Here is a 115,343-nt window from a genome sequence, read left to right as displayed (position 1 = left end):
TCGGGATGTCGGACAGCGGACAGATCGGGCATGTCTTTCGCCAGATCCTTGCGTTCGATGTGACGGGTCGGCCCGTCGATCACCGCTGCCTTCGACCGGGCGGCCTCGCGCCGTTCGGTCTTGTCCTCGGTCGCTTCACGCTGAGTGGGCTCGGCGGTCGTGCGGGCAGACCGGTCGAACTCGGCATTGGGTGGAAGGGCAGCGCCGCGACCGGACAAATTGGTCTGAGGCTGGTTTTGCGGCTGCTGACGGTCCTCCGAGCCCTGCTGCGTCGGACGCTGACCGGCACCGCGCTGCCACGGCGGCGTTCCCGACCCACCCTGCTGACCTTCCGACTGAACGGGCATTGCCGCTGTAGCGGAGTGGTCCTGCCCACGAGCAGCCGGAGAAACCGATCGATCGGCGCGCGTTGCGTCGCCCTCGGCCGACCTCTCCGGTGCCTGTGATCCCTCGGTGGGTGCCGGGCCCTGCGGTGGGGCCGGACGAGAAGGCGGGCCTGCAGGTGCCTGTCGCTGTGTGGGCTGCCCGTTCGTCGGTCGATCCGCGGTGGGCTGGCCGGCACCGGGCTGATTCGGCCGAGCGGGCGGACCCTGGTTGGCCGCCCCCGGAGGAGCCTGCGGCGGACGTCCCTGGGGTGCAGGGGGTGCAGGTGGACGCTGCGGTGGTGGACCCTGCGTCGGTCGTGCCGGGCCGTTGGGAGCACCCTGTGCCGGACGCACCGGCGGTCGGGAGTTCCCCTGGGGAGCCGGTCCGCGGCCGGCTGCGGGTGCCGGACGACCGGCGGGCTGCGGGCGGTTGCCCGGACGAGCACCCTCGGGCGGCGCAGGACGCGCGGGCTGCTCGGCCCGCGGTGCCTCGCGACCGTCCGGTACGCCGCTGGGGCCGGGCCTGCTACCAGGCCGGTTGGGAGTGCTCACTTACGACTCCTTCGCTGCATCGTCTTCGGTGCCCACGGCATCCGGTTCGATCTCGTCGGCGTTGCGCGCGATCGCGAGCAGTGTGTCGCCTTCACCGAGATTCATCAACCGCACGCCCTTGGTCTGTCGGCCGGCTTTCCGGACCTGCTTGGCAGCAGTCCGAATGACACCACCACTGGACGTGATGGCATACAGCTCGTCCTCGTCGTCGACGATGAGAGCTCCCACCAGCGTGCCACGCTTGGGGTCGTACTGGATTGTCAGTACTCCCTTTCCGCCGCGGCCCTGCTGCGGGTAGTCCTCCATCGCAGTGCGCTTGGAGTAGCCACCCGAGGTCGCGACCAGCAGGAACTTGCCCTCGGCGACGACGTTCAGCGAAAGCAGCTCGTCCTCGCCGTTGAAGCGCATGCCCTGCACACCGGATGTCGCACGGCCCATGGGCCGGAGCACTTCGTCGGTGGCGGAGAATCGGATCGACTGACCGAGTGCGGACACCAGCAACAGATCGTCTTCGTTGCTGCACAGCACCGCACCGACCAACTCGTCGTCGCCGCGCAGGTTGACAGCGACGATCCCGCCGCTGCGGTTGGAGTCGAAATCGGTCAGCCGTGACTTCTTGACCAGACCACCCTTGGTGGCAAGCACCAGGTAGGGAGCATCCTCGTAGGTCTTGATCTGGATGACCTGCGCGATCCGCTCGTCGGGCTGGAACGCCAGCAGGTTGGCGACGTGCTGTCCGCGAGCCGTTCGGTTCGCCTCGGGCAGTTCGTACGCCTTGGCCCGGTAGACGCGACCCTTGGTGGTGAAGAACAGAATCCAGTCGTGCGTCGAGCAGACGAAGAACTTGCTGACGATGTCGTCCTGCTTGAGCCCTGCACCCATCACACCCTTGCCGCCGCGTTTCTGCGAACGGTAGAGGTCGGTTCTGGTGCGCTTGGCGTATCCGGTTTCGGTGATCGTGACGACCACGTTCTCCCGAGCGATCAGGTCCTCGTCGTTGACGTCACCGTCCGCGGCGATGATGCGCGTACGACGGTCGTCGCCGAACTTCTCGACGATCTCGGCAAGCTCGTCCCGCACGATTTGACGCTGTCGCTCCGGCTTGGCCAGGATGTCCTGCAAGTCGGCAATGGTTCGTTCGAGTTCGGCCAACTCGTCGATGATCTTCTGACGCTCGAGAGCTGCGAGGCGCCGCAGCTGCATGTCGAGGATCGCCTGAGCCTGGATCTCGTCGATATCGAGCAGATCGATCAAGCCCTGCTTGGCCAAATCCACTGTCTGCGACGCGCGGATCAACGCAATGACCTCGTCGAGCGCGTCGAGGGCCTTGACGAGTCCGCGCAGAATGTGCGCGCGCTCCTCGGCTCTACGCAGCCGGTACCGGGTGCGCCGCACGATCACGTCGAGTTGATGAGTGACGTAGAAGCGGATCATCTGGTCGAGACGAAGAGTGCGCGGCACGCCGTCGACGATCGAGAGCATGTTGGCGCCGAAGCTGGTCTGCAGCTGCGAGTGCTTGTAGAGGTTGTTGAGCACCACCTTCGCGACGGCGTCGCGCTTGATGGTGACCACGATGCGCATGCCGACACGGTCGGACGACTCGTCGTCGATCTTCGAGATGCCGGACAACTTGCCGTCGCGGACCTGCTCGGCAATCGAGGTGATCAGATTGTCGGGGTTGACCTGGTAAGGCAGCTCGGTGATGACGATCGTGGTGCGACCGTTCGAGTCTTCCTCGATCTCGACGACGCCGCGCATGCGGATCGAACCGCGTCCGGTCGAGTACGCGTCCTGAATACCCTGACCGCCGACGATGAGACCGTGCGTGGGGAAGTCCGGGCCCTTGACGCGCTCCATGCAGGCCGCCAGGGTCGCTTCCTCGTCCGCCTCGAAGTTGTCGAGAGCCCAGAACACCGCGTCGCCGAGTTCACGCAGGTTGTGCGGGGGGATGTTGGTGGCCATACCGACGGCGATGCCGTTGGAGCCGTTCATCAACAGGTTGGGTACCCGCGACGGAAGTACCGTCGGCTCTTGGGTTTTGCCGTCGTAGTTGGGGATGAAATCGACGGTTTCCTCGTCGATGTCGCGCAGCATCTCCATCGCGAGCGGCGTCAGACGCGCCTCGGTGTATCGCATGGCGGCGGCGCCGTCGTTGCCGCGCGAGCCGAAGTTGCCCTGGCCGTCGACCAGTGGGTACCGCATCGACCACGGCTGAGCCAGTCGCACGAGTGCGTCGTAGATCGAAGTGTCGCCGTGGGGATGGTAGTTACCCATCGTTTCGGCAACGGGGCGTGCGGATTTCACGTAACTACGATCGGGCCGGAAGCCGGAGTCGTACATCGCGTACAGCACGCGCCGGTGCACCGGCTTGAGACCGTCGCGGACCTCGGGCAATGCGCGGCCGACGATGACGCTCATCGCGTAATCGATGTAACTGCGCTGCATTTCCTGCTGGATGTCGACCGGATCGATCCGGTCTCCACCCTCGGCGTTCGTGGTCGAACCCGGCGGGGGTCCTACCGGCGGTTCGGTGATGTCAGACATGCAAATCTCCTCGAGAAACGGTCACCCGCACGCGCCGAGAGCACTCGTCGGCGCGTGCGGGGAAGTGACTAAACGTCAAGAAAGCGAACATCTTTCGCGTTACGTGCGATGAAGCTTCGGCGTGCGGACACGTCCTCGCCCATCAGCACGCTGAACAGTTCGTCCGCGGCAGCAGCGTCGTCGAGGGTCACCAGACGCAGTACTCGCACTGCCGGATCCATGGTGGTTTCCCACAGTTCCTTGGCGTTCATCTCGCCGAGGCCTTTGTATCGCTGGACGCCGTCTTCGACGTTGATCTTGCGCTTGTTGGCGAGACCGGCTTCGAGCAGTCCGTCGCGCTCGCGGTCGGAGTACGCGAAATCCGGTTCGCCGCGGCTCCACTTGAGCTTGTACAGCGGCGGCATCGCGAGATACACGTGACCGTTCTCGATCAGCGGGCGCATGAATCGGAAGAGCAACGTCATCAGCAGCGTCGAGATGTGCTGGCCGTCGACGTCGGCGTCGGCCATGAGCACGATCTTGTGATAGCGCAGCTTGCTGATGTCGAACTCGTCGTGGATGCCGGTACCGAACGCGGTGATGATCGACTGGACTTCGTTGTTCTTCAGCACGCGGTCGATGCGGGCCTTCTCGACGTTGATGATCTTTCCGCGCAGCGGCAGGATCGCCTGGAACATCGAATCACGACCGGATTTGGCCGAGCCGCCGGCGGAGTCGCCCTCCACGATGTAGATCTCGGACTTGCTCGGATCGTTCGAGCGGCAGTCGGCGAGCTTTCCGGGCAGGCCACCGATGTCGGTTGCGCTCTTGCGCCGCACCAACTCTCGTGCCTTGCGCGCGGCCATGCGGGCCTGCGCGGACGACACGGCCTTGTTGATGATGGTCTTCGCGTCAGCCGGGTTGGACTCGAACCAGTGCGAGAGGTGCTCGTTGCACGCCTTCTGCACGAACGACCGAATCTCGGTGTTACCGAGCTTTGTCTTGGTCTGCCCCTCGAACTGCGGCTCGCCGACCCGCACCGAGATGACGGCGGCCAAGCCCTCGCGGATGTCGTCGCCCGTGAGCTTGACGTCCTTCTCCTTGACCAGCTTCTTCTCGATCGCGTACTTGTTGACCGTCGAGGTCAGAGCGGTACGGAAGCCCTCTTCGTGGGTACCGCCCTCGTGCGTGTTGATGGTGTTGGCGAAGGTGTGCACCGATTCGGAATAGCCGGCGTTCCACTGCATGGCGATCTCGACCTCGTGGCCCTCGCCCTTGCCGGTGAAGCCGACGACAGAATTGTGGATTGCCGTCTTGGTGCGGTTGATGTGCTTGACGAAGTCCACCAGACCGTCCGGGTAGTGGTACGTCCGCTTGCGCACCTTGGCCGGCTTCGCGTTGGCCGCGTCGGCCTGTTCCTCTTCGGCGGTCTTCGGCGCCTCGGCCGTCTCACCGAGTTCTTCCTCGGTCGCGTCGGTCGCTGCCACTCGCTCGTCGGTGAAGTTGATGGTCAGTCCCTTGTTCAGGAACGCCATCTCCTGCAGGCGGCGGTGCACGGTCTCGAAGCTGTAGTCGAGGGTCTCGAAGATCTTGCCATCGGCCCAGAAGCGCACCGTGGTGCCGGTCTCCTTGGTGTCGCCGACGGTCTCGAGGGGGCCGGGCTTGGCGTAGTCGTAGGTCTGCTTGTAGCGGTGTCCGTCACGCGCGATCTGCAGCTCGACCTTGGTGGAGAGTGCGTTCACCACGGAGATGCCGACGCCGTGCAGTCCGCCGGAGACGGCGTAGGAGTCGGAGTCGAACTTGCCACCGGCGTGCAGCTGGGTCATGACGACCTCGACGGTGGGAACACCGGAGGAATGCATGGCGACGGGGATACCGCGGCCGTCGTCCTTGACCTCGACACTGCCGTCTTCGTGGATGGTGACGTCGACGGTGGAGGCGTAGCCGGCCATGGCCTCGTCGACGGAGTTGTCGACGACCTCCCAGATCAGGTGGTGAAGGCCTCGTTCACCGGTGGAACCGATGTACATACCGGGCCTCTTACGAACTGCTTCCAGGCCCTCGAGGACCGTGATGGAAGACGCGCCGTAATCCTTGCTGTTCTCACTGTTACCTGACTTCTGGGCAGCCACGGTTAGCTGGTTCTCCTTCTACGCGTCCACTACCCCGCTCACACCTGTTCCAGGTGCTACCGCAGAGGGTCGGCACGGGCTTTCGACCGTGCGCGTTCCATGCGTTTGTTCCGGGCTTGATGTCGTACCGGTCCATAGTACTGGTTGGTTGCGACAGCATGGGCACGATGACACCCCTAAAAGGCCCCTGATTGCCTCACAGGCGCATTTTTTCGGTATCGGACGACAAAGATGAAGGGTAAAACGGACCGCTCGGCTACAGATCGAGCACGATCCGTTCGCCGTCGGAGCGCGACACGCAGATCAACATCTCGTGCTTCTGCTCCTCGGACGTGAGGCGATTCTCCCGGTGCTGCGGTGTTCCACTGAGCACTCGCACCCGACACGTACCGCAGAAACCCTGTTGACACGAGTACGCGATGTCGGGCCGCACCCGTCGAATCGCATGCAGCGCAGTCTCTTCCGCACCGACAGCCAGGATCTGTCCCGAGTCGACGAGCTGCACCTCGAAGTTCGTACCGTTCTTGACCGGCGGCGGCGAGAAGCGCTCGAAATGCAGATGCGTCGCCGGGAGGGCGTCGAACGACGCGCGAACCAGATCGATCATCGGCGGTGGACCACACACATAGACCGATCCGCCCGGTGCCGTGGCTCCGAGCAAATCCATGCTCGACGGCATGCCGTCCACGTCGTCGGTGCGGACGGTCACTCGTGCAGGATCCCAGCCTGCGATCTCCTCCAGAAACGGCATCGACTCACGCGAGCGGCCGCAGTAGACGAAGTGCCAGTCCATCCCGAGATCACGCGCTCTGCGCACCATCGAGATGATCGCGGTGATACCGATTCCGCCGGCCACGAACACTGCCTGTTCGGACGGGACGAACGGAAAACCGTTGCGCGGCCCCCGAATCGACACCTGTGTGCCGACCGCCAGCGAGTGCATTTCCGCAGATCCGCCGCCGCCGTTCGGGACGAGTCGCACTGCGATCGAGTACGTGTTCTCACTCGGCAGACCGCACAGCGAATACTGACGTCGACGACCGGACGGAAGGTAGAAATCCAAGTGCATTCCCGGTGCCCACGCGGGTAGAGCAGACTTGTCGGCCGCAGCGAAGGTCAGCTGCACCACCTGTTCGTCGATGCAGAGCACCTCGCGGGAGACCAGAATCAGTTCTCGGGTGCGCGTAACCGGAGGTGCCGCGAACGAGCCGTCGTACTCGTCGTTGTCGAGTAGAGCGAACCACTTGTCGAGCGCGTCGGTGACCAGAGACACCGTCTGATCAGGTTCGTTCCGCCCGTACAGATTTTGCGGAATCGTGCGACCGACTCGAAACGAGTCGACCTTCTGAGCCATTGCGCCGAGCCTGCTCCGCAACGTGCGTTTGGTCATCGATCAGCGGACCGCGCCGCCGGAGAGGTAGCGAGGTACTGCACGGCTTGAGCCGTCGAGCCTTCCTGCGACGGATCATAGGTGCTCTTGAAGTACCGCAACGACGCCTTGACCATCGACATCGGTGTCGGAAACAAACCGGCTTTCGTCACTCGTCGGAATTCACGGAACGACGGCGTGCGCTCCTTCGGCGACAGATGCGCCAACGTCGGATCCTGGCTCATGAGGTAGCGCACGCCGCGCGTCCAGAACCAGACGAGGGTGGGTGCAATGACGACGTAGGTACGGATCCGCCGCGCCGGCCTGACATCGAAGTAGCGCATCACCTCGTATGCCACCGAACGGTGCTCGACTTCCTCGGCACCGTGCCACCGCAGCAGGTCCAGCATCACCGGATCGACGTCGGCGTCGTCGAGCTCGCGCGCGTTGAGAACCCAGTCGCCGAGGAACGCGGTCAGATGCTCGGCGGCAGCGATCAAAGCCAGCCGCTCGACCAGGCTGTTCTGACCGTGGCCCGAACGATTACCGAGCGCGCGACCGAACAGGAACTTCATCTGATCGACGTACGGATCGACATCGATTCCGTGCGTACGAAGCTGATCGTGGACCTCGGTGTGGGCCTGTGCGTGCATGGCTTCCTGGCCGATGAAGCCGATCACGTCGTCCCGCAGCTGGTCGTCGTGAATCAGTGGCAACGCTTCCTTGAAGGTGCGCACGAACCACTCCTCGCCCTCGGGCAGGAGCAGGTGCATCACGTTGATCAAGTGCGTCGCGAGCGGGTTGCCGTCCATGTAGTGCAGCGGCAGCGAATTCCAATCGAACTCGACGTTGCGTGCGTGTAGAAGGACCCTGTCTTCGGGGGTTCCGTCGACATCGACCGCTACTGTCGATGCTTTCTTCGTGGGTGCAGACACAACTTCTCCTCGTCCGATAGCCGCGCAGAACTTGTACTCGGTCCCCGACCGCTACGTGTTCCGAATCACGCTACGCACAAGGATCATCTCACAGCAACACCGGCCCCAACATCTGTTGAGGATCACGTGTACCAGGCAGTTCGCGAAGCTTATGTTAGGAGCTGTCACTATCCGTACGTGTCCCGCGGACCCCGCCCACGCACGTGCCGTTCACCTTTTCGCCAACTCTGAGTCGTCGGCCCGGTAATCCGGAGAGATGTCACCACACCATGACCGACCGCCGCCGCGATCTTCGCCAGAATCTGCGACTGCATCAGCCTGAGCTGCGTAGCCCAGGCCGTCGACTCGGCGGAGATACTGAGCACTCCGTCCTTGAGCCCGGTGGGTTCGGCGTGCGCAGAGATGTCCTCACCGACGACGTTGGCCCACCGCCCCAACACAGCACCTTCGGACACCTTGGCCGACCAACCGCGCTTGGACGCGATGGAGTTGGCCAGTGCACCGAAGGCCTGCGGATCTCGGTCGTCGGGCCCGGCTCCCGACCAACCTCGACGCCGACGCCCCCGCAGCGCACGAACGCCGCCCGTCGGAGACGACCGCCCTTGCCCCACCGACTTACCGCTGGCTTTGGCTGCTGCGCGCGCATCCTCGAGTGCACGACGCGCAAGATCGACACCCTTCAACTCCGGCGTCTCACCCTTGTCCGCAGCCGCTCCTTCGTCGTCGTTCATCGAACCTCGCTCTCCTCGCGTGCGGTGTCGATGGTGGCCGACAGGTCGGTGATGCGCGAAATACGCCCTGCTGCACCGGATTCCGCCTTCTGCTGTGCTTCGACGCCGTAGCGGCGAGCGTCGAGCTCGGGTGGTACGTCTTCCGGAACCGCGGCCGTGATGAGCACCTGCTCGGCGCCGGCCGCCACCGTCGCCAGCGCAGCTCGTCTCTTTCGGTCGAGTTCGGCGAACACATCGTCGAGCATCAGCACAGGATCCGTTCCGTCCTCGCGCAGCAAGCCGAACGAACCCAGCCGCAACGACAGCGCGTACGACCACGATTCACCATGACTGGCAAAGCCTTTGGTCGGCTGATCACCGAGCATCAAATCGACGTCGTCCCGATGGGGCCCCACCAGACACACGCCTCGTTCGATTTCTCGCTGTCTCATCACCGAGAGTTGGTGTAGGAAAGCAGCTTCCAACACATCGACGTCGTCCGGTTCCGGGGCTCGGTCGGCGTCGGAGAATTCCGGCGGCAGTGCTTCGGCAAGACTGCAGCGATAGGACAGTGTTGCCGGCCGCGATTCCGGCGCGATGGAGCCGTACGCCTGCTGCACGAAAGGCATCAGCTCGTGTACCAAACCTATTCTGGCAGCCAGCAATCGAGCACCGTGTGCCGCGAGGTGCCCGTCCCAGACATCGAGGGTGGCCAGAGCACTCGCACCGTCGCTCGACGACGATCCTCGACGCAATGAGCCACCGGCAGTCTTGAGCAGTGCCGAGCGTTGACGCAGAACCTTGTCGTAATCGACACGGACAGTAGCCATTCGAGGAATCCGACTGGTGAGCAGTTCGTCCAGGTACCGTCGGCGTTCGCCGGGATCACCGCGTACGAGCGCCAGATCCTCGGGAGCGAACAGCACACTCTGCAGCACACCCAAGATCTCCCGCGGCCGCCGCAACGGCGAGCGATTCATCCGCGCCTTGTTGGCCTTGCCCTCGAGCAGCTCCACGTCGATGATCAGCTCGCGACCGTGATTGACCACGGCGCTGCCCACGAACGCCTTGGCGGCACCGGCCCGAATCATCGGAGCGTCCGTCGACACGCGATGCGAAGACAACGTCGACAGATAGTTGAGCGACTCGAGCAGGTTCGTCTTACCGTGCCCGTTCGGTCCCACGAACACGGTCGAGCCCGGTCCGAGGTCGACGGTGACGTCGTCCCAGGATCGGAAGTCGTGTAGTTGCAGAGACCGGACGAACACTTACTCGTGTTTCGGAGCCGGTGCGCGCAGAGTCTCGTCGGCGTCTGCCTTCTTGACCGCGTGCCCGCCGAACTGATTTCGCAATGCCGACACTGCCTTCATGGCAGGTGAATCTTCTTGTCGCGAAGCAAATCTCGCGAACAGCGCCGCCGATATCACCGGGGCCGGCACAGCATGCCGAATGGCCTCCTCGACCGTCCAACGACCCTCGCCGGAGTCCTCGGTGTAGCCGGAGATCTCACTGAACTCCGGATCCTGACCGAGTGCTTCGACCAACAGGTCGAGCAACCAGGACCGCACCACTGTGCCCTTGCTCCATGCCCGCAGCACACCTTGTACGTCCTGCACGAGCTCTTCGGCTTCGAGAATTTCGTAGCCCTCGGCGTATGCCTGCATCAATCCGTACTCGATGCCGTTGTGCACCATCTTGGAGTAGTGACCTGCACCGACCGGGCCGGCGTGCACGAATCCGTCCGCGCGTTCACCTTCCGGACGCAAGGCGTCGAAGATCGGCATCGCGCGGGCGACGTGGTCGTCCTGACCGCCGACCATCAATCCGTAGCCGTTCTTCAGGCCCCACACGCCACCGGACACACCGGCATCGATGTAGCCGATTCCTTTGGCGTCCAACAGCTCTGCGTTGGGCTTGTCATCGGTGAATCGTGAGTTTCCACCGTCGATCACCAGATCGCCGGGCTCGAGAACGTCCGCCAGACCGGTGATGGTGTCGCGGGTGATCTGGCCGGACGGGACCATGACCCATACCACCCTCGGCGCCGTCAATGCCTGAGCCAGACCGGCCAACGACGGGGTGTCCGTCACCTCCGGTCGGGGGTCGTAGCCGATGACCTCGTGACCATGCTCGCGCAGCCGCTCGCGCATGTTGAAGCCCATTTTTCCGAGACCGACCAAGCCCAGCTGCATGATGAGGCGTCCTTGTCTGTGTCAGGTGCGAAAGTGTCCGCGGATTCAACAGTAACCAGGCAGGGTCAGCCCGGCAGCCTGACGGGCATCAGCAGATACGTGTATTCGGATTGCGGCGCCGCGAACTTACCCGAGTCGTCGGCGACCAGTTCTTCGTCCGATGTCGGGCGCAGCACTGCAGGTCGGCTCGGCGTCGTGAATCCGAATGTCACTTTCTCGCTGTGCAGCGAGGACAACCCGTCGATGAGGTATCCCGGGTTGAAGGCGATGGTCAGTGCCTCGCCCTGGAAGTCGGCAGGGAGAGCTTCTTCGGCGCGACCCGCGTCGTCGCCGCCTGCGGACAGCAGGACACCGTCCGAGTTGAATTCCAGGCGAACCTGCGCACCACGCTCGGCCACGAGTGCCACACGCTTGATGGCCTCGATCAGCGATGCGATCTCCAGAGTCGCCACTGCAGTGTGCTCGGCCGGCAGCAACTGCCGGAACTTCGGGAATTCGGCGTCGAGCAGACGCGTCGTGGTGCGGCGCCCGTCGCTGACGATGCCCAACAAACCGTCGCTTCCGATGGACGAACCGGAGCCGAGAGCCAGCTCGACCGGTGAGCCTGCGTTACCGCCCAGAGTTTTGGCCGACTCGGACAATGTCTTGGCCGGGATGAGCACCGCAGTCGTGGTGTCGGCCCCGGCGGGAGTCCAGTCCACCTCACGAACCGCCAACCGAAAGCGGTCGGTGGCAGCGAGCACGACGTTGGTGCCGTCGATCTCGACGCGGATACCGGTGAGCATGGGAAGCGTGTCGTCCTTGCCCGCCGCAATGGCGACCTGGGCAATGGCCTCGGAGAAGACATCACCGGCCAGCGAACCGGTGTTGCTGGGCAACTCCGGGAGCTGCGGATAGTCCTCGACCGGCATCGTGGGCAGGGAGAACTTGGCGCTTCCGCAGTTGACCAGGACGCGGGTGCCGTCGACCGTGACGTCTACCGGCTTGTTCGGCAGAGACTTGGTGATATCGGCAAGTAGCTTGCCCGACACCAGAACTCGACCTGCCGTGGCGACCTCGGCCGACACCTTGACCTGAGCGGAGACCTCGTAGTCGAATCCGGAAACCGTCAGACCCTGCTCGTCGGCGGCAAGGAGAACTCCACCGAGAACGGGAACCGGCGGCCGCGACGGCAGGCTACGGGCTACCCACGCCACGGAATCGGAAAAATCTTCACGAGCAACGCGAAACTTCAAACTTCCAAGCTCCATCGCTCGGCATTTCCTCTCGTTCGGTGGCGTTCGTCCTCACGGCCGGAGCGGTGCAACCACGATGGTTGCTGCTCGAACCGATGCAACGACGAGTGTGGCACATCCAGCGCAAGCACACCGTATGCCCTCCGAACCCGAGACGAAAGCTCGAGGTTCGTGCCGGACGTGGGATTCGGGTGATCCGGCGGGCCTGTGAACGGATCGCTCCCCAACACCTGTTTTCAAAGAAGTTCTTTCAAGGAGAAAACAGAAGTATTAATAGGTCCTGTGCAATCTGTGCACGGACGGTTCGATCTGCTGGTCGCCTCGCGTGGTGTCGTGGGGATGAATTCGGGACCAATGTGCGATTGACGTTCGGCTGCCTGTGGACGAATCACATCGGTGCACAGGCACCCACACTCCATCCCCAGATCCTCGATGTTGTCCACATGGTTATCCACAGGTGTGAATCAATGGTCGAAGCAGGAAAATTGGGTCGAGATCGAGTCGGAAATCGGACCCGATCGCGGACGAGAGACAGCAACGGCACCGAACCCGCGATGGGATTCGGTGCCGTCTTCTGCGTTCGTATATGCCCGGTCGGCTACCGCTTCGAGCGCTGCTTGATGCGCGCAGTGAGCTCTTGGACCTGGTCGTACACTTTGCGGCGCTCGGTCATCTCTTTGCGAATCTTCTTGTCCGCGTACATGACGGTCGTGTGATCTCGGCCGAACGTCTGACCGATCTTGGGCAGTGACAGGTCGGTGAGCTCGCGGCAGAGATACATGGCGATCTGCCTGGCCATCGCCAACGCCCTGGCCTTACCCGGGCCGCACAGGTCCTCGATGGAGGTGTTGAAGTACTCCGCGGTGACCGCCATGATCGTCGCGGCATTGATCTCGAGACTCGACGAATCGGGAATCAGATCGCGCAGCACCACCTCTGCCAGAGTGAGGTCGAGGGCCTGCCCGTTGAGCGATGCGAAGGCCGTCACGCGAATGAGGGCACCTTCGAGCTCACGGATGTTGCGTTCGATGCGGCTGGCGATGAGCTCGAGGACGTCGTGGGGCACGTCGAGGCGGTCCATCCGAGCTTTCTTGCTCAGGATCGCGATGCGTGTTTCGAGCTCGGGCGGCTGCACATCGGTGATCAGGCCCCATTCGAAGCGGGTCCGCAGCCGCTCTTCCAGGGTTGCCAGTTGTTTGGGGGGACGGTCGGACGAGACCACGATCTGCTTGTTGGCGTTGTGGAGGGTGTTGAAGGTGTGGAAGAACTCCTCCTGGATGCCTTCCTTGCCCTCGATGAACTGAATGTCGTCGACGAGCAACACGTCCGTCTCGCGATAGCGGCGCTTGAACGCCACCTTGCGGTCGTCACGGAGACTGTTGATGAAGTCGTTCGTAAATTCCTCGGTGGAGACGTACTTGACCCGCATTCCCGGGAACAGTCGCTGCGCGTAGTGGCCGGCAGCGTGCAGAAGATGAGTCTTGCCCAATCCCGACGCACCCCAGACGAAGAGGGGGTTGTACGCGCGGGCAGGTGCTTCGGCGATGGCGACGGCGGCTGCATGAGCGAATCGATTGGAGGCGCCGATGACGAACGTGTCGAAGGTGTACTTCGAGTTCAGGCTGTTGGCGCCCGACGACGGGGGCGTCGATTCAGGGGGTTTGGTGAAATACGTCGGCCACGAGTTCTGCACGCTGGCCAGCGCCTCGCGCTCGTCGTCCACCTCTTCGTAATCGGCGGTCTCGGAGTCGGAAGGTTCGTCGTCTCTGCTGGTCAGGATGCGGCGCCGGTAGGTGGGTGAACTGACGGCGTCGGGAAAGGCCGAGCGATCCGAGTCGATCTTTTCGTCCTCGGGAGCGGAGATGCGTACACCGAGGCCTTCGACGCCCTGACCGAGATGTCGGCCGAGTGCGCCCAGGATCGGCTCTCGAAGGTCTCGCTCGATGGCTTCTTGAGCGAAGGTCGAGGGAACGGCAAGCAGGGCGAAACCCTGCGTCAGCGTCAGCGGTTTGACCAGCGCGAGCCACGCTTTCTGGCCCTTGGTCAGCGGAGAGCCACTGTGTCGGTCGGAAGTGAGCTCCGCGACCACCTCGGGCCAGATACGCGCAAGCGCATCCGGATCGTCGTTCACGTCGATCCCTCCGTTGTCGAGCTTCGGTGTCTCGGCGGTGGTTGGACCGTCGAGCGTTGGTCTCGGATGGGTACGACGCGTGAAACTCGTGCGTCGTTTCCGGTCCGCGCGGCGGCATCGTCGGATAGCGTCGTCGATCGTGCGTCGCCGCGGCTGAGACCAGGGTCCGTGGGTGGACCCCGCAAGGTACGAATATGCCACCTGATCTGTGTTTCCACACAATTATCCACAGGTGTGGATAAACGACACCGATGTGAGCCCAGGGCCGTTCCTGGCTCGTGCTATCACGCACGCACCAGTCTGACCTGCATCGATCGTTGCTGTCTGTCGTGCGATCGGACTAACCGCGTCGACTCGATGTGGCGTCGGCGAACGATGTCGGTGCGGATCACGCTCTCGGTGGCCGAATACGCCGGTGCCTGTGCATGAACTGCCGAGACGATCGGTCCGGAGCGAGTTTGACCACCGGTGACTCGATCAGTACTCTCGAACAGTCACCCAATAGCGAGGTGGCCGATGCTTGCTGGCTGCACACAGTCTGTCTTCACTCGGATTTCTCGCTCGGGAGGCAAGCGACTTCATCCGAACTCGCTGGAACCTTTACAGCAGGCGTCGATAGATCGGCGTCTTCGAATCTCGAGGAGTGTTGACCGTGGCCAAGGGCAAGCGGACGTTCCAGCCGAACAATCGCCGCCGCGCGCGCGTTCATGGCTTCCGTCTTCGTATGCGTACCCGTGCGGGTCGTGCAATCGTTTCCGCACGTCGCGGCAAGGGCCGTAAAGAACTCACAGCCTGATATTCGTTCGTCCGGACTTTGGAGCTCGGGATGCTTCCTGAGCCGAATCGACTACACCGAGCACGTGATTTTTCCGTAGCGGTGCGTCGAGGACGCCGAATGGGTAGATCGGATCTGGTCGTTCACGCCGTTGTGCGGGACGAGCAAGACATCGCATCGACCGTTCGGGGACCACGATTCGGATTGATCGTCAGCAAGGCAGTCGGGCCGGCCGTAACTCGTCACAGAGTTGCGCGCCGGCTTCGGCATATCTGTACCGACGTGATCGGTGAGCTCCCCGAGACCACCGACGTGGTCATCCGTGCATTACCGGGTGCTGCGACCGCGTCCTCTACAGATCTACTGGTTCAACTGCGTTCAGGATTGAAGAAGCTCGGTCTTCTCGAAGCTCCGAAGGGTCCGCCGTCATGACATTCATGGGCAACCTTCGTTCCATTCCTGCGCGATCTCTCATGTACTTCATCGGGTTGTACCGAACCTACGTGTCCCCGATGAGACCCCCTACCTGTCGCTTCTCCCCCACCTGCAGTGAATACGCCATCGAGGCTCTCCAGGTCCACGGGATGATGAAGGGCTCGTTGCTGGCAGTCGTTCGCCTTCTCAAATGTGCTCCCTGGCACTCTGGAGGATGGAACCCGGTGCCTGAGCCCGGTAGGTGGCGCGCGAGCGTCACCGAGATGACCGAAACCGAAGAACACCACGATCTCGTGCGAGTGGAAGAACAGAGGAGTACATAGAGCCGTGCTCGACTTCATTTACTATCCGGTTGCCTGGATTCTCTGGGTATGGCACAAGGTGTTCGGCTTTGTGTTCCAGGACCCCAGCAATGGATTCGCCTGGGCGCTGTCCGTCGTCTTCCTCGTCTTCACCCTGCGCTTGATTCTGTACAAGCCCTTCGTCAAGCAGGTTCGTACGACGCGGCAGATGCAGGAGCTGCAGCCGCAGATCAAGGCTCTGCAGAAGAAGTACGGCAAAGACAAACAAAAAATGGCCGTCGAGATGCAGAAGCTGCAGAAAGAACACGGCTTCAACCCGCTGATGGGCTGTCTACCCGTGTTGGCCCAGGCACCGGTGTTCATCGGTTTGTTCCACGTGCTTCGTTCCTTCAACCGCACCGGTACCGGTTTCGGTCAGCTCGGGTTGACCCCTGAGGAGAACCGCGAGCTCTCGAACTATGCGTTCAATGTGGCCGACGTCCAATCCTTTCTCGACGCTCGCCTGTTCGGCGCTCCGATTTCGGCGTGGATCACCATGCCGCAGGATCAGCTCAACGCCTTCGCAGTAGGCCCTGACGCGTCCATTCCGGCCACGTGGGTCATTGCCGCTGTGTCGATCCCGCTCATGATCATCGCGGCCGTGATGACGCACCTGAACTCACGTGCGTCCGTGGCCCGCCAGAGCGCCGCAGCGGCTGCGAATCCGCAGTCCGCGATCATGAACAAGCTCGCGCTGTACGTGTTCCCGCTGGGTGTGCTGGTGTTCGGCGCCCTGCTCCCCATCGCGATCCTGCTGTACTGGGTCAGCAACAACACCTGGACTTACGCGCAGCAGCACCTGGTGTTCGGAAAGATCGACAAAGAAGAAGCTGCCAAAGCTGCCGCTGCGGTGGAGAAGCGTTCCGAGAATGCGCCCAAGCCGGGAGTGAAGCCGGTATCGGTGACCAAGCCGAAGCCGGGTGCGCGGCCCAAGCTGTCCAAGATGGCACCGCCGGTGGACAACGATTCGACGGCCGACGTTGTCGACACCTCGGGCACGACCAACGGAGCAGCAACTCCGGTCAAGCCGAGACCGCAGGCGAACCGGAACAAGTCGACCAAGCGCAAGCGGCGCTGACCGACACGTCGAGAGAAGGACGAACATGGCAGCGGACGTAGACGAAACCCAGAACGACGAAGTACAGAAGCCAGTCGGTGCGGTATCCGGGGATGGAGTGAATGACGTGATGGTCGAGGCCGATCAGCTCAGTGCGGTCGATACGGATGCGGATGACAAGCCCGTGAACGAGGAAGCTGCCGTTGCCGCGGTTGTCGAAGAAAAGTCCGCGGAGGCCGCGTCGGACGATGACGATGACGACGAGGATGACGAGGACTACTTGGTCGAGGAAGGCGAGATCGCCGGCGATTACCTCGAACAGCTTCTCGACGTGCTCGACTTCGACGGCGACATCGATCTGGACGTCGAGGGTGACCGGGCCATCGTCAGCATCGACGGTGGGGACGATCTCGCCAAGCTCGTCGGCCGCAAGGGTGAGGTTCTCGACGCTCTGCAAGAACTGACCCGCTTGGCTGTTCAGCAGTCGACCGGAGAGCGCAGCAAGCTGATGCTCGACGTTGCCGGTTGGCGAGCGAAGCGTCGCAGCGAACTCGGCAATCTCGGTGCCGAAGCCGCGCGTCGCGTGTTGGAATCAGGTGAGCGAGAAGAACTGACTCCGATGACGCCGTTCGAGCGCAAGATCGTGCACGACGCAGTCGCGAAAATCGACGGTGTTGCCAGCGAGAGCACTGGCGTCGAACCGTCGCGACGGGTAGTTGTCGTCAAGGCATAGCGACGTCGTTCAGCTTCACGATCTGATGGCCCCCACTTCGGTGGGGGCCATTGTCGTATCTGGACTAGGTCCTGCAGGCTCGGGCGGAATCACATCGGTGTAATTCGGCGGTGAGGAGATGGTCGAAGATGGATTTTCGATCAATCTGGTCGCCGGAAATTCGGATCCAGGTATGCGCAACGCTTTCGTCACTGTGACGCGTGTGTCGGCCACTGATTATCAGGCGTCCATGCGAGTCGAACTCGTGGTTTGACGTGAAACAAACGACCGGCATCCCCATGGGTTGAGAGGTAGCTCTGCAGCTCGTTGGTACCGATGTGCGCGCCTTGGACATGTACGTATGTTTCACGTGAAACTGGGAGTACGTAGATCTGGTGCATGTCGGATCTCAGTGCTTGTCGTCGCCGGCCGATCGCAAAGCGCTTCTGCACCTTTGATGTTCGACTCGAGACGTGCCTTCCCGTGTCCCGCCGTGGCAGCGTCGCCTGACGGGTGTCGGATAGAACCGGGTCGCGACCATGGCCGCGTACATGATGGGGCGGGGTTCAGCGACGAACGAAGGGTTGCTCCGATCTCGTGTCCGCCGTTTCCCAGCGTGTGATCGTGATCGAGAGATTGATCAGAGAAGACGCGAACATCTGCCAGCAATTGATTACCCGGAGACTGGACTTCGTGTGCGCGTAAACCGGCCGACAATATCTGCGAGTGTGCAGTCCGTTCGGGTGGACTCGTCTGTGGTCGCTGATTTCGCTGTCCAGCGGTCTCCCGTCAGCCGGTACACCGCAACCTGCGTACTGCGTCGGACCATCGGAGTTGTACGGAATGCGCGCCGGGGGGCATCCGGTCGAGGACCTGTCGCTGCGGCAACCGACCGCACCACTCTCTTTTACGATGTAGCACTGAATTCCCCAGGCCGAAACGTGCTCGTACAGTGCGACCCCATTGGCTCGCAGAATGTGGCTCGGCGGAGCCGCGATGTTTCACGTGAAACAGGAAGCACAGAGAGCTACTGCGCATAGAACTTCCCGCTGCTCGAGGCTGATCATGAAGAGGTCCTGCGCATCGAGTGCTCGAACCATGACCAGACTTCCTTGGCTCCGCAGGAGCAGCGTCTCGCGTCCAGTGTCGAATACGAACCTGGGGTGGTGGGCAGAGCCGAGGAGAGAATGCGGCGAGTTCGACGACGACGGAGAATTGCCCTGATCTGCTGTCCAGCTTTTCTTGGTGAATGGTCGAGAGACGATCAGAGGAAACGGAGCACTCGCCTGTGTTCGGTTGCTCCGGTACTGGGGCGTCGTGCGCGCGGGACTCGGCGGATTGCGGACATGATCTGCGAGTGTGCAGACCGTGTGGGTGGTCTCTCTGTGATCGTCGTTGTCGCTATGTCGCGCTCCAATGATGTCGGTGCCGCCCATCGCCGCGCATGACGCGTCGGCCCAACCAAGTCGAGCCGGCCTGCGCGCCGATGGTCCCAAATATCTGGAGCCGGTCGTGAATCGTTCCCCCGGCTCTCCCCACAGGGTTCGGATCTTCTATAGCGGCAAGAGGACGTGACAATCTTCGTGATGGGAATCCCGTGACCCGAGTCCGACTCGCGACCGCCGGGTCCCACCCATCGGATGGGGCTGATCTGGCGATGGAGTAATCGGTCAGTTTCACGTAAAGGTTAGGTGTCGAAAATTGTGGAGCTTGTCAGGTCCGACGGATTCCGTCCTGGGGTGCACGGTGGTCGGATCAGGAATCGCCGAACATGACGACGTGTCGGTTTCATCTGCCGCGGTCGCCACCAGACTGGATTTGCGACTCCCCTACCGAGAGTCTTCGGCCTTCGAGAAAGGCGAAACCAGTAGAAGTCCGGGTGTGCCGAACCGCACGCGTTTCACGTGAAACATGGTTCCGCCGATTCGCCGAATAGCTGGGAGCCAAGGGACTCGACGGGCTGATCGGACATCAGGTGCTTCTCCAGGAAGGCACTCGACGCGTCGAGCGTGCAGTGTTCGTCAGTGTGTCGACACCGTCCCGCGTGACAAAAAGCCACCCGCTCTTATCAAGTTTCTGTGGCGGCCGACGGTACCCCGCAGAAAAACCCACGGGTACCGAACCGTAAACAGTTTCACGTGAAACATGGCGGGCTTCCGACAGCGCTGGACGAGCCTCGTGCCGGGTGATCGAGCTGTGTCGAATCACCGCGTCGTCGACACGTCCGGGTTCCCTCGCCAAGCATCGAAAGCGCTAAGCATAGAAAGCGCTAAGCATCGAAAACACAGAGCGGTATGCGGATGGTCTTTCAACACGGATGGAATCGCTTGGCTCGAAGAATGCCCGATGAAGCTGAACGAGAGCGGTGTGAAGAATTGATGTGTTGCTATTGGTACTTACAGCAATGTCGTTTGGCGTTCCGCGCCCGGGCACGGGAAGATGTTTCACGTGGAACAAGAGCGCTCGGATGGCACCCAGTTGATGGCAATCGCGGAGCAGGTGTTCGGTGACCGAATCGAATTGGCCCGGCAGTATCACGACTCGTTGGCGACGGCCGGCGTCGAACGGGGGCTCATCGGACCTCGCGAGGTCCCACGGCTGTGGGAGCGCCACATCCTGAATTGTGCGGCGATCGGCGAACTCATAGACGAGGGCGAGACCGTCGTCGATATCGGCAGCGGCGCTGGGCTCCCCGGAATCCCGCTCGCGATCGCGCGGCCGGACCTCCGTGTCACTCTCGTGGAGCCGCTTCTACGCCGCACGGTATACCTGGCCGAGTTCATCGAAGAACACGATTTGAACGTCCTGGTTGTACGCGGGCGAGCCGAGCAGCCCGGCGTCAAGAAGGAGGCGGGCGGTGCCGATGTGGTGACGTCGCGGGCAGTGGCACCGCTGGAGAAGCTCGCCAAGTGGTCACTTCCTCTGGTTCACGATCACGGTCGCATGCTTGCCCTGAAGGGGTCGAGCGCCGCGGAAGAGATCGAACGAGACCGCGCTTCCCTCACTCGGCTGGGTGCTTGCAAGCTGGAGGTGGTTGAGTGCGGAGTGGGCCTACTGACTACTCCCACCATCGTCGTCAGAGCGGTCCGTCAGCCTCGGAGACCGGGCCGTCACTGAGCTTCGGTTGCGGGCTCGTCAGTCCCGCGCTCGTCCCTATCGATCGTTTTGAACACAGTCAGTTCCGCACTAAGGAGCACATATGTCGGGTGGGTCCGATTCCGCTGTTTCACGTGAAACAGCATCCAAGAAGAACGCGTCCGAGTCGTCGGCGGTGAAGAAGACCTCCGACTTCGAGTACACCAACGCGATCTCGCCCGACGACACTCCTATCGGTGCCGCAGCACATCGAGCGAGTCAGGTTCTGCACCCAGGATCGGTGTCGCTCCCGAAGCCGGCGAAGCGTCGCATGCTCACGATCGCCAATCAGAAGGGCGGGGTGGGCAAGACCACGACCGCCGTGAATCTGGCTGCCGCGCTCGCTCTCCAAGGCCTGACGGTTCTGGTGGTCGATCTCGACCCCCAGGGCAACGCCAGCACCGCTCTCGGCGTCGAACACCACTCCGGTGTGCCGTCGAGCTACGAGGTGCTCATCGGTGAAGTCAGCGCCAAGGATGCAGTGCAGAAGAGCCCGCACAGCGACCGTCTGTTCTGCATTCCGGCCACGATCGATCTTGCTGGAGCAGAGATCGAGTTGGTGTCGATGGTTGCCCGCGAAGGCCGGTTGAAGACAGCTCTCTCGGTCGAGGAGCTTGCCGGTATCGATGCGGACTTCATTCTGATCGACTGCCCCCCGTCACTGGGCCTGCTGACTGTCAACGCGCTCGTGGCGGCAACCGAGGTACTCATTCCGATCCAATGTGAGTACTACGCACTCGAAGGTGTGGGACAACTCCTGCGCAATATCGAGCTGGTGCAGTCGCATCTGAATCCAGAACTTCACGTCTCCACGGTGATCCTGACGATGTACGACGGCCGCACGAAGTTGGCGGACCAGGTGGCGGAAGAGGTCCGCAAGCACTTCGGGGACGCCGTTCTGAGGGCGGTCATTCCTCGAAGCGTGAAGGTATCGGAGGCACCCGGATACGGCATGACGGTCCTCGATTACGACCCCGGTTCACGAGGTGCGATGAGCTACTTGGACGCCGGACGAGAACTGGCGGCGCGGTCGGCCGGCATCGACGAAGCACGAAAGAAGTAAGTAGATGAGTCAAACACGTAAAGGTGGCCTCGGCCGAGGTCTGGCCTCGCTCATTCCGACCGGCCCGGATGCCGGGCCACGCCTCGGCAACGCAGCCGCCGACGTGATTATCGGCGCTGATCGCAATGCGAAGGACAAGCCGGACACGTCCACGAAGCCGAAGCGCACGCCGTCGTCCGACGACGTAACGGAAACCGCTACTGCTCCTACACCGACCCCGCCGGTGCTCAACGGAGACGACTTGTCCCCCGTCGGTGCTGTGTATCGCGAGATCGCACCGGATCGAATCGAAGCCAATCCGAAGCAGCCGAGACACGTCTTCGACGATGAATCTCTGGGTGAATTGGTGCACTCGATCCGCGAATTCGGGCTCATGCAGCCCATCGTGGTTCGACTGGTTTCCGGTACTGCTGCCGCCGGTGACGCAAAATATCAGCTCGTCATGGGCGAGCGTCGGTGGCGTGCGAGCCAGGAAGCCGGCCTCGAGACGATCCCCGCGATCGTGCGCGAGACGGCGGACGACGCGATGTTGCGCGATGCGTTGCTCGAAAACATTCATCGGGTGCAGCTGAATCCGCTCGAAGAGGCGGCCGCGTATCAGCAGCTGCTCGAAGAATTCGACGTGACCCACGAGGAATTAGCCGCCAAAATCGGCCGTTCGCGGCCGGTTGTGACCAACATGATTCGACTGTTGAAGCTGCCGATTCCGGTACAGCGTCGAGTGGCGGCAGGTGTTCTGTCGGCCGGGCACGCGCGTGCGCTGCTGTCGTTGGACGCTGGTTCCGATGCACAGGAGTCGTTGGCCGCGCGGATCGTGGCCGAAGGACTGTCCGTCCGCGCGACCGAGGAAGCCGTCACTCTCGCCAATCGGGAAGATGGAACGACCCCGGAACCGGCGCCTCGACGTAAGCCAATTCAGATGCCGGGGCTTCAGGACGTCGCCGACAGGCTCTCCGATTCCTTCGATACGCGGGTGACGGTCAGTTTGGGCAAGCGAAAAGGCAAGATTGTCGTCGAGTTCGGGTCGGTGGACGACCTCGAAAGGATCGTCGAGATGATGGAAGCACAGAAAAAAAGTAGTGGCGTTTTTTCAGGACCCGCCATACCCGGGTGAAACGTCACTGTGACGTAGCTCCGAATTCGGGGTCCTCGAAAGTTGCGACCGGTGCCCAAAACTATTGTTATGCAACATGTTTCGAGGAGACGGTCCGCGCGAGAGGGTCGACGACCGGATCGCCTACTCTTGTCGAGGAACGAATCGCATCCGAGACAGAATTTTTCCGTTTGAACGACTGCACGAAGGCTGAGGTAAGCGGTGTCGGCGATGGTGACCGGAGTGACTCTCGGTTCGTTCGAGCATCTGCCGTCGCATTCGCGGCGCTGTAGCTTTTGGGTGCTCGATCCTGCCTCGGAGGATTCGTCGGTCGATCTCGAGTTCGAGAACGAAGTGTGGTTGTCGACCATCATGCTCGAGTGGGGATCGTGTGGGCAGGTGTTGTCCGTCGACGGTAAGACGATCGGCTGCGCACTGTATTGCCCACCCCGGGCCGTTCCGCGGGCGAGTACGTTTCCGACATCGCCCGTCAGTCACGACGCGGTTCTGCTGACGCAACTACGGATCGATTCTCCGGATGATGCCGATCTGCACTCGGCCACGCTGATTCAGGCGGTGGTGGGAGATCTCGTCAATCGAGGTGTTCGCGCCCTCGAAGCATTCGGCATTCGACACAATGCCGACGACGCAGCGCCGGCGGTTCCCAACGCAACCGCGCATCTGACGTGCTCGGCGTCCACGTGCATGATCGAAGCCGATTTTCTCGAGAAGGTCGGTTTCGAAGTGATTGCACCCCATCACCGATTCCCCAGGCTACGACTCGAGCTGGACCGGGATCACGGATGGAAGCAGGATGTCGAATCCGCGTTGGAACAGTTGCTCATAGCAGCGAGCATCTCCGTCGTCGACATCGAACAGAAGTCGACCGTCGGTGCCCGGTGAATATCGACCGGTAGATCAGGGGCGATCGGCGGCGGCCAGTTCCTCGGCGAGCAATTCGGCGAACGTGAAGGTTCCGGTCGGCTGATCGTCCTGACCCAGGAGGTACAGACGTTTCACGGCGATCAGAATTGCCTCGGCGATGATGTCGCGGAATCGCGGATCGCTCAGGACCTCGACGTCGGATTCGTTGGTGAGGTATCCGACGTCGATCTGAATGGTCGGCATATTGGTCAGGCGCAACAGATCCCACGTCCGGCCGTGGCTACGGCAGTCCAGAAGCGGTGTGCGAGCGACGATTTCGCGCTGCACGTAGCTGGTGAGCACCTGCCCGATCATGGACGTGGACCCGTGCGAATTGCCGAAGTGGAAACTGGCGACGCCGTTGGCCACCGGACTGGTACTCGAGGCGCACCGCAGGGAGATCATCAGATCGGCACCCCAGGCATTGGCCGTTTCGGCGCGGTCGGCAACCGAAGGATTGGTGCCACGTGCGCGGGAGAGAAACGTGTCCATTCCGGTCGCAGCCATTCGACCTTCCAGTCGACTGGCCAGGTCCCACAGAATTTCCGATTCGGAGACTCGACCCAATGGTCCGTCGACGATGCGTCCGGTGTCAGCACCGCCGAGATCGGGATCGATGACGATGCGCTTACCGGTCAGCTGCGGTCCAGACTTTCGGACGAGCTCTTCCTCGCTCATGGCATGCGGTGATCCACCGGTGACACGGGTGCCGAGGAGGTCGAGCGAGCGCAACGTCGCCGGTCCACAGATGCCATCCGGGGAAAGACCGATTTCACGCTGGAACGAAGACAAACCCTCGTGGGTGCGAGGGCCGAAGAAGCCGTCGACGCGTTCGTTGTAGAAACCGAGGTCCTGCAGTCGCGTCTGCAAGGAAGCGACGTCGTCTCCGTACAGCGGAGCGGACAACTGGTAGATGAGGGTTCGCGCACCGAGGTGGTACGAGGCTTCTTTCAGAGCGCGATACGTGGCCGGGCCGACGACGCCGTCGACCAACAGGCCGCGGTGCTGCTGGAATGCACGTACAGCACCGCCGAGGGCAGCGTCGAAGACAGAGCCAGGAGCGGTCCAGTGACCGTCGTCCATCGGACCGGGCGGAACCACGGCCTCATGGAGAAAGCCGAGAGCCGACAGGGTGCCGCGGACCTCGGCGACGGCGGGTCCGGAATCGCCGTGACTGAGTTCCTGCATCCTCGAAAGCCTCCAGATCGTTCCGACTACACCGCATCCCGATGCGGCTGATGTGCCGACGCTGGGCATCGGCACATCAGATGATTGTCGCAGAAAGACTGCCTTCCGCTGCAATCCACACGATTCGGAGGTGAATCAGATAACGCCTTCGAGGTCCTTGAGCAGCGCGGCCTTGCCCTTGGCACCGACGATCTGCTTGACCGGCGTGCCACCCTGGAACAGGATGAGCGTCGGAATCGACATGACCTTGAAGTCGCGGGCGGCCTGCGGGTTGGCGTCGATGTCCAGCTTGGCGATCGTCAGCTTGTCCTTGTGCTCGGCGGCGATCTCTTCCAGAACCGGAGCGACCATCTTGCACGGTCCGCACCAGGTGGCCCAGAAATCGACGAGGACGGGCTTCTCGCTGGTCAACACGTCGTCGGCGAACGACGCGTCGGTGATGGTGACTGTGCTCTTGTCGTCGGACATTTCTATCTCCTCGATGTAGGAAGTGGTGTGTGTGACCGGGGCCGGTCAGGCGTTGACGGCGTCGACCGGCTGGTCGGCATGTTCGAGCGTGTTGCTGGTGATGTCGCCCTGCTCGGCCAGCCAGCGCTCGGCGTCGATCGAGGCGGTACACCCCGTACCGGCGGCGGTGATCGCTTGCTGGTAGACGTGATCGACGAGGTCTCCGGCGGCGAAGACGCCCTCGACTGACGTGGCAGACGAGGGAGACGCGACCTTGACGTAGCCGGCGTCGTCGAGGTCGACCTGACCCTTGACCAGTTCGTTGCGGGGATCGTGACCGATGGCGACGAACATCCCGGTGACATCGAGAGTCGTCTTCTCTCCGGTCTCGGCGTGCTCGAGCGAGATACCGGTCACGCTGGTGTCGCCGAGGACTTCGAGGACCTTGGTGTCGGTGAGGAAGCGAATCTTGTCGTTGTTCTTGGCGCGCTCGAGCATGATGCGCGACGCGCGGAACTCGCTGCGCCGGTGCACGATCGTCACGCTACGAGCGAACCGGGTGAGGAAGGTAGCTTCTTCCATCGCCGAGTCGCCGCCACCGATGACGGCAATGTCCTGGTCGCGGAAGAAGAAGCCGTCGCAGGTGGCGCAGGCGCTGACACCGCGTCCGAGCAGCTTCTCCTCGCCCGGGATCGACAGGTATCGCGCTGCTGCACCCATGGCCAGGATGACTGCGCGAGCCTGGTAGGTCTCGCCGCCTGCGGAGACGGTCTTGATCGGACCGGTGAGGTCGAGCTCCTCGACGTCCTCGGTGCGGATGTCGGCACCGAATCGCTTCGCCTGCTCGCGCATCTGCTCCATCAGATCGGGGCCCATGATGCCCTCACGGAACCCGGGGAAGTTCTCGACCTCGGTGGTCGTCATGAGTGCTCCACCGAACTGGGTTCCCTCGAACAGGATCGGCTCCAGCTCTGCGCGGGCCGCGTAGACACCGGCGGTATAACCGGCCGGTCCCGAACCGACGATGATGAGATCGTGAACCTTGGGGGTACTCAATGCAGACCTTCCGATCTTGTGCGGCGTGTTACTGGGCGCCGACAGCCGAGTGCACACTGCACGCGCCGGTCGACGTACATCTGGTCAACACCACCCTAGAGGCAGTTGTTCCCCGGAGAGAGATGTGTCAACCGATATCTCGCCGCGTCAGGACGTCAGGGTTGGTACCACCGCAGTCGTTACCCACCGCAAGGGCGATGAACTGGGCCGGCTGCGCTCCTGCCAGCACCAGTAGGGTTCCGTCTCGGCCGTCGATCCTGACCTGAGTGGATCCGAGAACAGACGTTGCGGGGTCGACGTCGTTGGCTGCGAGACACGCCTCGAGGTCCGCCGGATCCGACAGGGCACCCGCATCACGCTTGCCGAGAATGCTGAATGCGAAACCGGAGTCGAGGTCGGCGGAATCGAGGATCAGCGATCCCTCGGGTGCCGATGATGGTTCTGCGGCAACAGATTCGGGGGCATCCGGGGTCCGCCACACCGCTGCGAACACGATCGAGCCGGCCGCGAGAAGCGCTGCGGCGGCGGCAATTCCGAGAACGACATGACGCCGACGGGAGCGGAGCGGAACGACAACCGGATCGCTGAACTGCGGACCGGATTGCTCGACGGAATGGATGGTGCGATCGATTCGCTCCACGACGTCGGCTGGAATCGACATCGTTCCGGTCGGATCCTCGCCCACCTCGTTCAGTCGAGCCGACACCGCGTCGAGACCGGCAAGGATCTGCATCGACGCCTCGTCGCGTCGAACCAGCGGCCACAGCCGGCTGCTGACATCCTCGGGCAGGGCATCGGCATGCAGTTCGGCCAACAGCTCGGGTGAGAACGGGGCATCGGGTAGCGCATCGGTGCTCGATGACACGATCCTGCCTCCCTTCGCCGAATCTGCTTTCTCTCTCACACGATATAGACGCGAGAGGTCTAGATTCGGTTCCCTGCGTCTTTCAAGTACTCGAGCTGCGTCGACAGTTTGAGTCGACCACGAGCGCATCGACTCTTGACGGTACCGGTGGGAACGCCGAGCAGAACGGCTGCGTCGGCCACCGAGTAGCCCTCCATGTCCACGACGACGACGGCGGCCCGCTGATCGGGCGGCAGGGTCATCAGAGCCTGCCGAACCAGAATGGTGGTTTCCGTCTCGGAGATGCGGTCCCTGGGCGACGCGGGCTCGTGACTTTCGTTCTCGCTCAACGGAACCGAGGGCCGCACTTTGTTCCGGCGGATGCGGTCCAGGCAGGCGTTGACGACGATCTTGTGCAACCAGCTGCGGACGGCGGCATCGGCGCGGAACGATCCGGCCGTGCGATGGGCGGACAGCAGGGCCTCCTGCAAAGCATCGGAGGCGTCCTCGGGTGTGTAGCTGGTGCGCCGAGCCGTCAGCCACAGATGCTCGTGGTGTCGATAGATCAATGTTGCGAATGCGTTCGGCTCCCCGGCCGCATGAGCAGCCAGAAGCTCCGCATCCGTGCGCTCCCCTAGCGCCGAATCGATACGTTCGGTCATACGAAAACGGCTCCCCCCGTGTTAACGCATTGGGGGGAGCCTAGGCCATCGAGACTGCGAAGTACGAAACGAGCCCGTATTGCCTACCGAGCGTCGGTTCTAGGAGTCGAATCCGATCCCGGAGATCGATGTGGCGATGCGTCCGCCCTGCTCTCCGAGTGTGGTGATCCAGACGAGTACGTTCCCGGTGGGCTCGGCACCGTCGAGCGCGATATCGGTTCGTCCGTTCTGCAGGGTGGCTTCACCGAGCAGAGTGGTGTCGCTCAGGCTGGGAGAGTCGTTCGGTGCCGACCTGATCTCGACGACTGTTCCCGGGGACGTCGACTCGATCCACGCATTCTGCAGCGCTGTCGATGGAATCGTCACAAGCAGGCCCACGCCGTTCTTCAGAGCGGGGAACTGCTGGAAGTACGAGTCGGTCGTCCACGCCGTACTGGGATCGTTGTCGATCACGTTGGACGCCGTGCCGGGGTTGTCGGCCGAACCCTGCGGCGAGAAGACACTGACACCGTTCAAGGCAACGGGCCCACCCGTCTCGGCAGGGGGCGCAGCAGTATCGCCTGCGGGAGGTGCCGCGGCCGGAGTGGTGAGGCCGAATTCCTGACTGTCGAGGGGCTCATCCGTGCTGTCACCGGCAATCGAGGTGAACAGCCAGTAGCCGGCGAACGCAAGAATGACGACCGTCAACGCGCCGAGTATGGCGATGGCGATGTTGGTTCTGGTCGATTTGGCCTTCTCGGCAGCAAGTTCCTCGGGGTCGGCGAGCGAATGCCCGCTGGCCCCCGGTGCGCGCTGCCCCAGTCGCAGAGCCGGCATCAGATCGGTCTTGTCGTTGACGACGGCTGCCTGATCGAGGACGTGTTGCACGGTGGCAGCCGTGCGGATGCCACTGTTCTGCTCCAGCGCCCGCACTGCGACCGCGGAAATCTCGAACGGAACGTCAGGACGAACCTGCCTCGGCTCGAGCGGTGCGCCCTTGTCGTCCCGGTCTGCCGGTCGCATGCCGCCGACGCTGCGAGCCGGAGCCGCATCATCGGCCACGACCGATCCGCCGGTGGTGTCGGAGAGCGGCCACCTGGCCGTGATCAAGGCGTAGAGCATTGCACCGAGGCCGCGGACGTCCGAACTCGGATCCGCGTCGGCCAGAGTTGCCGGGAAAGCGAGGACGGCGTTGCCGCTCGAGCTGATACGCACGCGATCGGGGTGGTCGATCGACAGGGCGCCCCCGCTGCGGTGTGCTGCCTCGGCCGCCGCCGCCAGAACCTTGATCGCGCGGGCCGCCCCGGTGGGTGCAGGCACGGTGTCGGCCATTTCGCGCAGTGATCGGCCGGGCGTCCATTCCGCGACGACGATGCCGCCGGAGCTGCCACGCACCACGTCGAGCACGCGGGCGAGCCCGGGCGAATTGATCCGACCCAGGCGCAGTGTGCGCGAGAGGATCGCCTGTGGACCCTCGGTGCGATCGTTGGGTGACGCGGTGGACTGCTGGTCTGCATCGACGAACGTCAGCGCGACCTCGCGGTCCAGCTTGACGTCGTGGGCCTGCCAGAACTTGAGTCCACGTGCGCCGCCGTGCGGAGCCAGGAGTCGGTACCGTCCACCGGCTACAGAGGCACCGGGAATGAGCGTCGGTCCGCGAAGCGTCCGCTCGGGGGCGGGCGCATCTGCACTGCTCGCTTCGGACTTGTCGACAGTGGACTCGGTCTTGGCGGTCGTCGGAGCCGGTGCAGTGTCGTCGGAAACGGACTCGGGCTTCGAGTCCTGGTCTGTCTTCTTGTCGGCAGGGCTGTCGACCGGCAGTTGTGCCTTCGAGATCGAGATGGTCTTGTCGGTCGGTCGCGACGCGAGAGCGGCCTTGGAAATGGAGACCGTTTTATCGACCGGCTTCGGGGCAGGCTTGTCGTCGGTTTTTTCGACGGTGTCGGCCTTGGTGTCGGCTTCGACCGGGTCTGTCGTCTCCGCCGACTTCTCGTTGCCCTTGTCGGAATCAGCAGCAGCGTTCGGTGCCTCCGAGGACGCCGGAGTGGTGGCTTTGGCGGGTGCTGCTGTCTTGGCCGGCTTCGTGGGCTCGGCCTTCACGGGCTCGGCTTTCACGGGGTCGGTGCGGTCCTGGGTGTCGACTTCGACTCCGCCGCTCGTTCGGTCGGCTTCGTTTGCTGGAGACTGTGCCGGCCCCCCAGCAACATCGTCGTCGGTCACTGTCACTCCTTCAGGCGAATATGCCCCGTGTCGTTCTGCTAACGGTCGACCCGCGTGGGCGTGTGCCCCCGGGTGCCGAGGACCAGGGTACGGGAGCCGATCCCGCGCAGTGTCCCATGTGGGCTCGGTTCGAATAACGGGAATCACGCCGGTTTCCGCAGCGGCCAGATCTGCGTCCTTGTCGGCGGGCGCGCCACGGAATCTACGAACGAGGCGGCTCAGTGCCACGGTGACCGCCAGCACTTCGGGAATCTTGCCGTACCAGAGTATCGAGAACGTGATGCCGAGCATGATGACGGCGTCGACCGCGACGCGGACGAAGTTGCCGAGCCAGCCGTTCGTCAGGGCGTCGAGCCCGAGGATTCTGTCGATCGCGAGCATGGCCGCGCCGCCGGCCAGCGAGGCGATGAGGACCAGCCAGATGGTTTTGCCGACATTGGCCATCCGCAGATTGCCCAGACTCTGGTGCAGCAGGTATCCGCCGATGATCGCTCCGACGGTGTAACCGAGGCCGGTGGCGGTACCCAGGAGCAGCACCACCTGCTCGGGCGAGGACGCGACGATCGGAGCGAGTAACGACAGGCCGATCTTGACGACGGTGATGCCGAGGATGATCCAGGTGGGCGTCCAGGCTTTCTCGCGGGCGTAGAACACGCGCAGGTGGATCAGGACCAGGGCATACGGGATGAGGGAGAACGCCGACCAGCTCACCGCCTCGCCGAGCCTGGGTGCGACATCGGCGAAGCGGCCGAACCCGTACAGCGCCTCGCCGACCCACGGCCCCGCGAACGTCAGGAACACGACGATCGGAACCAGTGCGACCATCGTCAGGCGGGTGGCGACCGAGAGATCGTCGACGACAGATGGAGTATCACCGTTGGCGGCGTTGCGGCTGAGTCTGGGCATGATGGCCGTCAGAACCGTCACGCCGAGGATGCCGTAGGGCAACTGCAGCACGATCCAGGCCTGCGAATAGATCACGTTGCTCGCATCATCGGTGCCCGACGCGATCCTGGTGGCCACGACCAGCCCGATCTGGCTGATGACGACGTAGAGCACGATCGCCGCGGCCATCGCGCCGAACTTCTTCAGACGCTCGTCGAATCCCCAGAGCGGGCGCAGGTCGATGCGTTCGCGGCGTAGTGCGGGAATCAGAGCAACGACCTGGGTGATGACACCTACGGTCACGCCGAGGCCGAGAACGAGGATTTTGGGGTTGCTCATCTCGACCGTGCTCAGGGTGATCTCGCCCGGAACGAAGGGGTACAGGGCGAAGACCCCGAGCACGACCAGATTGTTGAACACGGGAGCCCAGGCTCCGGGCTTGAAGTTCTGCCGGGTGTTGAGCACCGCCGTGAGGAGGCCGGAGAGCCCGTAGAACATCAGTGCTGGGAGCACCAGATAGGTGAACGCGATTGTCAGGTCCTCGTTGACCTTCGGATCGCCGTCGAGCATCAGCCGTGCCAGCAACGGCGCGGCTACCGTCGCGGCGAGTGCGACGGTGCCGAGAAGCGCGACCGCGATGGTGAAGAGGCGTCGAACGAATGCCCGCCCGCCGTCGGCGTCCTCTTGCTCGGCCCGAACCAGCACCGGAACGACGATGGCTCCCAGCACCGCACCGAGGACCAGCTCGGAGATCATGTTCGGCAAGATCGTCGAGACGGTGAACGCGCTGGCCAGAGCCGCGCCGAGGGTGGCCGTCATGGCGACCTGCTTGGCGAATCCGGTGATGCGGCTGACCAGTGTTGCTACCGCAATGGATCCCGACGCGGCCAGCAACGACTTCTGCGGCCTCGGTTCGGGCTGCGGTGCGGGTTCTGTTCCGCCCGGCGGAATTTGTGTCGGAGGAACCGTTCCCGACGGCGCTTGGGGGTAGTCCTCGTCCCTGAACCGCGGGATGAGCTGGGTGACGGCGTCGTCGGCGGCGGGCTGGCCGTCCAGCGGCGGCGGTGCCGGGTACGAGCGCAGCTCTGGCCGCGACCGCCGTTCCCAGGGCGCGGACCGCGGTGGCGTCGTGCGTCGGAACACCTGCGATGCGGGCATCCGCGACCTCGGCAGGTCCCCGTCGTACGGGACGTTTCCTGTCATGGTCTCTCGTACCCTTCGTCGGCCGGGTCGGGTTGGCCTCTGAATCGATGCCAGAGTCGTCGACCTGCAAGTAACAGTAGGAGAGCGCCGGCGCAGGCGGTAATTATGGCCAGCGCCTGGCCGTACGCGTTCGACCGTACGGACACCGTGGACACTTCGCCGAGCCTGCTGCCGTCGAGTGTGGTCACGGAGAAGTCGACCGACAGGTTACGTGTGTCGTCCACCTCGGCCGGGACGGTGATGGTGCGTGATCCGCGGGCCGGGAGCTGGTTGACACCCACGTCGCTGATCGTCATTTCCGGCGGCGCATCGACCCGGAGCAGCACGTTGACCGGTATCGGCAGATCGTTACGCGCGACGAGCAGCAACGGGCTCTGCTCGGAGGCGAGGGTGTAGACGCCGCCCGGTGCCAACACGGTCACCGATCCGTAGATGGCGTCGATGCCGATTCGGGTCGCGGCGAGCCGGGTGAATGCCGTGGTGCCGGTCTTCTCGGCCATCGAACTGGCTCGGCCGGCCGTGGAGAGCGCGCGCAGCATGTCCTCGCGCAGCGGCGCCGTGTACAGGCGCGGGGTGAGCGCCGATTGGGGGTCTTCGACCAGCGACTGCATCAGGGTTTCTATCCGAGCGCTCTGCGAACGCACCAGGTCGATGGTGCCGGTATCGAGCTCGGTGGCCGTATCGACGCTGGTCACCGGGGTGCCCGACGTGGGTTCGGACAGCAGTTGGGAGAGCGGGCGGGGCGTCGCCAATCCGGAACGCAGCAGCGAGGACACCGTCGACAGAATGGCCGACGGCTCGTCTCCCCCTGCGGTCCAGTACTGCGGGGGCGCGACGGTGACAGCGCGCCCGGGCCGATCGGTACCGACAAGAGCGTGGTAGTTGACGGCACCGAGTGCGTCCTGCAGGCGCGCCGTACGCGAGTCCGTGCCGAGGTCGTAGCGCTGCTCGGCGGGAGTGAGGGCAGGGGTGGACGGGGTGTCCCCCACCCCGGCCAGTGCCGCTGCGGTGGCCGAGTCGTAGTGGGCGGCGGCCAGCGCCGCGTCTGGATCGGCGGCGGCGTCGGTCGAGAGCAGCTGGGCCATCGGTGCCGATGTCGGCGGGCTGAGGCTGTTGTCGGCTACCAGCACGCTTCCGGTGCCTGCCGAGCGCAGGGCGTCGGCGGTGTCGGCGTCCACGCCCCCGGTGGTGCTCCAGGTGAAACCCCGTGTCGAGGTGATTCCGAGGATGCCGTCGACGACATCCGCAGGCGTGGAGATTGCACTCTGGATCAGCGAGGCGTCACCGATGTCGGCCACCGCCCCCAGGTCTGTCTGTGCGAACGGCAGCGCCGTCACGCAGGTGCTCGACGCGATGGTTTCGAGGCGGGCGAGCCACGCGGTCGCGGCTGCGCTGCCGGTTCCGTCCCGGGCCGTGCTGGCGGGATCGGCCGGGTCATCGACGACGAGGTAGCCGCGGGTCATGTTCGAGACGGTGACGAGCAGGTCGGGATCGATGCCGATACACAGGCTCGACGCCAGGTTGCCGCCGGGATCCAGGCCCGGTTTCGTTGCGAATTCGACCGCCTCGAGCAGCGTGTCGAGCCGACCGCCCGAGGCGAGTTCTTCGGCCAGCTCGTCGTCGATCAGTCGCACGCGCTCGTCGATCGAGCCAGGAATTCCGGCAGCGAGGCGCGGGATGTCGGCCAGTGGCCACAGCACGGTCATCGCGACGGGATTTCGGGTGTTCGGCGGCAACGGCACCGAGTCGGGAGCGACGGGATCCAGCTCACCGGGATTGCGGGGCAAGCCGACGACGGGGAGCAGGAAGCGCGCGTCGTCGAGTCGTGCGGTTCCGCCGTATTCGGGTGTGCCGTTGACGTTCAGCAGCAGCGGGTAGACGCCGGGCGTGTCGATTCCGAGTGACGGTTCGGTGGTGCTGCGCAGCTGCATCGACACGTCGAATTGGCGGCTCTCGTCCTTCTCCAGCGACTCGGCCACCGTGACGAAATCGCCGACGCGGTCGAATCGTTCCTGGTCGAGGGTGAGCGAGGTTCGTAGGCCTGCCGCGGTGTCGATCGCGGCCGAGGCCTGCATGCGGACACTGACGTCGTCGACGCGTCGGTCCCCGGTGTTCTTCACCGTGGCCCGGACGGTCACGAACGGGTCGCTGCTGGTGGTGACGGTCGACGGGGCGACGGTCTCGATGCTCAGCGTCAGAAAGGGATCGCCGGCCTGTGTCCTCGGAGTGTCCGGGACGGCGCTCGTGGTCTCGTTCGTGTCGCCCGCGGAGGCATCGGGTTGGGCTGTGGCGGTCGGAAGCTGTGTGGGGACGACTGCGGCCACACCGGCGGCCGGTGCCACCGCAAGGAGGAACGAGGTCAGTGCGGCGGCAGTGACCTTCCGAGCCCGCACGATCACTTCTCGCCGGGGGTCGGTGCGCTCGAGTCGCCGTTCATGTCATCGATGAGGCGGGTGGCGATGGCGGCGAGTTTGCGTTCGTCCGCGTAGGCCAGTCGCGACGGCAGTTCGCTCAGCGGTACCCAGGCGACTTCGGTGACTTCGAGGTCCTCGTCCGAGAGTTCGCCGCCGAGGAATCGGAGCAGGTAATGGTGGACGGTCTTGTGGACGCGTCGGCCCTCGGTGACGAACCAGTAGTCGATGCTGCCCAGCGACGCGAGGACGGTTCCGCGAATGCCGGTTTCCTCGGCGACCTCGCGCATGGCCGTCTGTTCGGCGGTTTCGCCTTGCTCGATGTGACCCTTGGGCAGAGACCAGAGCAGTCGTCCCCGGCGATCCGTGCGGCCGATCAGGGCGGCGCAGCGAGTGGCGGGCGGACCGTCGAGACCATCGACCACCAGGCCGCCTGCCGAGGTTTCGCGGACGGTCCGCAGTTTGGGTGCTTCGGTGTCGGCGCGTGCCTGACGCCGCCGCGGGTTGCGGCGACTCCTGTTCGATCGTTCGGCAGCAGACACCCGATCCATACTAGTTGCCCATGTGCGCTCTTCGACCGTGCCGCACCGCGGTCAGTGGCCGAGACAATCGTGTCCCCGCTGCGCCAGTAGGCTCTTCCACCGTGGCCGATCAGTCCCTGTCCTCCGTTTCCGCCGAGCAGACCCATGCCCGCCGGGAGAGGTTGCTGGCCGGAGCGGCGGTGACGCTGCGCGAGCTCGCACCGGTGTTGACTCCGCTCGGCGCTCTGTTCGCTGCCGCCGGGCACGAGCTGTATCTCGTCGGGGGAACGGTTCGCGACGCGGTTCTCGGCCGTCTCGGTACCGATCTGGATTTCACCACCGACGCCACGCCCGAGGCCGTTCAGGCGATGCTGTCGGGCTGGGCGGATCATCAATGGGACACGGGCATCGCGTTCGGCACCATCAGTGCGGCCAAGGACGACCAGCAGATCGAGATCACCACCTACCGCACCGATTCCTACGATCAGGTGTCGCGTAATCCCGAAGTGCAGTACGGCAACAGCCTCGACGAGGATCTCGTTCGTCGCGATTTCACGGTCAATGCCATGGCCGTGCGTCTCGGGGCCGACGGCTCCCAGGAGTTCGTCGATCCGCTCGGCGGGATGGACGCTTTGCTCGAGGGCGTACTCGACACGCCGTCGGCACCGGAGGTCTCCTTCGGCGACGATCCCCTCCGCATGCTGCGCGCCGCGAGGTTCGTCTCCCAGCTCGGATTCTCGCTGATGCCTCGGGTGCATCGGGCCATCGAGGACATGGCGGATCAGATCGACCGGATCACGGCCGAGCGCATCCAGGTGGAGCTGGACAAGCTGATGCTCGGGGCGCACCCGATAGACGGCATCGACGTGATGTGCGAGACGGGGTTGGCGCAGCGGATCATTCCCGAGGTTCCCAACATGAAGCTCGAGATCGACGAGCATCACCAACACAAGGACGTCTACACGCACTCGCTGACGGTGCTGAAGCAGGCGATCGATCTCGAGGACGGCGACCCGGACCTCGTATTGCGTTGGGCTGCACTGCTACACGACATCGGCAAGCCCGATACCAAGCGCAACGAGCCGGGCGGTGGAGTGAGTTTCCATCACCACGAGGTCGTCGGTGCCAAGTTGGTGCGAAAGCGTATGCGCGCGTTGAAGTATTCCAAGAAGATGATCGAGGAAGTCTCGCATCTGGTGTTCCTGCATCTGCGATTCCACGGCTACGGGAAGGGTCAGTGGACCGACTCCGCCGTCCGCCGCTACGCCACCGATGCGGGCGAGCTGCTCCCCAAGTTGCACAAGCTCGTTCGGGCAGATTCGACCACCAGGAACAAACGCCGAGCGGCCGCGCTGCAGGCGACGTACGACGATCTAGAAGAGCGCATCGCCCGAATCGCCGAGCAGGAGGATCTGGCGCGAGTACGCCCGGATCTGGACGGCAACGCGATCATGGAATTGCTCGGCATCCCGGCCGGCCCCGACGTGGGCAAGGCATGGAAGTTCTTGAAGGAACTTCGACTCGATCGCGGTCCCCTCTCCCGCGAGGACGCCGAAGCCGCGCTGCTCGAGTGGTGGCCGACGCAGTAGGCGCGTCCCGCGCACGTGCACGAAACTTCGTAGTCCACTACGAATTTCCATTCACGACGAGCGAAGCTCGGCCTTGACGAGATAGACGTTGTAGCTGTCCCACTCCGAGATGGTGAAGTACAGCTCGTTCGCCGTCGACCAGGGGTGGATGAATCCGCCGTACGCCTTCGGGTACTCGGCGGTGTCGATCAGCGTGCTGGGCGGGGTCCACTCCCCCTGCGGTGAATTCGCTTCTCGCAGAACGATATCGCCGCGTATCGGATCGAGGTAGGTCATCTGCCACAGGTCTCGGGACTCGTCGTGATGGACAGACAGTTCCCCGGCCATACCGTCGGCGATGGGGGTGGCCTCGTTCGAGTCGACCGGAGCCCAAGTGCCCTTCACCCAGTACTGGTAGGCGGTCTTGTTCAGTACGTCCGCTTTCGGGACCCGAGCGAGACCGACCTGTCCGACGCGTCCGTTGACGGTACCGAACATGTAGACGTACTCCCCCGCCGGGACCATCGTCGACACCTGGAACTTGGAGAAGCCGAACACGTTGTCCCACTTGGCATGATCGTCCTTGACCCAGGTGGAACCGTTGTCGTCGGAATAGGCGATGCCGCCGTAGTTGGTCCACCACAGCCCGGGGATCGAACTCCAGCGCCTGATGGACATGTACGACATGTACTGCCGATCGTCGACGGCGAACCCGGAGGTGGGAATGACCGTGGTCTCCCAATTCTTGATCTTGCGCGACGGCAGCAATTCGGCTGCGTGACAACGGGAATCCTGCACCATCGAGTCCAGGGTCATACCGTCGGACAGGTCGGCGTCGGTGCTGTGTCCCAGTACGTTCGAGCGCCAATCGTCTCCGCCGACGACGCCGAACTGCCACCCCTTGCCGAAGGAATCGCCGAATGCGACGGCGACCTCGCCCGGTTTGCTCTCCCACATGATGCCGAGGTCGGTGCCGTCGACCTGCCAGCGCTTGTCGGTGCGGTTCTCCGATCCCGGTCCGGTCAGCTGCGAGACCACATCGACTGCTCCGACGGCGGGCGCGGCCGGCGGTGTTGTACTCGGCCCGGGCTCTGCTGCGGTGACGGCCGGGGCAGGCGGCGGTGTTGCCGGAGTGCCACCGGGGCCGGGGATCGGGATGGGGATGGTTTCGGGCTGTGGGTCGATTTCGATTCGAGGGAAGGGCAGGCGGCCTGCAGACCCTGTTCCGGACGTGGGTGATTCGGTGGGGTCGGTCAGGTCCGGGCAGGGGTCCGCGCATGGGTCGCTGAGCGGATCTGGCTGGACGCGGGTGGTGTTCGGCGGCGGGTCGGGTACCGGAACGAGTTCGAGGGACGGATACGGCACCGGTATCACCAGGCGGTCCGGTAGCGGGGGGAGCTGCGGCGGGTTACCCGGGCCGATGGGTTCGGGTGGGTAGTCCTTGGGGTCGAATCCTGTTTCGCCGCAGGAGTTCACCGGGGGTGGGGGTGCGGCGAATGCCGGGGGCGCAGCAAGGACGGCTGTTCCCGCGGCGACCGCGACGATGCAGCCGAGCGATGTTGTACGGCCGTACATACGGTTCCCCATTCCTCCGACGAAACCTCCCGGTCCGATACGGAAAGGTACACCACGTCAGCGGCGTGTGCGCCTGCTGACGAGGGCCACTGCAACCAAACCGAGGGCATAGAGACCCGCTCCGGCGAACACCAGGGCGTGCGCGGTGGGATCCTGGCTCAGATCGGTGGTGGTGGGCCCGACGGCGAAGGCGGCAGCGGCCAGAGCGCCGACGAACGCGATGTTGAAGACCGTGTCCTGTAGCGCAAACACGCGTCCGCGATGGGCATCGTCGATCTCGATCTGCATCGCGGCGTCACCGCTGAGTTTGACGGTCTGACCGGCGATCCCGAGAAAGAAGGCGCCGATCAGCAGGCTGTTCTGGGTCAGGCCGGAGACGGCTCCGAGCTGCGCCGCGATGGCGAGGACGAGGGCGGTGGCGATCGTGGGGGTCCGCCCGAACCGCGGAACGACGAACGGGGTGATGACGGCGGCGAGGAACATGCCGACGGCCGTGGCACCGACGGCTATCCCGAAGCCCGCGAGCCCTCCGGGCAAAGTGCTCGCAGTGGCCTCGCGCAGCACCAGCACCATGATCAACGTGTTGATACCGAACACCACGCGATGTGCGCCGATACCGATCATCGCGGCCGTCACACCGGGTGCACGCCAGACGGCGAGAGCACCCGACTTCAGCCCCGCAGCAACATCTTCGAGGGGATTCTCGGTTCGGATCTCGGTGCCCGGTCCGAGTGACCGCGGTCGGAAGCGGGCCGCCGCGATCGCTCCGACGATCGACCCGGTGGCGGCGACGCCCACTGCAATACCCGAGCCGAGATCGCCGGCCCCGACGACGCTGATCACGGCGACGGCGAGACCGGCACCGGCGGCCGCGAAGCCGGACCCGACGGTGGCCAATACCGAGTTCATCGGGACCAACCACGACTGCCGAACCACGTGGGGCAGTGAGGCCGAGGCCCCGGCCAGGACGAATCTGCTCAGCCCGACGGTGGCCAGCGCCAACAGCAGCAACGGCGTCGCGTCGACCCCGGCGCACAGCAGGACGGCAGTGGCCACGATCAGAACGATCCGAACGATGTTGGCCCACAACAGAACCGACCGTCGGTCCCAGCGATCGAGCAGGGCTCCAGCGAACGGCCCGACCAGCGAATACGGCACGAGCAGCACCGCGAATCCGGCCGCGATCTCGGCCGGATTCGTCGCGCGTTCGGGGTTGAACAGAATCGCGCCGCTCAGTGCCGCTTGGAACAATCCGTCGCCGAACTGACCGGCGAACCGAACGGTGGTGAGCTTGCCGACTCCCGGGGACTCGCGTAGGCGGGTACGGAAGGAGGCGTCGTTCACCGAGGGGACTCTAGTTGCCGCTGACGACCGCAGGAACCGCAGCCTTCCACCACGCCATCGTTGCGGCGGTGCCGTCGGCGAGCGAGGTGGGTCCGAGTCCCAGGATCGCCTCACTGCGGCTGGAGTCGAGGAGGTAGGGGTAGCGGAACTGGTAGAGGGTGTCGCCGAGTTCCTTCATCGGCCCTGGCATGACGCTCAGTGCGCGCATCACCCAGGCCGGAATGGCACCCACCTTGGGAGTGGGCACGTGGGCTGCAGCAGAGAACATCTCGATCATCGAACGCTGCGATACCGCGGGAGCGGTAGGTGCGTGCAGGACGGTGTTCCAGGTCGTCGGTGACGCGGCGGCGATGATCATCGCCGCCGCGAGATCCGGGACGTAGGTGAACGAGTGGGGTAGGTCTGCGGAGGCGATGACCCGGATCGTCTTGCCGGCCAGAATCGGTGCGATGACTCGCTCGCCCATGTGGGACGAGATGAGACGGGGCCCGTAGAAGTCCGAGGCCGCGACGCTGACGGTGGGAGTCGAGTGCTGGTCGCGAGCCGCCAGGAGCTGGGTACGCACACCCAGTTTCCGATAGGTGGCGTCGCGGGGAGTGTCCTCGCGGATCGGACCGTCGACGCGGCCGTAGGCGTAGAGACTTTCGGGGAACGCGACGATCGTGCCCGCGGCTGCGTCGAGCACCCGCTTTTCCATCGCTTCGAGCTTGTCTCGCCAGACAGTGTTTTCGTAGGCGGCGTGCGTGCAGTGGTAGACGGCGGTGGCACCGTCGAAGTGGGGGCGCAGGTCGTCGGACTCGATGTCCACCGATCGTCGCTCGATCATCGGGTGCTCGGGTCCGCTGCCGGAACGCGTGAGGATTCGGACCGAATGGCCCTGCGCAGCAAGTTGTTCTGCGACAGTCCAGCCGACGGGCCCGGCTCCGGTGACGACGTGTAGTTCGGTCATGATGTGCTCCTCGGATAGAAACGAGAGCGGTGCTCTCTGTTGATTCGAGTGTGCACCGTCTCCGGAGAAAAAGCAAGAGCAGTGCTCTCTCGAAAGAGCAGCAGTTACAATGACCTCATGGCGAGCACCCCCCGCACCCGAGCCCGCGCGCAGACCTTGGCCGACATCACCCGTATCGGGCGCGAGCATCTGGCCGCAGGTGGTGCGGCCGCACTGTCGTTGCGCGCCGTCGCGAGAGACCTCGGCGTCGTGTCCTCCGCGGTGTACCGATACGTCTCGAGCCGGGACGAATTGCTGACCCTGCTCGTCGTCGACGCCTACACCGAGCTCGGCGACACCGTCGACGCAGCGGTGGACGCCGCCGAGGGACCGAAGGAGAAGTTCCTGGCGCTCGGCCGAACGGTGCGGCAGTGGGGATTGCGAGAGCCGGCACGGTACGCGTTGGTGTTCGGCAGCCCCGTACCCGGCTACCACGCCCCCGCCGAGCAGACCACCGGGCCGGGTACCCGCGTGATCACAACGCTGGTCAAGGTCCTCGATACTGCCTGGGCGGGCACTCGGCTCGCCGCTCCGACCGATGTCCCGGCACCGGCATCACTGCACGGCAGCTTCGAGGAGATCCGCCGGGAGATGGGGACAGGCCTACCCGACGAGCTGATGGCCCGAGGAGTGATGGTGTGGGCGTCGCTGTTCGGCGCAATCAGCTTCGATGTGTTCGATCAGTACGGTGCCACGACATTCGCCAGCAGGGACGACTTGTTCGAGTATCAGTTGGGATTGTTGACGAAGATCGCCGGGCTCGAGTAGGAGCTGGGGCGGGAGTGGAGCCTGCGGAACGACCCAGGGGGACTGGCCGCGTCGCTTGCGCCACATCCGGCGGTGCGCGGTGCCACAATGGCTACGTGGCAACGCATGCGGAGGAACCCGAGGACCAGACGGCGTCGGCCCTGCGCGATGTCCGGCCCGGCAGTCTGTTGGTGTCGTCGATCGAGCTCGTCGAGCCCACATTTCGACGCACTGTCATCTACATCATCGAACACAACGATGCCGGCAGCCTCGGCGTCGTCATCAATCGTCCCAGTGAGACCGCGGTGCAGAATGTGCTGCCCGACTGGTCCGAGCTCGCCGCCAAGCCGCAAGCGCTGTATGTCGGCGGTCCGGTCAAGCGCGACTCGGCCCTGTGCCTGGCGACACTGCGAACCGGGGCCTCGATCGACGGCGTTCCCGGATTGCGCCGCGTCGACGGCCGAGTGGTGATGGTCGATCTCGATTCCGATCCCGCCGATATCGCCCCGTTGATCGAGGGCGTGCGGGTGTTCGCCGGCTACTCGGGTTGGACTTTCGGGCAACTCGAAGGCGAACTGGACCGCGAGGACTGGATGGTGTTGTCTGCCTTGCCATCCGATGTCATCGGCCCACCGCGCATCGATCTGTGGGCACACGTGCTGCGTCGTCAGCCGATGCCGTTGGCGTTGCTCGCATCCCACCCGATCGACGTCGACCGAAACTGAGCGGCTGCGCCGCACGTGCACGGCAGTGCCTTCGGGTCGTTCCGCAGGCTCCACTCCCGCCTCGTAGCAGTGGTCGAAGTTTCGCTCACATGCGGCGGAGCCGCTCAATGGGCGAAAGCCTGCGCGCTCGAATGCCCGCCCGACTTCAGGCCATCGATCACCTCGTCGATGGCAATGCACAGCATGCGACCGAGATCCGCGCTGAAGCCCTCTCGAACCACGATTCGCAGTACTGCGACGTTGGTTGCGTTGTCGGGCATCGTGTATGCCGGTACCTGCCAACCGCGGGCGCGCAGCTCGTGGGACACGTCGAACACGGTGAAGTCGCAATGGTCCTTCAGCATGAACGAGAGCACGGGAATGGCCGATCCGTCGGTGATCACCTCGATGTCCGGGTGCTTCTCGAGGTGTCGGCTGACGCGAACAGCAGTGTCGCGCAACGCCTTCATGATGTCGGTGTAGCCGGAGCGGCCCAGCCGTAGGAAGTTGTAGTACTGACCGATCACCTGGTTGCCCGGCCTGGAAAAGTTCAGCGTGAAGGTGGGCATGTCGCCGCCGAGGTAGTTCACGCGGAACACCAGGTCCTCGGGAAGGTCTTCCTTGGTCCGCCAGACGGCGAATCCGATTCCTGGATAGGTCAATCCGTACTTGTGCCCGCTGGCATTGATCGACTTGACCCGAGGCAACCGAAAGTCCCATTCGAGTTCCGGATAGAGAAACGGGACGACGAAGCCGCCGCTGGCCGCGTCGACGTGAACCGGGACGTCCGGCCCACCGTTGTCGGCCATCGCGTCGAGCACAGCGCAGATCTCCTGCACCGGTTCGAGTTCTCCGGTGAAGGTGGTGCCGAGGATCGCGACCACACCGATGGTGTTCTCGTCCACCGCGTCTCGAACCTGCTCGGGGGTGATGACGTACCGGCCGCGCTCGACCGGTAGGTACTTCGGCTCCACGTCGAAGTAGCGGCAGAACTTCTCCCACACCACCTGAACGTTGCTGCCCAGCACCAGGTTCGGAGTCCCGGTACCGGCTCCTTCGGCGCGCCAGCGCCACTTGAGGGCCAAGCCGGCCAACATGACGGCTTCACTGGATCCGATCGTCGATACCCCGGTGGCCGACGACGGGTCCTCGCGGTCGAGTCCGGGGGCATGGAACAGATCGGCGACGATGTTGACGCACCGTTCCTCGATGGCGGCGGTGGACGGATACTCGTCCTTGTCGATCATGTTCTTGTCGAACGTTTCCGCCATCAGCTTCTCCGCCTGGGGATCCATCCAGGTGGTGACGAACGTCGCCAGATTGAGGCGCGAGCTGCCGTCGAGCATCAGTTCGTCGTGAATGTAGCGGTAGGCCGCGTCGGGGTCGAGTTGTTCCTCGGGAAGTCGTAGTGCAGGAACAGGATTGGTGGCGAGCCGGCCGGTGTAGGCCGCCGAGACGACTCCGTCGGTATGACGCTTCCTGGTCATTGTCTTCTCCCCATCGCCTCGAGTGACATCCAACCTAGTCCGCCGCGGCGGCCGCTGGGCTCGGTTGCGGTTCCGGTCGTCGGGCGAAGCGCTGAGCGATCACGGTGCACACCATCAACTGGATCTGGTGGAAGAGCAGCAACGGCAACACGATCAGCCCGACGGGTTGGCCGACGAACAGCACTGCGGCCATGGGCAGTCCGCTCGCCAGGCTCTTCTTCGATCCACAGAACAGCAGCACCAGGCGATCCTCGAGCGGAAAGCCGAACCATTTACCGGCGTACCAGGTGATCGTCAGTACGACGGCCAGTAGCACCACGCAGACTCCGACGACGACGGCAATGCGCCACACCGCCACCGAGGACCACACCTGCTGGTTCATCGCCTCACTGAACGCGGCGAACACCACCAACAGTATCGAGCCGCGATCGACGAGCTTGGTCGGTGCGCTGTGCCGCGTCAACCATCCCGTCACCCAGGGCCTGACCAACTGACCGACGGCGAAGGGCAGCAGTAACTGGATCACGATGTCGAGGATCGAACTCGGATCGATGCTCACCGACCCGGTGGTGGTCATCAACGCGATCACCAGCAGGGGGGTGACGAACACTCCGATGATGTTGGAGAACGAGGCACTCACCACCGCGCCGGCGACATTGCCGCGAGCGATGGAGGTGAAGGCAATCGAGGACTGCACGGTCGAGGGCACGAGACACAGAAACAGCACCCCGGTGTAGAGGTCCTCGCTGATCAGGCCGGGTTCGAGTATCCGCAGGGCCACACCGAGGGCGGGGAACAGCAGGTACGTCGACGCCAGGATCACCGAGTGCAGCCGCCAGTGTTTGACGCCTTCCCAGGCATCCCGCGGCGACAGCCTCGCTCCGTAGATGAGGAACAGCAACCCGATTGCGATCCGGGTGACCCAGCTCAGCACGTCCTCGGCCGTGCCCGTCGCCGGGAAGAGACTGGCCAGTACGGCCACGGCGAAGATGCTCAGCAAGAAGGGATCCAGCACGGTATCCCGCAACAACTTCACTCGGCCGACTCAATCAACCGTTGTGCTGCGGGTGCGGGCGGTCAAGCTGTTCAGAGTGCCGGCAATCGTGTCGGCCTGGTCGGAACCGATGGTGAGCCGGTCGCCGTTGGCGAAGGTGACAAAAGCGGCGGGGCCGGATTCGGTCGCGACGGCGTAGTTTCCGCGCCCCTTGGCCCGCAGACCCCAACCGCCGAAGTCCTTACCCGGATCGACTGTCCGCACCGAGGCACCGGTGATCTCGTCGATGTCGTAGTCGAAGGCCGCCATGCCCAGGCTGGATACGTAGAGCACGTCGCTGTCGATGTGCACGGTGAAGCGCAGCAGCGACAGAATCAGAATTGTCAGCGGGACGAAGAGAAAGATCGGCCATGGCGAGCTGGTCAGGTAGCAGGTCAGCGCGGCTCCGGCGAGAGAAATCACGACGACAGTGATACCGGCGACACGACTGGCGCCGACGCGGACCACCAGGGGTAGTTCGGGATTGCAGCGCGGGAGATCGGCGTGCGGCGCGGACGTGGCGACGACGCGTTCGCGGTGGTCGCGCAGCTTGGACGCACCGAACAGCCCGGCGGCGAATCCGATGACGGTCCCCATGGCGATGGCCCAGCCAGGGATGGTGACGCTCTGGCCGGACTCGAGGTCCAACTCCCGGGTCAGGGTGGCGATCTGCAGAACGCCGATCATTCCGACGACGGTCAGCCCGATGACGAGCATCGTGCGGCGCATGATCAGCAGCACCCGGGCCAACGACGCGACTGCACTGCACCCGCCGCCCACCAGCACGATCACGATCGCGAGGGTCCAGGTGTTGGAGAGCGGGTTGGAGAAGTCGTCCGGTTCGGTACCGCTGAAGTGGGTGGCGACCTCGTCCGGTAGTCGGGCCTGCCACAGGTAGGCAAGAACGAGACACAGGGCAGCGACCGCAAGGGGAACGGCAACGCCGAAGACCACCCCAGCGGGATCGAATGTGCGTGACGCTCTCGTCTTCATCTGCTCAGCTCGGCTGGCAAGCGTCCTTGAGGCTGCACGAGATGCAGGACTGTCCGCATCCGTCCGCCTCGGCGGGGGCCGGGACGGCGGCCGCGGCGCGGGCCCCGATGGATCCGCCGGCTGCGGCGATGAACAGCGCGGCCACGAGGGCGACGACCACTGCGACGACGGCCGAGACGCCGCTCAGAGCAAGAGCGGCGACTGCGCCGAGGGCCAGCACCAGTGCCGATGCCGCGGTCGTGGGACCTGCAACGCGATTGGCCAGGACGAACGTCTCGTCGTCGCGCATGGCCTCGGCGGTGCGGACACCGGCGAAACGGTTACGTGGGAGCCGGCCCAGCAGCGACAGGGCGGCTACAGCGCCGACGATGAGGGCGAGTACGAACAACACAACCGCGACGATGACCACTTCGCCAGGATACGGCGCAGCGAGGTCCTGGTACCAGGCGGGCCGCGTCACACTTTAGGCTGGTCGATGTGACCGATTCCGTTGACGCACCCACCGAGTCCGCCCCCGAGTACCGCTACACAGCCGAACTCGCCGGGCACATCGAGGAGCAGTGGCAGGACCTGTGGGAGACCCAGGGCACCTTCGACGCACCCAACCCGGTCGGCACGCTCGCCGGAGACGTCCCGAAAGACAAGCTGTTCGTCCAGGACATGTTCCCGTATCCGTCGGGCAGCGGACTGCACGTCGGCCATCCCCTCGGCTACATCGCCACCGACGTCTTCGCGCGCTACCACCGCATGCAGGGACGGAACGTGCTGCACGCGCTGGGCTACGACGCGTTCGGATTGCCCGCCGAGCAGTACGCCGTGCAGACGGGTACGCATCCGCGCAGCACCACCGAGGACAACATCGTCAACATGCGACGTCAGTTGCGTCGCCTGGGCCTGGGGCACGATCGTCGACGGTCCCTGGCGACGACGGACGTCGACTTCTATCACTGGACGCAGTGGATCTTCCTGCAGATTTTCAATGCCTGGTTCGACGACGAGCTCGGCAAGGCGCGGCCCATCTCGGAACTGGAGGCCGCATTCACCTCGGGTGAGCGGACTCTGGACGACGGCCGCTCCTGGGAGTCGCTGACCGTCGGCGAGCGCCGTGAGGTGATCGACGGCTTCCGGCTGGTGTACGAGTCCAACTCGATGGTCAACTGGTGCCCCGGCCTGGGTACGGTGCTGGCCAACGAAGAGGTCACGGCCGACGGGCGGAGCGATCGCGGAAACTTCCCGGTGTTCCGAAAGAACTTGCGGCAGTGGATGATGCGCATCACCGCGTACTCCGACCGGCTCGTCGACGACCTCGAGTACCTGGATTGGCCCGAGAAGGTCAAGACCATGCAGCGCAACTGGATCGGACGCTCCCGCGGTGCGCAGGTCTCGTTCTCCGGCATCGAGGTGTTCACCACTCGCCCCGACACTCTGTTCGGCGCGAGCTACGTGGTGCTCGCCCCCGAGCACGAACTGGTCGACGGGCTGATCGCTCCCGAGTGGCCTTCGGACGTCTCCGACACGTGGACCGGCGGAGCCGGGACCCCCGCGGAAGCCGTTGCGGCATATCGGGCGTCGATCGCCGCCAAGTCCGATCTGGAGCGGCAGGAGAACAAGGAGAAGACCGGCGTCTTCATCGGTGCCTACGCCGAGAACCCGGTGAACGGCGAGCAGGTGCCGGTGTTCATCGCCGACTACGTGCTCACCGGTTACGGCACCGGCGCCATCATGGCCGTACCCGGCCACGACGCGCGTGACTGGGAGTTCGCTACGGCATTCGGTCTGCCTGTGCGCGAGGTCATTTCGGGCGGAGACGTCACCGAGGCAGCCTATGTCGGCGACGGCGCGCTGGTGAACTCCGGCTTCCTCGACGGCCTACCGGTCGACGAGGCGAAAGCCGCTGTCATCGCCCGACTGGAGTCCGAAGGCAAAGGCCGCGGCACCATTCAGTACAAGCTGCGCGATTGGCTGTTCGCTCGTCAGCGGTACTGGGGTGAGCCGTTCCCGATCGTGTGGGATTCCGAAGGCAATCCGCACGGCTTGCCCGATTCTGCTCTGCCGGTCGAACTTCCGGAGATCGAGAACTACGCCCCGGTGTCGTTCGATCCGGACGACGCCGGTTCCGAGCCGTCCCCACCACTGGCCAAGGCCGACGAATGGGTGAACGTAGAACTGGATCTGGGCGATGGGTTGCAGACCTACACCCGCGACACCAACGTGATGCCGCAGTGGGCCGGTAGTTCCTGGTACCAGCTGCGCTACGTCGACCCGACCAACTCCGAGGCCTTCGCGGACCCCGAGAACGAGAAGTATTGGGTGGGGCCGCGTCCGGAGATCCACGGACCCAACGATCCGGGCGGGGTTGATCTCTACGTGGGTGGCGTCGAGCATGCGGTGCTGCACCTGTTGTACTCGCGCTTCTGGCACAAGGTGCTATTCGATCTGGGTCACGTCAGTTCGAGCGAGCCGTACCGTCGCCTGTACAACCAGGGCTACATCCAGGCGTACGCGTTCACCGACGCGCGTGGGGTCTACGTGCCCGCGGCCGAGGTGATCGAACGCGACGGCGGCTACTTCTATCAGGATCAGCCCGTCAACCGCGAGTACGGGAAAATGGGTAAGTCACTGAAGAATTCGGTCTCCCCCGACGAGATCTTCGCCGAGTACGGTGCCGACACCCTGCGCTTCTACGAGATGTCGATGGGCCCGCTGGACACCTCGCGGCCGTGGGCGACGAAGGACGTCGTCGGCGCGCAGCGGTTCTTGCAGCGTGTGTGGCGTCTGGTGCTCGACGAGGTGACCGGCGAGGTTCGCGTCACCGATGCCAAGCCCACCGAGGGCACGCTGCGAGTGCTCAACCGCGTGATCGACGGCGTACACGCGGATTACGCTGCGCTGCGCGACAATACGGCCGGAGCCAAGCTGATCGAGCTGACCAACCACATCACCAAGGCGTACCCCGACGGTGCGCCGCGCGGGGTCGTCGAGCCGCTGATCCTGATGCTGGCTCCGTTGGCTCCGCACCTGTCCGAGGAATTGTGGAGCAAGCTCGGTCACGAGAAGTCGTTGGCGCACGGGCCGTTCCCGCGCGTGGAGAAGAAGTGGCTCGTCGCCGATACCGTCGACTACCCCATCCAGGTCAACGGCAAGGTACGCAGTCGCATCACTGTCTCGGTCGATGCGACGAAGGACGACGTAGAGAAGACGGCTCTGGCGGACGAGAAAATCGTGGCCCTGCTCTACGGCAAGGCCCCGACCAAGATCATCGTCATCCCGGGTCGAATGGTGAACATCGTTCTGAAGTAACCCCGCCTCCGCCGAGCTCGAAGTTATGGATGAAAATCTGGCGATTTCCGTCCATAACTTCGAGTTCGGGAGCTTTTCGTTATCCTCACGACATGACCCAGCCCGGCTTCGGTGCGAACGACGAGCAACCACTGTCCGACCTTGCTCGACAGATGTTGGCGACCGCACCGCCCGCGAGTATTCCGGTGCCGCTCAACGCGGTGTTCAGTCCCGTGGTTCGAGCACTGGCGCGCCGGAGAAACAAGGGTGCCATCGCAGAAGCTTTGCGCCACCATCAGGTCGACGTTCACATCACGGACTACGCGGGATCGACCGTCACCGAGTTGAAACCTCGGAACCACCCTCGTATTGAGGGCGACGACTACCTCGTCTACGTACACGGAGGAGCGTTCGTCGTCGGTGAACCGGTGGACTCGATCGCCGTCGGCCTGACCGCCTCGACAGGGTTGACGTGCTTCTCCCTGCATTACGGCCTGGCCCCGGCCACTCGGTTTCCCACATCGCTGCATCAGGTCGAAAAGGCTTAGGATGCACTCACATCCGGACTATCCGGCCGGCCGGTCCTGGTTGCCACTTCGGCCGGCGCAAACCTGGCACTGGGCGTGCTCGAGCAGTTGCTCGAGCGAGACGGTGCGGGCTCATTGCTGCCCGCCGCCGTGGTGTTGTTCAGTCCCGCTGCCGACCTCCACGACTTCGATTCCGCCCGGCTGGTGAACGAGGGCCTCGATCCGGTCGTGAAATGGCACGGAATGCTGGACAAGGCGTTGCCTGCGTATCTGGGCGGACACGACCCCGACGATCCGCGAGTATCACCGATCCTGGTCGACTTCACAGGCCTGACTGTGCCGACTCTTCTGGTGACCGCGGAGCGCGATCTCCTGCGCCCGGATGTACTGAGCTTGGCACGTCGTCTGGAACAGCACGGGGTGCCCGTCGAGGTGGACGACGCGCCCGGACTCTGGCATGCGTATCAGCAGGTCCCGACTCCGGAAACCGTTGCATCGCTCGAACGTGTCCGACGGTTCGTCTCGGCGCAGCTTTCCGCGTAGCTGCAACCGCGCACTCGGAGATCGACGCGATCAGATGGCCCCGAGATCGGCCGACAACCAATGCTCCGGTTGCAGGTAGAACACCACGTTTTCTTCGTGTTCATTGTTCGCCATCTCGAGGTACCCGTCGACCTTCTCCGGAGGCAGATAGCGGGCTGCCATGGCGCGCAGCAGCTCCGGGGTGCTCGGCTCTTCTCGGATCACCGGACCTTCGGCGCTGACATAGCGGATCGTCGGATCTGACTGTTCGATCATGAGGGTGAATCGCCCTGCAGCCCTGATCAATTGGGCCTTCTTGGACGTCTTACCGGTCAGTACCCAGGCTTCACCGCCGGGGGTGTAGTCGTACCAGATCGGGACCGTCAGCGGGCCGCGATCCGGTCCGGCCGCCACTGACAGCGCGGCGATATGCGATTCGGCCAGATACTCTTCGCGTTCTGCCTTCGACAGTGCCATGTCTCCACGGTAGGACTTCCCGCGTCGAACATCCAGACTTCGAGGGGCGTCAGGTGACGGATCGCCGTCGAGCGTGGACAGTGGAGGGATGCCGATCGACGAGCGAGAGATTCCGGGTAGGCCCGTCGGCCGTCGAGTCGTGCTCGGCCTGGTGGCAGCGGGTGCCGCGGGCATCGTGGGCGGCGGGGCACTGCAGAAGGGTCTCGCGTCCGTGCTCGGCCCACTCGGCAATCACGATCCGACGGGCTTGATCGGACTGATTCCCGTCGGAAACAACTTTCGGTTCTATTCGGTGACGCTGGGCGCGCCGCGCAAGGACGAGAAGTCCTACGCCTTGACGGTGGGTGGTTCGGTCGACTCACCGCGGACGTTCACGCTGCAGGACCTGCGTTCGATGCCGCAGACGTCGTTGGTGCGCGACTTTCAGTGCGTCACGGGATGGCGGGTACCCGAAGTTGCGTGGAGCGGAGTGCGATTGGCCGATATTCTCGATGCCGTCGGACCCACCGCGTCGGCAAACTCGCTTCGCTTCACCTCGTTCGACGGGACCTACACCGAAAGTCTGACGCTCGAGCAGGCCCGTCGCGACGACGTCCTGGTTGCGTTGACCCTGCTCGACGGCCCGGTGACCCACGATCACGGGGGGCCGGTTCGGCTGTTCGTGGCCTCGATGTACGGCTACAAGAGCATCAAGTGGCTGGGCGGGATCGAGCTCACCGACAACGTGGTGCCGGGCTATTGGGAGAATCGCGGATACGACATCGACGCGTACGTCGGCGAATCGAACGGACGTCGTGATGACCCCACGGCTTGACGAACTCGCTCGCTTCGGGCGGGTCGAGCGATACGTGCACTGGGCTGTCGGCATCTTGGTGATCGTGTGCATGGTGACCGCGGCGATTCTGTACATCGGGTCGCTCGCAGTGCTGGTGGGACACCGTCCGATCGTGGAGTTCGTGCACGTGTGGTCGGGCTTCTTATTACCGGTTCCGTTGATCGCCGGTGCGGTATCGAGGGGATACCGACGGGACATGACGCGTCTCAACAGATTCGTCGACGACGACTGGAAGTGGTTGCGTTCCAAGGCCCGTCGTCTCGGCGCGGTGGGGGTCGGTAAGTTCAACGCCGGCCAGAAGTTGAACGGCGCGCTCAGCGGTGGATCGATTCTGGTGCTGCTGCTGACCGGTGCCGTGATGTATTTCCAGAACTGGAGTCCGTTGGACTGGCGCATCGGCGCGACCTTCGTGCACGACTGGTTCGCACTGGGATTCGGCCTTCTGGTCGTCGGGCACATCACCTACGCGTGGCGCGATACCGAGGCGATGCGCGGAATGACGGAGGGCGTCGTCACGCGGGAGTGGGCGGAAAACGAGCATCCGGACTGGGTGGACGAGGGTCCCGCGCGTACATGATGTGCAGAAGCCGACCACGGTGGCAGATGGGGCAGGGTGGAGCTCATGGAACCAGTCGACGGATCTGTTGGGGCGTGGATCAGACCCCGCTTGACCTCATGGAGGACGATCACTGGAGTCATCCCAGGCGGTTATGCACGGTACGTGCGCGTCCTCCACCCCATCGAGTCCGACGACCGACAATCGATACGGTGGCGCGACGTAGCTGCGGTCACCGGCAGGCAGATACATCCTCGAGTCCAGTGGTGGTGCCTGATCGGTTCCGAGCAATCGATCAACCCGTCGAGCGAGCTGTGGCCGGGAAGCGATCCCGAGATAGGTGAACTGCTCCAACCAGACAATCAGACGTTGCTGGATCTGCTCGCGCACCACACCGACACGCCCGACGATGCGTACTTCGCCGTCTGGCTCGGCAAGGCCGCCTTCCATTACGGATCCACAGTCCGATTCGGACCCAGACCCGATGGGCAGACATACTCCGAGCCGGTCGACGTGGCACCGATGGCAGAACTGCTCTTGCATGCCTCGTCGCTCGAACATCCTGGGCGAATGTACGGAGTGCTGTCCGGAGCGCTCGAGGAGGCCGTCACTATCCCCGATCTGCTCGGGTATCTCGGTCCGTCCCCCAACATCGTATGGCCGGCTGATCGGACATGGTGTGTGGCAACCGAAGTGGACTTCGACTCGACCCTGGTGGGCTGTTCGGAAGAAGCAGCACGAAGCCTGCTCGACTCACCCGACCTCGAGACACTCTCCATAGCGCCCGAGGATTCTCTGACCTACGACGCCGACGTCGTGAACACTGCGTGAGTTATTGGAGCAGCACATTCGGCGACAAGGATGGCAATCGGCCTCGCCCACAACAGAATTGCGCACAGCTCATCCCGTCGACAAGTTCAGAAAACCGTATTGCCGCGCACCGAGCTACTCGAGCTGGACCATGACCGCAGAGGAGAGGAAGTACACACCGGATTCGGTTCCGACGATGGACCCGGATTCCGTCGAGCCGCTCGCGTCGGTCGGCACCGGCCACACCCATCTATCGTCTCCGGTGTCGGCTGCGGACGCGATGACCGAGGAACCCGTCGACGTGTACACGGTCTCCCTCAGAGTCGTCGATCCTGCGAACGGCTCCTGAAGGTGCCACACCTCGTTCCCCGTTGCGGTGTCGACAACCGATGTATCCGAACGTAATTCGAGACCATTGACCGCCGCACCTGTGCGGGGATCGAAGAACGCCGCCTCACCACCGAGGGTGACGACTCCGCGCCCATCGTCGATGTGAATCAACGGCCCGTCCAGTCCTTCGTACGGGGAGAACGCGGTGATCGGCAGTGCCCACGCGGCGGCGAGGGCGTCGATGTCACCGCCGTGCAGGGTTGATTCACTGTCCTCCGGATTGCCTTCCAGGACGTAGACCGAGGTGTCGTCGGATTCGATCGCGTACGGGAACCAGCCCGTAGGAATCGGCACCCGCCGCATCGCACCGTCCCGCACACCGATCGCGACGAACGCCGGACTGTTCGAATACGAATCGACACAGAGGATTTCGCCTCGAACGGGTGTGCCGGCGCAACTGTTCAGACCGCCGTCCGGCGACACCGACCACAACACGGCTCCGTCCGTTGCGTCGATCCCCACCAACCGGGCGTCGTCGAGCAGATACGTGCGCGGGTTCGGTAGGCCGACCGCGGCGACAAGAACATCGCCGGCGTCGATGACTGCGTTGTTGCCGGAGTCGAACTGCAGACTCGTCGTCGGTGCGACGAAGGCCGCGAAGTCGCGCCCGTACACCTCTGCGGCATCGATCTGCCACTGCGGATCGTGCGTCGGTGCGGACGACACCTCCGTCGTCGCTGCCTCCCGGGGCGACGACACCGCAGAGGCAGCGTCGGAGGGTTCAGCCGTCGGCCGCTGGTGGGTGACCACCACGGTCACCGCCGCAACGGCGGCAATCATCGCAACCGCGACGGCAACTCCGGCACGCACCGTTCCGGCGCGGCCGTACCCCCTGGGTTCCGAATCGGTCACGGCCACATCGCGATCGGTGTTTGCGCCAGCGCTTCGAGTACGTCGTGTCCGAGTGGTTCGGGAAGCGAGAGCGGTGCGGTCTGTAGTCCGGGTTCGACGTCGGCTGTCGATCGCGCGGACACCTGCACTCCGTCGGGACGGGTGAGGGTCACCGACCTCGACAGGCGGGTGGTCCCGTCCTCCGACACCAACCCCTCGGTGATTCCGGCGTCCTCGCTCTGCATCACCGACCCGTCTGGAAGCGTTCGCGTCACCGGGAGAGGGCCGTACGCCGCATCGGGGTCGTACGGGTCCACCGGAGCCGGCAGCGGTTGGCCACCGATCACCGACACGGACAACCCCATTCGCGCCCCGACGACGTCGAGGTCGGTGCACACGCCGGAGCTGAAGCCGTCGGGAACGAGCGAGCCGATCGGCCGGTCCAGGGTCGGCGCGTTCGGTATGGACGCCCACGTCGCGGTCAGCGCGGCATTCACCGCATCGACGGACTCCCGGCGAATATCTTGCACTGTCCCGGTCGAGGAGGCTGCGTAGACCGAGCAATCCTGCCGGGGCGCAGGCGTTCCGGCCGGAGCAGGTGTGGACAGGGCCAGTTCGGGACGGGCAGCGATGGCCGCGGCCTCGCCGGCATCGAGGGGTAGCACCGTCAGGTCGTTACCGGTGAGGCCGACGCTCACTCGGGTTCCGTCGGGGTGATACGCGGTGGCGCTACGCCAGTACGTTCGCGCCCCCCGCTCCTCGTACCACGTGTCCAACGTGTCGACGACGGTTCCTCCCGGCGTAGTCGTGCGGGAGTCGAGTTCGCCGGCGACACAATTCGGTACACCGGCATCGGCCGGCCCGACAGCGATGGTGGTGTAGGCGGACACCCCGTCGCGGACCACTTGACCGGACGCCGACGTCGTCGGGATCAGTCCTTGCGGACCGGTGTCGCCGAAGTCTTCGACAGGCTGGAACACGAGCGAACTCGATGGCGATGCCAACGCCACGGTGACATCGGCGGGTAGTGCTGCGCGGACGGCGTCCGACATCGCGGATGCTTTACCCGCTGTCAGCCACGGATACGCCGGGTTGTCGTAGTCCGGGGTTGCCCCACCGATAGTGGCAGTGGAATAACGTGTGATCTCGTTGTCTACCGGCGGGGGTCGAACGGAGGTGCACCCCGGAATGTCGACCGGGTACTCCACCGGTTCGGACACGATCTGCGCAGTCCTCTCAGGCGAATCCGGTTCTAATGCTTCGCCATCCTGTGGCAGTAAGCCCGCGACAACGATGCCGATCGATACAACGGACACTATGACTGCAGTATCGATGATCAGAGCATGTCGCCTGGCTTCGGTCACGGTCAGACGATACAGACCGTCAGGGCTGATCGACCCGATTGCGCGCCGGATGGATAATCCTTCGAGGAATGGCTTGGCCGCCTCCCGGACTGTGGCTGACGCCCGGGCGATCGATCGAACCACAGGAATACAGAGTCGTTGTCGTGAACGAAAACTCGACCACTGCTACGAACTTCCGCTCACCTGGTGCGCAGCACCAACTCCGTCGGGTGAGCATCGGCCGGCGTATCGATTGCGTTGCGTACCGCGAGGGCAACGGTGCTGGGCTGCAAGAACTTCGACCCGTCGTACTCTCCACCCTCGTGCGCGACGATCTCCTGCTGCATCTCGGTATCGATGCGGCCGGGATGCACCGAGGTAACGCGCAACGACGGCTCTTCCAGTCGCAGTGCGTCACCGAATGCACGGAGTGCGAACTTGCTCGCCGCGTAAGCGCCCCAACCCGGGTTCGCTCGAATGCCCGCACCCGAATTGATCAGCACCACATGGCCTTTGACGGCACGCAGTGCAGGAAGCAGCAGTCGGGTGAGCTCGACGACCGCGATGACATTCACCTCGTACTGGCGTCGCCAATCATCGGCCGTCGACTCCTCGACGGTCCCGAGCGCCGCCACTCCGGCGTTGTGCACCAACACGTCCAGAGAATCGATGCTCGACGCGGCCGCCGCCACCGCGTCGGGATCGGTCAGTTCCACGGGCCACGGGGTGGACCCGGCCAATTCCGACGCGATCGGCTCCAGAGATTCGGCCGATCGTCCCCCCAACAACACGTGATGGTCCGGAGCGAGGAGTCGAGCGATATGGGCCCCGAGGCCACGGCTTGCTCCGGTCACCAGTGCAGTACGAGTCATACAGTCAGGTTAATTGGGTCGTTCCTGCAGGCTCCACTCCCAGGCTACTCAGAAGCTCATCCCCGCCTCGGAGGCCCAGGTCTGGGTGGTGTTCGCACCGTCGAGTTCCTCGCGAATGATGTCCGCGTGGCCGGCGTGCTGGGAGATTTCGCGCAGGATGTGGAGCACGGTGAATCGGGCACTCTGCCAGATGCGTTCGGGTGCCCAGGGGGCCGTCGGGACCGGCACCGCGAGATCGAGGTCCAGCGAGTCCAGCTCCGCAGAAGTTGCGCGTGCCACCTCTTCCCACTCCGCAACCAAACCCGCCACGGTTTCGTCCTCCGCCATGACGTACTCACTGCCGGCGCTGGCCATGTCGAATTGTGCGGTCTCGTCCAGGTCTGCGATCACCTTCATCCAGTGCCGTTCGTTGCTGACAACGTGGTGCAGAAGCCCACCCAGGGTCAGTTCGCTGGCGGTCGTTCGGGTGCGCGCCTGCTCGTCGGTGATTCCGCGGACGGTGATGAGAAAGTTGGCGCGCTGTTCGGCGAGCAACTTCACGATGTCGGTGCTTTCGGTGGTCATCTTTTCCTCCTGGTGGCTGGTGAAGTTCACACTAGGCTCGATAGAGGACAGCTTCGGTCCGCAATCCAAACGAGCGGAATCCAGCGGATGGACGCAAACTGTCTGCATGGGCGATCGAGGTTTCACTTCCACGCAGTTGGCGGCTCGTGCGGCGTACCTGCTTCGGGGAAACGACCTGGGCACCATGACCAGCGCGGCCCCGAGGCTGTATCCGCACATGTGGAGCTGGGACGCGGCATTCGTCTCCGTCGGTCTGGCACCGTTGAGCGTCGAGCGTGCGGTGGTGGAAATGGACACGCTGCTCTCGGCGCAGTGGAAGAACGGGATGATTCCGCACATCGTGTTCGCAAATGGAGTCGACGGCTATTTTCCCGGGCCGGCGCGGTGGGCCACCGGGACCCTCGCCCCGCAGGCTCCGATGAATCCGCAGACCTCCGGCATCACCCAGCCGCCGGTGCACGCGATCGCCGTTCAGCGCATTCTCGATCACTCCAAGCGCCACGGGCGGACCACGCGTGCCGTCGCCGAAGAGTTTCTCGATCGACGGTGGGGTGATCTGGTGCGGTGGCATCGTTGGCTCGCTCAGGCGCGCGACGTCGACGACAACGGACGCATCGCGTTGTTCCACGGCTGGGAATCCGGCATGGACAACTCGCCGCGCTGGGATTCGGCGTACGCCAATGTTGTTCCTGGAGGGATGGATCCGTACTTCAGGGAGGACAAGGCCGTCATCACCGACGCCTCTCAGCGGCCGAGCAACCTCGAGTACGACCGCTACATCTGGTTGGTGGAGGAGATGAAGCAGGTCGGCTACGACGACGACGCGTTGAAGACCAAGATGAGCTTCGCTGTGGAGGACGTGTTCGTCAGTGCGATCTTCGCGGTGGCATGCGACGTGCTCGCCACCATCGGGGAGGACCATTCGCGTCCGAACTCCGATGTTCGCGAGTTGCGCTCGTGGGCCGAGAAGTTCCGCAAGGGTGTCGTCGCAACAACGGATGCCCGCTCCGGTGGGGCTCGTGACTTCGACCTGCGCACCGGCCAGTGGATCGGTACCGAAACCATCGCGATGTTCGCGCCGTTGCTGTGCGGCGGCCTACCCCGCGAGCAGGAGCGCAACCTGCTGCGAATATTCGAGGGCACACGTTTCTGCGGTCATCCGGATCTGCGGTACGCCGTCCCGCCGTCGACCTCGCCGGTGTCCAAGGACTTCCGCGCCCGTGAATATTGGCGTGGGCCGGTGTGGCCGGTGATGACGTGGTTGTTCTCGTGGGCGTTCGCCCGTCGCGGTTGGTCCGAGCGGTCACTGACCTTGCGGGACGAGGGACTGCGGCAGGCCAGCGACGGAAGTTTCGCCGAATACTACGAGCCGTTCACCGGCAAGCCGCTCGGCAGCATGCAGCAATCCTGGACGGCCGCGGCCGTGCTGGACTGGCTGGGATAGGGCGAGAAATCAGCTGAGGTAGCTGTCCACCAACGGGCCGACGACGTCGAACGAGGTGGCGTCGGGCACGAGGTACTTGGCGACGGTGCCGCACACGAAGGGGTGCCACGCGGAACCGGAGTCGGTTCCCAGGGACGAGACGGCGAGGATGTCGCCGAAGAAGATGCCGGGCAGGTGCCGCTGAACGAGCTCGTCGTTGTGCGCGGCGACAGCCAGCAACTCCTCGACGTGACTGCGATCGATGTCGTCGCCCATGGACGCGAGAAGATCTGCTCCCTCGGCTCGGGCCCGGACCGGGTCGCTGTCGAGCAGCGTCAGTGCGCCGACGGTGACGCCGCGGCTCTGGAGTTCGACGGCGATGGCGTGGGCGAGAACTCCGCCGAACGACATCCCCAGCAGGTGGACTGCACCGGAGGACTGGACGCGAAGGATGTCGTCGGCGTAGGAGGAGGCCAGTGAAGCCAACGACTCGGAGCGTTCACCGGACGTCGGTACCTGCACGCCGTAGATGGGCCGCGCGTCGTCGACGTGAGTGGCCAGACCTGCGTAGCAGTCGACGAGACCCACCAACGGGTGGACGCAGAACACCGGGTCGAGATGACCGGCGGTGCGGATCGGTGCGATGGTCGGCACCGCGTAATCGGACGGGTCGAGCTCCGTGAGAGCCAAGTGCGACAGATCGTTCACGACAGTCATGGGTGCGCCTCCGAGCCAAGAGATGTAGTTCGTGTTTGCATGGGGTTTGTTGGTGCCGACTCTGGGTATGTCGCCATCGGCAGCGTGAGTGTTACCCACGTCTCATTACCGACGACTCAACCACGTCTGTGGACAGAGCGCATTAGTGACTGTTCACCATCGAGTGGCCTTTCTTTTTCCCAGGAAGTACGTCGTCACATACAAGGAGCAGGTACGGGGGCGGTCGGCTACACCGCTGTCGCCGAGCGTCCGACCGTCAGCTCAACGAGCGCTCCAATGTCGGCCACGAGGCCCGCAGCGCGTCCTGCCAGTACTGCCACGAGTGCGTTCCCGCGGCCGGGAAGTTCGTCGTGACCGGGATGCCGAGTTCGCCGAGGCGGTTCACCAGATTGTGGGCGCAGGCGTTGGCTCCGGCCTCGATGAGACCACCGAGCACCACCTGGTCGGGCAGCGGAGGCGAGCCGGCGGGGCGCAGGTTGCCCGGCATCTCGTAGGGTCCGGGCAGCCCGCTGGCATTGGAGACGAACAGATCGAGTCCGCGGAGTTTCTCGGCGTTGACGAGCGGGTCGTGTTCCACCCACCGCGGATCACCGTCGGGTCCCCACATGTTGTCGGTGTTCCCGCCGCCGCGTAGCTGTACCAACGCGCGAATGAAAGTGCGAGTGACCGGATCACTGGTCTGCGCGCAACCGCTGTACGACGCCACGCCTCGGTACAGTCCGGGGGTCTGAATCGCGAGATCGAGTACCGAACCCGCCGACATCGACAGCCCACCGATGGAATTGACGCCGTTGGCCCCCAACGCCGCGTCGAGAACCGGGGGTAGCTCGTGGGTAAGAAACGTCTGCCACTTGTTTCGACCGAGCTTCGGGTCGTCGCGCTCCCAGTCGGTGTAGTAGCTCAGGTACCCACCGACGGGCATGGCGACGTTGACGTTCTTGTCCGCGAAGAAGTCCACGATGTCGGTCTTGGCCAACCAGTTCGCACCGTCGACGCCTGCGCCCGCACCGTTCAGCATGTACAGCGTCGGCCGCGGCACCGACGTGTCGGCGGGCCGGATCACCTGAATCTTGATGTCGGCGTCCATCGACGGCGAGTGCACGAGCACATCCCAACGGACGTCGTCGATCTTGTCGATTCCGCGGACGGTTCCCACCGGCCCTCGGTCCTGCCCGGCAGCGGGTGTCACCGGATCTGCCGTTGCCACCGCGGGCAGGCCGAACAGCAATCCGGCGGACAGCGTCAACACCGCGAAGCGGCGGACGACGGCCGTCGGGAATGGAGCTTTCATCGATTCGTCAGTTCTTTCTTCTCGGCGGAGCGAAGTTCGTGGGCGATGCGAGGCCCGATGGCAGCGAGAGTGGCAGGCGCGCACATCTGCCAGTGCGTGGACTGTGCCGAGACAACGGTGGTCGAGCCGGCGATATGCGGATACCACTGTCCGACGCCATCTCCGGCGTCCAGTCCGGCCGCGACGTACAGGACATCACCCGGATAGACACTCGGCCGATGCTGTTGCAGCAGTTGGTGATTGTGCTGTGCTGCACCGATGAGGCGCTCGATGTCGGCGCGGCCGAGGATGCCACCGGTGTCGATGGAGTCGAGCAGTTCGCCGGCGGAATCGAGGGAGACGACCTGACCGTCGGGCACCGCGAAATCGAGCCCGAGCCCGGACATCAGGTCCGCCACCGGAATCGCCTCGGCCCACTCGCCCCGATTTCCGTGGTGGGCATCGAGCAGGGTCAGCGAGGCCACGGTTCGGCCGGACGCGACCAGTTGCGCCGCCATCTCGTGTGCGATGACGCCGCCCAGCGACCATCCGAGAAGGTGTACCGGGCCTTCGGGGGCAACGCGGATCACCTCGTCGAGGTAGCGGGACGCCAACTGCGCCAACGTGGTCGGCAACTCTGTCGGTGTCGGGGTTTGCAGACCGTACAGCGGGTTGTCCACATAGCTTCCCAATCCGGCGTAACACCAGGACAATCCGAGGATCGGGTGGATACCGAACATCGGTGCCCCCTCGCCGGATTCCCGGATCGGCAGCAGCACGGCCAACTCCTCGGTGTCGACCGAATCGGACGAGATACGCGCGGAAACGGAGGTCACCGTCGCATCCATCAGCAGCGACTGCATGCCGATGTCGTAGGAGCGAGCTCGAAGCTCGCCGATGACGCGCATCGCGGACAGTGAGCTGCCACCGAGGTCGAAGAAGTTGTCGTCCAGCCCTATTCGTGGTGTCTCCAGTACTGCCTCGAAGGCCTCGACCACTGCGATCTCGGCAGCTGTTCGTGCGGGTCGGTAGCCGGTGGTGCCGAACACCGGTGCCGGGAGGGCGGCGACATCGAGCTTTCCGGTTCCGGTGCGGGGAACCTCGTCGATCACCGTCACCGCGGACGGCACCATGTGCGTGGGCAACAATCGTCGCGCATGCTCGCGTACGGCCCCGGGTGCCGCGCTACCGGTGATGTACGAGACCAACGTCTGCTCCCCTGCGGGGCCAGGCACTGCGAGCGTCACCGAGACATCGACGTCGGCGTGCGTGGTCAGCGCCGCGTCGATCTCTCCCGGCTCGATGCGGAAGCCGCGAACCTTCACCTGCTGATCACTGCGGCCGTTGTAGAGCAACCGACCGTCGACGGTGCGCCGTACCACGTCGCCGGTGCGGTACATCCGCGTGCCCGGGTCGAGTGGGTCGGCCACGAATCGTGTTGCCGTCAAGCCTGATCGGCGATGGTAGCCGCGTGCCAGTGCCGGCCCGGCGACGTACAGCTCTCCGCGCACTCCGACAGGCACCGGGTGCAGGCGTGCGTCGAGCACCATCGCGCGCAGCCCGTGCAGTGGTCGGCCCAGTGTGATCTGCTCGCCGTCGCGCACCTCGCCGAGCGTCGAGATGTCGGTGGCCTCGGTCGGCCCGTAGCCGTTGAGCATCACGCGACCCTGGCTCCACCGTGCGACCAGTTCGGCGCTGCAGGCCTCGCCGCCGACACACAAAACTTCGAGGCAGTCCAGACCCTCCGGATCGAGGGTGGACAACGCCGAGGGCGTCATCAACGCATGGGTGATCCGCTCGTCTCGGATGAATGCGGCCAGCTCGGCCCCGCCCAGAATTGTCGGCGGCGAGATGACGAGTGTCGCGGCGGCCGAGAGGGCCGAGATCATCTCGCCGACCGCCATGTCGAAACTCGGAGAGGTGTTGTGCAAGAACCGAGACGACGGTTCGACGCGATGCAGCTCCTTGCGCGACGCGGCTAGGTTCGCGAGTCCCCGGTGGCTCACCACGACGCCCTTCGGTAGGCCGGTGGACCCGGAGGTGTAGATGACGTACGCGGCGGTGGAGGCCGACACCGGGCCGGTGAGTTCGGCCGGTGCGGGCGGTGTCTCGGCAGCGTGCTCGAGTTCGGCTACGGAGGCGGGATCGTCGAGTTCCACCCACGGCACCTCCGGCGGCAGGCCGCGTCGTACCGTCGAGGACGTCAACCCCAGGACGGCACCGGAATCGGTGATCATGTGCGTGATGCGCTCGGCAGGGTAGCCCGGATCGACCGGTAGATACGCCGCACCGGTTCGCGTGACGGCCCAGGTGCACAGAACCGATTCCGCCGACCGAGGGAGGGCGACGGCCACCACGGTCTCGGGTCCGACCCCGTACCCCAGCAGCACGCGGGCCAACCGATTCGCATACGCGTCCGCCTGGCGGTACGTGTAGTCGATCCCGTTCCAGCGCAGGGCAACTGCGTCGGGTCGGGCGGCAACGGCGTCGTCGATCAGCTGCCCGAGGGTGCGGAACGGAACATCGGGCGGGCCGTCGAGCACGGCGTCGTGGGACGGGGCGAGATCCCCGACCGGTGCCGCCGGATCGGCCAGTGCTGCGTCGAGCAGAGCGGTGAATTCGTCGACGAATCGCCCAGCGGTGGCTGCATCGAACAGATCGGTTGCGTAGCGCAGCGATCCGGTCAGCCGTTCGGAATCGGTGACGGTCAATGCCAGATCGAAGCGAGTGACCTCGGATTCGTACGGGAACGGGGTGATCTCGAGTCCGGGCAACTGCATGTCTTTCGGTCGCTCGGTCTCCAGTGCGATCAAGGCCTGGAACAGCGGGGAATGCGCGGTCGAGCGTGCCGGTGCCACGGCCTCGACCACCCGCTCGAACGGAACGTCGGAGTGTTCCATCGCGGCCAGATCGACGGTGCGGGTCTGCGCAACGAGTTCGGTGAACGATCGGCTCGGGTCGACGGCGAGCCGCAACACGAGAGTGTTGACGAACATGCCGACGACGTCGTCCAGCGCCCCCGATCCACGGCCCGACACCGGGGTGCCGACGGGGATGTCGGTGCTGCCGGTCAACCGGGCCAACAGCGCACCGTACGCCGCATGCAGCACCATGAACACCGAGGATCCGGTGCTGCGGGCGAGGGATCGGACGCCCGCTGTGGTCTGCTCGGAGAACGAGAAGTGCACGGCGCGTCCACGTTTGGACGCTACAACCGGCCGAGGTCGGTCGGTCGGCAGCTCGAGTACGGCGGGTAGGTCGGACAATGTCTGCGTCCAGTACCGAATCTGTTGTGCCAGAACCGAAGCCGAATCCTCGGCCCTGCCCAACACATGTCGCTGCCACACGGCGAAGTCGGCGTACTGCACCGGAAGTGGAGTCCACTGCGGTGGCGTGCCGTGAGACCGCGCCCCGTAGGCCAGAGCGACATCGCGGGCCAGAGGAGTCATCGACAGACCGTCGGCACTGATGTGATGCACGACGAGGACGAGCACGTGCTCCCTCGGCGCGGTCCGCAGCAGCGCGCCGCGCAACGGCACGCTGTCGGTGACGTCGAACCCGCGGCCGACCAGCGCCGCGACCCGGGCGAACACCTCGCTGTCGTCGACGTCCACCGGGCGTAGATCGAGTGCCACGTTCCGCGCGATCACCTGCGCGGGATCGCCGTCGACCACAGGGAAGTAGGTACGCAACGACTCGTGTCGGGTCAACACATCGTCGACGGCGAGCTGCAACGCCGCACCGTCGACGGCACCGTCCAGTCGCACTGCGAAGGCGATGTTGTACGCCGCCGACGTCGGATCGAACCGATTGAGCAACCACATGCGCATCTGCGCGAACGACAGGGGGATCACCGGCGGACGCGGACCGGCGACCAGACGCGGCAACGCGGAGCGCTCGGCGGAGTCGACCACCACGGCCAACGACCGCACCGTCGTCGACTCGAACAGAGCGCGGACCGGCAGTGCGGTGCCCGCGGCGTCGTTGATGTGCGCGATCACCCGGGTGGCCGACAGCGACGTGCCGCCGAGGGCGAAGAAGTCGTCCCCGGCACCGACGGGTTCGGTGTCGAGCACCACCGTGAAAGCCTCGGCGACGATGCGCTCGGTGGCGGTCGCGGGCTCGACGAAGGCTTGCGTCGAGACGGTCGGGACCGGCAGCGCCGCCCGATCGATCTTGCCCGGGCCGGTCCGCGGGAGAGCCTCCAGAATCATGATCGACTGCGGCACCATGTGGGTGGGCAGGAAGCGGCGGGCGTGTTGTCGAATCTGCTCGGGGTCCAGCACCCGACCGACTGCAGGGACGACATATCCGACCAACTGAGAACCGATCACGGCACTCACCGACTGCGCGACGTCGCTGTGGTCGGCCAGCACCGCGTCGATCTCGCCGAGTTCGATCCGGAATCCGCGTACCTTCACCTGAGCGTCGCGTCGTCCGATGTACACGTACCGGCCCTTGTCCTGCCGAATCAGGTCGCCGGTCCGATACATTCTCCGGCCGTGGTGGTCGGCAACGAAACATGTTGCCGTCAAGCCGAATCGACGGTGGTAGCCCCGTGCCAACCCATCTCCGGCGAGGTAGAGCTCCCCGACGGATCCGGTCGGCACCGGGTTCAGACGGTCGTCGAGAATCATCGACTCGACACCCCGCACCGGGCCCCCGATCGACACCGGAGTCCCTGGCGCGAGCGGTCCCTCGATCGTGGCGAAGATGGTCGTTTCGGTGGGTCCGTACCCGTTGAACATGCGTAGGCGAGCGGACCATGCGTCGGCGAGCGCCGGTGGGCAGGCCTCGCCGCCGACGATGATCGTGGTCGTCTCCGGAACATCGGACGGGTCGACAGTGGCCAGTGCGGCCGGAGTCACGAAGGCGTGGGTGACGCGGTGCAACACCGCTGCGAGTTCGTTCCCACCGAGTACGTCGGGGTCGGCGATCACCATCGCCGATCCGGCGCCGACGGCCAACAACAGTTCCAGCACCGAGGCGTCGAAGCTCGGTGACGCGAAATGTAGAGTGCGCGATGAGTTGTCGAGCTCGAATCGATCGACCAGATCGGCCACCAGATTCACCAGTCCGCGGTGCGAGACGACAACGCCCTTCGGTTGCCCGGTGGTGCCCGAGGTATAGATCATGTAGGCAGGATGATCCGATCGGAGCATCTCGGTTCGGTCCAGGTCGCCCACCGGCGTGCAGTCCGAGTCCATGTCGGCCTCGTCGTCGATGGACACCCAGGTGGGTCCGTGCGGCAGAGATTCGAGATGCCGGTCATCCGTGATTCCCAGTGTTACAGCGGAATCCGCGAGCATGTAGGCGAGCCGCTCGGCTGGATAGGTGGGGTCGATCGGAACGAAGGCGGCACCGGTCTTGGCGACGGCCCAGGTGGCGAGTATCGAGGACAGGCCACGACGCAGCGCGACCGCCACGTACTGCTCGGGTCTGACTCCACGTCGAATCAGGCTGCGCGCCAGTACGGTTGCCGCGTCGTCCAGCTCGGAGTATGTCCATCGGACATCTCCGGCCTCGACGGCGATCGCGCTGCCGCCTGCACTCATGACGGCCCCCGCCAGCAGATCCGGCAGCGTGCGGTGAGCCAGTGCCGGTGCGCCGTGCAGCCGCGCGGGCTCATCGGCGAACAGGACCGGAATATCTCCGACCGGGAGATCCGGATCCGCGAGCGCCGACGCGAGGATCGTGCGATACCGCTCGGCAAACCCGGCGACGGTGTTTGCGTCGAATATATCGGTGGCATAGACGAACTCCACCGATGCAGCCTCGGGGGACGACGAGAACGAGACGGTGACGTGTAGGTCGAACTTGGCCGCTACGTGCGCGGTATCGAGGGGGCGGACGGACAGGTTGGGCAGCTCCACCACCGGCGGCGACGCGTCCTCGATCGACAGCATCACCTGGAACAACGGGTGATGGGCCGTCGAACGTGGCGGCTGGAGAATCTCGACCAGTCGCTCGAAGGGGATGTCGGCGTTGGCGTAGGCGTCGAGATCACGTTCGCGCGCCGCGTTCAGGACGTCGTGGAACGTGTCGGACGGCGCGATCTGCGAGCGCAACACGAGAGTTCCGACGAACATTCCGACGAGGTCGTCCAGTTCGCGCTGTCCGCGGCCCGCGACCGGAGTACCGATGGTGATATCGCGGGTACCGGAAATGCGAGCGAGCGCCACGGCCAGTGCCGCGTGCGCGACCATGAATCGCGTCGTGCCGGTGCGTCGCGCCATCGACGTCAGCGCCGCGACGGTGCCCGGCTCCAGGTGGATCGACAGTCGGCCCCCTCGATGTGACGCCACCGGCGGGTGGGGCCGGTCGGTCGGCAACGCGAGTCGCTCGGGCACACGGTCCAAAGCATCTGTCCAGTACCGGATCTGTTGGGACGCAATCGAATCGGGATCGTTCTCGGCTCCGAGTCGGCCGAGAGTCCACAGCGCATAGTCGGCGTACTGCACCGGCAGCGGCGTCCAGTGCGGGGCGTGGCCGGCGGCACGGGATCCGTACGCGATCATCACATCCCGAGCCAGTGGGTTCATCGACCATCCGTCGGCGGCGATGTGGTGTGCGACGACGACGAGCACGTGCTCCTCGGGAGATACCTCGAGTACCGCCACCCGCAGCGGCGGGGCCACCGTCACGTCGAATCCTCGAGCTGCGAGTGCGTACAGGGCTCCGTCGAGCAGCGGCTCGGTGGTCCGGGCGACGGTCACGTCCGGGTACTGCGAGGTGACGATCTGCTGGGGCTCGTTCGGCCCGTCGGGGTAGACGGTGCGCAGAATTTCGTGGCGTTCGATCACGTCGATCAGACCGGTACGCAGCGCGTCGATGTCGAGGGCACCGACGACCCGAAAGGCGGCCGCGATGTTGTAGGCCCCGGACGACGGATCGAATCGGTTGAGCAGCCACATCCGGTGCTGGGCCGGCGACAACGGAATCCGCTCCGGTCGAGGTCCGACCACGATGCCGTGGCCGCCGGCACCACGTCCCAGACGCGTCGCCAGCGAACGGACGGTCGGGGCCTCGAACAGGTCCCGGACGCCGAGGTCGGACTCCAGTTCCGCGTTGATTCGCGCGATCACCTGGGTGGCGGTGAGCGAGTCGCCACCGAGGGCGAACCACGATCGGGTGACGCTCACCCGATCGGTGACAAGAACGTCGGAGAAGATCTGGGCGACAGACTCTTCGGACTCCCCCGATGGTGCTACGAACTCCTCCGTCGTCACGAGCGGATCCGGGAGTGCGGTGCGGTCGAGTTTTCCGGTGGTACCCAGCGGCATCGCGTCGAGCACAACGATGGTCGACGGCACCATGTATTCGGGCAGGGTGCGGGCCGCGTGCGCCGTCGCGGATTCGGTGCTCGCGGTGCCGACGATGTAGGCGATCAGACGGTCCGAGCGCACGACGGCAACGGCCGAGTGCACACCGTCGACCGCGAGCAGGGCCGATTCGACCTCGCCCAATTCGAGACGTTGCCCGCGAAGCTTGACCTGGAAGTCGTTGCGGCCCAGATACTGCAGCGAGCCGTCGTCGGACCACCGAACGAGGTCTCCGGTGCGGTACAGCCGGGTTCCCGCATCCGCGGCCACGAAGCGGGCGACCGTCAGGTCCGGCCGCGCAGCGTAACCGCGGGCCAGCTGTACTCCGCCCAGGTACAGCTCGCCGGTCACACCCACCGGCACGGGCTGGAGCAGTGAATTCAATACGTGAACAGTGGTGTTCCACACCGGGACGCCGATCGGGACCGGGCCTCGGTCGCCGGCTCGGGTGCGATGGTAGGTGACGTCGACTGCGGCTTCGGTCGGTCCGTAGAGGTTGTGCAGTTCGGCCTCGATCGCCTGGTGAAACCGGTCGACGATGGCGCGGGGCAGCGCCTCACCGCTGGCGAACACCTGCCGTAGCGACGTGCAACGCTCGGGGGTGCCGTAGGTGAGGAACAACTCCAGCATGGAGGGTACGAAATGGGCTGTGGTGATGCCGTGTTCGCGTATCAGACCCGACAGATACATCGGGTCGCGATGGCCTTCGGGTTCGGCGATGACGGTCGTGGCCCCGACGAGAAGCGGCCAGAACAGTTCCCACACCGATACATCGAACGTGGCCGGAGTCTTGTGCAGCACGATGTCGCGGGGCGTCAGCGGATACTCGTGCTGCATCCACAGGAGTCGGTTGGCGATCGCACGGTGGGAGACCGTAACTCCCTTGGGCTTTCCGGTCGAGCCGGAGGTGAACAAAACGTAGGCAGCGTGATCGGGCCGCAGTGCGGGCGCGGGGTCGAGGGGCGCGGTGCTGAAGTCGCTCAGATCCAGTGTGTCGAGGTCGACCACATCGACCGAAACGTCCACCAACACACCGAGAATCAGGGACGGTAATGCGGTGGAGATCAGGTGCTCGATACGGGAGTGCGGCATCGACGGGTCGACGGGCAAGTAGGCACCGCCGGCGGCCACGACGGCGTGCACCGCGACGAGCTGATCGAGGGAGCGCGTCATCGCCACCCCCACCACGTCGTCGGGCCTGATCCCGACACTGCGCAGGTAGCGAGCCAGGCACCGCACTCGGGCCCAGAAGTTCGCGTACGTCAGGCTCTTGCCCTCGAACACCGCTGCGGTCGCGGTAGCGTGCTCCCGCGCCGCCACCGCGAGCAGGTCGACCAGCGTTACCGCGGCCACCGGATGCTCGGTGCGGTTCCAGGCTGCTCGACGCGAATGCTCTTCCTCGGACAGCAGGTCGAGTTGCGCCACCGCACGCTGTGGATCGCCGGTGAGCCCGTGGAGAGCACGGCACAACCGCTGGGCGATCGACGCTGCTCGAGCCGGATCGATGCTTCCTGCAGCATATTTGAGTGTCATCCGCACCGTCGGCTCGAGGACGGTGATCAGTGTCAGCGGGTAGTGGGTGGCATCGGTGACGCGCAGGTCACGTACCCGGAGCCCGGCGATGTCGGTGTTCCGATCGAGCGCAGAGTGGTCCACTGGATAGGACTCGAATACCGTCAGCGTGTCGAAACCGGCACCGGCACCCACTCGCGAATGGACGTCGGGCAGCCCCACGTGATGGCTGTCCAGCAGGTCCACGCTCTGCGCCTGTACTCGGGCGAGAAGTGATGCAACGGTGTCGTCTCGGTGCACCCGAACCCGTACCGGGAGAGTGTTGATGAACAGGCCGAGAGTCTCCTCGACTCCGGTCAGCTCGGCGGGTCTACCCGAGACGGTCGCCCCGAACACGACGTCGTCGCGACCGAGTTCGGCGGCGAGCACCAGAGCCCACGCCGCCTGCACCACGGTGTTGACGGTGACCGAGAGGTCCCGAGCCGCGGCTTTCACGGCAGTCACCGAGGTTTCGTCGAAGGGCACGGACAGCTCGGCGGGCAGCTCGTGGTCCGCCCCGTGGCCCGGTGCGAGCAGCGACGGTTCCTCGACCCCCGCCAAGGCATCGGCCCACTTGTCCAGTGCGCGTTGCTGATCGCGCGCGTCGAACCACTTCAGGTAGTCCCGGTACGTCCTGGCCGGAATCGGAATGGGACCGTCGGCGGCATAGAGCACCAGTAGTTCCTTGACGAAGATCGGCATTGACCAGCCGTCGAACAGAATGTGGTGGTTGGTGACGACGAGCGCTGCGCCGTCCTCGGTGTTGACCAGGACGAACCTCAGCAAGGGTGCTGTGCCCAGGTCGAACCGCGTGGTGCGTTCGGTATGAGCAATTGCGGGCACCTCGGCGACATCGGCATCGATGGTGCGCCAGGGAATTTCGGGATCAGTGAGAACCAACGCAGCCGGGGTTCCCCGATTGTCGCGAACGAAGGCCGTGCGCAGGCTGTCGTGGCGGGCGAGCAGTCTGCGTGCTGCTCGCTGCAGTCGTGCCCCGTCGATGTCGCCGCCGAGCTCGAACACCAATTGAGCGGTGTAGACGTCGACGTGCCCGCGGGTGAGCTCGGAGTGGAACAGCAGTCCGTGTTGCAGCGGAGCGAGTGGCCAGATGTCGGCGAGTTCGCCGTACGTACTCTCCCATCGGTCGATCTGGTTCTGATCGACATTCACCAGCGATACATCGCTCGGCGTCAGTCCACCTGCATCGGGTGCGGATGCATGCTCGGCCAGGAGCGCCAGCGCCGACGTCCACCGATCGGCCAACCTCTCGACCTCCGGGTGGTCGAGCACGCCACGGGGAAACGCGAACGTGGCCTGCAAGCGACCGTCGACGACGACCGCATTGATGTCGAGTGCGACCGTCGCCGGTAGTCGATCACCACTCCCCGATCCGATGTCCATCGTTGCGTCCGGGATCCAGCCGCGTCCGCGCAGGGCGTCGGGAATGTCGGTGGCGATGCGCCCCAGATAGTTGACATTGATCTGCGGAGAATTGCATTGGGCGAGTAGGGAACTGGTGTCGTCGTTCAGGTACCGCAGTAGACCGAAGCCGGCGCCCGCTCCCGGGATCGCCCGGATCTGCTCCTTGACGCGCTTGACGGCATCGGATGCCGACACGTCACCGTCCAGGATGCGCTCGACATCGATACCGTCCAGGGACAGGCGTACCGGATGGGCGGAGGTGAACCAGCCGACCGTCCGACTCAGATCGGCTCCGGGTACCAATTCCTCGTCACGGCCGTGACTTTCGACCGACACGAGGAACGACGACGGCCGTTCGGACCAGACCGCCAACGCCAGCGCGGTCAGTAGCACATCGTCGACGGTGCCGCGGTAGGCGCTCGTGAGCGGCCCGATCAGTGCCTCGGTCACCTCCGCGGTGAGCTCGACCGAAACCTGATCTCGGGCGGCACCGATGTCGAGCGCCGGATCGAGTGGACGGTGACCGATCAGCTCGTTGGGGCCGTCGAGAAGTGCTGTCCAGCCGTGCAATTCCGACTCGACCTGCACAGCGACGTCCTTCAACCCATGGGCCCACCGGCGCATCGAGGTGTTCACCGGCTGCAGCTGCACCGAGGACTGTGCCTGCACCTGATGCCACGCCGAGGCGAAATCGGGGACCAGGATGCGCCAGGACACGCCATCGATCACCAGGTGATGCGCGATGACGATGATCCGTCCGATGCAATGGGTGTCGATGATCTCCGGGTGACCGGTCTCGGGGGCCACCCAGACCACCTGCAGCATCACGCCGTCACGAGGTCGCAGGCGCGCAGCGAACACCCGAGCGGATTCGCCCAGTACAGAGCTGAACTCGCGGCTGCCCGGCCTGCTGGTGGTGGACACGCGGGAGACGACCGTATCGAGATCGACGCTTCCGGTCGGCCGGATCGTCAGGCGGTCGTCGGTCGAGATCGAGCGCAGTGCATCATGATGGTCGAGTATCGCGGCGACGGTCCGGCGGAGACCATCCAGTTCGAGATCTGCCGGCGCGGTCAGCACCACGGTCTGGTGGAACGCGTCCATCCCGTCGGGCCGGGTCAGCGACCGAACCGTCTGAGTCATGATGGGGGTCAACGGCATATCGCCGACGCCTCCGCCCGGTAGCTCGTCGAGCGTCACCTGATGTGCTGGGTCCGTTGCGACCTCGGCCAGTCCGGCGACGGTGCGACGCTCGAACACGTCACGGGAGGTGATCACCACCCCCAGCGACTTCGCGCGAGCCACCAGTTGGATCGCGATGATGCTGTCACCGCCGAGTGCGAAGAAGGATTCGTCGACACCGACCGAGTCTCGCTGCAACACCACGGCCATGGCGTCGGCGAGGATTCTCTCCACGGGCGTCGATGGGGCGCGGTAGGCCGTGGCGTCGGACTCGAAGGTGGGTTCTGGCAGTGCGGATCGGTCCACTTTGCCGGTCGGGGTCAAGGGTACGGCGTCGAGTTCGACGAACACCCCGGGCACCATGTGCGTGGGCAGGGATCGAGAAGCGAAGGCACGCAACGCAGAGTGATCGAGAGTGTGGGTCGGTTTGACGTAGGACACCAGGATCGATGCATCACCGCGACGGCGCACCACCGACACCGCGAAGTCGACGGCCTCGAAATGGGAGAGGACCGAATCGATCTCACCGAGCTCGACGCGTTGGCCGTGGATCTGCACCTGGAAGTCGCTGCGGCCGACGAACTCGAGCTCGGCCGAGTCCAGCGGACCGATCCACCGCACGATGTCTCCGGTGCGGTAGAGCCGCCGTCCGTGTCCGAATGGATCGGCCACGAAACGCGCGGCCGACAGCCCGCTTCGGTGGTGGTAGCCGCGGGCGACGCCGGGGCCGCCGAGGTAGAGCTCTCCCGCCGATCCCGGGGGTACGGGCCGTAGCCGGCGATCGAGCACGACTGCGTACGAGCCCTGGACGGGACGGCCGATGGTGATATTGCGCGGATCGGTCTGTGGCTGTGTCATCGTCACGACGATGGTGGTCTCGGTAGGTCCGTAGCTGTTGAACAGCAATGCTTGTGCGCCGAACCGGTCCACCAGATCCGGTGGCATGACGTCGCCGCCGACGACGACTGCGTCGAGATCGTCGAGCTCGGTGGCGTCGACGGTGGTGAGCAATGCGGGTGCGCAGATGATGTGGGTGACGCGATGCTCACGGATGAAGTCGGTCAGTTCTCCACCGCCGATCACGGTGGGCGGAGCGACGATCATGGTCGCTCCCGCACTGAATGCCTGGATCATCTCGAACAGGGACGCGTCGAAACTGGACGACGAGAAGCGCAGCAGTCGCGACGTGGTACCCACGCGCAGTTCCGGTCTGGCGTCCGAGGCGAACGTCGCCAAGCCGGCGTGGGTGACGAGAACTCCTTTCGGAGTACCGGTGGAACCGGAGGTGTAGATCATGTATGCGGCGTGGTCCTCGAGGAGGGTCGCGCGCCGATGCGCGTCGGTGATCGGCGCAGTCGATCTGCCCGCACATTCCTCACGAAAGTCTTCGTCATCGAGGTCGAGCCAGCTCACCTGCTGCGGAAGCTGCCGCGAGAGCGTGTGTTCGCTGATCCCGATCCTGACCGCGGAGTCGTCGAGCATGTGGTTGATGCGCTCGGGCGGATAACCGGGATCGACGGGGACGAACGTGGCACCGGACGCAGCGACAGCCCACAGCGCGACGATGGAGGCTGTCCCGCGCGGTAATGCGACGGCGACCACGGTGCCGGGACCGACTCCGCGCGCAATCAGGGATCGTGCGATCGCGTTGGCACGTTCGTCGAGTTCGCGGTAGGTCAGCTTCTCGGCACCGAACTCGACGGCGATGTTGTCGGCCGCAGCGTCGACGCCGCGGCGCAGCAGGTCCGGAAAGAGCACGGGAACGACTGCATCGGGCCCGCCGAGCGGGACGAGGGCCGATCGCTCGGAGTCGTCGAGCACATCGAGTTCGAGAATCGGTGTGTCGGAGTCGGCGGTGAGGAAGTGCTCGAACAACGTCAGGAAACGGCGGTGCAGGTCCGTGAACTGTTCGGCTCCGTAGATGTTGGGGTTGCCCTCGAACTCCAAGCGGGAGCGTCTTCCGTCCGACGCCGGGTAGATATTGATCGAGAGATCCTCCACGGGTCCGGTGGAGAGCACGTTGAATTCGCCGGTGAGCGGGCCGAACGGCACCTCGGTCTCGTACGCCATGATGTTGATCGCCGGGCCGAAGAAACCGCGGGTCTCACTCCCCGCACCGGCGTCACGGCGAATGTCCTCGGCTCGATAGCGCTGGTGCCGCAGCGCACCGGTCAGTTCCAACTGCACGTCGGTAACCAGTGCCGCCAGCGTGGACTGCGGCCCGATGCGTACCCGGACGGGTAGCACGTTGGAGACCATTCCACCGGAGCGGCGCAACAGGGCGGTCGTGCGGCCGGCGACGGGAAGACTCAGCACGACGTCGGTGGTGCCGGTCATGCGAGCCAGGAAGGTCGCCACGGCGGCAATGGCGAGCGGAGCGAAGGCCGAGTCGAGTCGGTGCGCGGCGCTGTCCAGTACCCGTTCGATCGGCTCCGGGAGGTACCCGCCCCGCACGTGTGCCTGTGCGGAGGGAGGAGCGAGAACCCCGGTGATGGACGGCGGCGGGGGCAGATCGGTCGTCTTGCTCCGCCAGTATTCGCGATCCTTGGCGAAGCGGGGCGACTGCCGGTACTGCGCCTCGGCGGCGTAGACCTCTCCGAGCGAGCCGGCCCTCGACGGTGCGGGCTCGCGGCCCTCGCTGACGTCGGTGTAGATCGATGCGACGCGTCGCATGAACTGAACCGAGCCGTAACCGTCGAGCACGATGTGATGGACGTGGGAGTACCAGAACGTGCGGTCGTCCGAGATGCGGAGCATCGCAGCCTTGATCAGGGGACCGTTCGTCAGGTCGACAGCAGTGCCGTAGGAGGCGCGCATCCACTCGCGCGCGGCATTCTCCGGATCGGATTCCTGGCGGAAATCCACGGTCTCCGAATTCTCGCTTTGCTCGACGTCGATGTACTGGTGGGGTTCGCCGTCCCTCTCGAGCAAACGCAGCGAACCCACGCCGAACTCGCGCGCCGTGCGGCGGCAGGCATAACGCATCAGTTCGAGATCGACGGCACCGCGAATATCGAGGTAATTGGCGATGGTGATCGGAACAGTACTCAACAAATGTTGAGCAAACCATAAACCACGTTGGGCGGCGGTGAGAGGAAGAGGCTCGGTGTCTTCCATGGACGTCCGATCCAGTTCTTCTTCCCGAATCGTCAGTGAATCAACGGATTCCAATGACTCGCCTCTTCGTGCACATAAGGGAGCAGGTACCGGCACGCCGTCGTGCGATGAAAGGAAATCGACGTTGCCCCGAAACGTCCTCCAGTTCGAATGCGTCCGAATGGAGTTCCAGCTACCGGCCTATCGACGTAGGTTTACACACCCGTTACCAATGGGTCAACTGCCTTTGGCGCATCGCCCGAGACCTTGTGAATTGACAACATCCCCGTCGGGCATTCGATGACAACTGACAATGCCGAAAGGCACTTACAGTCGACTTTCGCCGACTATAAGTGCCCCGGTCAATGCGAAACAGTGACGGCTAAGCCGACTTCCACACTGCGACGACGGACGGTCGCGGTTGGGTGTCGCCGCCGTCGGGCCAATGCGAGATCGGCGCGTCGGCGGTCGCGTCATCGCTCTCACCGGGGTGCTGCACGCACACCATGACACGCTCGTCGGTGACGATCGGTCCGCATGTCTCGCCGCCCGCCGGCACCGTCAGGAACTGCCGGGTCTCGCCGCGACGTTCGCCGTCGAGCACCACGGCGAACAGTCCGTCGTTGGAGTCGAGGGCATTCCCGTCGGTGGACACCCAGAGATTGCCCTTGGCGTCGAACGCGAGGTTGTCGGGGCACGAGATGGGGCTGACCTGACTCTTGTCGAAGCCGCCGAAGTAGGTGTCGGCCTCGTTGGGGTCACCGCACACCAACAGCAGATTCCAGGTGAACGACGTGCCCGCGTGATCGTCGTCGAGCTCGAGCACCTGACCGTTCTTGTTGGTGTTGCGAGGATTGGCCTCGTCGGCCGCAGCCTTGCCCTCGGTGCCGCGGTTGGAGTTGTTCGTCAGCGCGACGTAGACCTTGCCCGTCACCGGGTTGGGCTCGAAGTCTTCCGGACGGTCCATCTTGGTGGCACCCACCTTGTCGCCTGCCTGGCGGGTGAACACCGCGACCTCCTCGGCCGACATACCGTCGACGAGGGACCTGCCGCGGCCGTCCTCGCCGGTCTCGAGCAGCGGGATCCAGGTTCCGGTGCCACGGAACTCACCGTTCGACGGCAGGGTGCCGGATCCGTCGATCTCGTCGGGAGTATCGCCGGTGAGGGTGGCGACGTAGAGCGTTCCCGCGTCCAGCAATGTCAGGTTGTTGCGCATTGCGGCTGCGCCGGTGCCGGGCATCATCTTTCGGCTCGAGACGAACTTGTACATGTAGTCGAAGCGCTCGTCGTCGCCGCTGTAGGCCACCACAGTGCCGTCGTCGGTGACGTGGATCGTCGCAGCCTCGTGCTTGAAGCGGCCGAGTGCGGTGTGCTTGATGGGGGCCGACTGCGGATCCCACGGATTCACCTCGACGATGTACCCGAAGCGATTGACCTCGTTGGGCTCCTGGGCCAGATCGAAGCGCTTGTCGAAGGTCTCCCACTTGCGATCGCTGGCGGCACCCTCGACGCCGTAGCGCGAGAGCCGCTCGGCCACAACGGGATCGGTGACCGATTCGGCGTTGCCGAAGTACTGGTTGAAGTTCTCCTCGCCGGAGAGCACCGTTCCCCACGGCGTCAGGCCGCCCGAGCAGTTGTTGAACGTACCCAACACCTTGGTGCCGGTAGGGTCGACGCTCGTCTTGAGGAAGTTGCTGCCCGCAGCCGGGCCGGTGACGACGAACTCGGTGGTTCCGGTGATGCGGCGGTTGTACTGCCCCATGGCGGGGGTCAGCTTGCCGGTGCCCGATTCGCCCTGCACCTGCACCACCGAAAGCCCGTGTGCGGCAAGAGCGATATCGAACTGTTCCCGGGTGGGCTTCTCGGCGTCGTAGCCCTTGAACATGGCCGGCTCGGTGCTGTACTCGTGGTTGACCACCAGCAGGTGCGCGTTCGGGGTGCCCTCGATCGGCAGCAATCCGGCGAAGTCGTTGTTGAAGCCGAACTGCTTCTCCTGCGCGGCAGCAGTCTGGTTGTCGAAGTCGAATGCCGGTGCACCTGCCACGACGGCGTCGCCCCAGCGGATGACGATGCCCTGTTCGTAGCCCTCGGGTACCACAACGGCGTCCTCGGTGTTCGGTTCCACCGCAACGAAATCCACACCGTCCACCGGAGGAGTGTCGGCGCCCGAGGTGGTGGAGGCTCCGGTGGCCGCCGGCTCGTCGGTGGAACACGCCGCCAGGGCACTGCCCGCGCCCACGGCGAGCACTGCCATCGCTCCACCCTTGATGACGCCGCGCCGCGACATCGCGGTCTTGACGATGTCGCCGAAGTACTCGCCCTTCGACGTGTTCGGAATCTCGTGGAAGCACGCATCACCGCACTTGTACTTGCAGGTCAGTGATGAGCGCTTGGAGCTTCCGTCGTGAACGGCGAACAAGGGTAGTGGCTTCATGTCACAGCACGCTGTCACCCAAAAGCGAAAGTAAAGGAACGTTCAGGTGAAGTCGCGGATAACGAGGCTGCCCTAAGCTGCTACAGCACTTGCGACAGAAACGTTTTCAGTCGATCGGTGTGCGGATCGTCGAACAACTGCTCCGGCGTTCCGGTTTCGACGGCGCTGCCGTGATCCATGAACAGCACCTTGTTCGAGACCGACCGTGCGAAGCCCATCTCGTGAGTCACCACCACCATGGTCATTCCGCCCTCGGCGAGGTCGGCCATCAGTGCCAGCACTCCCTTGACCAACTCGGGATCCAGAGCGGAGGTGGCCTCGTCGAAGAACATCACCTCGGGCTTCATGGCCAGGGCGCGGGCAATGGCCACGCGCTGCTGCTGGCCACCCGAGAGATTGCCCGGACGCGAGTCGGCCTTGTTCGCCAGGCCGACCAGTTCGAGTTGATCCATCGCCGCCGCGCGCGCAGCGTCCTTGGACAGGCCGAGCAACTTCTGCGGGCCGAGCGCGATGTTGTCGGCAACGGTCTTGTGCGGGAACAGGTTGAACTGCTGGAACACCATCCCGATTCGCTGGCGCAGCTTGTCGGGATCGTCCTTCAGAACCGACTTGCCGTCGAGCAGGATGTCGCCCTGCTCCGGCTCGTGCAGTCGGTTGAGGGCGCGCAGCAACGTGGATTTGCCTGACCCGGACGGCCCGATCACCGTCGTCGTCGTGCCGGCCGGGACGTCGATACTCACCCCCCGCAGCACCTTGTTGGTGCCGAACGACAGGTGAATGTCCTTGCCTGCGAGCGAAACAGAAGTCATGTCAGCCTCTTTCCACGACGACGGCCTGCTCCACCGGGTCGAGCGTCTGCTCGGCCTTACCGGTGCGCAATCGCTTGTCGATGTAGTTCACGAGATGGGTGAGCGGCACGGTCAGCACCAGGTAGAACAGTCCGGCTGCGACGAGCGGCGACAGGTTTCCGGTCTGCGCGTTGAGATCTCGACCGACGGCGAACAGCTCACGTTGGGTGGCGAGCAGCCCGAGGAAGTAGATCAGCGACGAGTCCTTGATCAAGGAGATGAACTGGTTCATCAACGCCGGCAGCACGCGCCGAACACCCTGCGGGACGACGACGAGGTTCATCGAGCGACGACGACTGAAGCCCAGTGCCCGCGCTGCTTCCATCTGCCCGGCCTCGACGCTCTGGATACCGGATCGGAAGATTTCACCGATGTACGCCGCGGCGAGCAGCGAGAGTGCCGCAGCGCCGAGCCAATACGGATTGCCCCCGGTCAGACCCTGCACCACCGGTCCGATTCCGAGTCCGATGATCAGAATGATGACCACCGCGGGCAGTCCGCGGAAGATGTCGGTGTAGACGCGAGCGGGCCAGCGTAGCCAACGCGTGCGCGAGAGGCCCGCCAGGGCCAGCAGCATGCCCAGGACCGTACCGATGATGCCCGACGCCAACGCCAGAATCAGCGTGTTCGGCAGACCCACCTTGAACAGATCCGGGATGGCCGACTTGTAGAGAGACCAATCGAAGAACGTATCGCCCAGCTGCGCCAGCGTCGATTTGGGCTGAACAGCAACGGCTTCGGGAGCATCGGCGGCGTTCTGCGCTGCGATGGCCGCGAAGTCGGGTAGCTCCGGCTGCGGGGCGGCCTTGCTGCCGGGCTTGAAGCCGTCGGGCAATTCGCGCGGGACCCAGTCGGAGTAGAGGGTGGCCCACGTGCCGTCGGCGACCACCGCGTCGAGCCCGGAGTTGAGTGCGTCGATCAACGGTTGATTGTCGCGGGCGACAGCCCAGCCGACGAAGTTGTTCAGCGAGAACGTGTTCTGGGTGATCGCGGTGCCGTCCTCGGGCTTGACCAAGCCCTCCGCCTGCTGCGAGGGAGCCACCCATGCGTCGATCTGCCCGGTGCGCAGATTGGCGTACGCGGTGTTGTAGTCCGGGAACTTCACCGGGTCGAGACCGAGCGTGTTCACCACGTAGTCGTCCTGCACCGTGCCCTGCACCACGCCGATCCTGGTGCTCGGGTTCAGGTCCTCGAACTTGGTGATCGGACCACCCGCAGTGGCCACGAGGGAGAAGTAACCGAAGTCGTAGCCGTTGGTGAACCCGACGGTGTTGCGGCGCTCGTCCGTCGTCGTGATCGAGGACGATCCGACGTCGAAGCGGCGGCCGGCAACCTGCGCGAGCAGGCCCGAGAACTCGGTGCCCGAGAAGTTGATCTGCAGGCCGAGCTTCTCGGCAACGGCCTTCAGCAGTTCGTTGTCGTAACCGGTGTACTGGCCGGTGGAGTCCAAGCAGATGCTCGGCGGCGCGTCGGACAACGTACCGACAGTGAGTACGCCCGGCGTCGCCAATCCCAGAGCGTTCGTGTCCACTCTGTCGAGCGGCGTGACGTTCGCCGTCGTGTACTTGTCCTCCGTCGCGGCCGCAGCTGCGGCATCGAAGTTCGTCGGAGTGGACGACGCGCTGTCGACACCGGGAGGGGCACACAGGTCGGTGGGACCTGCGGCCGCCTGATCGTCGGAAGAGGACGTTCCACACGCGGCGAGCGTGAGAGCCATCAACAGTCCGAGGACGAGAACCACGAGCGCGCGTGAAGCGCGTACGGCAACCATGGACAAAACCCTAAGCGGACCAGGGCCCACTCACCCAAACGCGCCGCGCGCAAGGGTTTCGCTCAACGAACTGGTGTCTACCGGTGTGCGTCCCGCCACTCGATGGCCTGGCCCAGCTCGGCGAGGTCGTAATCGGGTCCGTTGACACCGACGGTGAACAGCGTTGCTCCGGCGTCGACGAAATCCTGGGCGGTGTCCGCGCCCGGCCACGCGACCGATCGAGTGATGCCCGAGACGTCCCGTCCGACGGTGGTGCCGTGCTCGGCGAGGATCTCCGACTTACGCTTCAACGCCTCGAGGTCGGCGAAGCTGTGCCAGATGTGCGCGTACTCAGCCACCATCTTCAGCGTCTTCTTCTCACCGCCGCCGCCGATGAGGATCGGGATGTCGCGGGTGGGGGCCGGATTTCCGACGTCGAGGCGGTGGCGAATTCGGGCCAGACTCTCCTTGAGCAGCGCCAATCGTGAACCGGCCGTGCCGAATTCGTAGCCGAAGTTGTCGTAGTCCTTCTCGTTCCAGCCGGCACCGATGCCGAGGATCAAGCGGCCGCCGCTGATGTGATCGACAGTGCGCGCCATGTCGGCCAGCAGGTCCGGGTTGCGGTAGCCACCGCCGGTGACGAGAGCGCCGATCTCGACGTTCGACGTCTGCTCGGCCCAGGCGCCCAGCATCGTCCAGCACTCGAAATGAGCACCGTCGAGATCGCCGTACAGCGGGTAGAAGTGATCCCAGTTGAAGACGATGTCGACGCCCGCATCCTCCGACCGCAGCACCGCGTCGCGGATGAGTCGGTAGTCGGGAGCATGCTGGGGCTGAAGCTGAACACCGATCCTGACGGTCATGTACGTCTCCTCGTCGTGTGGGCTGTCTCACCCATGATGCACCCGAATCTGCCTAGCCGATGCGGACGCCGCTCTCGGCCATCATCGCCCGCAACACGAACCCGGCCTCGGAACCGACGATCTCGCCGACGAGGGTGATGTAGCGATCCACGAATGCGCCGCCGTGTTGCGGCTCGTTCTCGTCGGCGAAGTGGTGCGCGAGCTCGTGCAGAACCACCAGTTCGCGCAACGCCCAGGCTTGGTTGCCTCGGTGCAAGGGAACGGCGATGGTGGCCGTGTCCGGCTCGTAGTGCGCGGCACCCGAGCCCGAGCGAGCTCGGACGGTGATGACACGACCGGCGTCGGGCCATGTGGCGGCGACCCAGTCCAGCGCCAGCACAGCATCGACATAGGTCTGCACGGATGTCAGCGAAGCGAATTTCCGCTCGATCGGCAACGTGATCTGCGAGCCCATCACCTGCACGACACGAATGTCGCGCTCCTCGGCGCGATCGAACATGGTGCGCACCAACTGCTCCGCGTCGTACACCGCGGATCGTTGCGCGTCCCTCGCCTTGGTCACCCGGTCAGCCTAAGTGGGACCGTCCGTGTATCCGTGGAGTGCGTACGGATTCAGTATCTGCCGGTGCCACAGGAAGTTGCGCTGCGCTCGGGTCAGCTTGGCCATGTCCGCGGCTTCATCGAAGTCCTTCTCGATGATCGTGACCTGGGCATCGACGATCTCACGTGCCTGCGCGGTGGTCAGTCCGTAGACCGGCGCAGCGGCGACCACCGCGGCGAACGAGCTCTCGCGTGTCCCATCTCGGTCGAACGCCATTGCCTGCGCGGAGGTCTGACCCGACCTGATCTGAGGACAGAGGTCATAGGCCGGTGTCAGCTCCAAGGCCCTGCCGTCCCAGAACGCGGCGTGATTGCGGGCGTGGTCGTCGTTGTTGCCGACGGCCACATTGAAGACGATTCGCTCGAACAGACGTCGACCGACGGAGGCATCGGTACCGGTGCGGCGAAGCACGTCGAGCAGATCCGGATACGTGGCGTAGCGGCCCTCCATCTCGTCGAGTCCGAGCATGGTCAGCGCCGAGACGATAATTCTGCGGCCACCACTCGGCGGCCGATCGAACCGCTCGATGACGAGCACATCTCGACCCAGGGACTCGGTGAGAAACGACGCGGTGGTGTCGATTCCTGTTCGCCGTGCCAGTTCCAGAGCCAGCGCCTCGGCGTTCACCACCGGGTACGGATCCGATGCCGAGGAGAACTTGGCGATGTGGCTTCTGGTTCCGACGTCGATGAGTGCCTTGGGCCGGGCACCTCCGATCGATGTTCCCCGAAGTAACGCGGCACCCAGATCATCGGACAGTTCGAGACCTTGATCCAGCATGTCGGCCGCGGCATGCAGCTCGTCGAGTGTCGCTGTGGCACCGCGTGGTTCGTAGACCTCTGGACCGGCTTGAAAATCGAGCCCGCCGATACGGTTGGATCCGGACTCCAAGAAGTAGGTGATCTGGTCGAGGTCGGCCGTATCGGCGTCCCGTCCGGCGACACCGTTGAGTCGTTCGAGGATTACCCGCTGGCCCCACGAATCGGGGCCGGCGTCGCGCAACGCCGACGCGATCGACATGGTGGAGGGCGGAGCCTGCCAGCCGGCCTGCAGCGGAAGTTCCGGCTCGTAGAGGCTGATGGCGTCGTACCGATCGAGGTAGCTGCGGCCGTAACCGAAGATGTATCGACCGCCGTCGCTGAAGCGCAGTCGTCCGGCCGGTACCGGTTCGGTGTGGCCGGGAAGCCATGCCCATACGAACGCGTCCCGTCGGCCGGACGGGATCTCAGAAGTCGAGAGCGGCATCGGCGTCGGGTCCCGTCGCTCGTGGCTGATATTCACGGGTCGGGATCAGGGCCACCCGCTCTTCGCCGCGTCGCCTGAGCCGCGCCAATTCGATGTCGTCGGCACCGAACAGCTGCACACCGAGGACCGACGCCGCACTGAATACCGTGCCGATAGCAACCCCAGGCGCGCCGCGTTCGATAGCCGTGACGGTACGCGGGTCGACACCGACTCGCCTACCGAGGTCGGCGGCCGTCCACTTCTTGGTGTGCCGGGCCACCCGCATCTGCGTACCGAGCACCGCGAGAGCGTCCGCCGCCGCCCGGGTAGGAGCAACAGTCCGTTTAGCCATTTGTGCCTACCTTAAAATGTCATTAATTGGAGACTACTAGCATTTTATAGCTTTCGGTGGTTTCTGGCTGTTAAGGGAACGCTGCGGTTGCCGGTCGGCGGGAGCGCATCGGTTTGTCTTGGTCCGAGATTCGGCATAATCTTTTATCGACAACGGTTGTCGAAGTCATTGCCAGTTTACGAAAGATCAGGAGATCCAGTGCTCGTCGTCGATGACCTCTGCATCGATGCCGGTCGCATCCGCATCGTCGATCACATCTCCTTCGAAATCCCCGCGGGTCGACGCGTGGGCCTGCTCGGCGCCTCGGGCTCGGGCAAGTCGTCCATCGCGTCGGCTCTGGTCGGCTATCTGCCGCCGGGCCTCACGTGCTCCGGTCGCATCGTGGTCGACGGCCACGACGTCGCAGGCGTCCCGACGCCGCAGCGTCCGCGCACCGCTCGTCCAGCCATGGTCTTCCAGGACTCCGCGACCGCGCTGAATCCGATGGTCACCGTCGGGAGGCAACTGCGTTCGTCCGACGCCTCCGCACTGCTCGAGCGTGTGGGTCTGCGCGACTCCGAACGCATCCTCGCCTCGCACCCGCTCGAACTGTCGGGCGGGCAGCGTCAACGTGTCTGTATCGCAGTGGCATTGGCACGGGAGAGTTCGCTGGTGATTGCCGACGAACCGACGACGGCTCTCGATGTGGTGAGCCAGGCGCGGGTGGTCGACGCGCTTCGCGAGGCGGCGTCGCTGCTGTTCATCACCCACGACATTGCCGTGGCTGCGGAGCTCTGCGACCACCTCGTGATCCTCGATTCCGGCACCATCATCGAATCCGGCTCCACGACAGCGATACTCGACAATCCTTCCTCGGATCGGACAAGACAGATGCTCGACGTGGCCAGGGCTGCGGATCCGTTCCGTCAGTTGGTAGCCCCATGACCGCAGGGTTGGTGGCAACCGGACTCGCCCGGCAGTACGACCGACACGGCTCGTCGCGGACCGCGCTCGACGCGGTGACGTTCGCGCTACCACCGTCTGGGCGCATCGCCGTGGTGGGCGAATCCGGTTCGGGGAAAACCACTTTGCTGCGTTTGCTGTTGGCGCTGGATTCGGCCGAGATGGGCACCGTCGAACTGGACGGACGCACGGTACGTCCCGGGTCCGCGCGATCGCTGCGGTGGTTTCGCAGACTCGTGCAGTACGTACCCCAGGATCCCGCGAGCAGCCTCGATCCGCGCCGCAGTGTCCTGGATCTGGTGGCGACGCCGCTGAGACTTCTCGGCGTCGACGGCGATCACCGAGCCAAGGCAGGTGCCGCACTCGCGGCCGTCGGGCTGGCCGAGCGCTATCTGCAGCGCCGACCCACGGAACTGTCCGGTGGTCAGAATCAACGCGTCGCCATCGCGCGTGCGGTCGCAAGCGAACCGCAATATCTACTGGCAGACGAACCCATCAGTGGACTCGACCCCGACTTGCGCGAGCAGGTTCTCTCCGTGCTGGCCGGCTTGTCGAGCGCATTGTTGATCGTCAGCCACGAACTGTCGGCCGTGGCGCGGCTGTGCACCGACGTATCGGTGATGCACGCCGGCCGCATCGTCGAAACAGGCCCTGTACGAGCCGTTCTGACGCAGCCCCAGCACCGACAGACCCGAGACCTGATCGACGCCGTCCCCCGGCTCACGTGAGAACACCAGGAGTTATATTGACCAGCAACATGTTTCGCATCGGTGCCCTCGCGGCAGTGAGTACGCTGACTCTCACCGGATGCTTTTCCGCCGGTACCGTCTCCTCCGGCGACGGCGAAAACCGCGTTCGGGTGGCGATGCTGCAGCCTCCCCGTTCGGGACTCTCCCAGTTCAGCGACGACGCCTTCAAACTCTCGCGCTGGTCCACGGCGGAAACGCTGATCGTCCTCGACGATCTCGGCGAGGCGGAGCCGGGTCTGGCCACCACCTGGAATCGTGTGGACGACCGCACGTGGAACTTCGACATCAGGCCCGACGTCTCGTTCCACAACGGTGCTCCGCTCGACGCCGCGGCCGTCGTGACTGCGCTCACCGCAGCCACCCAGTCGGCCCCCAAGCCCCGCATCCTCGACGGAGTCGAGATGACGGTGGCTGCCACCGATGGCGACAGCGTCACCGTGACCACTGCCGATGTGGATCCACTGGTACCGCAACGACTGTCGAGCCCGCAGCTGGCCATCCTGGCACCCGACGCGTACTCGACGGGCAGCAGCAACCCCATCGGAACCGGCACCGGGCCCTTCGTGCTGAAGGCCGTGAACGGCACCTCGACGGCCACCCTCGACCGCAACGAGAACTACTGGGGTGAGCCCGCGAAGATCTCCGGGATCGACGTCGACTTCGTGCCCGACGGAACGGCCCGCGCCGCGGCGCTGCGCAACGGCACAGCCGATGTGGTGGAGGCGATTCCGGTGTCGCAGGCCGCCAACGTCGACCAGGCGCTGGTGCACGAGGTGCCGATGCCGCGCACCAACACGCTGTACCTGAACACCGCGTCCGGGGTCTTCGCGGATCCGGCGATGCGCGCCGCGGCACGCGAGTCCATCGACCGCGACCGACTGGTCGACCAGGTGTACGAGGGCCGCGCCGACGCCGCGAACGGACTGCTCGGCCCGGCTCTGCCGTGGGCCGCCGATCGTCCGGCCCGCACGCAGACCCCGGCCGGCGACGCCGCAGGGAAGAAGATCACCCTCGCCACGTTCACGGACCGAGCCGAACTCCCCGAGGTCGCGGTGCTGCTGCAGCAGGAGCTCGAAGCCAAGGGCTTCGTCGTCGAACAGGTCGTGCGCGAATATCAGTTTATCGAAACCGATGCTCTCGCCGGCGCATTCGATGCGTTCATCCTCTCCCGCGCCACCGTGCTCGACTCAGGAGACCCGGCCGCGTACATGTACTCCGACTTCGCCTGCGAGGGATCGTTCAACATCTCGCAGTTCTGTGACCCGCAGGTCGACGCGGCATTGGCCGACGCCGCAGCCACCGAGCCCGGCGACAACCGCCGCACCGCCATCCTCGAGGCCGAGAAGCTGATCCTCGAAAAGGACGCCGCGGTGCCGCTGCTGCACGAACGCGTCATTCAGGGAGAATCCGAGAACGTGACCGGCGTGGCCCGCGATCCGCGCGAGCGCACCCTGATCACCAACCAGACCGCGTTCGAGTAGGCAGTGAGAACGACTGTCTCACGGCTGCTCTCGGTGGCGGCCGTCGTACTTCTCGTCGGCATGCTGCCCTGGCTGTCCGACCGAGATCCCGCGCTGAGCATTCTGCGAGCACGATCGGCCGAGCAAGAAGCGACCCCCGAGGCACTCGCCGCCATCCGCGCCGATCTCGGCCTCGACGCCGGCCCGCTACGAACGTTCTGGAACTGGCTCACCGGCCTCGCGTCGGGTAACCCCGGGACATCCTGGAACACAGGTAGACCCGTACTACCCGGTGCACTCGAGGCGCTGTCCGTCTCGCTGACTCTGATGGCGTTCGCGATGGTCGTCGCAGCGGTCACGGCTGCCCTCGTCGTCGGGCCCAGCATGCGGGCGGGACTGCGCGGTACCCCGAAACGCACCGGCGGCAGCATTGCGGCCGCCCTGACGTCTCTGCCGGAGTTCCTGCTGGCATCGGTACTGGTGGTCGTCGGCGCAGTGTGGTTGTCGTTTCCGGCCTACGGATGGAACGGACCGGAGTACGCGGTGTTACCCGCACTGGCACTGGGCCTTCCAGCGGGTGGCTTGCTCGGTCGCCTCCTCGCCGACGCCGTGGCGGTCACCTTCACCGAGGGATGGGTGATCACGTGGACGGTGGCCGGGTTCTCTCGGCGGCAGATTGCCGTCGCGGTGCTGCGCCGCGCAGTCCCCGGTCTCGCCTCACAGGTCGGTCTGGTCATGGTTGCGATGACGGGCGGCGCGGTGGCCGTCGAAAAGGTTTTCGCCATACCAGGATTGGGTCGCTCGACCCTCGGAGATGCTCAGTCTCAGGACCTGCCCGCCTTACAGATCGACATCCTGCTGCTGCTGGCCGTCAGTGCCGCGCTCGGTATCGCGGCGGAACTGTTACGCCGTCTACTGCTCGGCAGCGCACTGCACGAGAAGGCCATTCCGATCCCGGCCGGGGTGTTCCACCCGTCCCCGCGCCGATGGGTCGTGCCGTTCGCAGGCGCATCGTTGCTCGCGGTCATGGTTCTGGTGGGGTTGCCACGAGACGGTCAGGTCACCACTCGTGAGAAGTTCGCTCGACCGTCGGCGACGTTCCCGTTCGGAACCGACGCGTCCGGCCGCGACCTGCTCGCCCGAGTGGCGGACGGTGCCGTGCGATCGATCGGACTGTCGCTGGCGGTCACGCTGGCAGCGTTGTGCGTCGGGGTGCTGCTGGGCTTGATCCCCCGGGCGACCCGAGGCCTCGTGGAAGTCACCAATGCCGCCCCTCCCGTCGTCACCGGCATCCTCATCGCCGCTATCTGGGGTCCCAGCGCCGGCGGTGCCGCGGTGGCGGTGCTGATCGTGACGTGGGCTCCTCTCGCCGCCCACACCGCCGCACTCGTCGACGAGGCGCGAGCGCAGCCCTACGTCTCCATCCTGCCCACACTCGGTGCCGGTCGAGGCCGAATCCTGTTCGGCAGCATCGTTCCCGGCGTGCTGCCGGCCGTCCTTCGACACGCCATGATTCGACTGCCCGGTGTCGCGCTGGCCCTGGCCGCCCTCGGATTTCTGGGTCTCGGTCCGCAACCTCCGACCGCGGACTGGGGGTTGATCCTGTCCGACGGGGTAGCGGCCGTCGAGCGAGCACCACGGGTTGCGGCAGCTCCACTGGCGTCTCTCATCGCCTTGGCCGTCATCGCCGTATCCGTCGCCAGTGCCACCTCGGGTCGGGTGAGGTCGACCGGTAGCGTCGTCGAGAAAGTCGATGCAGGAGGGCGCGTTACATGAGTTCGAGGACCGACGAGTCGCCGACGCGATGGCGGTGGTCGTTTCTCGTCGATCTACGGCGGGCCACCCCCACCGTCCGACTGCTCGTACTGACGCAGATGACATTCAACATCGGATTTTTCATGGTGTTGCCGTATCTGTCGGTGCATCTGACCTCCGATCTGGGACTCGGTGCGGCACTGGTCGGTGTCGTGCTCGGAATCAGGACGTTCTCGCAGCAAGGGCTGTTCTTCGTCGGTGGCACCCTCGCCGACCGGTGGGGCATCAAGCCGGTGGTCCTCGTCGGCTGTGTATTGCGTGTGTTCGGATTCCTCGGTCTGGCGCTGTTCAATTCCCTCTCCGGTGTCTTGGCCGCCACGGTGATGGTGGGGTTCGCTGCGGCATTGTTCTCTCCCGCAGTCGAATCCGCGGTCGCCATCGAGGCGGGCAAGAGTGAGCGCAGTGGCTCTGTCACTCGAGTGGAGACGTTCGCGCTGATGTCGGTGTGTAGTCAGATCGGCTCGTTCACCGGCCCGCTCATCGGATCTCTGTTGCTGTTGGCCGACTTTCGGGTCGCATGCCTCGTCGCCGCAGCAATCTTCGTCCTCGTCGTTGTCGCACACATCCGATGGTTGCCACGTGAGCCCGGCGAGCATCGCGACGATCCGTGGCTCTCGGGCTGGACCGATGTGGTGCGCAACAGAACTTTTGTGCTCTTCGCAGTGGCGATGAGCGCGCAACTGGTGGCGTACAACCAGCTGTACCTGCTGCTGCCCCTCGAGGTGGAGCGGGCGTGGGGATCGCAGACGGTGCTGGGCTGGTTCTTCGCGATCTCGGCTGTGCTCGTGGTGTCGGCGCAGCTGCCGATAACCCGACGTGTCGCGGGTACGGCACCGCGCCTCACGCTGCCGCTCGGATTCGCCGTCATGGCACTGTCTTTCGTGCTCGTCGCCGTTGCCGCGCCCCTCGAACTGCAGGGATGGGTCGGTCTGGTTCCGGCAGCGCTGTTCGTGCTGCTTCTCGCTCTCGGACAGATGATTGCCATGCCCCAGGCCCGAGACCTGGTGCCGCGCATGGCCGCCGAACGTCGACTGGGCTCCTACTACGGCTTCATGGCCTCACTCGGTGGCATAGGAGTATTGATCGGATCGATCGCACTCGGGGCGGTGATCGACGCCTCCCCCGACACCGGCTGGGGTGCCGCCATCCCGTGGCTGGTCGCTGCGCTGTTCCCCATTGCCAGTGTCGTCGGCCTTCGCGTGGTGCTCATTCGCCTGGATTGATCGCAATCCCGGGTCCTTGCCTTCCCCCGTCCGCGATTCCCCCGCAAACGCGCGCGCGTTCGCCATACGCGAGCAGATTCGCGTCGGATTCGGGGCTATTTCGCGCGCACCTGGCAAACGCGCTCGCGTTTGCGGCGGCCCCGACTACACCCGAGCGTCGACTCTCCCCCACGGGGAGGGGCGAGAATGTGGGCATGAACGGATTGCTCACGATCGGCGAGTTCTCTCGAATCACGCATCTGTCGGTCAAGACGCTGCGGCGCTATCACGAGTCGGGGCTGCTCGAACCTGCCACCGTGGATGCTTTCTCGGGCTACCGGTACTACGACACGCATCAGGTGTCGACGGCGCAGATCATCAGCCGGTTTCGCAGTATGCAGATGCCCGAGCGTGACGTGCGGGCGATCATGAGCACACCGGACCCTGATGCTCGAGCGCGATTGATCACCGAACATCTCACCCGGCTCGAGCGCCGATTGGACGACACCCGATCAGCCGTCACGGCGCTGCGTAGACTGTTGGCCCCGACTCCCCCTGCCATCGATGTTCGACGCGTGTTCTCCGAAATAATCTCTGTAGCAGCCATTTCCGAGGTCGTGGATGCGTCCGATGTGTTGGGCTGGTACTCCGACGCGATGGCCGAGATCGACGCAGCCGTTTCCGACACGACGGGACCACCGGGCGGGCTCTACGACAACGAGTTGTTCACCGAAGGCCGCGGCCAGATGACGGTGTACGTGCCGACGGACCTGGCACCGTCGTCGGGCAGAGTCCGGCCGCTGGATGTGCCGGCCGTCGAACTCGCGGTGACGGTCCACCACGGACCTCACGACGACATCGACGTCACGTACGGCGCGCTCGGGGTGCACGTGGAGACCAACGGCCTCGCAATCGCAGGACCGGTGCGGGAGGTCTACGTCGTCGGCCCGCGTGATACCGAGGATGCGAGGCTGTGGCGCACGGACATCGGCTGGCCGGTGTTCACGGCGACGTCGTCCTCTCCCTGATCAGCGACCCAGCTGTCTGCTTGCGCCGTCTATTTCGGCATGCCCACCGATTTTCGCGTTTCGGCCCGCTCGATCTCCGGCCTTGCGGGCACCTTCGGAGTAGCTAGCATTCGCGCTCTGGCCCCGCCAGTGTCCTCGCGCAGTCGAGGTCTGCCGGTAATAGTCACGCAGCTCGATCTCTTTGTTGCGCAACACCAATGCGGTACCGGCACCCTGCTGTTCCTGCGCGATCGCTTTCGCCTCGGTGTCTTTCTTCACCTCGCCGAGCCGTTGACCGATTCGGGCTGCGAACGCGGTCTGGAAGTTCAACCGTGCCGTCACGGCAGCGACGGGCATTTCCTCGCGCCGGGTGTAGCGTCGGCGATTCTTGATCTCGGTGACGGTACGAATGGCCGTCTCGGATTTGTAGGCACCGGATTTGATGTACGCATCCGATGCTCGCACCATCTGGATCAGCAGCGAGGAGTACAGGGCCTCGGTGGTCTCGATGTCGGAGTCGAAGCCGTAGGCGAACACCTGCGTCGACGATCTGGACACGTCGCACTGGACATCGTTCGCGTGCGCGATGGCAACGAACAGTTGAACGTAGGTCTTGAGTCCACGCTTGCCCGGTTCACCGATGGGGATGACCTTCTGGGTCGGCGTCGCCTGCCGTTCGCGGGATGCGCTGTGCGAACGCGCAACAGCAAGATCCACCGATGCCGACGTGGCCAAACGTTGAGCAGCCTCCATGAAGGCCTCGGCCTCGTGGGGGTTGTCGGTGGACTCTGCCTGGCGTAGCAGTCCGCCGATTCGCGTCAGCATCTTGTCCGAACTCATGAGCGAAAGGCTACCGGGCACCTCCGACACGTCCGGGTTGACCGATTCAGGAACTCGATAATGACCACCAGTCGGTGAGTTGTGTGCCACAGTACCCATCGACATATGTGTCGGGGGAGCATCACTGCACGATTCTGCATGCCGATCTCCGGGCGCATACCACCGCGTAGAAGTAAGTGGAGAGAACACATGGCGTCTTTGATCACGAAGGTGGCAGTGGTTGCGACAGCAGCCACGCTGCTGACGCTCACCGGATGTTCGAGCGACAGCGGTTCGAGCGGCGATTCGGGTGCTGCATCCGAAAATGCCGATGGCCGTGGACCTATCACCTATGTAGAGGGCCAGGACACCACCGAGACCGGTGTCGTCCAGCAGATCGTCTCGGCGTGGAACTCCAGCCATCCCGACGAGCAGGTCACCTTCAAGGAACAGTCCGCCGACGCCGATCAGGCCCACGACGACTTCGTTCAGCAGCTCCAGGCACAGCAGAGCGACTACGACGTCATGGCACTCGACGTCGTCTGGACCGCCGAGTTCGCGGCCAAGGGTTGGCTCGTCCCGCTCGAGGGCGAATTCGCTCTCGACAACGCAGGCGTTCTGCCCGCGACCGTCGCGAGTGCGACCTACAACGGCACGCAGTACGCGGCACCGAAGAACACCAATGGCGGACTGCTCTACTACCGCAGTGACCTGCTCCCCGAGCCGCCCACCACCTGGGCCGAGCTCACCGAGGATTGCCAGGTCGCCCGGGACAACAACATCGATTGCTACGCCGGGCAATTCGCCCCCTACGAGGGTCTGACGGCCAACGCGTCGGAGATCATCAACGCACACGGCGGATCGATCGTTGCCGAGGACGGCAAGACCCCCACGGTCAACAGCCCGGAGGCCAAGGCCGGACTGCAGACTCTGGTCACCGCGTTCGAGACCGGCGTCATCCCGGCCCAGGACACCACGTTCAAGGAGTCCGACAGCCAGCAGGCGTTCCAGGACGGAAAGACACTGTTCCTGCGCAACTGGCCGTACGTCTACGGCACCGCCGCAGAAGAAGGTTCGGCTGTGGTCGGCAAGTACGCGGTCGCGCCGCTTCCCGGAGTCACCGGAGTGGGCACCTCGACGCTCGGCGGCTACAACGCTGCGATCAGCGCGTACTCCGAGAACAAGGCCACTGCGGCCGACTTCCTGCGATTCATGCAGGGAGAGCAGGCACAGCGCATCATCGCCGAGGGCGCTTTGCCGCCCGTGCTCTCGTCGCTGTACGACGATCCCGCACTGATCGCCGCGATGCCGTACCTTCCCGCATTGAAGGAATCCATCGAGAACGCTGTTCCGCGTCCCGTCACCCCGTTCTACCCGGCCGTCTCGAAGGCCGTGCAGGACAACGTCTCTGCCGCCATCAAGGGTGAGAAGAGCGTCGACCAGGCGATCACGGACATGCAGGCCGGTATCGAAACCGCCGGCGCCAACTGATTTCGGGAGAACCAATGGCTGTACCTGCTGGTGTGACCAGTGGGGCCGCCGCAACCACCGCGGCCGGGGGTTCGTCCCCCGGCCGCGGTCGGCATGTGCGGTCCAAGAACAAGCGGTTCGGCCTGACGCAGGGTCGGGCCTGGCTGTTGATCGCACCGACGATGGTCATCCTCGCGATCGTCATCGTCTACCCGGTGATCCGAGCCCTGGTGATGTCCTTCTCGAAGGATCCCGGTCTCGATCCGGCTACCGGGATGTTCGTCACCGGCGGTTCTGCCGGCTTCGACAACTACACGCATTGGATTCTGCAGCAGTGCACCTCGGCGTCGGGCACGTTGGTGCCCTGCCCGCCGGGAACTCTCGGGTCCCAGTTCTGGGGCGCGGTCGGCAACACGGCGTTCTTCACGGTCGTGACGGTGTCCATCGAGGTCGTGATCGGCTTCGGAATGGCCGTCATCATGGGCAAGACCTTCGCCGGACGCGCACTGCTGCGCGCAGCGATTCTGATTCCCTGGGCAATCCCCACCGCCGTGACGGCCAAACTCTGGTACTTCATCTTTGCGTACGACGGTATCGCCAATCGCATTCTGGGAACGAACATTCTGTGGACCGGCGACGCGTGGCCCGCTCGTTTCGCGGTCATCATCGCCGACGTGTGGAAGACGACGCCGTTCATGGCGCTGCTGATTCTGGCCGGATTGCAGATGATTCCCGCCGACGTCTACGAGGCGGCTCGCGTCGATGGAGCATCGGCGTGGCAGCGGTTCACCAAGATCACACTGCCGTTGGTCAAGCCTGCGTTGATGGTGGCAATTCTGTTCCGCACCATGGACGCGCTGCGCATGTACGACTTGCCCGCCATCCTCACCGAGGGCAACCCCGCCACGCGAACCATCTCGATCCTGGTGGTCGAGCAGATCCGGCAGGGATTCAACAGCGCTGCGTCGTTGTCGACCATCTCGTTCATTTTCATATTCGTCGTGGCGTTCATCCTGGTGAAGTTTCTCGGTGCCAATGCCGTTGCTACTCAGGACAATCAGCGTAAGGGGCCCGGCCGATGAAGCAGGCTCGCATCTACCTCGGTGTCGTCGTCATTCTCGTCTGGGGACTGGCACCGTTCTATTGGATGGTCGTCACGGCATTCCGCGACCCTCGCTACACCTTCGATACGACGCCATGGCCGACCCATGTCACGTGGCAGAACTTCGAGAACGCACTGTCGACGGCGAACGGCAACAATTTCCTGCGTGCCGTGGGCAACAGTCTGATCGTCGGCGGCGCGACCACGCTGATCGCATTGGTCATCGGTATCTTCACGGCATACGCGCTCTCGCGCATCGACTTTCGCTTCAAGTACGTGGTGACGGGCATCATCCTGGGTGCGTCGATGTTCCCCGTCGTCGCATTGGTGACCCCGCTGTTCCAGTTCTTCACAAACATCGGGTGGATCGGCAGTTACCAGGCGATGGTGATCCCGAACATCTCGTTCGTGCTTCCGTTGACGATCTACACCTTGGCCGCGTTCTTCGCCGAATTACCCTGGGAACTCGAAGAAGCCGCGCGGATCGACGGTGCCGGACGTTTCCAGGCATTCCGCCTGGTGATGCTCCCACTTGCCGCACCTGCCCTGTTCACCACCGCGATCCTCGCGTTCATCGCAGCAGTGAACGAGTACTTGCTGGCCAGTCAGCTCTCGAGCGACAAGACCGAGCCGGTGACCGTAGCCATCGCGCGGTTCACCGGCAACGATCCACTCGTGGTGCCGTATGCCGCGATCATGGCCGCGGGCACCATCGTGGCTATTCCGCTGGTGATCATGGTGCTGCTGTTCCAGCGCCGCATCATCTCCGGACTGACGGCGGGCGGCGTCAAGTCGTGACGGCGCAGGACCACCTGCAGTTGTTGGCAGGCATTCTCGGGTTCTTCGCGCTGGTGGCACTCGGGTTCGCCGTAGCCGGGATCATCGGTGGTGATCCCGGCGTGCTGCCGTCCGTAGCGTTGCTCGGTCTGCTTGCCGCACTGTGGTTCGTGATCAAGAGAATTCGCTGATCCGCAGCGGACGGCCTCGTCAGGGATGCCTGTAGTTGGCCTCGTAGGTCTCGCGGTCGCGCTCTGCGCGGGGCATCGTGCGAGGAATCGATGCAGCATCGATTCCGTGTTGCCCGAGCCGGAACGCTCGATACACCAGATGCAGCCCGGAGGCGAAGTAGAGGACCGGGATGAAGATGAGCAGCATCATCAGGACTGCGATCCAGTTCGGTCCCGGAAACAGTAGGAACAACAGGAGCGCAGGGATCAGCGGCAGCAGGAACCGAGCCAGGTACCGAGCGGTGGATCTGGGTCCGGTCAGTTCCTGCAGGACCCAGTCCTGCAGGTCCGGCGGGAGGACGCCTCCGAGGTCGTAGCGCAGACGCTGACGAAAGGTGGGTGTCTTCATGTCCTGACGGTAGGTCCGCACCTGCCGTGGGCGCTGGGGCACGAGGTCCCGATCGGCGCGCCGAACGACTCTTGTTTCGAATGTCGATCAGGGTGAACCGAAGGCACTCTTGGCCAGCGACAGCAGTTTCGCGGACGCGGCGCTCGGGTTCGGAGTCCAGACGAGCGCCAGAAGTGCCGACGTGGTCGAGTCCGTCAGTTCCACAGCGGTCAGGCGATCTCGGTAGGTCTCGATCATCGATGCGCTGAGGATTGCGACGCCGAGACCGCGAGCAGCGAGATCGGCGACTGCGTCGGGAGCGCTGGCCTGCAACATGATCGACGGTGACAGTCCTACACCGGCGCAGTCCCTGTCGAATACGGCCCGGATTCCGGTTCCGTGTGGAAGGGCGATGATCGGGTGCGCGCACACCTGCGCCAAGGTCGCGTTCTCGTGGGCCGCCAGCGGATGCTCAGGCGGAACGGCCGCGACGATCCGTTCGTCGATCACCACCGTCGATTCGAGCCCGTCGGGGCTCCGCGCGGCGATACCCACGAGCGCGAGATCGAGATCTCCGGCGCGAACGGAAGCTACCAGGCGGTCCGAATTATCCTCGCGCAGAGCAAGTTCGACGCCGGGGTGAGCCGCGTGGAAGCGTGCCAACGCGTCGAACAGGGGTGGAACGGTGCAGGCGGTGACCATACCTATGCTCAGTGAGCCGCGCAGTAGGCCTGCCACATCGTCGACGGACTGTTTGACGGATCCTGCTGCGGCCAGTGTGGCGCGAGCCTGCGTCAAAGCTGCCTGGCCGGCCGTCGTCAATGTGGCTGTGCCACCGGATCTGTCGATCAGCTCGGCACCGAGTTCTTTTTCGAGTGCTCGTATCTGAGCGCTGACACCGGATTGGCTGATGTGCACTCGGGCGGCGGCGCGGGTGAAGTTCGCTTCCTCTGCGACAGCTACGAAGTATTCGAGTTGTCTCAGTTCCATTGCTGAACTCCAAGATCAGGACCTTCGCCGGCGTCGAGCCTCGCAACAGAGCGCTTCGGTGCGGTGATGCGATAACTGCAGTCGATCAGTTCGGCGGCCTCGGCCCAGACATCGCTGTCGGGATCGGACAGGTCGAATCCGACCCAGCCTGCGGGTCCGAGGTATGCGGGATGGAAGTAGCGCGGTTCGAGTTCGCAGGCTCGCTGCTCTTCGGCGCTCTCGCATTTGACCAGGATCGACAGGTCGAACTGGTCGCCGCCCTTCACACCACCGCCGAAGTAAACGAATACCGAGGTTGTGCGAAAGGTCGGTCTGCCATGCGAGATCTTCTCGGTCACGTCGGGGTACGCGAATGCCAGAGCGCGGACGCGTTCGAGGACAGGATGCTTCGAGGTGGGATCGATGGCCACGCGAGAACGATAGCGCGTGTTGTCTAGCTGCGGCTATGAGTAAAAGTTCTCACGATGATCAGAACCAACTGTTGGACTTCTGACTCGGTCGGTTCGAGACTCGAGGTCATGACGCAGACACCCGCAGAAATCGCAGCGACCTATTTCGAGGCCTGGAAGGCGAAGGACTTCGACACCCTGGTGTCGATCCTGGATGACGACGCGACTTTCCGGGGGCCACTCGGCACAGCGGCCAGCGGTGCCGAATGTGTGGCTGGCTTGAAGGGAATGTCGCAGATCGTGACCGACATCGACATCGCGCACGTCTTCGTGGACGGTCCGAACGTACTGACGTGGTTCGACTTGCACACCTCGATCGCACCACCGGCCGCCACCGCCAACTGGCAGCGAATCGAGAACGGGAAGATCACGGAAATCACGGTGACCTTCGATCCGCGCGACATCATCGCCGCGGGATAAGCGAACGCCCGCCGGCACTCGATGTGACATTTGGTGGCCCTTTCGGGGGTCAATGTCACATCTAGTGGACCGGCGGGCGGTGTTCGCGATGGTGCCGCAGAGATTTACGCGTCGATGATGAACGCTTCGAGCTGCTCACGAGCGACGTCGTCGGCCAGCTGCTTCGGCGGGCTCTTCATCAGGTATGCGGACGCCGGGATGACGGGTCCACCGATGCCGCGGTCCTTGGCGATCTTGGCGGCGCGGACTGCGTCGATGATGACGCCGGCGGAGTTGGGCGAGTCCCAGACCTCGAGCTTGTACTCGAGGTTGAGGGGAACGTCACCGAAGGCACGGCCTTCGAGGCGGACGTAGGCCCACTTGCGGTCGTCGAGCCAGCCGACGTGGTCCGACGGTCCGATGTGGACGTCCTTGGCGTTGAACTCCTTCTGGAGGTTCGACGTCACGGCCTGGGTCTTGGAGATCTTCTTCGACTCGAGGCGGGTGCGCTCGAGCATGTTGAGGAAGTCCATGTTGCCACCGACGTTGAGCTGCATGGTGCGGTCGAGCTGGACGCCGCGGTCCTCGAACAGCTTCGCCATGACGCGGTGGGTGATGGTGGCACCGACCTGGCTCTTGATGTCGTCGCCGACGATGGGGACGCCTGCGTCCTCGAACTTCTTGGCCCAGACGGGGTCGGAGGCGATGAAGACGGGCAGTGCGTTGACGAAGGCGACGCCTGCGTCGATGGATGCCTGTGCGTAGAACTTGTCGGCTTCTTCGGATCCGACGGGCAGGTAGGACACGAGCACGTCCACCTTGGCGTCACGAAGAGCCTGGGCGACGTCGACTGCTTCGCCGTCGGCCTCGGTGATGGTCTCGCGGTAGTACTTGCCGAGGCCGTCGAGGGTCGGTCCGCGCAGGACGTGGACGTCCTTCGGGGGCACGTCGGCGATCTTGATGGTGTTGTTCTCGCTGGAGAAGATCGCGTCGGAGAGGTCGAAGCCGACCTTCTTGGCGTCCACGTCGAACGCGGCCACGAACTCGACGTCGCGGACGTGGTACTTGCCGAACATGACGTGCATGAGGCCGGGGACAGTGGCGTTCTCGTCTGCGTCCTTGTAGTACTCGACACCCTGGACCAGGGATGAGGCGCAGTTGCCCACACCCACAATGGCCACGCGGATTGCGTTGTTGTTCTCACCCATGGTCGGGTTCTCCTTCTGTCTTGACTGTCCGGTTCGGTGCTGTGTGGGACGGTGCTGGGTTGGGGCCGGCCTGCTCGGCTGCGATGACTTCGTTGAGCCAGCGCACCTCGCGTTCACTCGATTCGAGACCGAGTTGATGGAGCTGCCGGGTGTAGCGGTCGAGTGTTCCGTTCGCCTTGGCCACAGCGTCGCGGAGTCCTTCGCGGCGCTCCTCGACCTGGCGTCGTCTGCCTTCGAGGATGCGGACTCGAGCTTCTGCTGGGGTTCGACTGAAGAAGGCAAGATGTACGCCGAATCCGTCGTCGGTGTAGTTCTGCGGTCCGGTGTCGGCCACCAGTTCGGCAAATCGTTCCTTGCCGAGTGGGGTGAGCACGTACACCCGCTTTGCCCGTCTTTTCACGAGCAATTCGGGACCGGCGTCCTCGGCGATGAGGCCGTCGGTTTGTAGTCGACGGAGCGCCGGGTACAGCGATCCGTACGAAAACGCTCGAAAAGCTCCGAGTAGGCCGGTGAGCCGTTTGCGGAGCTCGTAGCCGTGCATGGGTGATTCGAGAAGCAAACCGAGAATTGCGAGCTCGAGCATGCAACTCCCCTTTCTCGAATACAACGACACAACACGGCGATGCGATTGACTGCACTATCGAATAATGTATCGCGCCGATACATTGAAAGACAAGGCGGTGCCGAGTATCGGGACGCGATCCCCGCGCAGACGGTGGACTCCACCGCCCGCGTGACGACATCGATAGAGGCCACACGAGTCGACGAACGTATCCTGCGACTCATGACCCCGGTCGACGCGCTCTCCGCCGCTGCCGCCCTGCATCTGGGCTTTCAGCTGGTGGTGACCGTCGTTGTCTACCCGGCGTTGGCGGAGGTGCCGGACGACGACTGGCCGCGTGCCCACGATGCCCACGCGCGGCGGATCACCCTCGTCGTCGGACCGGTCTATGGGTTACTTGCTGCTGCGTGTCTGTGGGTGTTGGTGTCCGGTTCAACCCACCCTTTTGTCCTCATCAGCGTTGCCGGCGCGGTAATTTCCGCGCTCGCCACTGCATTCGGGGCCGCTCCCGTTCATGGCAATCTAGGGCGGACGGGACGCACGTTGCACTTGATGGGTCGGCTGCGATCAGCTGACCGCATACGTCTCGGTGGTGCAGTGTTGTGTGCCGTCTTCGCTCTGTTGGCGTGATCGAACTCGGGCAAACATGAGTCGGATGAGCGGTTCACCGAACCGGTGCCACCATGAGCACCGCGTCCACTCGGTACTCGCCCCACTGTTGCGCAGCCGTCCCGATTCGGTGCCAGCCTCGCCTGTCGTAGAAGCCGAGGGCGGCGCTACTCGGATCGACCAGCAATACAGGTACCCGGCCCAGGTCCCGTGCCGCATTCACTGCATGAGTGAGCAACGTCGTTCCGCTGCCCGGTACGACGCCGTCGGTGACCAGGCGTGAGACGACAGCGAGTCGATCGGCCGCGACACCCGTTGCTCGCTGCCACTGCTCGCTCGCGTCGTCCGTACCGGGATCCTGTCCGGGTGTTGCCGTCGGATGCAGCGCGACATGTCCGACGACGGCGTCGTGATACTCCGCTACCCAGGCTTCGAGTTCGTCCGGTGCGGCAAGCCAGTCTGCTCGTACCACTGCTGCGCGCACGGGATAGCGATGCGTCGAGTGCGAACGTTGCAGGATGGGGAGGAGGGCGCTCAGGTCGTCGTCCCGTCGGGGTCGCACGCGGATTCCCGATGTGGCGAACATGTGAACGAGTGTAGGGACCGGACGAACCTGTTCGCCGCCGATCGAGACCCACACGCAGCGAACGCGTTACGGCCGAAAGGGGCCCCCTTCGCCGCCGAGGCGGGGGTTCGCACGTCCCCATCTCGGAGGGCGCACGTACTCTGGTCCTCGTGCGACTTCAGCGACAGGTGGTGGACTACGCCCTTCAGCGTCGGTCGCTGCTGGCCGAGGTCTACTCCGGTAGGACGGGTGTAGCAGCGGTCTGCGACGCGGATCCGTACCTGCTCCGCGCCGCCAAGTTCCACGGACGCGGGAGCGATGTGGTGTGCCCCATCTGCCGCAAAGAGCAGCTCACCTTGGTGTCCTGGGTTTTCGGTGAGAAGCTCGGTGCGCTGTCCGGGTCGGCGCGAACGGCCGACGAACTCGTCCGGCTCGCTGCGACCCAGGAGGAATTCTCGGTCCACGTGGTCGAGGTGTGCCGCTCCTGCAGTTGGAACCACCTCGTCCAGTCCTACGTCCTCGGGGCCGTCCCCGCGCCCAAGCAACCCCGTCGTCCGCGATCGGGTTCCCGCCAACCTAACCGTCGCACCGCGAGTGAGTGACACAATCGCTCGGCTGATGCCTTTTCGCGAGAAGTCGACGCGGCCGCCGAAATTACTGGAGATTTGTACGTGAGTTCCCCCTACGACAACAACCCGGGTAACAACGAACCTGGCCGTAGCGACTCCGGACGGCGTCCCGACGTGCCAGGGCCGCCGCGCGGCAGCAGGCATTCCGATCCGCCCGGACGTCGTCCCGTGCCTCCGCCCGGGCAGCGTCCGATGTCTGCGCCCGGTCAGCGTCCGATGCCGCCGCAGGGTCGGCCTCCGATGCCTCCGCCCGGGCAGCGACCCGGACCTCCTCCGGGGCAGCGTCCGATGCCGCCGCAGGGTCGGCCTCCGATGCCGCCACCCGGTCAGCGACCCGGACCTCCTCCGGGGCAGCGTCCGATGCCACCGCAGGGCAGGCCACCCATGCCACCTCCCGGGCAGCGCCCAGGAACTGCATCCGGTCAGCGTCCTATGCCTCCGCAGGGTCGGCCCCCCGGTGAACGCCGCTATGGGGAGCCGCCGGTCACGCCCGCTGCGCGCTCCGCAGTAGGGCCGGGATCCGTTGCGACCGGGATCACCCGATCGGGATCCGTCCCACCCCCGTACGAACCGAACGATCCATCAGCTAGCTCCTCGGGCAACGAACCGCCCGAGCCGCCCGAAAGAGGTTCCGCCGCGAAAACGAAGAAGAAATCCAAGTGGCGGGTTGTTCGGCGCACGATGTACGCGTTGATCGCCTTGGGCCTGATCGTGCCGATTCTGGCGTTCATGGTGGCGTACACGCTGGTGGACGTGCCTCGCCCCGGTGACCTCAGAACCAACCAGGTCGCCACGATTTTTGCGTCCGACGGTGCGAGCGTGATCGGCAAGGTGGTGCCCCCCGAGGGCAACCGGACCGACGTGACGATCGACCAGATCCCGGAGCATGTGCGTAATGCCGTGCTCTCGGCCGAGGACCGCGACTTCTACTCCAACCCCGGATTCTCGGTCACCGGATTCGGCCGGGCTCTGCGCGACAACGTGCTCGGACGCGACAGCGCAGGTGGCGGCTCCACGATCACCCAGCAGTACGTGAAGAACGCGCTGGTCGGTAACGATCGGACGCTGACTCGCAAGATGCGTGAGCTCGTCATCTCCTCCAAGATGGCGCGGCAGTGGTCCAAGGACGACATTCTCGCGGCCTATCTGAACACCATCTACTTCGGTCGTGGCGCGTACGGCATCGCAGCCGCGTCCACGGCGTATTTCGGTAAGTCCGTCGATCAACTGTCGGTCGAGGAAGGTGCTGTGCTGGCGGCAGTCATCCAGCAGCCCTCCAACCTCGATCCCGAGGTCAACCCGACGGGAGCGCAAGCTCGGTGGGATTACGTCCTCGACGGCATGGTCTCGCAGGGCCAGCTCGACTCCACCCAGCGAGCCGCGATGATGTTCCCGGCGGTGGTTCCGACCTCCCAGGTGGACACCGGTGACGCCGACGACGCTGGTCCCAACGGTCTGATCAAGGCCCAAGTACTGCGCGAGTTGTCTGCTGCTGGAGTCAGCGAGCAGGACCTCAACACCGAGGGTTTGCAGATCACGACGACGATCGATCCGAAGGCGCAGGCAGCTGCGATCGAGGCCGTGAACAGCAACCTCGAAGGCGAGCCGTCGGAACTGCGAACGGCGTCGGTATCGGTCGATCCGCGCAGTGGTGCGGTCCGGTCGTACTACGGCGGCGCGGACGGGCGCGGATTCGACTTCGCGCAGTCGGGCCTGCAGACGGGATCGTCGTTCAAGGTGTTCGGTCTGGCCGCCGCGCTGGATCAGGGCATCCCGCTCTCGAAGATGTACGACAGCTCTCCGCTGGACGTCAACGGCATCGAGATCAGCAACGTCGAGGGTGCCTCCTGTGGAACGTGCACCATCGCCGAGGCGCTGAAACGATCATTGAACACCAGCTTTTATCGCATGATGCTCGGGATGGACAACGGCCCGCAGGCCATCGCAGACATGGCGCACAAGCTCGGCATCCCGCAGGAGATCGACGGCGTCGGACCCACCCTGACCGAGCCCGACAACGCGGGTCCCAACTACGGAGTTGTGCTCGGCCAGTACCAGTCTCGCGTCCTCGACATGGCCTCCGCCTACGCGACATTGGCTGCGTCCGGCGTCTATCACACCCCGCACTTCGTGCAGAAGGTCGTCACCGCCGACGGCACCGTGCTTCTCGACCGCGCTCCCGAAGCCGGCCAGCAGGTCGTCTCGGCCGCGGTCGCGGACAACGTGACCTCGGCGATGCGACCGATCGCCGGGTACTCGAACGGTCACAACCTCGCCGGTGGTCGTCAGTCGGCAGCGAAGACCGGTACCGCTCAGCTGGGCGACACCGGGCAGAACAAGGACGCCTGGATGGTCGGCTACACGCCATCGTTGTCGACGGCCGTGTGGGTCGGCACCGAGCAGGGTCTGCCGCTCGAGAACAGCTACGGCGGACCGATCTACGGATCGGGCATACCGTCGGACATCTGGAAAGACACGATGGACGGCACGTTGGAGGGCACCTCGAACGAGACCTTCCCGACGCCCGAAGCCATTGCCGGTCAGGCCGGAGTGCCGCAGTACTCCGCGCCCGCACCGACGGCCACGGTCGCACCGACGACTGCTCCGCCGCAGGTGACCCTGCCGATTCCGACGGAGATCTCCCCGCCCGTCGTCATCACGCCACGGCAGGTTGAAATTCTGCCCGGAGTGACGATTCCGCTTCCCGGGTTGGCACCGGCTCAGCCGGCACCGGAACCGGCAGCGCCCGAACCGGCGACTCCCGGGCAGTAGCGACTCCACCGGTGACGACCGAACCCGACCGCAAGGGTCGAGCATTGGCGAGCCCGGGTCGCCTCGACTCGGCGAGCGAGAAAGACCGAGATCTACCCAGTCGGACCGATCCGATGGCCGGGGAATTGTCCTCGGTCATCGGCGGTCCGGTCGGACGTCACGCGGTGATCGGACGGCAACGGTGGTTCACCGCACTGCGGGTGATCCTGCTGTTGGCGGTGATCTTCCTGTGCTTCGGTTGGTTCGCGAAGGCGGCGTGCATTCAGCAGGCTCCGGTCGGTCCCAACGGTGAACTGGGACTGGATTGGAGTGGCAGCCGGCAGTACGTGGCCATGTGCTATTCGGACACCGTGCCGCTGTACGGTGCTGAGCGACTCGACCAAGGCGCGTTCCCGTACAAGAAGTCCTGGGAAGAAACCAAGGCCGACGGCTCGACCCAGGTTCGATACATGGAGTACCCGGTGCTCGCGGGGCTGTACCAGTACGGCTCGATGGTCGTCGGGAAGATGTGGAACTCGCTGAGTTTCCTTCCCCAGGCCCTGCCCGTCGTCGTGTATTTCAACGTGGTTGCCCTGGGTCTTGCCGTCGCCTGGCTCGTCACCGTGTGGGCCACGGCAATAGCTGCCGGACGCCGGATCTGGGACGCGGCCCTGGTCGCCGCGTCGCCGCTGGTGATCGTCCACGGCTTCACCAATTTCGATGCTCTGGCCGCGGCTTTCGCGCTCACCGGTCTGTTGGCATGGGCCAAGAAGAGGCCGGTTCTCGCCGGTGTGCTGATCGGACTCGGCGGTGCCACCAAGCTCTATCCCCTGCTGTTCCTCGGTCCGCTGCTGGTGCTGTGCTGGCGGACCGGCCGGATGCGGGAGTGGGGCCTGACCGCGAGCGCTGCCATCGGAGCCTGGCTGGCCGTGAATCTTCCTCTGGCGCTGCTGTATCCGTCGGGGTGGTACGAGTTCTTCCGGCTCAACTCCGAACGCGGAGCCGACCCCGATTCCCTGTACAACGTGGTCACCTCGTTCACCGGCTGGCCCGGCTTCGACGGTCCGCTCTACGCAGGTGCCAAGCCCCTGATCCTCAATGCCGTGACGCTGGTGTTGTTCGCCATCGTGTGTGCGGTCATCGCTTACATCGGCACGACGGCCCCGGTGCGGCCGCGGCTCGCGCAGTTGATATTCCTGGTGGTCGCCGGCTTCCTGCTCACCAACAAGGTATGGAGCCCGCAGTATTCGCTGTGGCTGGTTCCACTGGCCGTGCTTGCGTTACCGCATCGCCGAATACTGTTGGCGTGGATGACGATCGACGCGTTCGTCTGGTTCCCGCGGATGTACTACTACTTGGGCGTGGAGAACAAGGGCGTGCCCGAGCAATGGTTCACTGCAGCCGTCGTGGTGCGCGATATCGCGGTGATCGGGTTGTGCGCGTTGATCATTCGGCAGATCTACCGGCCGTCCGAAGACCTCATTCGAAACGGCAGCGCCGTCGACCCGCTCGGTGGCGTTCTCGACGGCGCTGCAGATCGGACGACTACTGCCCGCCCGGTCACATATAGCGGCCCAGCTGCTTGACGGCTTCACCGGCGTGCTTGGCCGCGATGCCGTCGCCGATGGCTTGTAGTTTCCATTCACTGCCCTGGCGATACACCTTCGCCATCACCAGGCCGGTGAACGGCATGCCGCCCTGCAGGGTGAAGCGGGCGAGTTCGGTGTTGGTGGTGTTGTCCACGAGGCGGCAGAAGGCGTTCGCCACCTGCTCGAACGTCTGCCCACGGTACGAGGTGACCGTGAAGATGATGCCGGTGACGTGCTGGGGCACCCGCGTCAGGTCGACGACGATGACCTCGTCGTCCCCCTCGCCCTCACCGGTGAGGTTGTCGCCCTGGTGCACGATCGAGCCGTCCTTGGCCTTGAGCTGGCCGTAGTAGACGACGTCGTTGACGTTGCGATCCGCAAGCATGAGCGCCGACGCGTCCAGGTCGATGTTCGCGGCGCGGCCTCCGCCGCCGAAGAGGCCACCCTTCTTGGGAGTGGTCACCGGGTCCCAGCCCAGTCCCATGCGAATGACCGTCAGGGCCACGCCGCCGTCCTTGCGGAGAGTGACCTTCTGGCCCTTGGTGAGACTGACGGGCTTGGACTTGGTGAGGCTGACTTCCGGAGCCTCGGTGCGAGCCGGTGCGGCAGGAGGTGTCGGCGGTGCAGCGGGAGGAGGTGGGGTGGCGGGAGCGGGAGGAGGTGTCGGCGCTGGAGGAGGTGTCGGCGCGGGAGCCGGGGCGTCGTCCACGGACACACCGTGATCGGTCACCAACGCGGCGAATCCACCGGCGTAACCCTGCCCGACGGCCCGAACCTTCCAGCTGCCCTGGCGACGGTAGATTTCGAGTGCGATCACGATGGATTCCGAGCTCAACCCGTCGATGGTGTACTCGTACAACACATTTCCGGCGGTGTCGCTGACCCGTGCGATGGGGGCGGTGGAACGACCGAAGTTGCTCGACGCGTCGTCGAGGGTGATGACCGCGCGAATCTGCTCGATGTCGGTGGGAACGGCGGCGAGCGACACTGCCAGCCGAGCCGGACCGCCCTGACCGGGCTCGAGGCGTACGCCAGGGCCGGTGGGCTGGTTGAAGAACACGAAGTCGGCGTCCGTCCGTACCTTCCCGGCGTCGGTGACGAGCAGGGCGGACAGGTCCGCGGGTACGGCCAGTGCGATCGAGACGACGACGTCACCGACGGTGAGGGGCCCGTTCTGACCCTTGGACAACGGTTGACCGGCCGGAGCAGACAATGTGATGGACTCTCTCTCGAAGTGCTGGTTACCGTCATCCAATGTACTTGTTCGATTTGTCCGACTGGTGTGGCTGAGCGGACGTCAGATCTGGCGCAAGGTGAACAGGTCGCCCGGGGTGCAGCCGAGGACGCGGCACACCGCGGTGAGCGTCGAGAATCGAATGGCCTTGGCGCGGTCGTTCTTGAGCACCGAGAGATTCACGACGCTGACCCCGGCGAGACGCGAGAGTTCGGCAAGCGTCATGCCGCGGGCGTCGAGAATCTCGCCCAGATGGCAGACGACCAGATGATCGACGAACTCCTCCGTCATCAGACCAGACCATCGGCGTCGCGAGCGAGCTTGGAGCCTTGCCGAAGGACTGCGTAGACGAATTGCAGTACAAGTGCCACGATCACAGCCAGCCAGAATGCGCCCGTACTGCGTGCAGTATCGGTGACCTCGGTCGTCTCGAGCGCGCCCTGGATCGCGTTGGTACTCATCACTCGAAGGCCTCCGGTGATCATCGGATACAACACCAAGCAGACCGCGACCACGACCAGGTCCATGCTGGCACTGGTGCTGAACGGGGTTTCCTTGATGACATTGTCGAAGAAGCGGTACGCGAAGAAGACTCCAACGAGAACGATGACCCCACCGGCCGCGATCTCGCCGTACCTCATGAAGTCGATCATCCCGATGAGCCTCTGGACATCGCTCTTGGCCACGCTGAGCTCGATGACGTTTCCTGACTGCAACTGGCCGCCGAACAGGTCGAGAGCCGGCACGCTTTCCCGCGGCGTGACGGTGGCGCTGACGTAGTCCGACGTGTGGTACCTCCACAGCCTCCACCCCGACCACACCACCGCTATTGCCGCATACAGCGCCATCGCCCATTTGTTGGCTCGTGCCGAACCCAGTCCGTATGCCATCCCGCACCTCCATATCGATAGTCGATAACAACGAATATCGATAACCTATCGCTTATCGATAGGGTGTCAAGGGGGTGGCCGGCATTACCGTCGCAGCGCGACCGCCATGTGGTGACCGATCTCCGACGCCACGCCGGCGGTATCGGCCGGCAGAATGTCGATGGAGTCTTCGGAGTAGACGATGTATCGACCGTCCCGCTCGAAGTCCATCCAGAAGAACGCGACCGCGTCGGTGTCGCGTCGGTTGTCGTAGGTTCTACCGCGCGCGACGATGACCTCTCCGACCGAGGACCGGGGGCGGTGGAAGAACGTCCGGAACTGCTCGTCCGCGGTGGCCCCTCGGGTCGCGGTGGACAGATGCCGTCCTCCCGATGCCGTTGTGGCACTGGGCCGTTCGAGTCGCATGGCCGGTCGCCGGCCCGCCGCATCGGCCGGCATGGAGCCGAGAACTCGGGCAGGTGCCTGCGCAGGGCTGGTCAACGAGATCGTGACGGCACCGCCGGAGGTGCTATCGGGTCCCGGCTGCTGGGTGAGCACGGCAGCAACGTCGTGGCGCACCGCGGCGTGGGCACGGATGGTTCCGTAGCGGGGATCGTTTGTGTCGCCGCGGCATTCGATGCGAACCATCGGATCGACGAGGGTGCGAACAGCTGCGCCGAGGTTGTCGTCCATCAGAGCATCGATCCGCGCCGATGCCTCGCGGCGCAGAAGTCGGTATCGGTCCGCGGTGTCGACGTCGACGGTGACCGCCAGGGGGTAGGGCAGCCGGTCTCGTCCGAATCGACTGCAGAGCATCATGAAATCGATGCCGCTCATCGTCCAGCTCGTCATCCTCAGCCGCCGAGTACCGGTGGTGCGACCAGGGGTAGATCACCGATCAGCTCACTGCCGTTGCTGACGTCCACCAGGTAGCCGGGAGTCGCATGGTCGGTGTTGTTGTCGCCGGCTCCCCTCGCGCCTCCCGCCCCCATGCCGCCCATCCCCGGTGTGCCGTGTGCCCCTGCCCGGCCCGACGCTGCTGCGCCGGCCGGTCCGCCACCCGCTCCACTACTGCCTGCCCCGCCGCCGATCGGTGAGCCGAGTACGGAGCCGCCATAACCGGAGCCGCCGCCGAATCCCGAGCCGGAACCGCCACCCGCGCCGCCGTAGCCAGAACCGCTGCCGTAACCGGTGTAACCCGAGCCGCCGTAGCCGCTGCCGGAACCAACGCTCCCCCCGGAACCTGCGCCGATGCCAGAACCTGCGCCGCCGGAAGGTCCGGGACCGGACGCCGATGCGGCACGCGTCTCACCGGTGCTGTCGGCAGGCGGCAGCCATCCCGCGTCCCCGGATCGGGGCTGTTCTGGTCCCGTCCCCGGTTGGCCGGTATCGGCAGGGTTCGTGCTGTCGGGCTGTGTCCGAGCTGCAGCCGGGCCAGCTGCAGCCGTAGATCCCGCACCGACACCAGAGGCGGATCCGCCGCCGTTCCCGCCTTGTCCCCAGCCGCCGGACGAAATGCCACCGCCACCCCCACCATCGGCGACGGGGTTGTGTGCCGCCGGCAGCACCGGAACCTGGGCGTCGGATTGCAGGACCCCCGGCACGTAGACCGCACGCATGACCTGGCGTGCCTGCTCTTCTTGCTCGTCGTGCAGCCGAGCTATTTCCTTGATGGAATCGGCGAACGGCAGTCCGCTCGGAAACGACGACTCGAGCATGCTTGCGCCGACGCCGATGTCGACGATCGGCGGCACGGCAGCCCTGGTCTGGATGAATCCTGCGTGTGCCTCCAGCAGTTTGTTGCTGATCATTGTCATGGCGGTGGACAGCGCGGTGGCCGAGGACGTGTAGTCGCCGATTCCGCCCCGCACGGCGGCGGAGGTGGGCCCTGACCAGCCGGAATTCATCGCGCTTTCGATCCCGGTCCGGAAGCCGTCGGATCCTTCGGTTGCTGCGGCGGCCAGGTCGTTCCAGTTCTGCGACGACGTCGATATCGACTCCGCCGCCAGAGTGTTGACCTTCTGCACGATCTCCGCGTGCTTCATCACCTCGAAAGGCTCGGTGACCACAACCTCGTTCGGTTCGTACTCGCCCTCGTACCCGTACGAACCGTTCTTCTTCGAGAACGTGTTCTCGATCAGCGAATTGACGGCCTCAGGACCGAAGCCGGCTCCAGGCCCATGATCGATGATGGCCTGCACCTGCTGTTGGAGTTCTGCATACGGATCCGCCATACCCACCCCTTGCCCTACGTCTGTCCCCCCGACGACCAGTTAGACGCGTCGCACGGCCGTTCGGTTCCGTAGCCACTCGAGAATTTCCTCGCTGGCCCGGACGCCGGAAGAATCGGTGACCGTCAACCCGGGGCGGGTGAAACCGAGCAGCTCCAGTTCGCCGTGTCGCGGACGGATAGCGGCGTCGGCAGCGATGAGCATCTCGGCGTCGAGTGCGCCGTCACCTGCGGCGAGGACTCGGGAATCGGCGTCGAGGGTGCCGTCCTGGATCAGCCTGGAACGAACCTCGGCCACCGCGGAGCTCTTGCACACCGCGTTGGGCATCGTGTAGATCTTGCGCCCCTGCTGCGAGACGTTCCAGTCCCGTGCGGCGCACCACTGCGACCATTCTGCGACGAAGTCCTCCGGTACGGCCGTCGTGTCCACGACGAGATAGCAGAACAGGCCGTCGGCCTCGCGGTACTTGAGTACCCACTCGTCGGACACCCGCGATCTCAACTCGGCCCCGATGCCCGCCAGATCCAGATCGAACCCGTTGCGCCAGTGCATGTCCGGTTCACCGTCGACGAGAATGTTGCCGCCATTGCTGGTGATGGCGTACCGCCACGGGGCTCCTGGGAGCGCGATCCTGCGGAACTGCTCGATGGTACGTGTTGTGGTCGGCACGACCACGACACTCTCGCTCATGTCGCGCAGCAGAGAGATCGAACGAGCAGACATGTACGACAAAGGGTTTCCCTCGTACACCTCCACGCACTCGAACGTGTCGTCCAGCGGGACCCCGAGCGCACCCTCGGAGAAGATCATCGTGCGGTCGAGATCCACCGCGACGAGAGCGCTCACGACGCCTCCCCGCTCGATACGTTCTTGATCAGTCCCATGCACGAATAGGCGAGGTCGGGAACCACGTCCACCGGGACTCCCCTGGCCGCGGCCAGCATCCTGATGTGTTCGTGCTCCGGCGCATCGGCGTCTCGCACCAGCACTCGCCACGGAACGCGGCGCAGCAACACTCTCGTCGTTTCTCCGACGCCGGGTTTGACGAAGTTGACGTGCGAGATGCCGTACTCCTCGCGGACCTTCTCCACCGATGCCCAGCCGGACCACGTGGGGGTTCGGTCGGAGCCCAGCACCGCTGCCACCGAGGCGTCGACCTCGTCCCGGACGTCGTCGAAACGTGCCGCGACGGTGTCGAGCAAATGGCGTGACACGTCGTCGGGTGCGAGGTCGGCGTAATACTTCGCGCCGTGGAAGTCGCCTGGTCCAATCAGGCTGTCGTTGAGCACGGTCCGTGAAACCAGACCCGACACAGTCGAATTCAAGCAGGCCGAGGCGATCAGGAAGTCGTCTCGGGTGCCGTAGGTGCGAGCGCAGTTGCCCGGATCGGCGAGCACGGCCAAATCGTCGTCGAACTCGACTCCCGGGAATTCCCGCAGCGCAGCGGTGAGTTCGCGGGCGATCGCACCCTTGCCCGTCCAACCGTCCACGAACACCACCGAGCATGAGTCGTGATGGTCGGCAAGGTACCGCAGGGCCACGCTGTCGATGCCTCGATCACGCACGATCGAGACGGCGTAGTGCGGAATTTCGATACCGTGAGCAGCAAATGCCCAGCGGCGCATCAGGATTCCGACGGGTGTGCCCGCGCGCGCGAGTGATGCGAGGACGATGTCGTGTCCGCGCTCGGCCAGGACGACCTCGGTGACGGTACCGACCGCGACGGCCAGCCGTGACGCACTCTCCTGCAACACCTTCTCGAACAGTTCACGGTAGGCGAGGTCCGGCTGGTATTCGACGGGAAGCGACTCGGCGTAGTGCGCCGTGCCGGCCTGAATCGCCTTCTCGCGCTCGTCGACTTCGGCTTCCAACGAGACCGACGAGAGGTCCTTGAGTAGCCAGGTGACTTCTTCTGCTGCGTACGAACCGAATTCGGGTCCACGAAGCGGTCGTGCCCGCCTGGAGACCTCGAGCGCGATCGGGTCGGCACCTGTGAGGACGACGAGCAGGACGTCGGCACCCGACGCGGCGAGAGTGTCGGCCGCGGACGCCAGGGCATCGGTGTCTGCGGGGGCGTCGGCAACCAGGATCAACGTCGCGTCGTCCGGTGCGGAGGCGTTGTAGAGGTAACGCAGAGCCGATTCGTCCTCGGGGGCGGTGAACTCGAAGCCGCGTCGCAGCGGGTAGCCGGGCACGTCCGCCACGTATGCAGGCGATCGGGTGGTGGTCTGGAACAGCGCGGGGTGTCCCAGTTTCTGTAGTGTGGCTGCCAGCCGGAGGGGCAGGTACATCAGCTCCTCGTGGCCGATCACCACCACCGACGTCGAGTCGGCCAGTGCAGCATCGACGGTCTCGGCAACGGCATCGATCGCGATGTCGAAACCGGCCGCGTCGGAGCGCAGGAAGCCGTGCCGCCCGCCGTCGGGTAGCGTCGCCGGCCACTGAGCGTCGATCCGTCGCACCGAACCGGGCAGAGCAGCAACGGGATTGAACTGCGGGTCGGGGAGGGCGAGTACCGTCTCCACCAATCCGGGGGCGAGATCCACCGATCCTTGTGCGAGGCTGACGTTGTCGATTCGGACGCCGAGCTCGGTGGCAACTGCCTCGGCAGCAGTGAGATGCTCGGCGGTGCGCATGTCGACCAGGGATGCGATGACGTAGTGCCTGCGGCCGGCCGAGGAATGAATCTGCCGCAACGCGTCCAGTGCCGTCGCTCCGGTCGAGATCTCGTCGTCCACCAGGATCAACGGCAGATCGCCGTCGAGAAGATCGGACGATGTCGGCATCAGCAGGTGATCGGTGGCGTGCGAATGCCCCTCCTCGAACTCGCCGTGCACGGTCATCCCGGGAACGGTGCGCCGAGTCGAATGCAGGTAGCAGTGTGCACCCAGGGCAGTGGCGACGGTGTGTCCCAATCCCGTTGCAGTCTCGGCAAATCCGAGCACATCGACGTCCGATCCGTCCACTGCAGCGGCGACGAGGGCAGCCAGTTCCTCTCCGGCCGAGACGACGACGTCGGGATCGACGGGGATGTGCTTGCCGAGCACGGTCGAGACCAGCAAGTGGGCACGCCGGGGGTTGCGCCGCAGGCCGGGTCGAACCAACTGCGTGGCAGCCCAGGACGACGACGAGCCGGTATCGGTCAAGGTGATGCCGTCGGCTGGATTGTGGTTCATCGCTGCGCCAGCGCGGTCAGTAGGTCCACGAACGTAATTCCTTCGTTGGTGACTCCGAATGCCTTGGCGCGCAGTACCGTCTGGCTAGCCCAATTGCGGTGTGGGCCCAGCTCGTTCATCTTGTTCCGGTAGCCCGACGCCTGCACGCCACCCTGGTCGGAAGAGAGGATGTCGAGTGCATCGTGATACTCCTCGTGCGTCACCGCGGACAACGCGTGAACGGCGGGGACGTGCGAGGGATGAATGACGGTCTTGCCTTGGATTCCGTTGGCCCGGTCGAGAGCAACCTCGCGCAGGAGGGCGTCGAGGTCACTGCTCACCAGCTGCTGGCGGAAGCGGACGGCGTCCTGGTCGACGAAGGGCGTCTGCCGTAGCAACGGACGGAACATGCGTTCGTGGTCTGCGAAGTACTCCCACACCGGGCCGGTGATGACGTATCCGGACCCATCGTGGCGGCCCAGATGGTTGACGATCGCACTGATGACGTCGGCGACGACGCGGACGTCGTAGATCGTCAGGTCGCGGTCGCGTCGGATGCCGAAGGTGCCGCACATGTCGGTGGCTCCGATGCGCACCGCCAGCACCGTGTCGCGGTAGGTCCCGAGCAGCTCGCGGATGGCAACGAGTTCCACGTCCCGAGTCTCGCGGTGTACTACCTCCGGCGATTCGAGGACGGGCATCGCGAACAGGCGGGTGCCATGTGACTGCGACGCCGCAACGATCTCGTCGAGGAACGCGGCTCCGCGCGCCGCAGTGAACTTCGGTACGACGAATCCGGCGAGCCCGCCCGCTCCCCGGTCGAGTCCGGCGCAGATGGTTCGGATGTGCTCGGGGGTTCGCGCCCGGACGAACACGAGTGAACTCGTACCCGAGAGTTCGTTCAGAGTTCGGATGGCGTTTGCCAACGCCTCTTCCAGATCATGATCTGCGACAGCGTCTTCGAGATCGATGACGATGGACCGCACGCCCTCGTCGGTGCGTTTGTTCACCGTCGCGGTGAGGTCTGGGCGTGTTGCCGGAATGTACAGCGTGGCTCCGAGAGCTGTTGCCACGACGTCGTTTCCGTCGCTCGTCTCGATGTCTTCCGGTTGCCGGAAGAACACTCGTGCACGGGTGTCTGCGTCGAGATGGCGAAAGTGTTGCACCGCTGTCCTTCGTGTGAATGTGATCAGTGCGAGCCGCGCATGCGCTCGATCACGCCTGCGATGAAGTCCGAAATGGTATCCAGATCCTGCAGATATGACCAGTAGTCGGGATGGGTACCCGTCAGCGCCGTGCTCGCCCTGTCGATCCGGGCGAGCTGAGCATCCAACACCGAGCCCCATTCGGCAACCAGGCCACGATTGACCGCGAGTTGTTGAGCGTCACGAAGTTTGAACCGCACTTTGTTCTCGGTCTCTTTCGGATTGGCCTTCACCGCGCGCAGTAGGCGAACTCGGTCGGTCACCGCGTCGACCAGATGTTCGGCATCGCTCAGGTGTTGGCGCGCCTGGGTCACCAGATCCAACGATTGTTCGGGGTTCCCGGCGTCGAGCGCCGAACGCGCTGCCCGCAGATCCTCGTCCGCCTGCTCGATGTGTCGCGCACTCGACCGTTCGTTACGAGAGAGATCCGCCGAGCTCTTGGCGTTGAACTCGCGAAGCAAGCTGGAGAAGGCCGGGGCGATGCCTTCGGATCGAGTTCGGACGGCTTCGATTCGGGTGCGAACCGAGGACAGAGCAGTTCTGGCCTCCTGAAGTCGTCCGGGGGCCGATTCGACCGCCGCGCGTAGAGCTGCGGCTCGCTCGCGCACCTGGGCGGCATGCTCGCGTGCGCGTAACGGATCGCGCTGATCGCTCTGCAGTTGCGTTGTCGCCGAATCGAGTTCGCGCCACGCCATCCGTAGTGACGGGTACCCGGCGTACTGCTCGTCGACGGTGGCTCGGGCGGCATCGGCCTCGTTCAGTGCGTCCTGAACCAGGCGCGGTGTGGCCGCGAATTGGGCGGAGGCCTGCTCGAGGGAGCTGCGGTGAGCGTCGTAGAACCTGTCGACGGCCACGCTGGCATCGTGCAGCAGTCGGGTCGCATCGTCGAAGGCCGATCTGGCGGCAGCCGTGGTGATTCCGTCGAATTGGTCGGTTGCGGCGAGGTAGACGGCACCGGCGTCGAAGCACTGCTTCTCGGTGTCGGCCCATCGAGCTGCGAGTCTGTCGTCGGGGCGCAAGGCGGTGGAGGCCTCGACGCCTGCGGACGCGATGGACTGACGCTTGTCCATATCGAGGAAGGCGGCGACGGCGTTGTCCTGGGATCGGCGCGCGGAGGCGTCGGATTCGGCTCCTCTACGGAACACCCCAGGCCAGCGACTTGTCACCTGCTCGATAGTACTGACGGGAACCCTGGCGATGTCGCACTCGTTGGCGGAGTACGTCCAAGAACCGGACATTCCCACTACGGTTGTACCCGTAACGGGAAACCATTTGCGAAAGGACCTCTCCATGGGCGTCAGCCTCAGCAAGGGTGGCAATGTCTCGCTCACCAAAGCAGCTCCGAACCTCACCGCAGTCGTGGTCGGACTCGGGTGGGACATCCGCACGACGACCGGTACCGACTTCGATCTCGATGCCAGCGCTATCGCGCTGAACTCGACGAAGAAGGCACTCAGCGACGGACACTTCGTGTTCTTCAATAACTTGAAGTCTCCCGACGGCTCCATCGAACACACCGGTGACAACACCACGGGTGAGGGCGACGGAGACGACGAGCAGATCAAGGTCGACCTCGCCGCTGTGCCGCCGGAGATCGAGACCATCACCTTCCCCGTGTCGATCTACGATGCGGACGCACGCTCGCAGTCGTTCGGTCAGGTGCGCAACGCGTTCATCCGCGTCATCAACCAGGCCGACAACACCGAGCTCGCTCGCTACGACCTCAGCGAGGATGCGTCCACCGAGACCGCCATGGTCTTCGGTGAGCTGTACCGCAACGGCGCGGAGTGGAAGTTCCGTGCAGTCGGTCAGGGCTACGCATCCGGCCTCGCCGGCATCGCCCGTGACTTCGGAGTAAACGTCTAGTCAAGACTCTCCCAAGATTGGGGATACCCCCGCTTCATCGTTCATGATGGGCGGGGGTTTTTCCGTATTTGTCTCGAGAAAGGCCACACCTGTGGTTGTGAAGATCTTCGGATGGTCGATCGCGGTCACCATCGTCTCCGTCATTGTGGCCTTCCTCTACGGCGGGATCGAGGCGATGATCCTCGTCCTCATCCTCGGCGTGCTCGAAGTGTCCCTGTCCTTCGACAACGCCGTCATCAACGCCACCGTGCTGCGACGGATGAGCGAGTTTTGGCAGAAGATCTTCCTCACCATCGGCATCGTCATCGCCGTGTTCGGTATGCGGCTGCTGTTCCCGCTCGTGATCGTCTGGGCTGCGTCGGGCCTCGGTCCGGTCGCCGCCATCGACCTGGCGCTCAACCCGCCCGCCGACGGTGCCGCGACCTTCCCCGACGGGTCGCCCAGCTACGAGACGCTCCTCACCGACGCGCACCCGCAGATCGCAGCGTTCGGCGGGATGTTCCTGCTGATGCTCTTCCTCGGCTTCATCTTCGAGG

General features: G+C 64.6%; 90 protein-coding genes and 1 pseudogene (2 of these 91 running past the window's edge). 35 read left to right on the top strand and 56 right to left on the bottom strand.

Going from position 1 to position 115,343, the window contains the following annotated elements; translation table 11 throughout:
- From AC5WEY_RS04375 to dnaA, 10 genes are all read right to left on the bottom strand, one after another.
- On the bottom strand, positions 1-917 hold the 5' portion of the coding sequence (locus AC5WEY_RS04375) for a DUF3566 domain-containing protein (protein WP_495644830.1). Its footprint begins 418 nt before the window's first position; the window shows 917 of its 1,335 coding nt (coding positions 1-917); its start codon is at positions 915-917; its stop codon lies off the left edge, out of view.
- A complete protein-coding gene (gene gyrA, locus AC5WEY_RS04370; RefSeq protein WP_057478379.1) occupies positions 918-3,461 on the bottom strand; it encodes a DNA gyrase subunit A in 2,544 nt (847 codons plus the stop codon). It lies immediately after the preceding gene.
- A gap of 68 nt (positions 3,462-3,529) precedes the next feature.
- The gene (gene gyrB / locus AC5WEY_RS04365) at positions 3,530-5,572 is read right to left on the bottom strand and encodes a DNA topoisomerase (ATP-hydrolyzing) subunit B (RefSeq protein ID WP_057478378.1); all 2,043 of its coding nucleotides are present in this window, start codon (positions 5,570-5,572) and stop codon (positions 3,530-3,532) included.
- Between the two features lie 256 nt (positions 5,573-5,828).
- Positions 5,829-6,926, bottom strand: coding sequence for a PDR/VanB family oxidoreductase (locus AC5WEY_RS04360; RefSeq protein WP_495644829.1), 1,098 nt, complete (start codon positions 6,924-6,926; stop codon positions 5,829-5,831).
- A gap of 32 nt (positions 6,927-6,958) precedes the next feature.
- Complete coding sequence (locus AC5WEY_RS04355; RefSeq protein WP_495644828.1) at positions 6,959-7,876, bottom strand: metal-dependent hydrolase; 918 nt, start codon at positions 7,874-7,876, stop codon at positions 6,959-6,961.
- Positions 7,877-8,043: 167 nt separating this feature from the next.
- Entirely contained in the window at positions 8,044-8,607 is a 564-nt protein-coding gene (locus AC5WEY_RS04350; RefSeq protein ID WP_057478375.1) for a DUF721 family protein, read from the bottom strand.
- Positions 8,604-9,854, bottom strand: coding sequence for a DNA replication/repair protein RecF (recF, locus tag AC5WEY_RS04345; protein ID WP_495644827.1), 1,251 nt, complete (start codon positions 9,852-9,854; stop codon positions 8,604-8,606). The genes AC5WEY_RS04350 and recF overlap by 4 nt, the downstream gene beginning before the upstream one ends.
- A complete protein-coding gene (gene gnd / locus AC5WEY_RS04340; RefSeq protein WP_057478373.1) occupies positions 9,855-10,778 on the bottom strand; it encodes a phosphogluconate dehydrogenase (NAD(+)-dependent, decarboxylating) in 924 nt (307 codons plus the stop codon).
- Between the two features lie 65 nt (positions 10,779-10,843).
- Positions 10,844-12,028 carry a DNA polymerase III subunit beta gene (gene dnaN / locus AC5WEY_RS04335; RefSeq protein WP_057478372.1) on the bottom strand — a complete coding sequence of 395 codons (1,185 nt, stop codon included), beginning with the start codon at positions 12,026-12,028 and terminating at the stop codon, positions 10,844-10,846.
- Between the two features lie 583 nt (positions 12,029-12,611).
- On the bottom strand, positions 12,612-14,144 hold the full coding sequence (gene dnaA / locus AC5WEY_RS04330) for a chromosomal replication initiator protein DnaA (protein WP_057478501.1): 1,533 nt from the start codon (positions 14,142-14,144) through the stop codon (positions 12,612-12,614).
- A gap of 652 nt (positions 14,145-14,796) precedes the next feature.
- On the opposite strand from dnaA, the gene rpmH reads away from it, so the two are divergent.
- From rpmH to AC5WEY_RS04285, 9 genes are all read left to right on the top strand, one after another.
- Positions 14,797-14,940 carry a 50S ribosomal protein L34 gene (gene rpmH / locus AC5WEY_RS04325; protein ID WP_026347786.1) on the top strand — a complete coding sequence of 48 codons (144 nt, stop codon included), beginning with the start codon at positions 14,797-14,799 and terminating at the stop codon, positions 14,938-14,940.
- A 30-nt stretch (positions 14,941-14,970) separates the two neighbouring features.
- On the top strand, positions 14,971-15,351 hold the full coding sequence (gene rnpA, locus AC5WEY_RS04320) for a ribonuclease P protein component (RefSeq protein WP_495644826.1): 381 nt from the start codon (positions 14,971-14,973) through the stop codon (positions 15,349-15,351).
- Positions 15,348-15,677, top strand: a complete 330-nt coding sequence (yidD, locus tag AC5WEY_RS04315) for a membrane protein insertion efficiency factor YidD (RefSeq protein WP_057478370.1) — start codon at positions 15,348-15,350, stop codon at positions 15,675-15,677. Before rnpA ends, yidD begins: the two co-directional genes overlap by 4 nt.
- Before the next feature lie 4 nt (positions 15,678-15,681).
- Positions 15,682-16,773: a membrane protein insertase YidC gene (gene yidC / locus AC5WEY_RS04310; RefSeq protein ID WP_495644825.1), complete on the top strand. Its 1,092-nt coding sequence runs from the start codon at positions 15,682-15,684 to the stop codon at positions 16,771-16,773.
- A gap of 25 nt (positions 16,774-16,798) precedes the next feature.
- Positions 16,799-17,485, top strand: coding sequence for a Jag family protein (locus tag AC5WEY_RS04305; protein WP_495644824.1), 687 nt, complete (start codon positions 16,799-16,801; stop codon positions 17,483-17,485).
- A gap of 2,418 nt (positions 17,486-19,903) precedes the next feature.
- Complete coding sequence (gene rsmG / locus AC5WEY_RS04300; RefSeq protein WP_495644823.1) at positions 19,904-20,581, top strand: 16S rRNA (guanine(527)-N(7))-methyltransferase RsmG; 678 nt, start codon at positions 19,904-19,906, stop codon at positions 20,579-20,581.
- An 82-nt stretch (positions 20,582-20,663) separates the two neighbouring features.
- Positions 20,664-21,662 (top strand): ParA family protein, encoded by a 999-nt coding sequence (locus AC5WEY_RS04295; RefSeq protein WP_057478366.1) that lies wholly within the window; start codon positions 20,664-20,666, stop codon positions 21,660-21,662.
- Between the two features lie 4 nt (positions 21,663-21,666).
- Complete coding sequence (locus tag AC5WEY_RS04290; RefSeq protein ID WP_495644822.1) at positions 21,667-22,776, top strand: ParB/RepB/Spo0J family partition protein; 1,110 nt, start codon at positions 21,667-21,669, stop codon at positions 22,774-22,776.
- Between the two features lie 201 nt (positions 22,777-22,977).
- The gene (locus AC5WEY_RS04285; RefSeq protein WP_057478364.1) at positions 22,978-23,658 is read left to right on the top strand and encodes a hypothetical protein; all 681 of its coding nucleotides are present in this window, start codon (positions 22,978-22,980) and stop codon (positions 23,656-23,658) included.
- A 15-nt stretch (positions 23,659-23,673) separates the two neighbouring features.
- Here the strand turns inward: AC5WEY_RS04285 and AC5WEY_RS04280 are convergent, their stop codons facing one another.
- From AC5WEY_RS04280 to AC5WEY_RS04245, 8 genes are all read right to left on the bottom strand, one after another.
- Complete coding sequence (locus AC5WEY_RS04280; RefSeq protein WP_057478363.1) at positions 23,674-24,867, bottom strand: N-acetylmuramoyl-L-alanine amidase; 1,194 nt, start codon at positions 24,865-24,867, stop codon at positions 23,674-23,676.
- A 135-nt stretch (positions 24,868-25,002) separates the two neighbouring features.
- Entirely contained in the window at positions 25,003-25,335 is a 333-nt protein-coding gene (trxA, locus tag AC5WEY_RS04275; RefSeq protein ID WP_495644821.1) for a thioredoxin, read from the bottom strand.
- 45 nt (positions 25,336-25,380) lie between these two features.
- A complete protein-coding gene (gene trxB, locus AC5WEY_RS04270) occupies positions 25,381-26,370 on the bottom strand; it encodes a thioredoxin-disulfide reductase (RefSeq protein ID WP_495644820.1) in 990 nt (329 codons plus the stop codon).
- Positions 26,371-26,497: 127 nt separating this feature from the next.
- On the bottom strand, positions 26,498-27,235 hold the full coding sequence (locus AC5WEY_RS04265; protein ID WP_495644819.1) for an RsmA family anti-sigma factor: 738 nt from the start codon (positions 27,233-27,235) through the stop codon (positions 26,498-26,500).
- Between the two features lie 59 nt (positions 27,236-27,294).
- The gene (gene sigM, locus AC5WEY_RS04260) at positions 27,295-27,876 is read right to left on the bottom strand and encodes an RNA polymerase sigma factor SigM (RefSeq protein WP_057478361.1); all 582 of its coding nucleotides are present in this window, start codon (positions 27,874-27,876) and stop codon (positions 27,295-27,297) included.
- Positions 27,877-27,975: 99 nt separating this feature from the next.
- Positions 27,976-32,163: a lipid II flippase MurJ gene (locus AC5WEY_RS04255; RefSeq protein WP_495644818.1), complete on the bottom strand. Its 4,188-nt coding sequence runs from the start codon at positions 32,161-32,163 to the stop codon at positions 27,976-27,978.
- Entirely contained in the window at positions 32,160-34,562 is a 2,403-nt protein-coding gene (locus AC5WEY_RS04250) for a glycoprotein (protein ID WP_495644817.1), read from the bottom strand. The genes AC5WEY_RS04255 and AC5WEY_RS04250 overlap by 4 nt, the downstream gene beginning before the upstream one ends.
- Positions 34,559-35,116, bottom strand: coding sequence for an NUDIX hydrolase (locus tag AC5WEY_RS04245; RefSeq protein WP_495644816.1), 558 nt, complete (start codon positions 35,114-35,116; stop codon positions 34,559-34,561). The genes AC5WEY_RS04250 and AC5WEY_RS04245 overlap by 4 nt, the downstream gene beginning before the upstream one ends.
- A gap of 101 nt (positions 35,117-35,217) precedes the next feature.
- On the opposite strand from AC5WEY_RS04245, the gene AC5WEY_RS04240 reads away from it, so the two are divergent.
- Positions 35,218-36,684, top strand: coding sequence for a CCA tRNA nucleotidyltransferase (locus AC5WEY_RS04240; protein ID WP_495644815.1), 1,467 nt, complete (start codon positions 35,218-35,220; stop codon positions 36,682-36,684).
- A gap of 51 nt (positions 36,685-36,735) precedes the next feature.
- On the opposite strand, the gene AC5WEY_RS04235 is transcribed toward AC5WEY_RS04240, so the two are convergent.
- The 3 genes from AC5WEY_RS04235 to AC5WEY_RS04225 are packed head-to-tail and all read right to left on the bottom strand — an operon-like array spanning position 36,736 to position 40,531.
- Positions 36,736-38,238 (bottom strand): glycoside hydrolase family 183 protein, encoded by a 1,503-nt coding sequence (locus tag AC5WEY_RS04235; protein ID WP_495644814.1) that lies wholly within the window; start codon positions 38,236-38,238, stop codon positions 36,736-36,738.
- Positions 38,239-38,295: 57 nt separating this feature from the next.
- A complete protein-coding gene (locus AC5WEY_RS04230) occupies positions 38,296-39,582 on the bottom strand; it encodes an MFS transporter (RefSeq protein ID WP_495644813.1) in 1,287 nt (428 codons plus the stop codon).
- Between the two features lie 10 nt (positions 39,583-39,592).
- Positions 39,593-40,531, bottom strand: a complete 939-nt coding sequence (locus tag AC5WEY_RS04225) for an NAD-dependent epimerase/dehydratase family protein (RefSeq protein ID WP_495644812.1) — start codon at positions 40,529-40,531, stop codon at positions 39,593-39,595.
- A 117-nt stretch (positions 40,532-40,648) separates the two neighbouring features.
- On the opposite strand from AC5WEY_RS04225, the gene AC5WEY_RS04220 reads away from it, so the two are divergent.
- Together AC5WEY_RS04220 and AC5WEY_RS04215 are read left to right on the top strand one after the other, a co-directional pair.
- Positions 40,649-41,338 (top strand): TetR/AcrR family transcriptional regulator, encoded by a 690-nt coding sequence (locus tag AC5WEY_RS04220; protein ID WP_495644811.1) that lies wholly within the window; start codon positions 40,649-40,651, stop codon positions 41,336-41,338.
- Positions 41,339-41,433: 95 nt separating this feature from the next.
- A complete protein-coding gene (locus AC5WEY_RS04215) occupies positions 41,434-42,042 on the top strand; it encodes a YqgE/AlgH family protein (RefSeq protein WP_057478356.1) in 609 nt (202 codons plus the stop codon).
- 104 nt (positions 42,043-42,146) lie between these two features.
- Here the strand turns inward: AC5WEY_RS04215 and gad are convergent, their stop codons facing one another.
- Genes gad through AC5WEY_RS04195 form a run of 4 tightly spaced genes read right to left on the bottom strand, consistent with a single transcriptional unit; the run spans position 42,147 to position 45,943 of the window.
- Positions 42,147-43,508 (bottom strand): glutamate decarboxylase, encoded by a 1,362-nt coding sequence (gene gad, locus AC5WEY_RS04210; protein WP_495644810.1) that lies wholly within the window; start codon positions 43,506-43,508, stop codon positions 42,147-42,149.
- A gap of 34 nt (positions 43,509-43,542) precedes the next feature.
- Entirely contained in the window at positions 43,543-44,544 is a 1,002-nt protein-coding gene (locus AC5WEY_RS04205) for a bile acid:sodium symporter family protein (RefSeq protein ID WP_495644809.1), read from the bottom strand.
- A gap of 9 nt (positions 44,545-44,553) precedes the next feature.
- Positions 44,554-45,534 (bottom strand): DUF1648 domain-containing protein, encoded by a 981-nt coding sequence (locus AC5WEY_RS04200; protein ID WP_495644808.1) that lies wholly within the window; start codon positions 45,532-45,534, stop codon positions 44,554-44,556.
- 4 nt (positions 45,535-45,538) lie between these two features.
- Positions 45,539-45,943: an SdpI family protein gene (locus AC5WEY_RS04195; protein WP_057478493.1), complete on the bottom strand. Its 405-nt coding sequence runs from the start codon at positions 45,941-45,943 to the stop codon at positions 45,539-45,541.
- 68 nt (positions 45,944-46,011) lie between these two features.
- Here AC5WEY_RS04195 and leuS point away from each other — a divergent pair, with 68 nt between their 5' ends.
- Together leuS and AC5WEY_RS04185 are read left to right on the top strand one after the other, a co-directional pair.
- Entirely contained in the window at positions 46,012-48,834 is a 2,823-nt protein-coding gene (leuS, locus tag AC5WEY_RS04190; protein ID WP_495644807.1) for a leucine--tRNA ligase, read from the top strand.
- Between the two features lie 29 nt (positions 48,835-48,863).
- Positions 48,864-49,883 (top strand): annotated as a pseudogene (locus AC5WEY_RS04185) (alpha/beta hydrolase fold domain-containing protein).
- Between the two features lie 30 nt (positions 49,884-49,913).
- On the opposite strand, the gene AC5WEY_RS04180 reads toward AC5WEY_RS04185, so the two are convergent.
- Positions 49,914-50,339, bottom strand: coding sequence for a pyridoxamine 5'-phosphate oxidase family protein (locus AC5WEY_RS04180; RefSeq protein WP_057478350.1), 426 nt, complete (start codon positions 50,337-50,339; stop codon positions 49,914-49,916).
- 88 nt (positions 50,340-50,427) lie between these two features.
- Between AC5WEY_RS04180 and AC5WEY_RS04175 the strand changes: the two genes are divergently transcribed.
- The 3 genes from AC5WEY_RS04175 to AC5WEY_RS04165 all read left to right on the top strand — a co-directional run bounded on the left by AC5WEY_RS04175 (position 50,428) and on the right by AC5WEY_RS04165 (position 52,561).
- Positions 50,428-51,153: a molybdopterin-dependent oxidoreductase gene (locus AC5WEY_RS04175; protein ID WP_495644806.1), complete on the top strand. Its 726-nt coding sequence runs from the start codon at positions 50,428-50,430 to the stop codon at positions 51,151-51,153.
- Positions 51,137-51,751: a cytochrome b/b6 domain-containing protein gene (locus AC5WEY_RS04170; RefSeq protein ID WP_495644805.1), complete on the top strand. Its 615-nt coding sequence runs from the start codon at positions 51,137-51,139 to the stop codon at positions 51,749-51,751. Before AC5WEY_RS04175 ends, AC5WEY_RS04170 begins: the two co-directional genes overlap by 17 nt.
- A 144-nt stretch (positions 51,752-51,895) precedes the next feature.
- Positions 51,896-52,561, top strand: a complete 666-nt coding sequence (locus tag AC5WEY_RS04165; RefSeq protein WP_495644804.1) for a hypothetical protein — start codon at positions 51,896-51,898, stop codon at positions 52,559-52,561.
- A 114-nt stretch (positions 52,562-52,675) separates the two neighbouring features.
- Here AC5WEY_RS04165 and AC5WEY_RS04160 read toward each other — a convergent pair whose 3' ends face one another.
- The 4 genes from AC5WEY_RS04160 to AC5WEY_RS04145 form a co-directional block, all read right to left on the bottom strand.
- Positions 52,676-53,782: an outer membrane protein assembly factor BamB family protein gene (locus AC5WEY_RS04160; RefSeq protein WP_495644803.1), complete on the bottom strand. Its 1,107-nt coding sequence runs from the start codon at positions 53,780-53,782 to the stop codon at positions 52,676-52,678.
- Entirely contained in the window at positions 53,779-54,981 is a 1,203-nt protein-coding gene (locus AC5WEY_RS04155) for a hypothetical protein (RefSeq protein ID WP_495644802.1), read from the bottom strand. The genes AC5WEY_RS04160 and AC5WEY_RS04155 overlap by 4 nt, the downstream gene beginning before the upstream one ends.
- A 323-nt stretch (positions 54,982-55,304) precedes the next feature.
- Positions 55,305-55,976, bottom strand: a complete 672-nt coding sequence (locus AC5WEY_RS04150; RefSeq protein ID WP_495644801.1) for an SDR family oxidoreductase — start codon at positions 55,974-55,976, stop codon at positions 55,305-55,307.
- Between the two features lie 48 nt (positions 55,977-56,024).
- Entirely contained in the window at positions 56,025-56,540 is a 516-nt protein-coding gene (locus tag AC5WEY_RS04145) for a DinB family protein (protein ID WP_495644800.1), read from the bottom strand.
- Positions 56,541-56,646: 106 nt separating this feature from the next.
- On the opposite strand from AC5WEY_RS04145, the gene ggh reads away from it, so the two are divergent.
- Positions 56,647-57,984, top strand: coding sequence for a glucosylglycerate hydrolase (gene ggh / locus AC5WEY_RS04140; RefSeq protein ID WP_495644799.1), 1,338 nt, complete (start codon positions 56,647-56,649; stop codon positions 57,982-57,984).
- Positions 57,985-57,993: 9 nt separating this feature from the next.
- Here the strand turns inward: ggh and AC5WEY_RS04135 are convergent, their stop codons facing one another.
- The 10 genes from AC5WEY_RS04135 to AC5WEY_RS04090 all read right to left on the bottom strand — a co-directional run bounded on the left by AC5WEY_RS04135 (position 57,994) and on the right by AC5WEY_RS04090 (position 82,595).
- Complete coding sequence (locus AC5WEY_RS04135) at positions 57,994-58,680, bottom strand: thioesterase domain-containing protein (protein WP_495644798.1); 687 nt, start codon at positions 58,678-58,680, stop codon at positions 57,994-57,996.
- Positions 58,681-58,936: 256 nt separating this feature from the next.
- Positions 58,937-59,971, bottom strand: coding sequence for an alpha/beta hydrolase (locus AC5WEY_RS04130; RefSeq protein WP_495644797.1), 1,035 nt, complete (start codon positions 59,969-59,971; stop codon positions 58,937-58,939).
- On the bottom strand, positions 59,968-74,544 hold the full coding sequence (locus AC5WEY_RS04125) for a non-ribosomal peptide synthetase (protein WP_495645523.1): 14,577 nt from the start codon (positions 74,542-74,544) through the stop codon (positions 59,968-59,970). The genes AC5WEY_RS04130 and AC5WEY_RS04125 overlap by 4 nt, the downstream gene beginning before the upstream one ends.
- A 361-nt stretch (positions 74,545-74,905) precedes the next feature.
- Positions 74,906-76,957: a PhoX family protein gene (locus AC5WEY_RS04120; RefSeq protein WP_495644796.1), complete on the bottom strand. Its 2,052-nt coding sequence runs from the start codon at positions 76,955-76,957 to the stop codon at positions 74,906-74,908.
- An 80-nt stretch (positions 76,958-77,037) separates the two neighbouring features.
- On the bottom strand, positions 77,038-77,766 hold the full coding sequence (locus AC5WEY_RS04115) for an amino acid ABC transporter ATP-binding protein (RefSeq protein WP_495644795.1): 729 nt from the start codon (positions 77,764-77,766) through the stop codon (positions 77,038-77,040).
- A gap of 1 nt (position 77,767) precedes the next feature.
- Complete coding sequence (locus AC5WEY_RS04110; protein WP_495644794.1) at positions 77,768-79,576, bottom strand: ABC transporter substrate-binding protein/permease; 1,809 nt, start codon at positions 79,574-79,576, stop codon at positions 77,768-77,770.
- A gap of 77 nt (positions 79,577-79,653) precedes the next feature.
- Positions 79,654-80,418: an LLM class F420-dependent oxidoreductase gene (locus AC5WEY_RS04105; RefSeq protein ID WP_495644793.1), complete on the bottom strand. Its 765-nt coding sequence runs from the start codon at positions 80,416-80,418 to the stop codon at positions 79,654-79,656.
- A 52-nt stretch (positions 80,419-80,470) separates the two neighbouring features.
- Positions 80,471-80,980: a TIGR04338 family metallohydrolase gene (locus AC5WEY_RS04100; protein ID WP_495644792.1), complete on the bottom strand. Its 510-nt coding sequence runs from the start codon at positions 80,978-80,980 to the stop codon at positions 80,471-80,473.
- Between the two features lie 9 nt (positions 80,981-80,989).
- The gene (locus AC5WEY_RS04095; RefSeq protein WP_495644791.1) at positions 80,990-82,264 is read right to left on the bottom strand and encodes a type II toxin-antitoxin system HipA family toxin; all 1,275 of its coding nucleotides are present in this window, start codon (positions 82,262-82,264) and stop codon (positions 80,990-80,992) included.
- Positions 82,245-82,595 carry a helix-turn-helix domain-containing protein gene (locus tag AC5WEY_RS04090; RefSeq protein ID WP_495644790.1) on the bottom strand — a complete coding sequence of 117 codons (351 nt, stop codon included), beginning with the start codon at positions 82,593-82,595 and terminating at the stop codon, positions 82,245-82,247. The genes AC5WEY_RS04095 and AC5WEY_RS04090 overlap by 20 nt, the downstream gene beginning before the upstream one ends.
- A gap of 198 nt (positions 82,596-82,793) precedes the next feature.
- Here AC5WEY_RS04090 and AC5WEY_RS04085 point away from each other — a divergent pair, with 198 nt between their 5' ends.
- The 6 genes from AC5WEY_RS04085 (at position 82,794) to AC5WEY_RS04060 (ending at position 89,791) form a co-directional block, all read left to right on the top strand.
- A complete protein-coding gene (locus AC5WEY_RS04085; RefSeq protein WP_495644789.1) occupies positions 82,794-83,519 on the top strand; it encodes an ATP-binding cassette domain-containing protein in 726 nt (241 codons plus the stop codon).
- The gene (locus tag AC5WEY_RS04080; protein WP_495644788.1) at positions 83,516-84,265 is read left to right on the top strand and encodes an ATP-binding cassette domain-containing protein; all 750 of its coding nucleotides are present in this window, start codon (positions 83,516-83,518) and stop codon (positions 84,263-84,265) included. Before AC5WEY_RS04085 ends, AC5WEY_RS04080 begins: the two co-directional genes overlap by 4 nt.
- Positions 84,266-84,282: 17 nt before the next feature.
- Positions 84,283-85,767 carry an ABC transporter substrate-binding protein gene (locus AC5WEY_RS04075; RefSeq protein ID WP_495644787.1) on the top strand — a complete coding sequence of 495 codons (1,485 nt, stop codon included), beginning with the start codon at positions 84,283-84,285 and terminating at the stop codon, positions 85,765-85,767.
- Positions 85,768-85,770: 3 nt separating this feature from the next.
- Positions 85,771-87,522 (top strand): ABC transporter permease subunit, encoded by a 1,752-nt coding sequence (locus AC5WEY_RS04070; RefSeq protein WP_495644786.1) that lies wholly within the window; start codon positions 85,771-85,773, stop codon positions 87,520-87,522.
- Positions 87,519-88,784, top strand: a complete 1,266-nt coding sequence (locus tag AC5WEY_RS04065) for an MDR family MFS transporter (RefSeq protein ID WP_495644785.1) — start codon at positions 87,519-87,521, stop codon at positions 88,782-88,784. Before AC5WEY_RS04070 ends, AC5WEY_RS04065 begins: the two co-directional genes overlap by 4 nt.
- Positions 88,785-88,978: 194 nt before the next feature.
- On the top strand, positions 88,979-89,791 hold the full coding sequence (locus AC5WEY_RS04060) for a MerR family transcriptional regulator (protein ID WP_495644784.1): 813 nt from the start codon (positions 88,979-88,981) through the stop codon (positions 89,789-89,791).
- Here the strand turns inward: AC5WEY_RS04060 and AC5WEY_RS04055 are convergent, their stop codons facing one another.
- On the bottom strand, positions 89,792-90,610 hold the full coding sequence (locus AC5WEY_RS04055; protein WP_495644783.1) for a DUF2786 domain-containing protein: 819 nt from the start codon (positions 90,608-90,610) through the stop codon (positions 89,792-89,794).
- Between the two features lie 189 nt (positions 90,611-90,799).
- On the opposite strand from AC5WEY_RS04055, the gene AC5WEY_RS04050 reads away from it, so the two are divergent.
- Genes AC5WEY_RS04050 through AC5WEY_RS04035 form a run of 4 tightly spaced genes read left to right on the top strand, consistent with a single transcriptional unit; the run spans position 90,800 to position 94,129 of the window.
- Positions 90,800-92,080: an ABC transporter substrate-binding protein gene (locus AC5WEY_RS04050; RefSeq protein WP_428693280.1), complete on the top strand. Its 1,281-nt coding sequence runs from the start codon at positions 90,800-90,802 to the stop codon at positions 92,078-92,080.
- 14 nt (positions 92,081-92,094) lie between these two features.
- Complete coding sequence (locus tag AC5WEY_RS04045; protein ID WP_179276039.1) at positions 92,095-93,141, top strand: carbohydrate ABC transporter permease; 1,047 nt, start codon at positions 92,095-92,097, stop codon at positions 93,139-93,141.
- Positions 93,138-93,959 (top strand): carbohydrate ABC transporter permease, encoded by an 822-nt coding sequence (locus AC5WEY_RS04040; protein ID WP_428693278.1) that lies wholly within the window; start codon positions 93,138-93,140, stop codon positions 93,957-93,959. Before AC5WEY_RS04045 ends, AC5WEY_RS04040 begins: the two co-directional genes overlap by 4 nt.
- Positions 93,956-94,129 (top strand): hypothetical protein, encoded by a 174-nt coding sequence (locus AC5WEY_RS04035; protein ID WP_200936616.1) that lies wholly within the window; start codon positions 93,956-93,958, stop codon positions 94,127-94,129. The genes AC5WEY_RS04040 and AC5WEY_RS04035 overlap by 4 nt, the downstream gene beginning before the upstream one ends.
- A gap of 19 nt (positions 94,130-94,148) precedes the next feature.
- Here the strand turns inward: AC5WEY_RS04035 and AC5WEY_RS04030 are convergent, their stop codons facing one another.
- The 3 genes from AC5WEY_RS04030 to AC5WEY_RS04020 all read right to left on the bottom strand — a co-directional run bounded on the left by AC5WEY_RS04030 (position 94,149) and on the right by AC5WEY_RS04020 (position 95,896).
- Complete coding sequence (locus AC5WEY_RS04030) at positions 94,149-94,517, bottom strand: DUF5313 family protein (protein ID WP_057478484.1); 369 nt, start codon at positions 94,515-94,517, stop codon at positions 94,149-94,151.
- A gap of 87 nt (positions 94,518-94,604) precedes the next feature.
- On the bottom strand, positions 94,605-95,486 hold the full coding sequence (locus AC5WEY_RS04025) for a LysR family transcriptional regulator (RefSeq protein WP_057478331.1): 882 nt from the start codon (positions 95,484-95,486) through the stop codon (positions 94,605-94,607).
- Positions 95,477-95,896 (bottom strand): MmcQ/YjbR family DNA-binding protein, encoded by a 420-nt coding sequence (locus tag AC5WEY_RS04020; RefSeq protein ID WP_495644782.1) that lies wholly within the window; start codon positions 95,894-95,896, stop codon positions 95,477-95,479. Before AC5WEY_RS04020 ends, AC5WEY_RS04025 begins: the two co-directional genes overlap by 10 nt.
- Positions 95,897-96,004: 108 nt before the next feature.
- On the opposite strand from AC5WEY_RS04020, the gene AC5WEY_RS04015 reads away from it, so the two are divergent.
- Positions 96,005-96,355: a nuclear transport factor 2 family protein gene (locus AC5WEY_RS04015; RefSeq protein ID WP_057478329.1), complete on the top strand. Its 351-nt coding sequence runs from the start codon at positions 96,005-96,007 to the stop codon at positions 96,353-96,355.
- Between the two features lie 104 nt (positions 96,356-96,459).
- Here the strand turns inward: AC5WEY_RS04015 and AC5WEY_RS04010 are convergent, their stop codons facing one another.
- Entirely contained in the window at positions 96,460-97,542 is a 1,083-nt protein-coding gene (locus tag AC5WEY_RS04010) for an inositol-3-phosphate synthase (RefSeq protein ID WP_495644781.1), read from the bottom strand.
- On the bottom strand, positions 97,535-98,125 hold the full coding sequence (locus tag AC5WEY_RS04005; protein WP_057478327.1) for a PadR family transcriptional regulator: 591 nt from the start codon (positions 98,123-98,125) through the stop codon (positions 97,535-97,537). Before AC5WEY_RS04005 ends, AC5WEY_RS04010 begins: the two co-directional genes overlap by 8 nt.
- A 201-nt stretch (positions 98,126-98,326) precedes the next feature.
- Here AC5WEY_RS04005 and AC5WEY_RS04000 point away from each other — a divergent pair, with 201 nt between their 5' ends.
- On the top strand, positions 98,327-98,734 hold the full coding sequence (locus AC5WEY_RS04000) for a hypothetical protein (RefSeq protein ID WP_495644780.1): 408 nt from the start codon (positions 98,327-98,329) through the stop codon (positions 98,732-98,734).
- Between the two features lie 34 nt (positions 98,735-98,768).
- Here AC5WEY_RS04000 and AC5WEY_RS03995 read toward each other — a convergent pair whose 3' ends face one another.
- Complete coding sequence (locus AC5WEY_RS03995) at positions 98,769-99,299, bottom strand: GNAT family N-acetyltransferase (RefSeq protein ID WP_495644779.1); 531 nt, start codon at positions 99,297-99,299, stop codon at positions 98,769-98,771.
- A gap of 149 nt (positions 99,300-99,448) precedes the next feature.
- Here AC5WEY_RS03995 and AC5WEY_RS03990 point away from each other — a divergent pair, with 149 nt between their 5' ends.
- From AC5WEY_RS03990 to AC5WEY_RS03980, 3 genes are all read left to right on the top strand, one after another.
- Positions 99,449-99,880, top strand: a complete 432-nt coding sequence (locus AC5WEY_RS03990; RefSeq protein ID WP_170944655.1) for a DUF5318 domain-containing protein — start codon at positions 99,449-99,451, stop codon at positions 99,878-99,880.
- Between the two features lie 315 nt (positions 99,881-100,195).
- Positions 100,196-102,679 (top strand): transglycosylase domain-containing protein, encoded by a 2,484-nt coding sequence (locus tag AC5WEY_RS03985; RefSeq protein WP_495645522.1) that lies wholly within the window; start codon positions 100,196-100,198, stop codon positions 102,677-102,679.
- 113 nt (positions 102,680-102,792) lie between these two features.
- A complete protein-coding gene (locus AC5WEY_RS03980) occupies positions 102,793-104,244 on the top strand; it encodes a glycosyltransferase family 87 protein (protein ID WP_495645521.1) in 1,452 nt (483 codons plus the stop codon).
- On the opposite strand, the gene AC5WEY_RS03975 is transcribed toward AC5WEY_RS03980, so the two are convergent.
- The 9 genes from AC5WEY_RS03975 to AC5WEY_RS03935 all read right to left on the bottom strand — a co-directional run bounded on the left by AC5WEY_RS03975 (position 104,219) and on the right by AC5WEY_RS03935 (position 114,011).
- Complete coding sequence (locus AC5WEY_RS03975) at positions 104,219-105,460, bottom strand: TerD family protein (RefSeq protein WP_495644778.1); 1,242 nt, start codon at positions 105,458-105,460, stop codon at positions 104,219-104,221. The genes AC5WEY_RS03980 and AC5WEY_RS03975 overlap by 26 nt on opposite strands.
- Before the next feature lie 84 nt (positions 105,461-105,544).
- A complete protein-coding gene (locus AC5WEY_RS03970) occupies positions 105,545-105,772 on the bottom strand; it encodes a helix-turn-helix domain-containing protein (protein ID WP_495644777.1) in 228 nt (75 codons plus the stop codon).
- Positions 105,772-106,371 (bottom strand): hypothetical protein, encoded by a 600-nt coding sequence (locus AC5WEY_RS03965; RefSeq protein ID WP_495644776.1) that lies wholly within the window; start codon positions 106,369-106,371, stop codon positions 105,772-105,774. Before AC5WEY_RS03965 ends, AC5WEY_RS03970 begins: the two co-directional genes overlap by 1 nt.
- Positions 106,372-106,455: 84 nt before the next feature.
- Positions 106,456-107,187: an ESX secretion-associated protein EspG gene (locus tag AC5WEY_RS03960; RefSeq protein WP_495644775.1), complete on the bottom strand. Its 732-nt coding sequence runs from the start codon at positions 107,185-107,187 to the stop codon at positions 106,456-106,458.
- 17 nt (positions 107,188-107,204) lie between these two features.
- Positions 107,205-108,584, bottom strand: coding sequence for a PPE domain-containing protein (locus AC5WEY_RS03955; RefSeq protein WP_495644774.1), 1,380 nt, complete (start codon positions 108,582-108,584; stop codon positions 107,205-107,207).
- Between the two features lie 39 nt (positions 108,585-108,623).
- On the bottom strand, positions 108,624-109,427 hold the full coding sequence (locus AC5WEY_RS03950) for an HAD family hydrolase (protein WP_495644773.1): 804 nt from the start codon (positions 109,425-109,427) through the stop codon (positions 108,624-108,626).
- Entirely contained in the window at positions 109,424-111,757 is a 2,334-nt protein-coding gene (locus tag AC5WEY_RS03945; protein ID WP_495644772.1) for a phosphoribosyltransferase, read from the bottom strand. The genes AC5WEY_RS03950 and AC5WEY_RS03945 overlap by 4 nt, the downstream gene beginning before the upstream one ends.
- Entirely contained in the window at positions 111,754-112,902 is a 1,149-nt protein-coding gene (locus tag AC5WEY_RS03940) for an HpcH/HpaI aldolase/citrate lyase family protein (RefSeq protein WP_057478319.1), read from the bottom strand. Before AC5WEY_RS03940 ends, AC5WEY_RS03945 begins: the two co-directional genes overlap by 4 nt.
- A gap of 23 nt (positions 112,903-112,925) precedes the next feature.
- Positions 112,926-114,011 carry a hypothetical protein gene (locus AC5WEY_RS03935; protein WP_495645520.1) on the bottom strand — a complete coding sequence of 362 codons (1,086 nt, stop codon included), beginning with the start codon at positions 114,009-114,011 and terminating at the stop codon, positions 112,926-112,928.
- Between the two features lie 220 nt (positions 114,012-114,231).
- On the opposite strand from AC5WEY_RS03935, the gene AC5WEY_RS03930 reads away from it, so the two are divergent.
- Both AC5WEY_RS03930 and AC5WEY_RS03925 read left to right on the top strand, forming a co-directional pair.
- Complete coding sequence (locus AC5WEY_RS03930; RefSeq protein ID WP_057478477.1) at positions 114,232-114,807, top strand: TerD family protein; 576 nt, start codon at positions 114,232-114,234, stop codon at positions 114,805-114,807.
- Between the two features lie 91 nt (positions 114,808-114,898).
- A protein-coding gene (locus tag AC5WEY_RS03925) for a DUF475 domain-containing protein (protein ID WP_495644771.1) crosses the window boundary here: on the top strand, positions 114,899-115,343 show its 5' portion. Its footprint extends 653 nt past the window's final position; the window shows 445 of its 1,098 coding nt (coding positions 1-445); its start codon is at positions 114,899-114,901; the stop codon falls past the right edge of the window.

The organism is Rhodococcoides sp. S146-33 (assembly GCF_059489205.1).
The sequence above is the reverse complement of the archived record's forward strand: the minus strand, read 5'-3'. Positions and strand labels throughout refer to the sequence as shown.

Coding starts and splice junctions, on each gene's coding strand:
- AC5WEY_RS04080 (WP_495644788.1), top strand. CDS start 83,516: ATGACCGCAGGGTTGGTGGCAACCGGACTCGCCCGGCAGTACGACCGA.
- gad (WP_495644810.1), bottom strand. CDS start 43,508: ATGACCAGGAAGCGTCATACCGACGGAGTCGTCTCGGCGGCCTACACC.
- rsmG (WP_495644823.1), top strand. CDS start 19,904: ATGTTTCACGTGGAACAAGAGCGCTCGGATGGCACCCAGTTGATGGCA.
- AC5WEY_RS04055 (WP_495644783.1), bottom strand. CDS start 90,610: ATGAGTTCGGACAAGATGCTGACGCGAATCGGCGGACTGCTACGCCAG.
- yidD (WP_057478370.1), top strand. CDS start 15,348: ATGACATTCATGGGCAACCTTCGTTCCATTCCTGCGCGATCTCTCATG.
- AC5WEY_RS04225 (WP_495644812.1), bottom strand. CDS start 40,531: ATGACCGAACTACACGTCGTCACCGGAGCCGGGCCCGTCGGCTGGACT.
- AC5WEY_RS04105 (WP_495644793.1), bottom strand. CDS start 80,418: ATGACCGTCAGGATCGGTGTTCAGCTTCAGCCCCAGCATGCTCCCGAC.
- AC5WEY_RS04360 (WP_495644829.1), bottom strand. CDS start 6,926: ATGGCTCAGAAGGTCGACTCGTTTCGAGTCGGTCGCACGATTCCGCAA.
- AC5WEY_RS04040 (WP_428693278.1), top strand. CDS start 93,138: ATGAAGCAGGCTCGCATCTACCTCGGTGTCGTCGTCATTCTCGTCTGG.
- AC5WEY_RS04010 (WP_495644781.1), bottom strand. CDS start 97,542: ATGGGTGAGAACAACAACGCAATCCGCGTGGCCATTGTGGGTGTGGGC.
- AC5WEY_RS03935 (WP_495645520.1), bottom strand. CDS start 114,011: ATGGACAAGCGTCAGTCCATCGCGTCCGCAGGCGTCGAGGCCTCCACC.
- AC5WEY_RS04095 (WP_495644791.1), bottom strand. CDS start 82,264: ATGCCGCTCTCGACTTCTGAGATCCCGTCCGGCCGACGGGACGCGTTC.
- AC5WEY_RS04295 (WP_057478366.1), top strand. CDS start 20,664: ATGTCGGGTGGGTCCGATTCCGCTGTTTCACGTGAAACAGCATCCAAG.
- AC5WEY_RS04170 (WP_495644805.1), top strand. CDS start 51,137: ATGACCCCACGGCTTGACGAACTCGCTCGCTTCGGGCGGGTCGAGCGA.
- AC5WEY_RS04175 (WP_495644806.1), top strand. CDS start 50,428: ATGCCGATCGACGAGCGAGAGATTCCGGGTAGGCCCGTCGGCCGTCGA.
- AC5WEY_RS03965 (WP_495644776.1), bottom strand. CDS start 106,371: ATGGCATACGGACTGGGTTCGGCACGAGCCAACAAATGGGCGATGGCG.
- AC5WEY_RS04180 (WP_057478350.1), bottom strand. CDS start 50,339: ATGGCACTGTCGAAGGCAGAACGCGAAGAGTATCTGGCCGAATCGCAT.
- AC5WEY_RS04000 (WP_495644780.1), top strand. CDS start 98,327: ATGACCCCGGTCGACGCGCTCTCCGCCGCTGCCGCCCTGCATCTGGGC.
- AC5WEY_RS04150 (WP_495644801.1), bottom strand. CDS start 55,976: ATGACTCGTACTGCACTGGTGACCGGAGCAAGCCGTGGCCTCGGGGCC.
- AC5WEY_RS04005 (WP_057478327.1), bottom strand. CDS start 98,125: ATGCTCGAGCTCGCAATTCTCGGTTTGCTTCTCGAATCACCCATGCAC.
- AC5WEY_RS04120 (WP_495644796.1), bottom strand. CDS start 76,957: ATGAAGCCACTACCCTTGTTCGCCGTTCACGACGGAAGCTCCAAGCGC.
- AC5WEY_RS04015 (WP_057478329.1), top strand. CDS start 96,005: ATGACGCAGACACCCGCAGAAATCGCAGCGACCTATTTCGAGGCCTGG.
- rnpA (WP_495644826.1), top strand. CDS start 14,971: ATGCTTCCTGAGCCGAATCGACTACACCGAGCACGTGATTTTTCCGTA.
- AC5WEY_RS04065 (WP_495644785.1), top strand. CDS start 87,519: ATGAGTTCGAGGACCGACGAGTCGCCGACGCGATGGCGGTGGTCGTTT.
- dnaN (WP_057478372.1), bottom strand. CDS start 12,028: ATGGAGCTTGGAAGTTTGAAGTTTCGCGTTGCTCGTGAAGATTTTTCC.
- AC5WEY_RS03960 (WP_495644775.1), bottom strand. CDS start 107,187: ATGAGCGGCATCGATTTCATGATGCTCTGCAGTCGATTCGGACGAGAC.
- AC5WEY_RS04350 (WP_057478375.1), bottom strand. CDS start 8,607: ATGAACGACGACGAAGGAGCGGCTGCGGACAAGGGTGAGACGCCGGAG.
- AC5WEY_RS03945 (WP_495644772.1), bottom strand. CDS start 111,757: ATGAACCACAATCCAGCCGACGGCATCACCTTGACCGATACCGGCTCG.
- AC5WEY_RS03970 (WP_495644777.1), bottom strand. CDS start 105,772: ATGACGGAGGAGTTCGTCGATCATCTGGTCGTCTGCCATCTGGGCGAG.
- AC5WEY_RS04145 (WP_495644800.1), bottom strand. CDS start 56,540: ATGACCACCGAAAGCACCGACATCGTGAAGTTGCTCGCCGAACAGCGC.
- AC5WEY_RS04255 (WP_495644818.1), bottom strand. CDS start 32,163: ATGACAGGAAACGTCCCGTACGACGGGGACCTGCCGAGGTCGCGGATG.
- trxA (WP_495644821.1), bottom strand. CDS start 25,335: ATGTCCGACGACAAGAGCACAGTCACCATCACCGACGCGTCGTTCGCC.
- AC5WEY_RS03985 (WP_495645522.1), top strand. CDS start 100,196: ATGCCGCCGCAGGGTCGGCCTCCGATGCCGCCACCCGGTCAGCGACCC.
- gnd (WP_057478373.1), bottom strand. CDS start 10,778: ATGCAGCTGGGCTTGGTCGGTCTCGGAAAAATGGGCTTCAACATGCGC.
- AC5WEY_RS04050 (WP_428693280.1), top strand. CDS start 90,800: ATGGCGTCTTTGATCACGAAGGTGGCAGTGGTTGCGACAGCAGCCACG.
- AC5WEY_RS03955 (WP_495644774.1), bottom strand. CDS start 108,584: ATGGCGGATCCGTATGCAGAACTCCAACAGCAGGTGCAGGCCATCATC.
- ggh (WP_495644799.1), top strand. CDS start 56,647: ATGGGCGATCGAGGTTTCACTTCCACGCAGTTGGCGGCTCGTGCGGCG.
- AC5WEY_RS03930 (WP_057478477.1), top strand. CDS start 114,232: ATGGGCGTCAGCCTCAGCAAGGGTGGCAATGTCTCGCTCACCAAAGCA.
- AC5WEY_RS04060 (WP_495644784.1), top strand. CDS start 88,979: ATGAACGGATTGCTCACGATCGGCGAGTTCTCTCGAATCACGCATCTG.
- AC5WEY_RS04125 (WP_495645523.1), bottom strand. CDS start 74,544: ATGGAAGACACCGAGCCTCTTCCTCTCACCGCCGCCCAACGTGGTTTA.
- AC5WEY_RS04115 (WP_495644795.1), bottom strand. CDS start 77,766: ATGACTTCTGTTTCGCTCGCAGGCAAGGACATTCACCTGTCGTTCGGC.
- AC5WEY_RS04235 (WP_495644814.1), bottom strand. CDS start 38,238: ATGTACGGCCGTACAACATCGCTCGGCTGCATCGTCGCGGTCGCCGCG.
- AC5WEY_RS03980 (WP_495645521.1), top strand. CDS start 102,793: ATGGCCGGGGAATTGTCCTCGGTCATCGGCGGTCCGGTCGGACGTCAC.
- AC5WEY_RS04030 (WP_057478484.1), bottom strand. CDS start 94,517: ATGAAGACACCCACCTTTCGTCAGCGTCTGCGCTACGACCTCGGAGGC.
- sigM (WP_057478361.1), bottom strand. CDS start 27,876: ATGACCGAACGTATCGATTCGGCGCTAGGGGAGCGCACGGATGCGGAG.
- AC5WEY_RS04110 (WP_495644794.1), bottom strand. CDS start 79,576: ATGGTTGCCGTACGCGCTTCACGCGCGCTCGTGGTTCTCGTCCTCGGA.
- AC5WEY_RS04135 (WP_495644798.1), bottom strand. CDS start 58,680: ATGACTGTCGTGAACGATCTGTCGCACTTGGCTCTCACGGAGCTCGAC.
- AC5WEY_RS04045 (WP_179276039.1), top strand. CDS start 92,095: ATGGCTGTACCTGCTGGTGTGACCAGTGGGGCCGCCGCAACCACCGCG.
- AC5WEY_RS04280 (WP_057478363.1), bottom strand. CDS start 24,867: ATGCAGGAACTCAGTCACGGCGATTCCGGACCCGCCGTCGCCGAGGTC.
- AC5WEY_RS04200 (WP_495644808.1), bottom strand. CDS start 45,534: ATGAAGACGAGAGCGTCACGCACATTCGATCCCGCTGGGGTGGTCTTC.
- AC5WEY_RS04220 (WP_495644811.1), top strand. CDS start 40,649: ATGGCGAGCACCCCCCGCACCCGAGCCCGCGCGCAGACCTTGGCCGAC.
- AC5WEY_RS04305 (WP_495644824.1), top strand. CDS start 16,799: ATGGCAGCGGACGTAGACGAAACCCAGAACGACGAAGTACAGAAGCCA.
- AC5WEY_RS04025 (WP_057478331.1), bottom strand. CDS start 95,486: ATGGAACTGAGACAACTCGAATACTTCGTAGCTGTCGCAGAGGAAGCG.
- AC5WEY_RS04090 (WP_495644790.1), bottom strand. CDS start 82,595: ATGGCTAAACGGACTGTTGCTCCTACCCGGGCGGCGGCGGACGCTCTC.
- AC5WEY_RS04130 (WP_495644797.1), bottom strand. CDS start 59,971: ATGAAAGCTCCATTCCCGACGGCCGTCGTCCGCCGCTTCGCGGTGTTG.
- AC5WEY_RS04290 (WP_495644822.1), top strand. CDS start 21,667: ATGAGTCAAACACGTAAAGGTGGCCTCGGCCGAGGTCTGGCCTCGCTC.
- AC5WEY_RS03995 (WP_495644779.1), bottom strand. CDS start 99,299: ATGTTCGCCACATCGGGAATCCGCGTGCGACCCCGACGGGACGACGAC.
- gyrA (WP_057478379.1), bottom strand. CDS start 3,461: ATGTCTGACATCACCGAACCGCCGGTAGGACCCCCGCCGGGTTCGACC.